Raw genomic sequence first — 115,343 nt, 5'->3', positions numbered from 1 at the left:
GTGAAGTGTTTTTACTCGATGAAGCATAAATACTACACCAAGGTTGAGATTGTCGATTTGCTGAGATCATCGTTTAATATCGAAAAGGGCATATCCCCAAGTAGCTTAGATATCGACCCTACACCATTCTATTAGCACAAGTTTAATTCTGATTAAAAACGTCCTTATACTGGTTGGTATTCATAGGGTGCTTTTTTGTATCTTAGCGATCGACTTTATTGGTTAGACTCAGCCTATAAACCTTTATATTGATTGGGATAAGATCCCACTACGCCTCATAGTTTGAGCTGTCTCTATTTTTGATGAACGATTTGACTTTTATTAGCGTAATCATTGAATTAATCGTTTTTACTGCAGACTAATCCAGCACAAGAAATTGAGATGGATGGGAAAAATGCAACGTAGACAGTTTATAAAGGGCGCTTCGCTGATGATGGCCACCAGTGTTATTGCACCGACGCTACAGGCTAAAACGAGCTCGCAGTTATCAGCCACTAAAACACCGTTCACCAAGGGTAAATATCGCATACTGGCGCTGGTGTTTGATGATTATGAGACCTTAGATCTACATGGTCCAATAGAGATGCTAGGTCACATGCCAAACACCGAGATAAAGCTGGTGGCAACGAAAGAGGTAGTTAAAAGTTATCAAGGGCCACGCGTGGTGGCTGACTGCTTAACCGAGCAAAGCTATGACTGTGACTTACTGCTTATCCCTGGTGGACTTGGTACGCGTAAGTTAGTCAGTGACACAGCACTAAGCCAATGGCTGGTGGCGCAGGTGGCGCGCAGTCAAAACGTATTCACTATTTGCACTGGCACAGCGTTACTTGCTATGACCTCAGTACTGAATGGACGCAAAGCCACCACCAATAAGATGGCTTTTGAGTGGGTGACATCACTGAACGCCAACCCACAGTGGCAGCCCAAAGCGCGCTGGGTATTCGATGGTAAGTTTCTTACCTCATCAGGGGTGTCAGCAGGTACTGATGCGGCGTTATTTTGGGTCAAACATTTGCATGGTGAGCTTGAGGCGAAGCGCATTCAGACATTAACTGAGTATGATTGGAATGATGACCCGAATAACGATCCTTACGCAGTAAGCTAATCGATACTGAAACAACAGCTTTATAAGTAAATCATCTAGCCTTAGCCGATATTGCTATTTATTAGTAATAAAGGATATTGGCGGTATTCGACGTAAGCATCAATAATAGCCATTCATTTTACTTGCCTAAGAGGGGAGATTACATTGAATAACTGGCTAATATTATTGTGTTGCGCAGTGTTAATTACCGCCTCTTTACTGACCAGCGGACTCACCCGCGCGTTAATCGATTTAGGCGCTTTTAGTTGTTTATTGATTTTATTATTTTGGCGAGACAATGGCAAAAAACAGCGCTCATAGGCGCTGTTTTTGTATAGCTGTTATCGTGAAATCAACGAGCTGCTAGTTCAGCAGCAGAATATACGCCAGTGAACTACTGCCGATAGCGAGCCATAGCAATACACCTAAAATTAGCGGTTTAGGCCCCGTGGCTTTCATTTTTTGAATGGTGATCCCCGCGCCAATCAAGAATAGACACACCACCAATACCCGCTTGGATACCTCAAAAATTGCCCCGTATACCACTTCTCCAGCAGGCACAAAGTGCGCAATGGCAATCGCTAAGCAGTAGAAGCCAATAAAGTAGGGAATGGCCATCTTATTCTTATCGCCTTTAAACAGCATGGCGCTAATCAGCGCGATAGGGATGATCCACAGAGCTCGTGCTAATTTAATCGTGGTGGCAGTCGTGAGTGCTTCATTACCATAGGCGGAGGCAGCACCGACCACAGATGAGGTGTCGTGGATGGCAATTGCGCTCCATACGCCAAAGTCATGTTGGCTCATCGATAGCGCATGGCCGATGGCAGGAAACACAAACAACGCGACAGAGTTAAGGATAAACACAGTGGCTAACGCGATAGCTGTTTGCTCGCTATTGGCTTTAATCGCGGGTGATACAGCGGCAATGGCGCTGCCACCGCAAATAGCGGTGCCGGAGGCTATCAGGTGGCCGGTTTTATGATCTAACTTGAGCAATCGGGTTAAGGCAAAGCCTAAGATCAGTGTGAGTGCAATCGAGCCAAGAATAAGGGGTAAATTTTGCAGACTGATACTGACAGCTGCGTCGAGTTGAATACCAAACCCTAAGCCAACAATCGAGTAAGCTAAGAGCTTCTTCGTCAGTGCGCCAAGGTGTATTTGATCCGGTGCCCAGCCAATACTGGCCAAGGTGAAACCCAAGATTAACGCCACAGGTGACGACACCATAGGTAATAAGCAGATGAGGCCTGCAATAATAAAGACGGCTAAATGAATTTTATTTTTGGGTTGATGTTGATTGTGGTTTTGATTCTGGGTTTGAGCGGTCATCAATTAGGGCTGCAGAAAAAGGCGGGTAGGTCTTAAAGTATAGCGCCTGCACCTGTTTTGATAAATTAAATACTGCTGACAGTTAGCGTAAGAAAAATTGAAGGTTGGAGGAAGGGGGAGAATGGTCCTAGGACAAGCTAAGACGAGGACGGGCTGCGACCTGCGAGGGCGTGACTGCGTCACTTCGAGAGCGCGACGATGTCGCTTCTAGGAAAAGATAGATCCTAGGTTCGAGGTCCTAGGTCCTAGGAAAAGCAAAGAAGGTAAAGCAAAGAAGGTAAAGCAAAGAAGGTAAAGCAAAGAAGTTCCGTGGGGCAGCTTTTGATGTGCTGTTATGCTTTTCCTAGCAGCCAACTTGTTGGCGTCCTCGCAGGTGCGTAGCACCGTTCTAGAACCTAGGTCCTTTTTTAAAGCCAAGACGGGCGGCCTGCGGCCTAGGGAACGTGACTACGTCACTGAAGGAACGCTGTGCTTACGGAAAAGCAAAGACGTTCAGTGAGGCTGCTTTTGATGTGCTTTTAAGCTTTTCCTAGCAGCCAACTTGTTGGCGTCCTCGCAGGTGCGTAGCACCGTTCTAGAACCTAGGATCTATTTTTAGATAACAAAAAAGCCGCTAATAAGCGGCTTTGTTATCTAAATTCTAAGAACTTATTTCGCAGTGCTGTGCATGCCTTCCCAAACGATTTGACGGTAACGGTCTGGGTTAGTGTCGCCTTCAGTGCTGAACAGCATGATAACTGCATCTTGGTCTAGACCAAGCTGAGTGCGGTATTCGCTGTACTCTTCACGGCTTGCTAGCATGTAAAGTAGGCCTAGAGTTAGTGCTCCTGACTCGCCGCTAACAACCTTAGTATCGCCAGCTAGTGGGTTACCAAGAACGCGCATACCAGTCGCAGTCACTTCGTCTTCAACTGATGCGAAGAAGCTGCTGCACTGCTTTAGGATTGGCCAAGTCACTGGGTTAGGCTCGCCGCATGCAAGACCTGCCATGATAGAGTTTAGCTCGCCAGTAACGGCAACCATTTCGCCTTTAATGCCTGAGTTGTAGATACAATCAGCCTTTGCTGGCTCAGCAATAATGGTCTTGAAGTTGTTTGCGCCAACTTTGTCAGCAAAGTAACCTAAAAGGCCGCCAGCCATTGCGCCAACACCAGCTTGTAGCATTAGGTGAGTCGGCTTAAGACCCATAGCTTCAACTTGCTCTTGCGCTTCAACAGCCATAGTCATATAGCCTTGCGAGATCCAAGTTGGGATCTTGTCGTAACCTTCCCAAGCGGTATCTTGTACTAGCATCCAACCGTTTTCAGAAGCGGTTTGGTTAGCAATACGTACGGTGTCGTCGTAGTTACAATCAGTAACGATACACTCAGCACCTAGATTTTTAATGCGAGTTACGCTTGCTTGTGATGAGCCCTTTGGCATGTATACAACAGCCTTTTGACCCATTTCACGTGCAGCCCAAGCTACACCTGTACCGTGGTTACCGGCAGTTGCAGTTGCGAAAACCAGTGGCGCGCTTAGTTTAGCGGCAACGGTTTTCATATCAATTTCGCTGATATCTACGTTTAAGTGCTCAGCTAGTTGCTTACCTAATGCGTAAGAACCACCAAGTACCTTAAATGCATTTAGACCGAAACGGTAAGATTCGTCTTTAACCAGAATCGCTTTAACGCCTAGGCGCGCAGCAAGCTGCTCTAAAGAGACCAGCGGAGTTGGCTGGTAAGCCTCGATCTGCTTGTGGAATTGACGAGTTTGTTCAGCGACCTGAGCCGTAAAAAGTTCAGAAGTCTCGCCGTTAAAGAAATCATTTTGAGTCAGCTTTAGCATGGTAACCACTATAAATGTTTGAACAAGAAGGGCTGCTGTCCATTCAACTTATTTAGAAGTAAATGGACAGTCAGACTGACTTAAATAGGCTGTTATTAGCCTAAATTTAAGTTATTTGATGAAAGCGATCGCTTCAACTTCTACTAGTGCGTCTTTTGGAAGACGAGCAGCTTGTACACAAGAACGAGCTGGAGCCGCTTCAGTACCGAATACTTCAGTGTAAACTTCGTTGAAAGCAACGAAATCTTCCATATCAGCTAGGAAACAAGTGGTCTTAAGTACAGTATCAGTACCTGCGCCAGCTTGTTCTAGAACAGCTTTAAGGTTGTTTAGAGATTGGAAAGCCTGTTCCTTAATACCACCTTCTACGAAAGCCATAGTTGCAGGGTCTAGCGGCAGCTGACCTGAGGTAAATACTAACTTGTCGAAAGCAAGTGCTTGAGAGTATGGACCAATTGCAGCTGGAGCATTTTCAGTATGGATTACAGTTTTCATAGCTTAGTTATCTCTGATAATTAGGATTTAAATTCACGGATGTACTTGTACACCGCATGCTTGGTAATACTTAAATGGTTAGCAACTATGTTAGTCGCTTCTTTTAATTCAAAGATGCCGTTGTCAAACAACACCTTAGTAATAGCTTTATTGCGGCCTTTTAGGTTGACATTAGGGTCTGCTTCTACCTCTGTTACCGCGTGGCTTAACGCTTGTTCAACCACATCTCCAGCCGATGAACTGAAGTTTTCAGTCATATCGAAACTGTGATGCTGTGACATGTCAGGCATCAAGGTTTTAATGATCTCTGGGAACGGGTGCGACAAGTTCATATTGACGCAAAACATACCAATTGGTTTGCCTTTCTCGCCTTGTAATATGCAGGTGCTCGACTTCAACATCTCGCCATCCTTGTTATTACTAAAGTAGCTCTTAGGTGTTAGCTCGCCCGTTTGTTCGTACTGGCGCAACATTTTTAAACCTAAGTCGGTTATCGGCGACCCTACTTTTCGACCTGTATGGTGACCATTAACAATCTTCACCACCGACTGCTCAAAGCTCTCTAAAGAATGGATTACGACTTCGCAGTGAGGCCCTATTAGATCGGCCATGCTTTCAGCTAAGTAGAAATAGCTTTGCAATAGCTGACGATCACTAGCTGTAAATTCCGTTTTAAATGCCTGTTCTGCCGCTTTAATCATTTTTTAGATTACTTTTGTGAACTATAGATGCTGTTATTGTCAACTTTTTGAGTCAACAATACAAGCCTTGAATCAACTTTATGTAACTATGGGACGTTTTTTTGCGGTTTTAAGCAAGTTAAATTTAACTATGGTTTAAAATATTTGACTTTGGTCATGATTTTTTTGTTTAACAGCATATCCTGAGTTAACAGATTTTGACTATGAGATATGCGTCACATTTTTAAATTCAGCAAACAGTATGATGCGCACCAAGTTAACGATAGTTGACTAAAACTGATTTCCGGTCACTTTAGTGACCTTTTGGCAAATAGGCCAGTTTGTGGGATGTGGAGATAAAAATGAAAAGCATATTACAGCGTGGATTTACAACAGCTGAATTTGAAATGCGTGCGACTAAAGCGCAGCAGAAAATGCGTGAGCTAGAAGTAGACGCGATTTTGTTAACTACCGAGCCTAACGTACGTTACTTTTCAGGCTTCCACACTCAGTTCTGGCACAGCCCGACTCGTCCATGGTTCCTAATCCTTCCTGCAGAAGGCAAGCCAATCGCGGTTATTCCAGAAATTGGTGCAAGCGGCATGGCGGGTACTTGGGTTGAAGACATTCACACTTGGGCTTCACCACGTCCAGAAGACGACGGTATCAGCATCGTTGCTAGCGTGCTTAACAGCCTTCCTTCACGCTTTGGCCGTGTAGGTGCAACCCTAGGTATTGAGTCTCACCTACGTATGCCAGTAGCTAACTACCTACAGTTAACTACTTTAATAAACAAAGAATTCGTTGACGTATCGCTAGCTGTTCATGAGCTTCGTCAGGTCAAGTCTGAAGCTGAGATCGAAAAAGTACGTGAAATCTGTCGCATCACTAACGTGGGCTTCGACAAGATCCCTGGTTACGCAAAAGCGGGTATGACGGAGCGTGAAATCTGTAAGCAGTTCGGTATCGATATGCTGATGGAAGGCGCCGATGAATGTCCATACATCATCGCAGGTTCAGGCCAAGACGGTTACGACAGTATTATCATGGGTCCAACTGACCGTGTAATCGAAGACGGCGACGTACTAATCATCGACACCGGTGCAGTACGTGACGGTTACTTCTCAGACTTCGACCGTAACTGGGCATTTGGCCACGCAAGTGAGCAAACTAAAGCGGCTTATCGTGCAACTTATGACGCGACTACTGCAGGTTTTGACGCTGCACGCCCAGGTAACACTACTTCAGACATCTACAACGCAATGTGGAAAGTACTAGAGGCTAACGGTGCACTAGGTAACGACGTAGGTCGTCTAGGTCACGGCTTAGGTATGGAGCTAACTGAGCGCCCGTCTAACACGGCAACTGACAATACACTATTAGTGCCAGGCATGGTGATGACACTAGAGCCAGGCATGGTTTACGCACCAGGTAAGTCTATGGTTCACGAAGAGAACATCGTGATCACCGAGAACGGTGCAGAGTGGTTAAGCAAGCGCGCTGAACCAGAATTATTGATTATCAAATAACTTTATATAGCCATTGATTTCTCCGGAGGGAGCCGGAGAAATCATTACTGAAGAGCATCTCATTATGATGAGTTTTGAAGCCTTTACCTCGTTTGAACAGCCGCTTGAGCACAAGCAGGCTCCAAGAATTAACCGCGTACATATCGGTCTAGTGCAGTTAAGTACAGACCACAGTCTAGAAATGGACTGGGCTAAGCTACTCGGCACACAAGCAGGCGTATTTAGCTCTCGCGTCTACTACTCAAGCGAAATGACCCCTGAAGCACTTGATCAAATCGCTAGCGGAATCGTTGAAGCGTCTGACTTGATCGCAACAGGTCTACCTATGGATGTGATGGCATTTGGCTGCACATCAGCTTCAATCATTATCGGCGAAGAAAAAGTCGCTGACTTATTGACTCAAAACCGTGGCGACATCCCAGCGACTAACCCATGGACAGCAGCAAAAGCGTCATTCAAGCATTTGAACGCGAAAAAGATTGCTGTGTTCTCACCATACCCAACCAGCGTTAACTACCCACTGTACCAGCAGTTAACTGATGCAGATTTTGACGTAGTAACACTCGGTTCATTGGGTATCGAACGCGATACCGACATCACTCTAGTGGCTAAAGAATCTATGTTCGCAGCGCTTGAGCAGATGCTAAAAGATTCTGACGCAGAATTAGTATTTATGTCATGCACTAACTTACGTGTACTTGATTATATCGAAGAGATCGAAGCGAAATTCGGCATTCCAGTTGTGTGCAGTAACTCTGCCATGTTCTGGCATGCAATGCACCTAACCGGCAACGTGGCTCAATGCCCAGGTTACGGCAAACTACTTAATAATCAGACAGCTTAAGCTGTTGACTACCAAATATAAATTGTTGGAAAAATAATAATGACTAATACACAAAAAGGTTGGATGGCTGCGATTTTCGTTGGTCTGTTGTGGGGTATCCCGTGGATTGTAGGTACACCGATCCTTGAGGTGATGGATCCTCAAGTACTTGTTTGGTTACGTTATACTGTTGCATTTATTACCCTAGGTTTGATTTTCAACATCGGTCTTGCAACGGGCAAGATGACTAAGAAAGCCGATTTCAAGCTTAACTGGGAAAACCGTAAGGACATCTTCTGGGCTGCATGTTGCGGTATCATTGGTCAAGGTTCTTTCAGCTTCCTATCATTCCTATCTTTGGATTATATTACTGCCTCTGAAAACGGCGTTATCCAAGGTTTGATCCCAATCCTAATCTTGAGTGTTGGCTTCCTGCGTCACGGTGAGCGTTTCACTGTTATGCAAATCATGTGTGCACTAGGTGCTTTCCTAGGTGTGGCGATTCTAGTGATGGACCCACAGTCTGAAACACAAGGTTTCAACATTGGTCACCTAATCTGTTTCGGCTCAGCAGCAAGCTTTGCAACCATGGCTTATGCTCGTGCCAAACTGGCTGACAAGTACGGTTCAGTTGCGACTATGTTCCACCAGTTTGTATTCGCTGCACTTGGTTTTGGTTTGTACCTGTTCGTTGTTGGCGCTGACTTTAGCTCTGCATTGAACGTGTTTAGCTCACCACTACGTATCCTATGTATCGTTATCTTAGGTGTATGTATTTCAGGTATGAGCTACCTAGTTTACATCTACGGTATGGAGCGTGTAGGTGTTGACGGTACCGGTATGGCGCTAAACCTAATGCCACTGTCTTCATTCATCCTAGCAGTATTTGCTCTAGGTGAGCAGGTAACACCAATGCGCTTAATTGCTATCGCTGTGGTTATTACTTCGATGATTGCCTTCATGAAACTTGGCAACAAGAACAAGGCAAAGGCGGAAGAGGCGGAAGCAGAGCTACCAATCGCACCTAAGCCATGCCGCAGCCAGTAACTGAGAGCTTCAGTTAGCAAATTAAATCAATTTTTATCACCGGTGACCTAGTCACCGGTTTGTTGTTATAAAGAGAAAAGCATATGAATATCGAACAGAAAGTTATTGAGTGGCGTCATCACATTCACCAGCACCCAGAGTTTGGTACCCAAGAGCACGAGACTGCAGCATTTGTAGCAGCTAAACTAGAAGAGTTTGGCATTGAAGTGCACACAGGCATCGGCGGCACTGGCGTTGTAGGTATCTTAAAATGTGGTGATAGCGATCGTTCAATTGGTCTACGTGCCGACATGGACGCCCTGCATATTCATGAAGAAAACACTTTCGATTACGCATCAGTAAATGAAGGTGCAATGCACGCTTGTGGTCACGATGGTCACACGGCAATGCTACTTGCTGCTGCCCATGAGCTGGCACAAACTAAGAACTTCGACGGTACGGTTTACTTCATCTTCCAACCAGATGAAGAGCGCGGCACGGGTGCTAAAGCGATGATCGCCGACGGCCTATTCACTCGTTGGAAAATCGACGGCGTGTACGCGATGCATAACCTACCGGGTATTGAAGCAGGTCACTTCGTGACTCGCCCACACTCAGTAATGGCAAGCGAAAGTAGCTTTGAAATTGAAGTACTAGCAACGGGCGGCCACGCGGCAATGCCACATATGGGGACTGACCCTATCGTTGTTGGCGCGCAAATCGTCACAGCAATTCAAACTATCGTATCGCGTAACCTAAGCGCGATTGATGAAACTGCAGTTATCTCGGTAACTGAGTTTGCTACTAACGGTACAGTTAACGTTATCCCAACTAAAGTGACTATCACAGGTGATACTCGTAGCTTTACTGATATCGCGTTAAACAAGATTGAGAAAGCCCTTGAGCGCGTCGTTGCGGGTCAGTGTATGTCAGCAGGCGTTGATTACACTTACAAGTTCAACAACAGCTTCTTATCGACTATCAACACCCCAGCTGAAACGGCTTTCGCGATTCGCGCTGCTGAGACAGTTGTTGGCGAAGATAAAGTTAACGGCAGCTGTCAGCCATTCACTATCAGTGAAGACTTCTCGTTCATGCTACGTGAAGCACCAGGTTGTTACATCCTAGTGGGTAACGGCGCAGGCTGTGGTTGTGGTAGCGTGGCGCTACACAAGCCAACTTACGACTTTAACGACAATATCTTAGTATCTGGTCTGAGATACTGGCAGACGCTGGTTGAACAGTGTTTGGCTAAATAGTTCGTTATAAACTATTTGCTATATATTGCAGGGTTTAGATTAAGGCTATGAGCTTAGGTTCATAGCCTTTTTTTGTTGCTTGGTTTTTGCGTCAAGCGCTCGCAAGGGGGGAGTTAGACTTCGTCTAACAACTAAGGTCGTGAGCTTCCAGCTCACACTCGGGCAAAAGGGGGGGCAACAGCTTCCCCCTCTTGGCCATTTCTGTAATAAAGAGTCCGAGCCGCCCCTAACGAAGTTGTTGATCCTCAGTCATTTTCGAAAATCGCTATCGCCTCATATTCGCCATCCCTAGCTCACCTAAGGCTACCTCGTCATCCATCCCTAGCTCACCTAAGGCTACCTCGTCATCCATGACTCGCTCACGCGCCTAATGTTTACAAGAGTTCTTCAATGACTTCAGCAACTCCGATGGGGATTGGTGTTTTCTTTGACTTCTAAGTAAAACATTTAGATATTTTAGGTATTGAAATGGAAGTAAAAAACCTAAACATTACGCTTGTCTAACCCGTGTAGATACGGCTGAAGCCTTCGGTTTCAGGGATGAAACCGTAGAGCTCACAGGGATGTGCTTGCAGCGTGCTTCGGCAGTGTCTGCACATGCGCTGGCCGCAGGCCATTGGAACCAATGATGGTGGCAGATAAACCAACAACGACCTAAGAATTAGTGAAGCAAAGGTTCATGCTTTGGCTGAACCTCTAGGTTCTGCACATGCACCGCTGCAGGCCATTGGAACCACTGGTGTGGGAAGCTACATCAAATGCAGCCTAAGCATTGGTGAGGTAAAGGTTCACTGTTTTGGCTGAACTTCTAGGTTCTGCACATGCACCGCTGCAGGCCATTGGAACCACAGATAGTCGATTTAAGTTCGGCTTAAAGACTACTCTAAGGTTCCAACACCTGACTCAACAATGGAGCCTTACTCCATTAGCTTAAGCTGACTTTTACCAAACTCAGTAGCAAACGGCAGTGCCTCTTGGGGACTGAGGGTGAATTCGTTTTCGCAGCCGCTGCCGTTGGGTGTTTCCCAAATTTCGATGCCTTTTGGGCTGAGGGTTAGGTAGAAATAGCCTGAACCATCAGAATTATCGCAATCTTCAAAAACTTCCATATCGGCAAACAACTTTTCGCGGAGAGCGGCTGGCAGTTGATGCTGCATTTCATCAAAGGCTGCGTCCTTGATAAACCATTGCCATGGGTGGAATGGATTGCCATCGCTAAGGTTGAAGCTGGTGAATGTGCGATTGATGCCGCCTGCGCCATAGCCTGCAGCCCAGCGGTAAAATCGCACGCTTAACCAATCTTGGTTAATAAAATCGATTTCAGCTCCGGTTTCATCTGCGATTGCTCGGCCTACTCGCGCTAGCATTCTGCGGCGGGTTTCAAAGGTTTTTGCAAGTTGCTGCTCGCTAGTCAGCTTTTGCTTGAGCCACAGATTAATTGCAGCTATGCCTGCTTGCTCACCTTTAAGCTCTAAGCCGATTTCTGCGCCATATGTTAGTTGGCGATAGCTAATCTGCTGAGATCCAGATAACTGATGATTAGCTTGGTCAGAAGTAGATGACTCAGAGTCTTCATTCTCAAATGGCTGCCATTTACCACGGCTAAGTTTTGGGGCTGTTTCTAGCGGCTGGTTGAAAGCGTCGCTGCTGCAATCATTGATGCCGTCTGGGCTGATTTGGCGTTCAAGCGTAATGGCTAACGATTTGCCAGAGGCAGACGGCTCGTTATTAAACCCTTCTTTATTAACCCCATCGGTTTTAAACCTCTCGGTTTTAAACCTCTCGGTTTTAAACCTCTCGGTTTTAAACCATAGCCCACTAAGTTGTTGCTCGCTGGTTTTATCAAGCTGCCAGAAGCCAGTTTGCTTGTCTTCTTGCCAATGGTTATCGACTTGCTCGAGTCTTATCGGCGTTAAATAGCGCTGATAGTAATAACTGCCGGTGCCGTATTCATTAAAGCAGACGCGGATTTTGCTTTTACCTAATGTACCTTGCCAGATCCCGCTTAAGTCATCTGCGGCGAATACAGGTAAAGCAATACTTGAAAGTAGTGAAGCTAAAATACAAGGCAACATCCGAGTGTACATAGGCCTGTCTCTGAAGGTGGCTGTAAGGGGGAAATTGGACTTAGTGTTAAGTCGTTATTTTTAGAGGCAACATTAACTGGTTAGTTATTTAAAATCAAAACGTTCCGTGAGTTTTGTAATCATGGTCTCTCTAGAAAGTAAGTTTTTAATTTACGCGAGCAAGACTAATTACCAAAAGCTGAACCTAGCTTAAGGAATTTCTTATATTTTGCGCGTAGGATCCCGCGCCTGCTGTTTTTGTTGCTTGCGAATCCCGTTAGCTAGCACAGAATAAAATTTAAGAGGAATCCACTTGAGCACTTTGTTTTTACCTAGCCGTATTGGCAGCATGACCCTGAAAAACCGTTTTGTACGCAGTGCGACTTGGGAAAATATGGCGACTGAAACAGGCCATATGACCGACAAGTTGTACGCTGTGTATGAAGAGCTGGCTAAAGGTGAAGTGGGGCTAATTGTCACGGGCTACGCCAACATCGTTGCCGAGGAAAAGCCTAATGCGGGCATGATGGGCATGTATGACGACTCGTTTATTGCCGAATACCAAAAGTTGACCGAGCTGGTACATGGTTATGACTCTAAAATAGCAATGCAACTGGCCTATGGTGGTACTAAGACCACTTACAATGTGGGTGAGCGAGTGATCTTTGCCCCGAGCGCTATTGCTGAGCGCGGTACCCAAACCATGGGTAAGGCGATGACCAAAGCGGAGATCGATTACATCGTAAAGGCGTTTGCCGAGGCGAGCCGCCGCGCACAAGAGTCGGGCTTCGATGGCGTTGAGATCCATGCGGCGCACACTTATCTGATCAATCAGTTTCTAAGCCCTTACTACAATCAGCGTCAAGATGAATACGGCGGTAGTCTTGAGAACCGTATGCGCTTCTTGTTGGAGATCTACGCTGAGATCCGCAAGCTGGTTGGCAATGACTTTCCGATTCTAGTTAAGTTAACTGCTTCTGAGTTCTTCGATGGTGGCTTAACCTTCGATGACACTCGAGCTATCTGTAAAAAGCTGGAAGCGGTTGGCGTCGATGCGATTATTATCTCTGGTAACATTCATGGTAATGCCAATACTGTAGTGGGTGAGACATTTGATGGTTACACCATACAAAGTGAAGGTTATTTCCGAGAGTACGGCGCTGTCGTGAGCCAAGAGGTGAATGTTCCGGTTATTACTGTTGGTGGCTTAGCGGATATTGCTGCTATTGATGAGATTGCTACTACAACTAATATTCAATATTTTGCTCTTTCACGACCACTTTTAGCTGAACCGCACTTAGTAAAGCGTTGGCAGGATGGCTGTATTAAAGAAGTCGACTGCGAGCGATGCTCAAAATGTCGTACTAAGCGCGGTAATTTCTGCGTGGTATATAAGAAGCGCTAAGTCGTCGATAATGTTGATGCCAATAATGGCTAATTGGCGTCACTCCTCCGGCAACTCATTAATCACTAAAGTCTGCTTCTAGTTTTGCTTGAGCATTTCAGTATAACCAAACTCCTAATTTCAGTTATCTTCATCATGAGTTTGTTAATTATATTAGATTCGGCCTATATTTAAATGAAACGCTTATTTATAGGTGTTTAGTGTAAGTGCTTTGGTGGTTGTTGCCGTTCCTATCTATCCTCATCGCTTGCTGTGGCGGGCTTTTGTTAACATTCGGCTGTTAATTGCTCGGCAAGTTTTAATTGCCTTGAACCATATGAGAACTGCGTCACAAATTGCGTTTATTCGCGATATAAGTTTGTCGACAGCAAGTTGAATTAACATTATTTTATCCTTAGTCCATATTAATCGTAATCTGGATAACTTTCGAGTGTTACAAGACTCACAAAAAAAACCGTTCACACACATTATTCATACTCTTTCTCTCAGTAGAAAACCCGTCTGACGTTCTCAGTACGGGGAGCAGTCTGTGGCGTGCACTTAATTAAATCTGTGTTTAGGTTGTTACGGATAATAAAAATGAAAAAACACTTCGAGCTTATCGATAAGCCGACATTTTTCGGCGCATTAATGCTGCTTTGTGCTGTTGTGATCCCTTTGCTGATATTTCCAGAGGAAGGGGCTGAGTGGATTGCAGTCGCTAAAACATTTATGACAGACAAGCTGGGCTTTGCTTATTTAGGCCTAGGTTTGGCGGCATTTTTCTTCATGATCTATATCGTTTTCTCTGATATCGGTCAGATCAAACTGGGTGATCCTGATGAGAAGCCTGAGTTTGCGTTGGCGTCTTGGGCGGCAATGCTATTTTGTGGCGGTATCGGTGCCAGTATTTTGTACTGGGGTACCATTGAGTGGGCTTACTACTATCAAAACCCACCATTCCAGTTAGAGGCTGGCAGTGAAGAAGCGGTACGTTGGGCGGCCACTTATGGTCTGTTCCACTGGGGACCGATCGCTTGGTGTATCTATATGATCCCAGCTATTCCAATTGCCTATTTCTTCTATGTGCGTAAACAGCCTGTACTTAAGGTATCTGCTGCTTTAATGCCTGTTATTGGTGAAGCCAATAGCTTTGGTAAACTAGGTAAAGTGATTGACGTACTATTTATCTTCGGTCTATTGGGCGGCGCAGCAACCACACTAGGTTTAGCGGCACCACTTATTAACGAAGGTATTAGCTACCTATTTGGTATTCCTGCAACGACTGGCAGCCAGATTTTAGTATTGATGGTCTGTACCGGTATCTTTGCTTACTCGTCTTACATGGGTATGGACAAAGGCATTAAGATTTTAAGTAACATTAACTTCTGGGGTGCCTTAGGTTTACTGCTGTTTGTATTAGTTTGTGGCCCGACAATCTTCATGTTGGAAACTGGCTTAGACTCTATCGGTCGTATGCTATCTAACTTCTTTGTGATGGCGACCTGGGCTGAACCATTTGGTGGCATGGGTACCTTTGAAGATACTCATTTCCCACAAGACTGGACTATTTTCTACTGGGCATGGTGGTTAGTATTTGCGCCAAGTATGGGTCTATTCGTAGCTCGTATTTCTCGTGGTAGAACGATTAAGCAGATGGTATCTGGTGCGGTGTTCTTCGGTTCACTAGGTTGTTCTATGTACTTCATCATTCTAGGTAACTATGGTTTATCACTGCAGTTGTCTGGTCAATTAGATGTGGTGAGCATTCTTAACGCCGAAGGCGCAACCCGTGCCATCTTCGCTATTTTAGAAACGCTACCGTTTAGTACCTTGATCATCGCACTGTTTACCTTGCTATGTGTGATTTTCACCGCGACAACGTTCGACTCTATTTCTTACATCTTAGCGTCAGTAGTACAAACTAACGTGACCGAAGATCCAATGCGTTGGAACCGTCTGTTCTGGGCTTTTACTCTATCATTTATGCCTTCGGCACTGATGTTTATGGGCGGCTTGGCAACATTGCAAACAGCGGCAATTGTAGGTGGTTTACCGCTATTGGTTATTGCAGTAATGCTGATGATCTCAGGCGTTAAAGCGGCGATGTTAGATTTAAGTCATCAAGATAGCTATGTGGATCCGGTGATCAATATTTCAGATCTACCAGATGTTGATCCATGGAGTAAAGAAGGTCAGGCACTGGCACGTTTTGAAGGGCTACGTGATAACGCAATTGAAGCGGCAGAACTTGAGCGTGAAGCCAACGATGCAATCTGGATGCTGAAAAAGCAATTGCGTAGAGAAGCATTAGCTCGTGGTGAATCGAGTGTTGAATTAGGTGATGCACCTGATGAGATTATCGAGCAGTTACGCCAGTTAACCGACGACTCGATGAAGGCTAAAGAGGCTAAGTTAGAGGCGTCACAGCTGGCACAAGAAGCGCGAGTTGCCTTTGATACGCTTATGCGTGAGAAGGAACAAGAGGAAGCCTTACAAGCTCAAGAAGAGGTTAAGCAGGCTATTCAGGCACGATTGAATACCCCTAGCTAATTGTTTAATGGCTAATGCTTGAGAATGGATTTTCAGGCATTAAGCGACAAACACTAGGCACAAAAAAGCCGCTTAATAGCGGCTTTTTTATTGCTAATGATTCGATTAGCAGTGCTTAACGCATGGTAACAAACTCTTCCGCGCCTGTAGGGTGAATCGCAACGACGGCATCGAAATCAGCCTTGGTTGCGCCCATCTTCATCGCCACACCAAAGCCTTGCAAGATTTCATCCATACCGTAACCGATACCGTGAATACCCACGACTTTTTGGTTGTCGCCAGCACACACTAGCTTCATTTTACAAGCCTGACGATGGGCTGTGACTGCGGTGTACATAGAGGTGAAACCTGAGGTGTAAACCGTGACGTTTTCTTCGCCATACTCTGCGATAGCTTCTGGTTGGGTAAGGCCCATAGTGCCGATAGCTGGGTGGCTAAATACAACCGTTGGAATCACACTGTAATCCATCTTGGCATCTGTCATGCCGTTGAATAAACGTTCCGACAATAAACGACCGGCTTTAACAGCTACTGGTGTTAGCTCTACGCCGCCAGCCATAATGTCGCCAACACAGTAAATGCCAGCATCTGTGGTGTTTTGTTGCTCATCAGTGATCACATAGCCTTTGGCGTCTAGCTCAACCTTAGTGTTTTCAAGGCCGATGTTACCTGTTGATGGAAGTCGACCGATAGCCCAGATAAGGCAATCAACATCATAGCTTTCGCTATTTTCAATCTTAAGAGTTAGGCTGCCATCAGCATTTTTGGTGACCGACTCTGGCGTGCTGTGAGTGTGCAGTGTTGGGCCATCAATCGCCATCGACTCCATAAGCGCTTCGCTTAACATAGGGTCGAAATTACGCAGTGGTGCATGCTTACGCACAAATAGGTGAGTGTCACTGCCTAGGGCCTGCAATACACCAGCAACTTCAACGGCGATATAGCCTGCGCCAACTACGGCAACGCGCTTTGGCTGTTCGGTTAAAGCAAAGAATCCGTCTGAATCAATACCGTGCTCAGCACCTGGAATGTTTGGAATCGTCGCTGCGCCACCAGTGGCAATTAAGATGTTGTCGGCAGTGTAGTGTTCGCCGTTAACTTCAATAGTTTTACTATCGACAAAGCGGCCGTAACCGCGTACTAAGGTCACGCCGTTACTTTCTAGACCACGGTCGTATGCACCATGAATGCGGTCGATATAAGCTTCACGGCTAGCAACTAATGTGCTCCAGTCAAACTTGTTGACGGTAACGTCAAAGCCATAGTCTTTAGCGTACAAATTCATGGCTTCAGCCACTTGGGCGCCGTACCACATGACTTTTTTCGGTACACAACCTACGTTGACACAAGTGCCACCTAGCTCTTTTGCTTCGATAAGCAATACTTTAGCACCGCGCATGGCCGCTCTGTTAGCCGATGCAATACCGCCGCTACCTGCGCCAAGACAGATATAATCAAAATGTTGAGCCATGTGTATCTCCAATAAGGTTGCGAACTGTTGGACAAAAGCAGAAAAATGGGAGGCTTTTGTACCTGTAATTATGTTTAATGCGCTAACGCTAGCCTCCTAGGCGAGAGCAAAAACGCATTAATTTATTGGCTTTGTGCCAGTTCAAGAACAAGCCATTGTAGAGGTAATTTTGTGATCCAGCTAGCCCCATAATTTAACAGACCGATGACTTTAATCGCACCGTTAATAAGCCTGTTCTTAAATGGGGATGCGTGGTGTCTGCTTCAAGTCTCACCCTTGTGAGGTGAGACCAATAGCTTATGATGGCAGGGTTGAATTAGCGCTTGTACTGACAAGATGCGTGATCGCTCTGTTCTGGTCCCTCTGCGCCGCATTTCATACACTGCCACTCTTGTTGGCGGATATCGAGCTCCTGTTGATAGTGCCTATTGCGTGAGTTCACTCCGGCGCTAAGATGCTTATCTAGATTGTTCATGCGGCCATTAAGCCAGCGACAGCTAGGGTCGTTGGCTACGCTGCTGCGGCTGGCGAGTCGCTGTTTACGGCTTTTCGGTTTGGATTTTCTAGCCTGACTCTTGCTGGATGATTTTTTTGACGACGTTTTCTGAGACGGCTGTTTTTGAGGAGAAGATGCCTTGGAGGCGGAAGTCGCGGGAGCTGAGTAATTGAAATGGCTATGAGTTTCGCTGGGAACGCGAATGGGCTGTCCCTTATCATTAAGCACACTGCCTAACGCGAGAGTTGGCTCATCGGGCTCTGCGCCGAAACTGAGCGGGTTATAGAATATGATGGCTAGGCCTATGACTAGGCGGGTTCGAAGTAACATTCCCTGTTCCTCTTCAGATTACTGTCCGTGTAATCTTGCATCTGCATTAATATATTGAATTCGCTCTTGCATGGGTAACTGCTTGCCAAGCAAGAGCGAAAGCCGTGAGCTATCGGTGTTTAGAATTGAGTATAGCTAACGAGCATAGTTTGACTACTGGTTAACTAGAAAAGGGCTAACTAGAAACGAGTAGCGACAAGTCGTTAGCTAGAATGTCTGATTAAAAGTTCCAGCTTAGGTGGAGACCAGCAAAGGTTTCATCGAGATTACCTGTCACGCCATCATTGCGCGCTTCAAGCTTGATATCTTCCTGAGCTATGGTGTGGCTGATATGGCCCGAAACAACAAAGTTATTAGGCAGCAGGTACTCGGCTTCTACACCAAATTGAAAGTGATTAGCGCCGTCATGTTCTTCGGTGACATAATTAAAGTCAAAGCCTTGAGTTACATAAGGACTCACGGTTAACCCTTGAGCCAGTTCCCAGTTGCTGTGTAGACTGACCTCGACGAAATAACCTGCCGCTTCGGTGGAGTAGGTGTAGCTAACCGATGGCACTAGCCAGTCTACCGCCGTGTATTCGAGTGAGCTAAACAGCTCATTGTCATAGGCGCGCTCGTCACCGTAAAACTCTAGGCGTTGATAGCCCACGCTACCACTGAGATTTTCGGTCAGTTCAAAGCCATACTCTAGGCCGAAGTTCCATTCGGTATAATGCTGACTGTCACCGCGCCCCACCGTGGCATAAACCGTCAGATTATCTTTCTGTATCGCCGCAGTGGCCCAATAGATGCCACCTTTGTCTAGATTATTACGGCCTTCGGAGATGTACTCTGAGTCCCAGCCTAGATCGATAAGCCCCTGGAGTTGAGCGCTATCATCTGCCGGAAGTTGTTGGATGACCTTAGTGCTGTGGGAGTCGTCTATGTTTGCGGCTTCGTCGGCAAAGGTTGCAGCACTCATTAATAGTGCCGCTAAGGCTGTGCATTGGCTGATTTTTCTCATGATAAAACTCGAAATATTGGCGAAAGAATTAACACCTCGCATACTAGAACTAAATACATGAATGTAAATGATAATGGGTCGTATTTGCGACATGGTTTGCAATACCAATACTGTATAAAATTCACTCTGATAAATTTTGACTGAGATCTCAGTTGTAGCGGTTTTTTACTGTTAGGACGCGTTAAGTTTATAAACAATTATGCTCTATAGATTGAATAATGCGGTATTAGCCCTTATCTCTTTACCTATCAACATAGAATGTTAAGGAATCATCGATGAGCAATCCTTTGCTAAGCAGTGCCACGCTTCCCCCTTTTTCAAGTATCAAGCCTGAACATATTCAGCCCGCTGTTGAGCAAGGTATTGCCAATTGTCGCCAGAAGATCGAAGAGGTGCTAAAGCATCAAGGTGAGTTCACTTGGGATAATCTTGTTGCGCCTCTAGAGGAAGTTGACGACCAACTTGGCAAGATGTGGTCACCGATCTCCCATATGAATTCGGTTGTGAGTAGCGAAGAGTGGCGCAAGGCTCATGATGCTTGCTTACCTCTATTGTCTGAGTATGGCACTTTTGTCGGTCAGCATCAGGGGCTATATGAAGCCTATAAATCGTTAGCTGCATCGGCTGAGTTTGCCAACTACTCGCAAGCGCAGAAGAAACTGATTGAGAATAGCCTACGAGACTTTGAACTCTCGGGTATTGGCCTTAGTGATAGCGACAAGTTGCGCTACGGCGAGTTGGTTAAGCGTTTGTCTGAACTCACCAGCAACTTCTCAAATCAGCTATTAGATGCGACTCAAGCCTGGAGCAAGGTAATCACCGACGAGGCTGAGCTTGCTGGTTTACCTGAATCTGCCGTTGCTGCAGCGAAGGCGATGGCCGAGGCTAAAGAGCTAGAAGGCTGGTTATTTACCTTAGACATTCCATCTTACCTGCCAGTAATGATGTATAGCGAAAACCGTGAGCTGCGCGAAGAGTGCTACCGCGCCTTTATCACTCGAGCATCGGATCAGGGGCCGAATGCTGCTGAGTTCGATAACGGTCCCTTGATGGATGAGATTTTGGCGTTGCGTCATGAGCTGGCTAATCTATTAGGCTTCGATAGCTTTGCCGATAAGTCGTTAGCTACTAAGATGGCAGAGTCTCCGGCGCAGGTACTAGAGTTCTTAACCGAGCTGGCTGCACGTTCTAAGTCGCAAGGCGAAGCCGAGCTGGCAGAACTGAAAGAATTTGCTAAAAAAGAGTGCGGCGTGACAGAACTTGAGCCGTGGGATCTAAGTTTCTATGCTGAAAAATTGAAGCATCACAGATACGAGATCTCCCAAGAGTTGCTGCGCCCATACTTCCCTGAAGATAAAGTGTTATCGGGTCTATTCTATACCGTATCTCGTCTATTTGGTCTCAAGGTTGAAGAGCAAAAAGAGTTCGATACTTACCATAAAGATGTACGTTTCTTTGATATTACCGACCGTAACGGTGAGCATCGTGGTAGCTTCTATCTGGATCTCTATGCTCGTGAGGGTAAACGTGGCGGCGCGTGGATGGATGACTGCCGTGCTCGTCGCAAGACGTTAAGTGGTATGCAAGACCCTGTGGCTTACCTAACCTGTAACTTCAATGCGCCAGTGGCGGGCAAGCCTGCGCTGTTTACTCATGATGAAGTGACCACTCTGTTCCATGAGTTTGGCCATGGTATTCACCATATGCTGACAAAAATCGATGTGGGTGGGGTGTCTGGCATTAGCGGTGTACCTTGGGATGCGGTAGAGCTACCAAGTCAGTTTATGGAAAACTGGTGTTATGAAGAAGAGGCGTTAGCCGAGATCTCAGGTCATTACGAAACTGGCGAGCCTTTACCCAAAGCCATGTTAGACAAGATGCTAGCGGCGAAGAACTTCCAGTCTGGCATGATGATGTTGCGTCAGCTTGAATTTTCACTGTTTGATTTCAAAATGCACTTAGAGTTTGACCCAGCTAAAGGCGCCGAGATCCAGCAAAAGTTGGATGAAGTGCGAGAGCAAGTGGCGGTGATTAAGGCTGCTGACTTTAATCGATTCCAACATAGCTTTGCTCACATCTTTGCTGGCGGTTACGCAGCAGGTTACTACAGCTACAAGTGGGCTGAAGTATTATCGGCCGATGCCTTCTCGTTGTTTGAGGAGCAAGGGATATTTAATGCCGATACCGGCCAAAGCTTCCTTGAAAATATCCTAGAGATGGGTGGCAGTGAGGAGCCGATGGAGCTGTTTAAGCGCTTCCGTGGCCGTGAGCCGCAAACTGATGCCTTGCTAAGACACAGTGGCATTAACGGCTAAGGCGTCGATATATCTATCCCTAAAAAGGCGCATTCAGCGCCTTTTTTGTTGTTCTCGCTCGCGCTTGTCATCTGGTATGACCTTTGTTAGCCTTTGCGACTCGTTATTCAAGGATGTTAGGTCGTATTGTAAATGAATCTCTATTTCAGGCTGTTCTGGTTATTTGTATGGCGTAACCGTCATTGTAAAAAAATCGACTTTTTAGACACTAGCCGACTGGACTATCGCGCGCTGCCTAGCGATTGCGATGTTAACTTTCATCTGACTAACTCTCGCTATCCCGCCTTTATGGATCTCGCCCGTACCTACATGATGGCCGAGATGGGATTTCTCAAACGCTTTCTTAAACTCGGTTGGATGCCTATCGTTAATGCGGCCGAATTTACTTATATTCGTGACATCAAGCCGTTCGCCAAGTTTGAGATAGAAACTAAGCTGGTGGGCTGGGATGAGAAGTATTTTTATATTGAGCAGCGCTTCGTTAGTGAGCGAGGTTTGCACTGTATCGCCCATGTGCGTGGGGTATTTGTCTGTAAGCGAAAACAAGTGCCGATTGCCACTATGCTGGCGGAAGTCGGCTTCGATGAACCGGCACCGCAACTGCCCCCCGAGGTGATTAAATGGAAGAGTTTCTTGCAGCTTAAGAAAGAGTGCAACCTGCCCATACCTTCGAGTGAGCCGATAGAGTTTAAAGCGGCGAGCTAAGTGTGCACTACTAGCTCACTCTGGCCTAAGGTGGCGAGAGTGAGCTCTATCTCTTCGATAACCTGACTGACCGAGCCCCTGAGTTTTGCCTGGATCCAGTAGCGACCAATGTGTTCGTAATCTAACAATTGCAGTCGGCTTTCTAGGGTTATTAGGCAGGGAATAAAAGCGCAATCTGCGAGGGAAAAGCTTTCGCCACAAACCCAGTGGTTATTGGCTAGGCGCCGATCAAAGTATTCCATGCTGGTTAGCATCGCCCTTTCTAATCGCTTGATGTAGATCTGGTTACTGCTAGTGTTAACCGCCTCCAGCCAAGCTTCTATTTCTCTATCCAGCTGATTGTCGCTTAATCTATCATAAAGCCTAACATATAGGGCTTGAGTCTTATCTATTGGGATGAGCTGAGTGCCGGAGCTGATATAGTTATCCAGATACTCGATAATAATGCTGGCGTCGTTAAAAAACTCTTTTGTTCGGACGTGTAAAAGTGGCAGCTTGCACGCATCACTTACTTGCTGAAAACTACGTCTACTAAAGGCATTGCTTAGATCAATGATGTGCGGGCTGAAGCTTGCCTGTTTTTCATAGAGGGCAATCAGTGTTTTTTGAGACTGGCGAGCCAGTGGGTGGTAATACAGATCCATAGCCAAAGTGGGTTCATTAAATACAAGGTTACTATTAACTCTAGTCGCTAACACTAGGTCCCTCAATGTTGCGAACATCCAGTTTGTATGGGGATATGTTGTCTTAGATGAGTAAAAATATGTCGCTTCAGATGGTTAGTCATATAAGGTAAAGCTTAATTGATAGGGTTAAATTTTTACTAACGAGGGAGAGTATGAGTCAAGTTGAAAAGTTTGCTGCTATCTATGCCAGAGCGTCGCAGAGAAAGGGTGGTGACAAGGGGTTAGAAAGTCTATTGCCAACAGGGTTGGCGGATGAGGAACTGACTCAGTTTACCGACGCGCAACTGTTATCTGAGATCAGCAAGAAGGTGTTTCAGAGTGGCTTCGTATGGCGAATCGTCGAGGCCAAGTGGCCTGAGTATGAGAAGGCCTTCTTTAGCTTTGAGCCTTTTAAGGTGTTGATGTTGTCGCCGGAGCAGCTGCAAGAGCGTGCCAGTGATCCTAAATTGATCCGTCACCTGAAAAAGACCATGGCGATCTATGATAATGCCCACATGGTTAACGATCTCGCGGCTCAGCACGGTAGTTTTGCCAAGTTTATTGCAGATTGGCCGAGTGCCGATATTACCGGGCTCTGGGCCGAACTAAAGCGTAAAGGCACGCGACTCGGTGGCAACACTGGGCCTTACTTTCTGCGCTCTATGGGTAAAGATACCTTTTTACTGACTAACGACGTGCAAGGATATCTGAAGAGCCATGGTTTAGTAGATTATGGTTTTAGCTCTAAGTCGGGATTACAGCAGGTGCAGAGTGTATTTAATCACTGGCAGCAGGAGTCGGGTAGAAGCCTAGCCGACATTAGCAGAGTCTTGGCTTGTAGCGTTGGCGACAATCGTATTTAAGCGCAGAATTTATTGGCCTTATTAACATAGAGTCTGGTGCACGAAAAACGTGCAAATTAACCGATCATGCTAGTTCAATGTTAAATATCAAGCAGTTAACAGCACTTGCTTGAACACCGGCTTAACATATTGCCAGCTGGTGATCGGTTGTTAACATTTCCTAAACATAGATGGCTGATTTTATGCGGAAATTTTCATTACCTTACAATTTAAACTAGGAGTTTTCCTTGTTGACGAATAGACATTGTGAGATAAAGGTGCGTTAAATATTCGACAAAAATTTATGCTTCCAAAGGTGGGATTGACGGCATTTTCTGCTTTCAAAAAAATGATTACCGAGTAGATGGCTTTTATTAGGAGTTCTCATGCGGCAAATAGTGAAAATTGCCTCTGTTTTAAGTGTGGCGTTATGGATAACTGGCTGTGAACCAAAACCTGAGCAAGGACCACAGCAACGTGGACCTATGGAAGTTGGTGCTATAACGGTTACAGCTAAACCTCAATCGATTATGGTTGAGTTACCAGGTCGTAGTAAGGCATATCTAGAGGCTGAAGTACGTCCACAGGTAAGCGGTATCATTATGACCCGCGGCTTTACAGAGGGTCGAGATGTTGAGCAGGGTCAGTCTCTATATCAGATCGAGCCTTCTACTTACGAAGCTGCACTCGTTAGTGCGAAAGCTGATCTTACCAGCGCTGAAGCGGGATTGGTTTCGGCTAAAGCTAAAGCGTTACGTTTTGCAAAGCTAATCAAGCTGAACTCTATTAGTCAACAAGACTTTGATGAAGCAGACGCGGCTTATAAAGAAGCTATGGCACGTGTAACTGTAGCAAAAGCTGCGATTAACACAGCGTCGATCAACCTTGAATACACTAAGGTAACTGCACCTATTTCTGGCCGTATCGGTAAGTCTGATGTGACGCCAGGTGCACTTGTTACAGCTAATCAAAGCCAAACATTAGCGACAATTCAGCAGTTAGATCCAATCAATATTGATATCGCTCAGTCGAGCACACAAATGTTGCGTCTTAAGTCTCAACTTAAGCGTGGTCAAATTGAAGCGGCTGCAAATGCGAACGTTGAGCTAATCCTTGAAGATGGCACTCCATACAGTCATACCGGTGTGCTGCAGTTTGCTGAAGTGACCGTTAATGAAAACACAGGTTCTGTGATTATTCGTGCAGAATTCCCTAATCCGGAAGGCGTGTTAATGCCAGGCATGTATGTGCGTGCCGTGCTGAATACGGGTACCGATCCTGCTGCGATTCTAGTACCACAAAAAGCGATTACCCGTAACACCAAAGGTGAAGCGGTCGCTATGGTTATCGAAGACGGCAAAGTGGCTGCACGTATTGTGACTACTGCTGAAGTGATTGATAACCAATGGCGTATTCTTGATGGTTTGAAAGTGGGCGATCAGCTAATCGTTGAAGGTCTACAAAAAATTCGTCCAGGCGCCCCAGTAAAGGCGGGTCCTTTGGTCTCTGACAAGAAACCAGAAACACAACAGAAATAGGGCAGAGTTATGGCACGTTTCTTTATCGATCGCCCAATTTTTGCATGGGTGATCGCTATTATTGTGATGCTGGCGGGTGTGCTCTCAATTGTGGGCTTACCGGTATCGCAATATCCAAGTATTGCACCGCCATCTGTGGTGATCAGTGCTGTTTACCCAGGAGCTTCGGCTAAGACGATGGAAGACTCAGTAACTCAGGTTATTGAGCAGCGAATGACTGGTATTGACCACCTTCGCTACATTACATCAACCAGTGATAGCTTTGGTAATGCACAAATTACCCTAACGTTTAATGCTGAAGCCGATCCTGATATCGCGCAGGTACAGGTGCAGAACAAGCTACAGCTTGCAATGCCACTGTTGCCGCAAGAAGTTCAGGCGCAAGGTGTTAACGTCAGTAAGTCGAGTGCGGGTTTCTTGATGGTAGCGGGTTTCGTATCACAAGACGGCTCACTTGATAAAAACGACATCGCCGATTACGTAGGTTCTAATATTCAGGATCCGCTAAGTCGTGTGCCAGGTGTGGGAACTATCGAGCTATTTGGTGCGCAATATGCGATGCGTATATGGCTAGACCCACTGAAATTGACTCAATATAACCTGACAAGCCAAGACATTATCTCTTCAATTAGAGAGCAGAATGCTCAGGTGTCAGCAGGTCAGTTAGGTGGTGCACCATCAGTTGCCGGTCAAGAGCTAAACGCAACGGTATCGGCACAAAGTCGTCTACAAACAGCTGAACAATTTAAAAAGATCATCATCAAAGCTGACACTTCAGGTGCCAAGGTATTTCTTGAAGATGTGGCTCGTGTTGAGCTGGGCGCTGAAAGCTACGCAGTGGAGTCGTTCTATAACGGTAAACCCGCTGCGGGTATTGGTATTCAGTTAGCAACTGGTGCTAACGCATTAGCAACTGCCGAAGGCGTGCGTGCAAAAATCAACGAGATGAAGCCATTCTTCCCTGACGGGATGGAAGTGGTTTATCCCTACGATACAACTCCATTCGTTGAGAAATCAATTGAAGGTGTTGTACACACGTTGCTTGAAGCAGTTGTTTTAGTATTCTTAATTATGTACCTGTTCTTGCAGAACTTCCGTGCAACGCTAATCCCGACGATTGCGGTGCCGGTAGTACTACTGGGTACATTTGCTATTTTGGCCGCTGCAGGCTTCTCGATTAACACGCTAACTATGTTCGCTATGGTACTGGCAATTGGTCTTCTGGTTGATGACGCGATTGTTGTAGTAGAGAACGTTGAACGTGTAATGCAAGAAGAGGGACTCAGTCCCATTGAAGCGACCAAGAAATCGATGGACCAAATCACGGGCGCGCTAGTGGGTATTGGTTTAACGCTTTCTGCGGTATTCGTTCCAATGGCATTTATGTCTGGCTCAACCGGTGTGATTTATCGTCAGTTCTCGATTACGATTGTGTCTGCAATGGCGCTATCGGTAATGGTGGCGATCATTCTAACGCCAGCACTTTGTGCGACCATGCTTAAGCCGATTGGCAAGGGTGAAAGTCATGCAAAAACCGGTTTCTTTGGTTGGTTTAACCGTAAGTTTGACGCACTGACTTCACGCTATGAAGCCAGTGTTGCGGCAATGATTAAGCGTACTGGCCGTACTATGATGGTTTACCTAGCGATTACGGTTGCAGTGGGTTGGATCTTCATGCGCATGCCTACCGCATTCTTACCAGACGAAGACCAAGGGATCTTGTTCACTCAGGCTATTTTGCCGGTGAACTCGACCCAGCAAGAAACTAAAGCAGTGCTTGAGCGTGTTACCGATTTTTACCTAAATGATGAAGCTGCAAACGTTAAATCTGTATTTAGCGTATCGGGCTTCAGTTTTGCGGGTAATGGTCAGAACATGGGTATCGCCTTCGTTGGTCTAAAAGACTGGGCTGAGCGTAGCGATCCTGGTCAAGACGTTCAATCAGTGGCTAACCGTGCCATGGGCATGTTTATGGGGATGAAAGAAGCCTTTGTATTCGCCTTTGTACCGCCAGCGGTTATTGAGCTAGGTACGGCTAACGGTTTCGACTTCTACTTGCAGGATAAGAATGGCCAAGGCCATGACAAGCTTGTTGAAGCGCGTAATATGTTGCTGGGTATGGCTGCACAGAATCCGAACCTAGTGGGCGTACGTCCTAACGGTCAGGAAGATGCACCGCTTTATCAAGTCCATATCGATCACGGTAAACTACGTGCATTGGGTATTGATATTGACTCAGTAAACAGCGTACTGGGTACAGCTTGGGGTGGTAACTATGTGAACGACTTTATCGACCGTGGTCGTGTGAAGAAAGTTTACGTACAAGGTGAAGCTGAATACCGTATGCAGCCAGAAGATCTCGATTCTTGGTATGTGCGTAACGACAAAGGCGAAATGGTTCCTTTCTCGGCATTCGCTAGCGGTAGTTGGCAATATGGTTCACCGCGTCTAGAACGTTTCGGTGGCTTACCAGCTATGAACATTCAAGGTGGTACAGCGCCTGGTTACAGTACTGGTGCCGCAATGGATGACATCGAGGCTATGGCTAAGAAGCTTCCACCAGGATTTGGTATCGAGTGGAACGGTCTTTCTTATGAAGAACGTCTATCGGGTAACCAAGCGCCAATGTTATATGCCTTGTCGATTGTGGTGGTATTCCTTGTACTAGCTGCACTATACGAGAGCTGGTCGGTACCATTTGCGGTAGTACTCGTTGTTCCTCTAGGTATTATCGGTGCCTTGATTGCGATGAATGGTCGTGGTTTACCTAACGACGTATTCTTCCAAGTAGGTCTATTGACGACTGTGGGTCTAGCAACCAAGAACGCTATCTTGATTGTGGAATTCGCTAAAGAGTTCTACGAGAAAGGTGCGGGGCTTGTTGAGGCAACGCTACACGCAGTTCGAGTGCGTTTACGTCCAATCTTGATGACGTCACTAGCATTCGGTCTAGGTGTTGTGCCACTAGCGATTAGTAGTGGTGTAGGTTCTGGTAGCCAGAACGCCATCGGTACAGCGGTACTAGGCGGTATGATGAGCTCGACCTTTATGGGTATTTTCTTTATCCCAATCTTCTTCGTGATTGTTGAGCGTATGTTCAGTAAGCGCGAGCGAGATGCAGCTAAGACAGCAAAGGCAGAAGCTAAAGCAGCAAAAGCGAACAAGTAATCTTGTATCACTAATACGCTAAGTACTAAAAAGCCCAGCAAATGCTGGGCTTTTTGTTGTAAAAGATAGGACGGTGCTACGCACCTGCGAGGACCTAGGACCTAGGACCTAGGATCTAGTACGTTCGCAGGCTCACTGCTAGGACGGTGCTACGCACCTGCGAGGACGCCAACATGTTGGCTGCTAGGAAAAGATTAAAGATAACAGCTCTACATCTTTTGCTTTCCGTTTTAGCCTTTTCTAGAAGCGACAAGGTCGCGCTCTCGAAGTGACGCAGTCACGTCTCGCAGGGCGAAGCCCGTTCTCGTCTCAGCTTTTCTAAAGCTTATGACGTATCGGACAGCTTAGTAATAGTTCGTCGTTGTCTAATGCGCGAACCTGACATTCTGTCGCGGTCATTATGCCGTATGAAGCGCGGCCATTATTGCGTGGAATTGTGGTTGAGCCTGGGTTAAACAGCAAAACATCATCACGATATTCAGCCACTGGAATGTGGCTATGACCATAGAGTAAACCATCGCCACTTTGTAGTGGTGGCAGGTTGTCTGGGTTGTAAATATGGCCATGGGTTAAGAATAAACGCATCTGTGGTAGCAGCACATGAGCGTAGCTGGCAGTGATTGGAAACTGCAGCAAGGCTTGGTCTACTTCACTGTCGCAATTACCACGCACTGCAATAATCTTGTTGCTATAAGCATTAAGTGCTTCAGCGGTTGCAACTGGATTGTAACCGTCAGGAATCGCATTACGCGGTCCGTGGTTTAACAGATCACCCAATAGAATAAGGTAGTTAGCGTTGGAATCGTCAAAACGCGCCAACATAGCTTGAGTGGCAGACAGAGAGCCGTGTAGATCCGAGGCGATAAAGAGTTTCATAGACTATGGCTAGAATGAGGTGTTAGATCGTCAATATAGCTTTGTTTTTTGATAAAGCTACTAAAAGATAGGAACTAGGATCTAGTAGCTAGGACGTTCGCAGGCTCACAGCTAGGACGGTGCTACGCACCTACGAGGACCTAGGTTATAGGGCGCCAACAAGTTGGCTGCTAGGAAAAGCTAAAAGACAGAGCACTCGCAAGCTCGTTTCTAGGGCGTTCGCAGGCTCACTGCTAGGACGATGCTGCGCACCTACGAGGACGCCAACAAGTTGGCTGCTAGGAAAAACAAACAGCTTAAAAGCAAAGGTCAAAGCTAGCTCATAGAGCCTGGAGCAGTTGCTTTTCTCTTTTAAATCTTGGCTTTCCCTAGGTCCTAGCACCTCGCACCTAGGACCTATCTTTTATTCCCTTCCTAGAAGTGACGCAGTCACGTCTCGCAGGGCGTAGCCCGTCCTCGTCTTGGCTTTTCCTAGGACCTAGGACCTAAGGTGTATAGTAAGTTGCTGCGCCTGGGCCTACTGGTAGGCCAATCACGAATACCCAGATAAAGAAGAAACAGGTCCAACCGATAAAGAACACGATTGAATATGGCAGCATGGTCGCGACTAGCGTACCAATGCCTAGATTTTTCTTATACTGCGAAGCCACGGCTAAGATGAGGCCGAAGTAACTCATCATCGGCGTGATAAGGTTTGTCACCGAGTCACCGATTCGGTAAGCAGCCTGAATGGTTTCAGGTGCGTAACCGACTAGCATCAACATGGGGACGAAAATAGGTGCTGTGACAGCCCACTGTGCAGAGGCGCTACCTAACATCAAGTTGATAAAGCCACACATCATAATAAATAGCACGAATACGAGTGGCCCAGTTAAGCCTACAGCGTTTAGTGCATCTGCCCCTGATACCGCAAGTACAGCCCCTAAGTTGGTCCACTTAAAGAAAGCGACAAACTGCGAAGCAAAGAAGACTAAAACAATGTACATGCCCATGCTGCTCATGCTGCTAGACATGGCGTTGATGACATCGATATCGCGCTTCATGCTGCCAACTACGCGGCCATAAACCAGACCCGGAATGGCGAAGCACACAAAAATAAACGCCACGATTCCCTTTAAGAAAGGTGAACCCGCTACTAGCCCGGTTTCTTGGTTTCTTAGCGGTGCACCCTCAGGAATAATGGTTAATGCCAGTAACGCCGACATCACTAATACCGCAAGGCCTGCGATTTTTAATCCCTTCTTTTCAAGGGCACTAACCGTATCCATCTTCTGCTCGCTAAGATCGATTGCCGCTTCGCTAGCATCATATTTACCTAGCTTGGGTTCAACGATTTTCTCGGTAACAAAGGCTCCTAGGAAAGTAATTAAGAAGGTGGAAACGAACATGAAGTACCAGTTTACTTCTGGGCCAACAAGGTAGTCTGGATCGATCATCTGCGCTGCGGCTTCGGTGATCCCTGATAGCAATGGATCTACGGTACCTAGCAGCAAGTTAGCGCTGTAACCGCCCGATACACCGGCGAATGCAGCTGCAAGACCAGCTAGAGGATGACGACCTAAAGAGTGGAAAATCATCGCCGCCATCGGAATTAGTACCACATAACCTAGCTCTGAAGCGGTGTTCGAGACGATACCCGCAAATACCAAGGTTAAGGTAACTAAGCGCTTAGATGCGCCCATGACCAATAAGCGCATAGCTGCAGACAACAAGCCTGAACGGTCAGCAATACCTACACCCAATAAAGCCACAAGTACGGTGCCTAATGGAGTAAAGCCGGTAAAGTTAGTCACCAAGTTGGAGACTATCATCCGCAAGCCTTCGGCATTCATTAAGCTGACAACGTGAATAAGGCCATCGGCGCTGCGGCCTGATGCACCTTCGGGTCTTGGATCTACTACGGTCAGTTCAAAATAACCAGCGATGCCACTGATAACTACAACGGCTGCACAGAAAAGGGCAAAAAGAGTGATGGGGTGAGGTAATAAATTACCGAGGCGTTCAACCACGTTTAGGAAGCGGACAAACCAACCACCAGGTTTGTTACTAGGATCTAATGGAGCTTGGCTAGATAAAGGCAAGCTATCGCCGTTATTACTGCTCATAGTGACTTCCTCAATATGTTTTTTATTTTGTTATTATTGTTCTGTTGTTGCGGCGGGCGTGACTACGAATGAGCACTATATTGTTAAGCCGATGTGGCATGATGGATAAGAAAAATTAATTAAACCTTAAATCAGCCTCATTTGTTAATAACGTTATAAGCGTAATCGTTAGTACTAGTGCGGCTTCGCAGGATTTTTGGTGTGAAATGACGCTGAGCTTTTTAGTGAGTTTTAGGCAAAAAAAAAGGACTCATATAGGATGAGTCCAAAAGGGATTGATTAACAGTTTCCGTTGGGATTGGGATTACTATAACTAGGGTTTGCTGTATCAAAGCTGAACGGAGAAAAGGAGTTAGATTAACTGTTGTTAACCTTTTTCCTATCGAGGTGGGGGTTGTTGTAACAGTCTGATATTAAGGTTGATTGTGATTTTTTGGTAAAAAAAAGGACTCATATTAAATGAGTCCGAAGGGGATGATTGGATTGAACGCTTACTTAAAGGATGTGATTACTATAGCTAGGGGATGCTGTATCTAAGCTGAATGAATAATGGGCAGCCGTTATTTCAAGGAAGCAGGAGAACAGCAATAAATAGGCTAGGCGTTAGGGTAAACCGCAGCAAACTTATGGGTAATGATAAAGTTAACTAAAAGGGTTAATAAGTTTGACTAGTTTAGGCTTTTTATGGCGGAAAGTGATGAGGCAAAATTTTGCTTAGTTCAAAAAATCACACAATTAAACGTCGATTTAACTATTGATTTTTAAAGCTATTAATTTTTGTTGCGACTGATTTGTGAACACTAGCTGTATTTTTATGCTGTTTAATGAATTTATTTGGTGAGAGTTCGATTAGTTATTGTTTGATCTGGGTTTTCTTCGATATTTTTGCCAAATTCTTGCTAGGCTGATTAAAAAGTAACGCAGAGAAAGTCTGTTTAATCTGTGTTCAGGGTGGATTTAGTCATCTAAATAAGTAACAGTATGAGATATAAGTAAATAGGGTATCGCTTTACCGTTTCAATCGCAGAAATGTAAGCTAAAACTAAGTGACCTTTATAGAAAAATAAGAAATAGGAAGCACAGATGGAAGGGATATTGTTGGGCTCAGGCTTAGTGGTGATTATTGCCTATCTTTGGTATGTCAGTTTAATTAAGAAGCGTAATGCGGGGCGCGAAGCATTATCGGGGATAGACGTTCAGCTTAAGAAGCGTTCTAGCCTAGTGCCGAATATTCTCAAGATCGCACAAAAGTACATGGAGCATGAGAAATCTCTGCTGACCGAGATCACCGAATTAAGAGTCTTAGCCTCGAAAGGCTATGACAGTGTTGATCCTAGTGCGGTAAAGGCGCACCTCGAGGTATCGGAAAAGCTGAATCAGAAGATGTCACAGCTGATGGTGTCGGTTGAAAACTATCCTGAGCTGAAGTCTGACAACACTATGCTGCAAGCGATGCAGACCTACAACGAAGTCGAGGCTCAGCTGTCTGCCGCGCGTCGTTTCTACAACTCGGCAGTATCTGAGTTGAATACCGCCGTTGAGATCTTCCCTGGCTCTATCATAGCCTCTATGGCAAGTGTGAAGGTGATGCCTTTCTATGAGGCCGACGAGGTGTCAAAAGCCCCTGTTGATGCCGCCGATTATCTAAAGTAACTCAAATTTATTAGCTAATAGTCGCAATTCCTATCGGGATTGTGGCTATTGCTGTGATTGAACTGCAATTGAGTGAGTTAGCAATACTATGAATCTCTTTAGCTTCCTGTTTGGCGCATCGATAAAGCCTATCCGCAACACGAATAATCTGGTTGCCGCAGCATCTGAGATCGATGAATTTAAGCGATATTACCAGCAGCATCTTGAGCCACTAACCAGCAAATTTGAAAATACCCGTGTTGCGAGTCTAAAGGCGTGCCGACAACGCTTGTATCTTTGTGCGGCCATCTATCTTGCCATTGCGACTTTGGCATTTATGTTTATGCCGTATCTGGCCGTTTCAGATCCTCTGATGGTTTATCTTATTGGTTTAGTCTTGCTGACATTGCCGTTTTCATGGTGGGTATTTAGACCGATTAAGCATTATAAAACAGACGTGAAGCAAAAGATTTACCCGTTAATTTTTAAGTACTTTGGTCAAGACTTTATCTTTTGTAAAGAGCATCAGATGAGCCTTAGCGCACTTAAGGCATCTAAGCTGTTGCCCTATTATGAATCTGCTAGTTTTGACGATTATGTGCAGGGCACCTACAAAGATATTGAGATTGCTATTAATGAGTTACAGCTAACTAAACAGGTTAAGCGTGATAAGACGACCGATACGGTGACGGTATTTAAGGGCGTAATGATTGAGCTCAGCAGTCATAAAGCTTCTCGTGGTCATACTGTGGTGGTTAAGAATCGAGGTGGCTTAGTCAATTTCCTATCAGACTCATTTAAAGGCTTGGAACGAGTGAAACTGGAAGATCCAATCTTTGAGAAGCAGTTTGATGTATTTTCTACCGATCAAATTGAGGCGCGTTATCTGTTAACCGTAACCTTTATGGAGCGTTTACAGGAACTGTCAGCCAGTTTTGGTAACAAAATTCAATGTGCTTTCTATCGTAATAAGTTGCTGATCATGCTTGGCAGTAAAGAAAATCGCTTCGAGATGGCGTCGATATTTAAGCCAGCGACATTTGAGTATGAATTTAGTCAGATAAACAAAGAGATGAAGCAGTTATTTGCTATCGTTGATGTATTGCAATTGGATCGTTCGACCGGATTATGATGAAGCAAGCAATCCTGTTTAGTTTACTCTGCTTGTCTATCGCCGTTACTGCTACATTTGTAACTCCTACCGTCACGGCTGCAGAGACAGGTAAGCCACATTTTGTCGCTAAACCATCGAATAAGATTGTGTTAGGCCAAACCGTGTCTAATCAAATTATGACGAGTAAGCCCCAGAGCTTGGAAACTAGGGCTGAACAAGGAGAAAGGGTTTATCACTATCTTACCGCCGATGGAGTCTTGGTTTTTAGTGATCATGCACCGCAAGAGGGGCACTACCAGGTGTTATTGTTTGACTGCTATGCCTGCAAACCTGAGTCCAATATCAATTGGAAATCTATCCCGCTATTTACCTCCCAATATCAGCAGCAAATAGCCATGGCAGCACGAGAGTACCGCATAGAGGCGGCACTTATTCGAGCGGTTATTCATGCAGAATCAGCTTTTAAGCCTAAGGCGGTTTCTAAGACTGGAGCGCAAGGGTTAATGCAACTGATGCCCGCCACGGCTAATGAGCTGGGGGTGAGTGATGCTTTTCACCCTGAGCAAAATATTCTGGCGGGTAGTCGTTATCTAGCCCAGCTATTAAAACGCTTTAATGGCAATATTGTCTTGGCCTGCGCCGCTTATAACGCCGGCGCATCAAGGGTCGACCAATATAATGGTGTCCCACCTTTTGCTGAGACCCAAGCCTATGTAGAGCGAGTGCAGATCTTGCTAAAACGCTACCGCAAGGCTTAACTGTAAAACTAAGCGGCAAGGTTTAACTGGCAAGGCTTAGCTCACGATTGCTGCAGTATTGGCGGTATCGATAGTTAGCTGGTTATCTTGCTGCTCCGTCGACTGTTTTTTTCTCGACTGCACATCAAGCCACACCATAGGTACCACAATAAGACACAGCGCGATGTTGGAGATCGGCATCGCCATCCACACACCTTCAACTCCCAGAATCTTAGGTAAGAAATAGAGGAATGGCAGCTGGATCAACATATTGCCACAGGCGATGACCAACGCCTTAACGCCTTGGTTAGTCGCCATAAAGTACACCGACGAAAGAGCGATAAACCCATCTAGCGGCATAGCAAACAGGTGCATCTTAATACCTCCAATCGCAGTGGCTATAAGCAAAGGGTCATCATTGTTAAACAGCCCGACCATGGTTTCTGGTAATAGGTTGAGCAGTAACACCCAGCTAGTGCCTGCAATCAAGGTCACCTTTACCGACAATTTCAGCATCTTGTTAATGTTTTCATGCTGCTCTGCACCGTAGTAATAACTCACGGGCGGCTGCATACCCTCAGCGATACCTTCTGCCACCAAGTAATACAACACCATCAAGTAACCGACAATGGCAAAGGCGCCTACCGTTAGTGGTGAGCCATATTCAGTAAAAAGTCGGTTATGTAGTGCAAATACAAAGCTGGTGTACAGATACATAAATAGGCTTGAAGAGCCTAATAGTGCGATCTGCTGAGCATTCGATGCATTAAACCAACTAAATTTTGCCGACCAGTTAATGCTGCTTAATCGAGAGCAAAAGTAAAAAAGGCCTAAGAGACAGACAACCGCCTGAGCACTAATGGTGGCAATTGACGCGCCCAATAATCCAAAGTTAAATACACCAATTAACAAGTAATCGAGAAAAATATTGATACATGCGCCCAGTACCATCAATCCTGTGGCAATGTTTGGGCTTTCATCATTGCGGATAAGTAACGGCAAGGCAGAGGCTATCACTGTGATTGCAGTGCCCCAGGTAAACACGCCAATATACTCTTGCGCCATCACCAAGGTGTTACCAGCACCGCCCTGAGCCTGAAGAAAGAAGTCGCTAAAGGTGACTAAAATCGTGGTAGATACTGCGGCTAAGCCAAGCATGAGCACTAAACTGCTGGTCAAAATAGTCGCTGCGGCGCGAGTATCGCCTTTACCACGTTGAATCGACAGTAAGCTGCCACTCCCCATGCCCACCATGATGCCAAAACCCACCATAAAGTAGATCACTGGCCAGGCCATATTGATAGCCGCGAGTCCTTCAAAGCCTATGTAATGGCCTATAAAAATACCGTCAACGATTTGGTATAAACCGTTAACCAACATGGCGGCAATGGCTGGCAGAGTGTAACGCCAAAAGGTGCGACTGATTGACTGAGCCTGTGTGTTTTTGATGCTTGGATCTAACATGGGATATCAATGTTGAACAATAAAGTTCAGCAAGTTACTCTGTATTTGAGATTGAATAAAGTTAGTTACTATCTGTTTTTGATATAGGTAAGTCAGTAGGTAAAGCGATGAACTGGACGATTGATGAGCTTAATGCATTTGTAAATTCGGTAAAGCTTGGTTCTTTTTCGGCAGCCGCGAGAAAGATGGGCAAAGCGCAGTCGCGTATTAGTACAGCAATTAGTAACTTAGAAGCTGGCTTAGGTTTTGAGTTATTTGACCGCGGTGCCAGACTTCCTGTGCTCACGGCGCTTGGCGAAGAGATGTTTATAGAGGCGCAGTCAGTACTTGCTCAGTGCCAACGCCTAAATGCGCGGGCAATGAGCGTCACTTCTGGTGAGGAGATCACCCTTACCGTTGCTATGGATGAAGCTGTGCCGGTTACCGCATTTGAAGCGCTTTTTCAGCGTATATCGACTCAATTTCCATTGCTTAAACTCACTATCATTAATGGCTCGCAAAAGGATATTGGTGCATGGGTGGATGTCGGGCGCGCAGATATTGGCATCATGTTTCACAGTTCGACTATGCTGCCTGATTCGCTGGATTTTATGTCGATTGGCCAGTTTAAACAGAGCTTAGTGGTCGCACCCTCTCATCCTTTAGCCGCCAGCCCCGCGCCAACATTAGAACAGCTGATGCAATACCGGCAGTTAGCGATTTGCGATATTACCGGGCAGTCGCAAATACCGCCATTGTCGGCAAACTATTGGTATATCGACAGCTACTATTACATAGTCGCTCTGGTGTTGCAGGGCGTAGGCTGGGCATTAGTGCCTGAACATGTGGCAAAATCTGAGTGGTACATTGAAGATCTAAAAGAGCTTTCAACCGAGTATATTACCGAGCCATTGCTGGTGGAAATGGGCGTGGTGAATCGCCGAGATAAGCAAATTGGCCCAGTGATGCAATGGCTCTTTGATGAGCTGCATTCGGTGTTGCAGTGAAAATAAAGAATGTACTAGGATGTTCTCAGGCTCACTGCTAGAACGGTGCTACGCACCTACGAGGACGCCAACAAGTTGGCTACTAGGAAAAGCTAACAGCTTAAAAGCAAAGGCTAACACATCGTGCCGGTAATCTTTTGATTGGTGCTTTACCGTCTTGGATTTTCCTAGGACATAGGACCTCGTACCTAGGATCTATTTTTTCTCGAAGTGACACGGTCACGTCTCGCAGGGCGAAGCCCGCTCTCGTCTTAGCATTTAATTAAAAAGGAAAAGTATGAAACGGAATTCGTTTGGGTTGTTGATTTTACTGATTTTGAACAGTGCTGGCTGTTCATCAAACTCAGCGGCTAATGCCGGCTGTGACTTTGTCAGTGGCGCACATGGTAATGCGGAGCAAAGAGAACAGCGAGAAGTGATTGGTGGCAGTCCGGCGGCATCAGCTAATAATAGAGATACTGAGGTCGGTATCATCAATGCCATTCTGGGCGTGTTTACTCGTCAGATTAACGATGATGAAGAGTGTTTATAAGCGAAAGACAGGACGCTCGCAGGCTCGCTGCTAGGACCTAGGTTCTAGGGCGCCAACATTTAAGATAGGGCACTCGCAAGCTCGTTTCTAGGACGTTCGCACACTCACTACGAGGACGCCAACAAGTTGGCTGCTAGGAAAAGCTTAAAGATAACAGCTCTACATCTTTTTGCTTTACCGTCTTAGCTTTCCCTAGGATCTATCTTTTGCTTTTCCTAGGACCTCGAACCTATCTTAGCTTTTCCTAGAAGTGACGAAGTCACGCTCTCGCAGGGCGAAGCCCGACCTCGTCTAAGCCTTTTATTCCGGCACTTCCTGCTTAACGATTGTCTTACCACCGTTATGGCCGATGCGACGCTCTAAATAGTCGAGCATCTCTTTGGCGGTCGTATCTAGCTGCCAAGGTGGGTTGATGATCCACAGGCCTGCAGCTGTCATGCCAAATTCATTGCTATCAGGCTTAATCGCTTGCTCGATACGTAATTGGTTTTTAATGCCGCTTTCAGCGAGTAGCTTAAGCATGCCTTCTGTTTGGTCGCGATCGACTACCGGATACCACAACATAAATACGCCAGTAGAGAAGCGTTTGTGGGCTTTGATGATCGCTTTAGCCACGTCTTGATAGTCAGTTTTGATTTCGTAACTCGGGTCAATCAAAATCACGCCACGACGCTCAAGCGGTGGCACTGCAGCAATCAGGCCTTTAAGACCATCACCTTTGATAACGCGTACAGCGCGATCGCCGCTAAACTGCTCGTCTAAGGTTAAAAAGTCGGTGCCGTGTAGTTCGTGCAGTACCATGCGGTCTTTTTCTCGCATGTTCATATCAACAAATGCTGGCGAGCCTGGGTAAAATTCCAGTTCCGCTTTGCCTTGGTTGAAATGCTTCACATCTTCTATGTACTGCACTAAAGATTCTGGTAAGTCGGTTCTTTCCCACAGTCTGGCTACGCCATCTAGGTATTCGCCAGTTTTCTTTGAAAACTCATCAGTTAACGCATAGCCGCCTGCCCCCGCATGGGTGTCGATATAAGCCATTGGCTTATCTTTTTTGTGCATGAGTTTGAGGACTTGCAGCAAAATTGCGTGCTTGAGAACATCGGCATAATTGCCTGCGTGGTAGCCGTGACGATAACTTAACATTGCGTTTTAAACCAAAGATGAACAGAGCGCTGATTATATACCCAAACCGCACCGATGTGCAGAATTCAGTGGTAATCGAGCACTCGGACTGCCGCCAATAGCCGCTAGTCGATTGCAGATTAGCTCAAATAGCGGATCACAACTTAAGGGTTTGTCGCTGCATCCACATAATATTGTCGTTCACTAACGGCAGTTGCCAAATTGCCGTGCCATCGTCTTGGTAGACACGATAGAAACTTAACTGTTCTTGAGTTAAGTGCTGCTTTCTTAGAGCGAGATAGATAATTTGCGCGGTATCAGACAGTGCATTGGGTGAAGACAGGGTGGTTTTGCTGACTTCAATATCGAAGCGTTCAACGGTGCGTTGTTGCCATTTTTCTGTGGTGCGCTTGAAGTGACCACGGATCTCGTAGCGGATCGGCGTGGTGTAACAGTCTTCGTCGGTGATACAGGCGGCAAAATAGAATATGCCGTTATCTGAGGCGAGGTCGACCAATGAAATACGAATGTCGCTACGAACTAAGCGGTGATCATCGATAGCGAAATACAGATCGCCATGGTAGATCTGTTCCTTTAAATCGCCTTGATGCTTTTTAAGCTCTGGTAAGTCTAACTTGTTATAGGTCTTCTGCTCCATTCTGATCTTAGTGGTTAGAAAATCTGATAACTCTAGTTGGCTGCCGTGATCGGTTTCGCTACTGATATTGATCAGCTGGTTGCCACTGCATTGATTTTGTTGGTAGTCAGGGCAAATAGCAAAGCTGTCCATCTTGTCGCTAAGTAGTGCAAAACTAGTAAAACTACTGAAAGGCGCTTGCCAATTGGGTTCGTTACTTATTTGGTTCGCCAGACGTTTATTGGCTATTTCGGCCGAGAACTGCACTTGGTCGGTAGCTGTAAACACCCGAATATTACCGCTGACATTACTGAGCTTACTGTTTACTAAGATCTCGTTATAAGGCGCTTGATGGTGGTTGATATAAGCGTAGCCGAGTAAGAACAGTGAGGCGATAACCGCTATAGCAAACACCAGCACAGCCTTTGGCTTTTTAAACTTGGTTTTGTTTTGGTTAGCAAGATGCAACACATAACCGTGTCTTGGAATGGTTTTTAGCTCAATGTCTGGGTAGTTAGCCAGTTTTTTTCTGAGTACGCTAATGCATTGCTGCAGTGATGATGCTGAGACCACTCTGTCGTGCCAACCAGCTTCTAGTAAGGCTTCGCGGGTAATGAGAGTGCCTTGATGCTTAAGCATCAATTGCAGAACGGCGGTTTCGGCGTAGCTAAGTTCAATACGTGACGAGTCCTCAGCATCGATAAGGTGCTGTTGAGTCACGTTTAAGCTTAGCATTGGCGTTATTTGCACGGGCGTTCTCTTATAAAACAGATATCTAATTGAGTATATTCTTAGGTCTATTTCTGAGGAAATCTTTGCCCGTAAACTTTGATCCACTTCCTGATTTCCATAAAGGTTGCCATCTAGCGCAATAAGTTTGTTGGCATGAGAAAATCGACTTACGCATATCCATGGTCAATTTTGGGTAAATGCGTAAAGAGGTTAAGGGTATTGCGGTTGACCTAAAAAGTTGCAGCCCAACGCAAAGCGTTGGGCTGCTTGCTCTCTTTGTCTGATCAACTTGCAGGGACATCAGACTGAGACATCAATTACTTTTGGGTTTAACCTTAAAGGTTATGCACCTTTTTAAGGTTGTCTAGCGAGTGACAAACCGCGCAAGCTTCAACTTGTAGCTCATTGGCAGCAACACCGAATCGACCACCATTTTGCTCCATATGCGCACGTACCGCTTTGTTGATCACCATCTTACCGTTAGCGTCTTCTTGTTTAGCATGACAAGCGTAACAAGTTGCTGAAACTGGTGAGGTATAAGCATCAACAGTGATATCGGTTGCTGGGTGTGCACGTGAATCTGGGTTGTAATCCAAGTCTAGCGCTAATGGACGACCTACGGCAGTTAAACGGTCAACACCAAAGGTATCGCCTTCGTGGCAGCGGTAACAGTTAGCCTTGTCGGCAGGGAACTCAATATTACGTACACCATTTTCACGATCTTGAGTCGCACGTTGGTTAGTATGCAGTGAGTGCATCCATACCTTATGGTCTGGGTGACTGACGGTTAGCTGCTCAACATAGTCCCAATCACTTGGTTTGGTGTGCATCTCACGAATCGCCTGAGTTGGCGGTGTGTTCGGGTTATGACAAGCCAAGCATGGGTCAACGATATCTGCCGTCGAGCTTAAGAAGCCAGGCTTACCTTTAGCAACCATGGCGCGTTCTTCAAACGGACGAACATGCTCACCGAGTTCATCATGGTCGTGACCAGAGAAACAGGTGGTGTCAGCCAGCTCTTTGTTGATTTCGGTATTGCGACTATGACAGTTACGACAAGCCAGCTCAGAGTTATCGTTAAACTCGTCATAACCGTGGCAAGAACCACAGGTCTTGTTGCTCACAATCACAGGACGTTTCGCTTCAGGCGCATCGGTTAGACCATTTTTATCGAAGAACCAACGCTTGTTCGCTTCTGCGTTTTTGGTGTGACCGGCTTGATCACAGCTCACTAGGTTTTGCGCACTATCGAAACAGTAGATAAAGCGGTTGGTAATGAAGCCAGCATCATCGATTAAGTCGCCAGAGATGGCGTCTTGAGTCACGATTGGGCCCATTAGGTAGGTAAACACATTGTCTTGTGAGTTATGTAGCGGAGTACGCTCACGCTCACCGGCTGGTGTGTTACCGCTACCATCTTGAGTGATGTCTTTCTTGTTACTCTTAACGAAAATGCTGTAACCACGGCTGGTGGTAAAGTCGACTGAGGTGCCCCAGTTCACATATAGCTGCAGGTTTTTAATCCAATCGGCATCTGCAGGATTGCTGTTGGCAACGGCAATACGCTCACCTTGGCGATCGAGTAAGGCAAAGCTGATCTCAGCATAATGCTCACCATCTTGCTCGATTAGTTTGGCCTTTTCTAAGCTGATATTAACGATGTTACGCTCGTCTTCAGCGACTGCTTTTTCTGACTTACTCATATGAACATCATAAGTGTTTTCAGGTGAGTGACAGGTCAAACAGCTGCCATTATCCGGTTGAGTGCTGTGGTCGTAAACAGGGTTGGTTGTCATGTCGTGACAGCTAGAGCAGGTTTCGCGAGTTGGTACTAGATTCCAGTTAGTGGCTTGCAGCTCGGTTTCGCTCACCTCTTTAGCGTGGCAGCTTGTACAGTTACCTAGCGCCTGTGGCGTAATACCAATATGTGCGGTATGCGCTAATACAGGCCAAACCATATCAGGGTTGTCCATGTAGTTGCTGGTGTGGCAACTTGCGCAGTTTTCAATATTGGCGCCGCCGTGCTTAATCGAGGCGATATCATCGTGACAGCTCAGGCACGAACTACCGTCGATAATGCCACGATTATCAGTGACTTCGCTGCCATCGACTTTATAGTCAGCGATCACTTCCGTCGCGGGTAGCTTGTCAGTTGCTAATACCGTAAATAGCACGCGCTGGGTGAAGTCGCTGTCATGACTCACATCACCCATCGACAGTGGCGCATGCATGGTGTAGCGGTAGCTACCGTCCATATTGTCAACTAAGGTACCTTCACAGCCTTTAGCTGGCGAACAAGTCTCACCCGCTAACTTTTGCCATTGTGAGCGCTCACCTTCGATTTGTGGCAGCAGCTGCGCGGCATTCACTTTAATCGCGGCAATTTTTATTACCGGAATAGCCAGTTCGTTCTCGGCGCTGAAGTCGATACTTAGCACATTATCAGTAATTGTGGTGTTAGTTAGCGTTAGTGTCAGCACTTCAGCTTGAGTAGTGGTATTGCCGCCAGGCTGACCATCTTCACCGTCTTTGCCATCATCACCAGAACAGGCTGTCATACCGATTGAGCATGCAGCAACAAGCGTGGCGTAGCACAATCTTGTTTTAAATTTATTTGCGTTCATCATCACTTATCTCTCTTTTATTTCTTCTATTGCCGTTTGATTTATCAACGACCGAAAAAGTGTGCCCTAAGCAGATAGACTAGAATGTGAACAGATACCTATTTATAGTTATCTTGAAGTTTTTTAGGTGCTTTTCAGTTGCTTTGAGCTGTTTTGAGGGTTTTTGAGCTGTAAAATTGCGCAAAACGGCTTTGAAATAGCAGCTAGAAGCTAAAGTGGTAGATATGGTTTCCTGATGTGTAGTGGTATCATCACTGTGTCAGTATTTCTAACTAGAGCCTAATTGTGACCAGCATTTTCTTTAATCGCCATTACCCAACAATCGAATCCGCCTGTGAACGCTGGGGACTCGTTTACGATCCCGATGCAGAATTTGAATTGGTATTTGAAGATAATGTGCTGACATTAATCAAGCGTGATGAACCTAAACTAAAAGGTATTTCGGTCGATTTCGTCACCGGTGCCGTGGCCCATCGTCGCAAATTTGGTGGTGGTCGTGGTCAATCAATCGCTAAAGCGGTAGGCCTTAAGCAAGGGGTTACTCCAACTGTGGTTGATGGTACTGCTGGTCTTGGTCGTGATGCCTTTGTATTGGCGAGCCTAGGATGTAAGGTGCTGATGGTTGAGCGCCATCCGATTGTGGCTGCATTATTAGAAGATGGTCTACGCCGCGCCTATGACGACGCTGAAATCGGTGACTGGATGCGTGAGCGTATGAGCTTGTTTCACGGCTCAAGTATTGACTCATTGGCTGACGCAGCAAAAGCATCAGATACAGAAGTGGATGTGGTCTATCTGGATCCTATGTATCCGCACCGCGAAAAGTCGGCGCTAGTGAAAAAAGAGATGCGCGTGTTTCAGTCATTAGTGGGCGCAGATCTCGATGCCGACGGCTTGTTAGCGCCAGCGATGACACTCGCCACAAAGCGCGTCGTGGTTAAGCGCCCAGATTATGCTGATGATTTAGATGGCGTCAAACCTAGCATGGTGATTGCCACCAAGAAAAACCGTTTCGATGTTTATGTGAAGGCGGCAATGACGGCCTAGTTTAGATGATATAAAGCGTAATGTTTTGGCATTTGATAACACCTGAATCTGCCAATTTCCGTAAAAATTGCCTCTTGTTAGATTAGCTAATAAGGGGCTTTTTATTGTCAGGTTATTCATGCGCGAGATAACAGTTAAGCATTATTGTTTAGCTGACACTATGAGAACATAAAAAATAATGCTTATATTCAAGCGCTTGAGTCTGCAGTAGAAGCAATGCAGCAAGCGGCGGGATTAATGTGAGAAGAATAAGTGAACATAACGGCTAGTATTCAAGATACAGTATTAACACCATTTACTCGAAGTATGTATCAAAAAGCCTCCCTAGTTATTGGCTTAGGCGTGCTACTTGGCGCGTGCTTTTATGATGCTCAGACTTTCTCGATAGTGTTGACTGGTTTAGTCGCGGTTTACGTTATTGTCAGTTTTGTTTTTAAGCCTAAGCTACGACAGCATATTTACCTTAAAGATGGTTCACTGCGGGTATCAAAGTCAGCGCGAATGTCTGGCTTTGATAAATGGGTATTTGGTTTTTCCATAGTGATTGCCGCTGTGAGTAATATCTATGTTTTAGCGAATATCACCATGGTAATGGTTGGTATTGTGGCGTATCAAATATGCCTATTTGCATTGGTCTACAGACGGTTGCATCGGCGAGACGAGCTTGTTTTGCCCTTGACTGAGAAATATTTATTGCTTGAGAACAAGCAGTCTAACTGTTTGCTGCTGCAAAGGTTTGATATCTATTTATTAAAGCAGCCCGTAGAAACATTACCGCAGCCTGCAGCTGAGGAAGTGGAGCAAAGCGAAGCTAAAGAACGGGAACTTGTGTTTGTTGGCACCATCTCTCTTGAAGAAGACCCATTCGAAGGTGATGATGCAAAGACAGTCATTGCACAGCTAAATCAGCATTTGTGCATGACGGCGGGACACACAATGATTAAAAAGTCGTGGCGAGATGGAGTAAAGATATTTCTATTGAGCCTCGCTGGTTTATACGCTTACGTTTTTTGGCTGCCTAGCTTGTTTAAATTTATGTTTCCCGTAGGCCGTTATCGAAATAAATTTGGTGATGTCATTTATCGGACTGAATCTATGTCAGATTGGGGAGTGATCTTTATGATGGTCATTATGTTTATCATGCTCGCTTTACCTTGTTTGGCTTATGTATTTTGCTTTTATAGTGAGGTTAAATCTCGCTCCTTTAAGGCGGTTTGTGTAACTAAAGAGGAGCTTTGGTTGTTAACTCCGGGCGTAAATGGTCACGACTCGAGAAAGATATTACGCGCTGAAATGGCTCACATCAGCTGGGCTGATGTTCAAGCAGGGGCGGAAGATGTAGGCCCACCGCGTTTATATATCGACGGTGATATAAAGCTGATTGGAGTGGATACTAATCTCATATCATTAAGCGGTTGGGCGTGGGGAGGGCGATTCATTCTCAATCATTTAGTGAAACTAGGGCTGCCAGTGAGATTAGTATGGCAAGATAATCAGCTAAGAGTCGAGTAGCCAAGTACATTTATGGATTTACTTGCTCAAGACCTACTTGGGTAAGGCATTGGTGGTAACTAATATTAAAAAAGCCTAGCTGTTTAGCTAGGCTTTGTTGTTTCTGCGCTTGGTAAAATACAGCAGCTAGTAACAGTCGTTAGTATAAGTACAGTACTGAAGCTAAACCTAAGAAGCAGAAGAAGCCCACTACGTCAGTTACCGTGGTTAATATCACCGAGCCTGACAGCGCAGCGTCTTGATTCATCTTTTGCAAGATCATCGGCACCATGACACCGGCAATGGCCGCCACCGCCATATTAATCAAAATGGCTGCGCCGATTACGGTGCCGATAATGGGGTCGTGAAACCAGTATCCGGCGATTAAGCCAATCACTATCGCCCACAACACGCCATTTAAGATGCCAATGCCGAGCTCGTTCTTTAATAGCGACATGAAGTTACCCGATGAAATCTGACCCATGGCCATACCGCGGATCATCAGGGTGAGCGACTGGCTGCCGGCAATGCCGCCCATTGAGGCTACAATCGGCATCAGTACCGCGAGGGCAACGACTTTTTCCAGTACATTTTCAAACAGGCCGATGGTGGCCGAAGCTAAAAACGCGGTGAGTAAGTTAATCCCAAGCCACACTGCACGTCGTCGAGCGCCCACGGTAATCGGCGCGAACAAATCGTCGTCTTCGTCCATACCCGCAGTTGCCATTAACTGCGCTTCGTAATGCTCACGCACTAGTGCGGTGGCGGTGCGCAGTGTCATGCGGCCAATCATGATGCCGTTGGCATCGACGACGGCAATTTCTAATTCGTTACTGTGCTCAATGGCTTCAGCGGCCTCAATTAAGCTGGAGTCAGCAAGAATCGAGCGACTGTCTTCCCAAAGTAAGCTTTCTAAGGTGGATTCTGGCGCGGCGCGAAAAACATCGTGGCGGCGCACACTACCAATGTATTTATCGTCATCATCGAGCAAAAACACATGATCGTTACAGTCGAGTTTGATCCGGCGGAAGAAACGCTGGGCTTGTGACACGGTAGAAGTCAGATTTAGCGCTAAGAATTGATGCTCAGCATAACGGCCAATCTCATTTTCAGAGTATTGATCGTAGCGGTCATAGTGCTGTCGTTGACGTTCGCCCATTTGTGACAGCGCACGATCTGTCATCGCCTCGGGTAGCGTGTCACTCCATTCAATCAGATCTTCTGGCGAAATTTGCGAGAATAGCTGGTCTAGTTCAGCCTCCGGCATCTCATTCAAAATGCCGTTACGCGGGTCGGCGCGCATCAAGTCTAGTACGCCAATGCGCTCGTCGGTATCAACTTGAGACCAGCGCTCATAACGCTCATCTAGCGGCAATGATTCTAGTAGCAGTGCCACAGTGCCCGGCTCAGCCTCTTCTAGCATTTCATCGAAGAGTTCTGCTTGCTGTTCACCTTCGGCATTGGTCAGTTGCTCAACCGATTGACTCACTTCTACCATGGCTAACTCAGGCGTTTCATATTCTGAATCGCTTGGATGTTGGCTGTTGTCGATAGGGAGTTTATCTTTTGGCAATGGCATGGCTAACTGACCTTAAGTGAGGCTTTAAAAAGGGCGAAACTGATTTTTGAATGCTAATGCAAGAAAGCAAATACAAAAAGCTAATATCAAAATAGTACAAAAATTTTATTGATTAAATTGCTGACTCGCAATGAGTTTGCTAGTTATGGTTTTACCTAGCTGAGGCCAATAATAGCATTGTGCCGAGTTGATATGGTAGAGGAAAAGTGAAAGGGAGCGGATAGGCAGCAATTATTCCGTGCACATTAAGCATGGATGTGAATTGGCTTATATATCCCTTCTTTCTATCTGTGTTTATTTGGTTTTAATTCAACTAGGATTAGGCAACTGTTTTCAACTTAGCTATATAACGAAGGGATAATCTGATGATCGAACAAGGCCAACAACTTCCTGCAGGCACTCTTGCAGAGCTTACTAAAGACGGTATGGTTAACCATGATGTTGTTACGTTTTTTGCTGGCAAAAAAGTGGTGCTGTTTGCCGTACCTGGCGCGTTTACGCCAACATGCTCAGAAGCACACCTGCCTGGCTTTGTAGTATTAGCTGACCAATTAAAAGCAAAGGGCGTTGACGGCATTGCTTGTGTATCTGTTAACGATGCCTTTGTGATGAAAGCTTGGGGCGAAGCGCAAAATGCCTCTGAATTAATAATGTTAGCCGATGGCGATGCCAGCTTTACTAAAGCACTCGGCCTTGAAATGGATACCGCTGCATTTGGTGGCATTCGTTCACAGCGCTATGCCATGGTGGTTGATAATGGCGTAGTCACTACATTGAATGTTGAGGCGCCAAAATCATTTGAAGTGAGTACGGCAGAAGCGATTTTAGCAACACTTTAAGTCGGACTGCTTTAAGTAAAAGGGAGCCGCTTGGCTCTTTTTTATTAAGCAGCTTTAATGCCTAAGCTGACTTCAATACTATCAACACTTTGCTGCACTTCTTGTGCAATGATTTCACTTTGCTCTGATGCCGCCTTAGCGTGATTTTTAAGGCTTATCATGGCGATAGCAAAGTCATCTAAATGGCGGACTTGCTGTTGAGTATGTATAGCGCCTTGCTGAGCGGTAATGGCCATTTCGCTGGCTTGTGTCTGTACGCTTTGGGCGACTTGCCATAGGCTGTTGGCACGGGACTGCTGTACTTGGGTGGCATCTTTAATCCCTTCAACTCTAGAGCCTAGATCGCTGTTGGCTTGAGTGAGTTGATTGAGTATATCCATAATCTCTTGCAGTGATACTTGAGTGCGTTGCGACAGGTTGCGAACCTCCTCTGCTACCACGGCAAAGCCTCGCCCTTGCTCGCCCGCTCGCGCAGCCTCTATGGCAGCATTGAGTGCTAACAGGTTGGTTTGCTCGGCAATATTGCCGATAACATCGATGATTTGTGACACATCGACAACCGAAGTCGATAGACTGGTTAAGGCTTGATGACAATGGTCTACGGCAGAGTGAGTCTCGTCGGTAGCATCGAGAACAGCCTGCGCCTCTTGTTGGCTCTGTTGCATCTGCAGTTGTGTTTGCAGTGCGCTTTGTTCCACTTTCTCAGAGGTGTCACATACCTCTTTGGCTAAGGTACGAATTTGTTCTGTTTGCTGTTGAGCCGATAGCACGACCTGTTGAGTTTGCTCTGTGCTTGCCGAAATATGACCAATGCGATTAACGAGTTGAGTAAGCGAGTCAGAGACTTGTGTCATCTGTTGTCGTTGATGCTTATCTTCTTTTTCAAAACGATTGAGTAGTTGATTAAAATAATTGGCTATTTGCCCCGTTTCGCAACGTCGATGAATAGGAATGCGCTCGCGACTGTTTGATTCGGTCAGTTTATGAAATGCCCTGTTAAGTTGCTTGAGCGGATTTACTACCCACTGCTGTAATAAAATCAGGTAACTGGCGGCAAAAATAATCAAGATGGTAACCATAGTGTAGATGGCAAACATCAGTCTTTGCTTCAGAGTGATATTTTGTTCTTGCTGTTGAACGCCTAACGCTAACAGCTGTTGTTCAATGACGCTAATATTAGAAATTAATAGCCGTTGTGATTGTTGGTTCTCAATCATTAGGGCGTGGGTATTATCGATCTCTTTGTTGTAGCGTTTACTTAAACTGAGTAGTTCAGCTCGAGAATCTTCACCTATTTCTATGGTTTCTGGCTCATCTTCACCAAGGGCAAATTCGTCTGCTTCAAGGACCTCATAGATCCCAATTAAAGCAAGGGAATCAAGCTGAGCATTCCATTCTTTTAACTCTGTAATTAGGCTCTCTAATATCGATTTAAGCCGTTGTTCTTTGCCGACAAGGTAACCGTCGGTGATCTGTGACAAGTTATAGACTAGCGGCGGTAACAGGCGGGTTAACCTTAAATATTCATCGGCGAGTGCCGGGTGTTCGTCTAGTCCTATAATGGCGTAATCGGCCAAACGAGCGTTGTAATCTAGCATCTCTGACTCGGCGTGAGCTAACAGCTGCCTTGGGTTACCCGCTAACTTTCCTGCCGCGCGATAGTCACTATCTAAGGCTTGGGTAAAGGCTTCGACAGCTTGCTGTAGATGTTTGGTGTTTAGATCGTGTAGCGAAGCTATCTGCGCCTGCATATGTTCAAGCTTAACTTTGGCACTCTTAAGCTTACTGCTGTCTCCGCTGGATAAATAGCTATCGAGCTCACGCCTAATCTCGACGAGAAAACTCTGTTGGATCTGTTGCAGTTGGTAGGTCTGCTGCTCGATGACTTGGCGCTTGTCGTTACTCCAGAACACTACCGAAGCCAGTAACGCCGCAATCAATAACAGTGTAATTGAGGCCGAAAGGGAGAGAGTTGAGATTTTCATCTTGCACGCCAAATACTTAAATTGGCGTTAGAATATGGCTTTTTCGTTACAACAAAATTACAGCTAAGCCTTTATTTCAAATGACTTGAACAAAACCCATATAGATAAAGACTATTCAATCGGTAACCACACTTGAGCGTGTAATCCACCCTCACTGCGATTGGTGAGGATCACCTTGCCTTGGTGTCTGTCGACAATACGTTTGATAATTGCGAGCCCTAATCCTGAACCAACGCTGCCGCGAGCCGTATCGCCTTGGGTGAAAGGTTGGAACAGTTTTGGGATCTGCTCTTCATCGATACCGGGCCCATTATCTTCGACGCTAAAGCCGATGTATTTACCGTTAAATTGCGAAGTAATTTTGACCCACCCATTGCCGTAGCGATAAGCATTTTCGACTAGGTTGCTGAGTACGCGTTTAACGGCGATGCTTTGCATCGGTACGCTAGGGCATTGAGTGAGCTCTGAATCAATTTTGCCTTCTCGGTTTGATTCAGCTTGGATTACGTCCTGAATTAAATCATTGATTTGTGCAAGTTCACGGGTGCCTTCTTGATCTTGTCTGATATAGGAGATGAACTGATTGATAATGGCATCCATATCTTCAATATCGCTGACTATGCCCTCTTTCAGATACTGATCTTCTTCGACCATCATCTCTGATGCGAGTCGGATCCGGGTCAGTGGGGTGCGTAGATCATGGGAAATACCCGCCATTAATAGCGCTCTGTCTTGTTCCAGCTGCTTCATGCTGTGAGACATCTGGTTAAAGGTGTTGGTCACCTCGACAATCTCGGTTGAGCCACTTAAGGGCAGGGGATCCGGATAGTCGCCCCGAGATACCGCCGTGGCAGCTTTTTGTAGGCGTCTTAATGGACGATTCTGCTGACGCGCAAACCACCATCCACCGGCCACACTCAATGCGCCAATGACCATCAAATATAATGTTAGCGGTGAAAGATTTTTTTCGTTGAGGCCTGTAAGTGGCACTTTAATCCAGATCGATGGCGCCTGAGGTGGTCGGATCCAAATTTCAAACTCTTCACCTTGGGCGATGCGCACTTCAGCTTCTCCGCCCAAGTATTCAGACATTTGTGACGATAAGAAGTTGTAGTAAGTGGCGCGATCTATTCCAGCTATTCGAGCTTGCTTCTGGTTATAAAACTGCATGGTGTCATCGCGCACTTTAGCATTAAGGGCGTCGACCATGGTGAGGTGCTCACGACCGATATCGACCCCATCGACAAATAGCAATTTTACTTGCCTAGCTATCAACTGGTTTATTTGCTGATAGCTGGGCTTAATGAAATAAACGGCAACAGAGATGTATGACACCAGCTGGTTAGTTAGCAGCAGACAGCCAATCAACATTACGGTTTGGCTGAAGGAACTGCGTGGCAGTAAGCGCTGCCACCATCGTCTGTTTATCGACACCGAGTTAAAAAGCTTATCTATTTACGTGATTGGCCGTCAGGCACAAACACATAGCCTAATCCCCACACGGTTTGAATATAGCGTGGGTTGGCGGCATCTTTTTCAATGAGTCGGCGCAAACGTGAAACTTGTACGTCAATCGAGCGCTCCAGCGCAGAGTAATCACGGCCACGCGCCAGATTCATCAACTTATCACGTGAAAGGGGCTCTCTTGGGTGGCTGACAAGCACTTTAAGCACGGCAAATTCACCGCTGGTCAGTGCGATACTCTCTTCGCCATGATGCATTTCACGGGTGGCAAGATTTAGAGAGTATTCACCAAAAGTGATCTCTTCTTCTTGCTGAGTTGGTGCACCCGGCACGTCGGGTGTTTGACGACGCATAACGGCTTTAATACGGGCTAATAACTCTCGTGGATTAAAGGGCTTTGGTAAGTAGTCATCAGCACCTAATTCAAGACCGATAATTCTATCTACTTCATCGCCTTTTGCCGTCAACATCACGATAGGGATTGGGTTGCCAGTTTGACGCAGTCGGCGACAGATAGAGAGGCCGTCTTCACCGGGAAGCATAAGATCGAGTACTAATAGGTGAAAGTTTTCACGCTCGAGTAGGCGGTCCATCTGTTCGGCATTGGCGGCGCTGCGTACTTGATAACCTTGCTCCATCAAGTAACGTTCTAATAATGCGCGCAGTCTCATATCATCATCGACGACGAGAATTTTTGAGGTTTCTTGTCCCATGCTTAAGGTCCTTTTAACTCGGCGGCCAACTCTATATTAGTAGGCAAATAGCTGATATTGAATGTGATTCATTCTAATATAGCTGTTTTAATATGTTAATGACTAGCAGGCATTTTTGCGATTGCTACTAAGCTTTGTTTTAAGCGCAAGCTTGTTTAGTCTAAGCTTTTGAATATAAGCGAATTTAATGCTTGTTTACTCGTTAGCTTAAATTGTAAGTAAATTGGCATAGGTTGCAATTGGCTCGATAAGCGCAATAGCTCTAGCTAAGCTTTGCTGGATTTGTGCTATTATTTTTGCCCATGAATTTTTATCCCCCCTTTAGAAAGTAGAAGCTATGAGAACCGCAATCGTCACTCGTGAAGGTTTCGAGAAACTGCAAAAAGAGTTGAACTATCTTTGGCGTGAACATCGCCCTGAGATCACTAAAATTGTTAGCTGGGCTGCAAGTTTAGGTGATCGTAGTGAGAATGCCGATTACACCTTCAACAAGCGAAAGCTGCGTGAAATAGACCGTAGAGTACGTTATTTGCGTAAAACGCTCGAAAATGTACAAGTTGTCGATTATTCGCCGGCACAAGAGGGCAAGGTTTTTTTTGGCGCTTGGGTCGAAATCGAAAATGATGCTGGCGATAAACTAGAGTTTAAGATTGTTGGTTACGATGAGATCTTCGGTCGTAAGGATTACATCTCCATCGATTCGCCAATGGCTCGTGGTTTGTTGAAGAAAGAGGTCGATGACGAAGCTGTGATCAAGACGCCGACAGGTGAGCAAGTTTGGTATATCAATCGTATCTCCTATCAGGGTTTTGAATAGGCCCTCCTCCCTTTATCAAGGGAAGCCCTTAGGTTGCCAGTTCCTCTTCTGGTCGGCTCTGGGACAAAATACCCTATTTGTGGATTAACCAAATCCATGGGCTGTGGTATCTTTGGCGCAATATCCTTTATTAACTAGGCTCGACCTCTATTTATGCAAAATATTGCACAGCTCATCGCTGAGGAACTTAATGTTCGTCAGCAACAAGTTATCGATACCATTTCATTACTCGACGATGGCGCAACTGTGCCGTTTATTGCACGTTACCGTAAAGAAGCCACGGGTGGTCTAGATGACGCGCAATTGCGTACTCTTTACAGCCGTTTAGGCTATCTACGCGATCTAAATGATCGTCGTAACGTGATTTTGTCGAGCATTGAAGCCCAGAGTAAGTTAACTCCAGAGTTGAAAGCGGCAATCAATGCCGCAGATAGCAAGACGCGCCTAGAAGATCTCTATTTACCTTACAAGCCAAAACGCCGCACCAAGGGCCTTATTGCCATTGAAGCGGGTATCGAGCCTTTGGCCGATTATCTGTTGGCAAACCGCCAAGCTGATTGTGACGCCGTTGCTAGCGAGTATATCAATGCCGCTGCCGGTTTTAGCGATGCTAAAGCCGTACTCGATGGTGCGCGTTTCATCTTGATGGAGCGTTTCGCTGAAGACGCCGAGTTGCTGCAAAAAATTCGTACTCAAGTAGAGCAAAATGCAGTGCTTGAGAGCCGTATGGTTAAAGGTAAAGAGAAAGAAGGCGCCAAGTTTAGAGATTACTTCGAGCATTCTGAAAAGCTTGCGAGAGTGCCATCTCATCGCGCGTTGGCTATGTTGCGTGGTCGCAACGAAGGCGCGCTAAGCCTAAGTATTAACGCCGATCCCGGTCAGGAAGCTAAGCAGGCGAGTTACTGTGAAGTGATTATTATCGATCACTTCAAGCTAGGCTTGGGCGATGGCGCTGTCGATACCTGGTTAAAAACCGTCGTAGCGGCAACGTGGAAAGTTAAAATTGCGCTACAGATGGAAACTGAGTTTCTTGGCCGTACCCGTGATAGCGCAGAACAAGAAGCGATCAAGGTTTTTGCCCGCAACTTAGGCGATCTATTGATGGCTGCTCCTGCTGGCGCGAAAGCGACACTAGGTTTAGATCCGGGTCTACGCTCAGGTGTGAAAGTGGCTATCGTTAACGACACCGGCAAACTGATGGCGCACACCACTATTTTCCCACATGCTCCACAAAATCAGTGGGACAAGTCGGTTAGAACCTTAGCCAACCTAGTGAAGATGCATAAGGTTGAATTAATAGCGATTGGTAATGGCACTGCATCACGCGAGACCGATAAGCTAGCGGCAGATTTGATTAGCCAAGTAAAAGCTGACTTACCAAGACTGACCAAGATTATGGTTAGTGAAGCGGGGGCATCGGTTTACTCGGCATCTGAGCTAGCCTCTGAAGAATTCCCTGGTATTGATGTATCTATCCGTGGCGCAGTTTCTATTGCTCGTCGTTTGCAAGATCCATTAGCCGAGCTGGTGAAAATTGAGCCGAAGGCGATCGGTGTGGGTCAGTATCAACACGATGTGAGCCAAAGCCAATTATCAAGCTCCCTAGAAGCCGTTGTCGAAGACTGCGTAAACGGCGTGGGTGTCGATGTGAATATGGCCTCAGCTCCATTGCTGGCTCAGGTTGCCGGCCTTAATAAAACTTTGGCACGTAATATTGTGGCTCACCGTGACGAGCAAGGCCGTTTCAACAACCGGAAAGCCTTGCTTAAAGTTGCTCGCCTTGGACCAAAAGCTTATGAACAAGCGGCAGGTTTCTTGCGTATTACTGAAGGTGACAACCCACTCGATGGCTCTTCTGTGCATCCAGAGGCTTACTCATTAGTCGAGTCGATTGCTGCGGCCAAAAGTATGTCAGTTGCCGAATTAATTGGTAACTCTGAACTGCTCAAGACGCTAGAAGCGAAAGATTTTATCACCAGCGAATTTGGTCTACCGACTGTAACCGATATCTTGGCGGAACTTGATAAGCCGGGACGCGATCCTCGTGGTGAATTTAAAACTGCGACCTTTAAAGAGGGTGTAGAAGAGATCAAAGATCTTAAGCTGGATATGATCTTAGAAGGCGTGGTAACCAACGTGACTAACTTCGGCGCCTTCGTTGACGTAGGCGTACATCAAGATGGTTTAGTGCATATCTCATCGATGACCGACAAGTTTATCGACGATCCGCACAAGGTGGTTAAAGCCGGCGATATCGTTAAAGTGAAAGTGATGGAAGTGGATGCAGAACGTCGCCGTATCGGTCTAAGTATGCGTCTTGAAGACAAGGCTGGTGATGCACCTAAGAGTGCGCCGCGTCCAGCCGCGAGTAAAGGCGCTCCTAATAAAGGCGCTAATCAACGTCCACAGCAAAAGACTCACAAACCAAAGCAGCAAGCAAATGCCGCTATGGGGAATGCCTTTGCCGATGCGTTCGCTAAACTTAAAAAGTAATCAGCGTTAATCGAGACACAAAAAAACCGACAACTGCGTTTGTCGGTTTTTTTATGCGGTTTCTAAAAAGTCTGGAGGACTACTCGGCTCGGTGCGCTGCTGATAAAAGGCTTCAATCCGTATGCCAAAGTCTTGATAAAACTGCAGTGGTTCATCAGGCATAGGGTGTTTATTCGGTTCCTTCTCGTTAACGGGCAGTTGTTGTGCGGGCAATTTAATATCACTGCGCTTGAGTGGCGCTCGCTGACTTAAAAGCTGCTTTAGGTTAAGCGCTTGGCTTTGCTTTTGTTTTTCCTGACCCGATTGCTCTTGTTGTTGAGACTGACCTTGCTGTTTTTCTTGCACCGACTCGCGCAGCTTGGCTTGAGTCTGAGTTTGATCGGCAGTACGTTCATGTTGCGGACTAAAGGCGCGCTCTTCGTGGCCTTTGGTTGGTTGCTGCGGAGGAATAATCGGTGGGCGCTGTTGGCTATCCGTGCGCGCAGAATCGGTTGCAGCATTGGATGTTGCAATCGGCACGTTGGGATAGTTGGTCACCACTAACATAATATTACCCGCGAAAAGTTATGTTTAAATATTAACCAATGCGGGGCGAAAGATAAAGCTAACTCTTTAGACTGGTTAGCTTTATCTTGATGCATTTTCGAATAATCAATGCGGTCTTATACCAATCAGTATAAACATTTAGTCACTCAGCGAGAGTTTAGCGGTTTTGAGGCAAGGTCATTAAATGCTCCTGCATTAATGACATTCACCACATCCATGTGGTTTGCAACGAGTGAAGGGCATAGCTGTTCTACGTTCAAGCTCGTTAACACAGCATCAGAATCGCTAAAACTCGCCATTCTGGAGCGTTTTTGGCTGCCTACTTCTACGTTGATTAGCTTTATAAGGGAATAACCATTATTACAGCTATTCGCCTTGAATTAGTTTGCCAAAAATCGCTCTGAGCTGATCAAATTCTTGTACTGATTGGTATTAATCAAGCCAAATTGATTAGCTCTGTTCGTCTAGCCATAGATTGAAGCCGTCGAGGAACTCCTGTTGATGGCTAATAAATGGAGCGTGGGAGGCCTTGCTTAGCAATAGATCTTGGCTGTTTGGCAGTTGTGGCATGGCTTTTATCATTCTGCGTGGCACCAAACCATCTAATCGTCCCCAGATTCTTAGCCAAGGCTGGTTGATCTGAGGCAGCTCTGCACGTAAATCCACTTGTTCAAGCATCTTTAGCCCTTGAGCTAGCGCAGGCTCTTGAGCTCTAGGTCTAGCGAGCACTAACTCACGTAACCGCTTGATGTCGCCCTTGGCCGTTGCACTTCCCATGGCTTGAATAGCGAGGAAACGCTCGATGGTCTTATCCAGATCTTGAGTCAGTTGCTGGGCGAATTGGCTCAGTACCTGTTCCGGGATCCCAGGCCAATCCTCACCAGCCATAAAGCAAGGTGATGAGGCGATAGTGCACAGGGCCGACACGCGCTGCGGATGATGTATCGCGGCTAATGTGGCTACGAGCCCACCGAGAGACCAGCCTGTCCAGATCGCTTGTTCTGGAACGGCGTCCAAGATAGCGTCTAGCCAGTCGTGAATATCGCCGTTGAGGGCTTGGCTATGGCCAAATCCCGGCAGATCAACGAAGTGAACCCTATACTTGGCTAATGCACCTCGTAACGGAGTAAATACGGCGCTGTTAACCCCCCAACCATGAAGCATCACAACATCGGGCCCTTGACCGATAGATTCTATATGGATTTGGGTCTGACTCATTTTGGGCCTCGTTGGTTAACATTGGAACATTAAAGATGGAAAAGGATTTCACTTATCAAGCAAATACCATGGACTCGGTGGCTATCGGCAATTTTACCCAATCGCTGTTTATTGTGCCATCAACATATCAATTCAGTTAATCGTGGGATCTGTACGGTTTGCCTGCATGCTTGCCGTTATCAAACGCCCATTTGTTTAGGTTGTGGTGGTGAGATGCTGATGACGATGGCTTTTTGTGGTCACTGCATGGCATCAACGCCATTAACCGTTATCGCTCCCTGTAGTTACCATGATGGGTTAGGTCACTGGGTGGGGCAGATCAAATATCAGGCGCAATTTTCGGTGATCGATGTGCTGGTCGATGCGCTCGTTCAACGTATCCTTTATCTAGAATATTTGGGCTTTATTCAGCTGCCACAGGTACTAATAGCCGTGCCGCTGCATAACAAAAGGCTGCGACAGAGAGGCTTTAACCAGGCTTGGCTTATCGCGCAGGCGCTTTCTAAACGACTCGATATCCCACTCGTCGACAATATGCTGTTTAGGGTGAGGGAGACTCGACCACAAGCGGGACTATCGGGTAAGTTGCGCCGTAAAAATCTCAAGGGCGCCTTTGAGCTGTCATCTGAATTTTGTTGGCAGCGTGTGGCGTTGATCGATGACGTGGTGACGACAGGAACCACGGTTGATGAGATCGCGAGTTTATTGCAGCGACAGCACACCCAAGTTCAAGTCTGGTGCCTGGCTAGAGCCGAGGCACCAGAGAGTCGATAAATATTATGGCTATCGAGTCGCTATTAGTGAAGTGCTGGAATAAAGTAGAGCGCGTTAGCATAAGCTTTCTCTGAGCCAAGCCAAATATTTCTAAACAGCAGGTTATCGGCTAGCGCCACTATGGCGCCCTTGTTACGTGACTCGACGATAACCGCTGGCGAATCACTAAAGCTGTGCTGGTACTCCTTAGCGAGGTAGCCGCTTAATAGCGGCTTAGAGGCGTAGTTCGCCGCGACAGAAAAGGCCTTAGTGGTCTGGGAGAAGCCTAATACCCTGTTCTTCATCACTGGCAGGCGATCGCCATAGAGGCCAAAGCTGATCGGGTGGCTAGTATCGAGTTTGAGTTCGACAATCGCGCCGCCTATCTGCTGTTTGGCACTGAAATTTGATTTCTGCTCGAATGACAGACCGTCGGCATCAAACAACTGCTTATAGAAGCGTTCGCTACGAGGGTCGGTTTTAAGTAAGTTGGAGTCACTTAGCCAATTCAGTGCGCCTTTTTGCGCAATCACCACACCACCTTCAGAGGCAAACTGTCCCAGCTTACGGGCAAAGCGATCGTTTAAGGTTTTATAGTTGCCATCGGCCAGTAGTACATGGCTGTAATCGGCTAGTTTTATCGATGCTAGGTCATTGCTATCGACCAGCGTAGTGGCAACGCCTAAGGTGTTATCTAGGTAATACCATAGCTGCCCAACTTCAGAAATAGAGGTGCCTTTACCGCTGACTATGAGGGGGCGAATAGGTTTGATGAGCTTAAAGTCGGGACTGCCGAGATCTATGCCCTTGCTAGCAGCGCTGGTATTAGCCGCGATGACATCGACTTTTAGCTGCTGAGCTAACAGCTGAACACGCTGGCTTATCTCACTTGCGGTGAAGTTATCCTGCTTTAGAGGCACTTGCAGTGTACCCGCCACAAAGTCTACCTCGCCATCGCTGGCTTTAATGCTGAACGGTTTGGCGGCAAATTTAACCCTGATCCCTTGATTGAGTAGCTGCTGCAGTAATAAAGCTGCATGGCTATCGCGCCAATCTATGAGTAGGGCGACGGTATCCTTGTTCCAGCTCGGCGGTGAAAACTCCGCTGGCGTTTGGCTGAGTACGCTGAGTTCGAGTTTGACGTTACGACGCAGAGTGAGATTGAATGCATGTTGTAGATTCCAAGTGGAGATATCATAAAAGGTAGGATCGACAAACTCGGTTCTATCGTCAAACATCGCCATAAGTAATGCACTCTGCGCCTGTTTGTTAGGGATATAAATACTGCTATAAACATCAAAGTCGATGCCAGACTGAGTGAGCTTATTAGTGAGGTAGTAGTACTCGATCTGATGTTGTCTGAGCAGCTCTGTTAGCGCACGAATTCTGCTTGGGTCATGGTTAGTCGTGAGCAGCAGCCCTGCCTGACGAGGCTTTTTCTTCATCGCTTTTTGATGCTTCCCCTTAAAAAACTCCGCCTGATATTGCTCTAGTTCCGGCTTTAACGCCAAGGCGCCTTTGAGGCTGGAGATTGAGGTCGCATATTGATTCTCTATGCCCTCTTGAAGGTGCACTATGCCATTGACCGAGTCCTGTTGTTGACCGCGGGCGCTAGCCTGTTCAAACAAGACTCCTATGGCACCATTGATATCTGGATAGGTAGAGCCTTTGCCATAGAAGAAATCATCGAATAACTGACGGCTAAAGTAACTTTGCTTATTATCATCTAGCGCGGCTTGATGGTAAGCGGCAAGTTTTGCGGTAAGTTTTTGGTTACCCGCTGGAGTGAGCGGGTGGGTGCGCTCGGGAACCCCAGGTTGGAAAAAGTACGTGAAGTTATGGCCCATCTCATGAAAGTCGCCCACATAGTGAGGCTGCCAGCGGTGAAATAGGGCGACACGGCCTTGAGATTCAGGATGGCGTAGGAACAGCCAGTCGCGATTGAGGTCGGCAAAATAATGGTTACTTCTGCCCGTAGGCCAGCCCTGTTTGTGTTCCTTATGATTCGGATCGCTGACAACGACTTTGCCAGCATAGCCACTGGCCCATGTTGAAAACCGGTCGAGTCCATCGGGGTTTTGGCTCGGGGTGATAAGTACCACGGCCTGCTCAAGCAGATCCTTGACCCATTTATCTTCGCTGGTGGCTAGCATATGGCTAAGCTTTAGTGCGCTGTGAGCGCCGCTGATCTCATCGCCGTGAATTGAGTAGGCCAGCCAAATAATCAGTGGCCCACTTTGCTCCGCTCCATATTTCACTTGTTGGCGCTGTTCTAAGATTTTATCCAGCTTGGATTGATTATTTACCGAGGTAATAACCGCGGTTAATTGCTGCCTTGCCTCATGACTTTGCCCCGTGTTTTCTAGGGATACTCTCGGGTTTTGTGCAGCGATCTCTTTAAGGTAGTAATTAATCTGATCGTGTCTAAGTAAGCGCTCTCCGAGTGGGTAACCCAGAAACTCCTCGGGGCTAGTGGTGCTGACACCATAGAGGGGGTTGTCTGTTAAACGTGTCTTCTTTGCTTCGGCAAAAAAGGAGGATGACATCAAAAAAGCACACAAAAACACGATACAGATTCTGAGCATGGAATTTTTCATTATATTTATAATATTGTTGTTAAATTAGCAGCTCAGCGTTGACAAAACCACAGTCGAGTTAGATAAAAAACTGTGATCTGATCGCTATTTATTCTTAATCTGTGAGGGTTAGGGGCTACAAAGGAATGCCGAGTAAGAGTATTATAGGAATAATTCTTACTAAAACACTCAGGTTTATCCCTGACGGAGCATGTTTTCATGATTACCATTTCCGAAGCAGCTCAGGCGCATTTTGTTAAATTGTTATCAGATCAGCCTGAAGGAACTCACATTCGAGTATTTGTTATCAGCCCAGGTACTGCGCAGGCTGAGTGTGGCGTATCGTACTGTCCACCAGATGCGGTTGAAGCTGACGACACAGAACTAGAATTCACTGGCTTTAATGCCATGGTTGATGAGAAAAGCGCTCCTTTCCTTGAAGAGGCGACAATTGACTTCGTTACCGATCAGCTAGGTTCACAGTTAACGCTTAAAGCGCCTAACGCTAAAATGCGTAAAGTGTCTGACGATGCGTCATTACAAGAGCGTATCGAGTACGTTATCCAATCTGAAATCAACCCACAGTTAGCAAGTCATGGTGGTAACATCATGCTAGTTGAAATCACTGAAGACGGCATCGCTGTATTGCAGTTTGGTGGTGGTTGTAACGGTTGCTCTATGGTCGATGTCACCCTAAAAGATGGTATCGAGAAGCAACTACTTGAAATGTTCCCAGGTGAGCTATCAGGCGTTAAAGATGTAACAGAACATCAGCACGGCGAGCACTCTTACCAGTAATACTGGATATAGAGTTAGCATAAAAAACGCGACCAATCGGTCGCGTTTTTTTATGTCTATTACTCTAGAAAGCTAGTTTAAAGTCAGTCTGAGTCTAAACCAGTAATGCAGTGACAGTGACGCACTACGCGCCAGCATAAAGCAGCTCATGGCCGCCCATAAGGCAAAATTACCCTGTGGCTCTAACAGATACCAGACCGGGAAAAACACACCGAACGTAGATAAAATCATGCTGTTACGCATCACCTTGCCCTGAGCCGCACCAATATAGACACCATCAAAAAGGTAGGAGCCAAAGGCGAGCAAGGGGATGAATATAACCCAAATAAGATATTGCTCAGCTACGGCCTTAACTTCACTGATGCTAGTCAGCATAGAGATGATCTGCGAGCCTGCGAGGGCAAAAAACAGGGTAAAGCCTAATGCAGCAATGGCCGACCAAGCCCAGGCTAATGTCACCGACTCCTGCATTAAACGGCTATTTTTCTGGCCATGAGCTCGTCCCACCTCGGCCTCTGCATAATAGGCGATGCCATCGAGTGCATAGGAGATGAGTAGCAATAAGTTGAGTAACACCGCATTGGCTGCAACGGTATTATCACCTAAGCCCGCGCCGTAAAAAGTCATAAAGGCAAATGACGTTTGCAAACATAGGCTACGGATAAAGATATCGGTATTGAGGCTCATCATCTTGCTGTAGCTTTGCAAAGATAGCTGCTTGATGAGCTGCAGTAACTTAAAATCACCTAGCTTACCAAGCTGGCTGCGAACCATGGTCAGCGCCACTAAGAAACCAGAGATATCGGCGAACACCGAGGCTAATGCAGCGCCTTTTACGCCCCAGCCAAGACCCAGTACGAAGATGACATCTAACACGATATTGACTAGGTTTGCCACAATCAACTGCCACATCGCAGCCTTAGGTTGCTGTCGTCCGAGTAGCCAACCGAGCAGCACTAAATTCATCAGAGCGAAGGGGGTCGACCAGATCCGGATCTGGAAATACTCTCTACAATAGCGCTCTACTTCGACGCTGGCATCTGACAGCGCCATGGCTAAATTCACTATGGGGAGCTGCAATGCGATAGCGGCAATACCAAACATGAGTGCTAGACTTGCTGCTTGCACTAAGAGTTTAAATTGTTGCTGGGTATCGTTCGCGCCATAGGCTTGGGCGACTAATCCCGTGGTCGACATGCGTAAAAATCCTAGCAACCACAAAATTAAGGTTATAATCGTTGACCCAACTGCCACACCGCCTAAATAATAGGCGTTACTAAGATGTCCAACAACGGCGGTATCGACAAGCCCCAGCAATGGCACTGTGATATTTGATAAAATCATCGGCAGTGCAAGGGCAAACAGTTGTCGATTTTTTTGTGGGTTTAACAATAAGGCAATCATTTAGAGGTCTAATATTTATGGTTAAAAACGTGTTGCTAGCGCTACTTGCGCTGACAGGTTTTTCGGCTCACGCGACGGTGATTTTACAATATCATCATGTTTCGGATAGTACGCCAGCGATCACCAGTGTTACTCCTGCGCAATTTAAAGAGCAGATGCAGTACCTGGCGGAAAACAACTTCAATGTAGTGCCACTTTCAACAGTGGTGGAGTCTATTAAGGCTAAGAAAGCACTGCCAGCAAAAACAATTGCGATTACCTTCGATGATGGTTACCGCAGCATTGCTAATACAGCGCACCCTATTTTAAAGCAATATAAATTCCCCTACACCCTTTTTGTCTCGGTTGAACCGATCCTAAAAGAGTATGGTGAAATGATGAGCTGGCAGCAGCTAATCACTCTTTCGGATGAGGGAGCGGAAATTGCCAACCATAGCTGGGGGCATGAACACCTTATTCGTAAAGAGGCTGGCGAAACAGATGCGCAATGGTTAGCGCGTATCGAGAGTAATATTCTGCGCACCGAGGCCGAGATTGCTAAGGCGACGGGACAGAATTTGAAAATGCTGGCTTACCCATACGGTGAGTACAATCAGCAAATTGAAGATATGCTAGATAAGCACGGCTTTGTGGCATTTGGTCAGCAATCGGGAGCGGCGGGCCCATACTCTCCGTTGACGGCGTTACCTCGCTTTCCTGTTGCCGGTGTTTATGCCGATCTCAATAGCCTAAAGGTAAAGCTGCATAGTTTGAATATGCCAGTGCTGTCCCAAACCAATAGCAACCCTGAGCTTGCTCAAGGCCAATGGCGCCCAGAGATCAAAGTGACTCTGGATATGAGTGATATCAATGCGTCACAGCTGATGTGCTTTATTCAGGGGCAAGGCGCTAAGAAGCCAAACTGGATCTCAGATAACGAGTTCAGTATTCAGGCTGAGTTGGACTTGCCAGCGGGTCGTTCACGTTATAACTGTACGGCGCCGAGTAAGAGTAAGGGCAGTTACTACTGGTTTTCACAGCCGTGGGTTCGACCAAAATCTAACGGTCAATGGATTGCAGAATAGTGAATTCATTGTAAAAAAAGCGCCTATGATGGCGCTTTTTTTTGCTTGAATTTTATGGTGTTTATTATCCAGAGTACTTGTCAATAATTGCATTTACATCATGAATTAAATCGCTATTTTTGATCTGCGGTAGTTTTCCTGGACTGCTCGATTTTGGCTTGATGATGGCGACCTTTTCACCTTGTGGCGACACTAACGCAAACGACGCGCTATGGTCGACTTGGTAGTCATCGCCGTCTCCAACCATGGCATAGACAAAACCTAAACTGCGAGTGACCGGCAGCAGTTGTTTATGCTCTCCTGTTACGGCAATAAACTCGGGGTTAAAGAATTTTATATAGTTTTCTAAGGTCGCTGTAGAGTCTCTTTGTGGATCAACAGATAGAAAGATCACTTGTACATCTTCGACTTGGTTGAGCCCGGCATAGGCTGACGTTAACTTACCCATGGTTGTAGGACAAACATCTGGGCAAGAGGTGTAGCCAATGAAAAACAGACTCCACTTGCCAAGTAAGTCGGCATTGCTGAAGGCATTGCCACGTTGATCTGTCAGCGAGAAAGGCGCTAATGGCAGTGGCGCTGGATACTCGAAACTTGTTTGCAACGCTAAGTCCTTAGGTTGGCTTAACTGTATGCTTGCGTATACTCCCGCTGCCATCAATAACACTGCAGTAATAATCCAGCTGATTTTCATCTTTTATCCTCGCTTGATAACGGGGTTGCAGTTGTTATGCCCATAAATAATGATCGACCAATAAAGCAATAAACAGCAGCATTAAGTGATAGATAGAAAACTTAAACACATCCATCGCCATACCTGGCTGCTCATGATATTTAAGTTGCCATGCCTTATAGATAAAGCCTGCACTGAGTAAAGTTGAGCTCACTAAATAAACGGGACCACACATGCCCACTAACACAGGTAATAAACAGGCTATGGCTAACAATACCGTGTAGAGAAAGATGCAGGTTTTAGTGAATTCAACGCCATGAGTGACCGGTAGCATAGGGATATCGACTTTGGCATATTCAGTTTTACGATGAATAGCTAGGGCCCAGAAGTGTGGCGGCGTCCAAGCAAAGATGATGATCACCAGTAGCAATGCATTACCGTGGAATTCACCTGTTACTGCTGTCCAACCGAGCAGCGGTGGCATTGCGCCTGCCAAACCACCCACCACGATATTTTGCGGTGTTGCGCGTTTCAAATAGGCGGTATAAACCACCGCATAGCCAATTAAACTGGCAAAGGTTAGCCAAGCGGTCAGTGGATTTACCAAGGTATATAGAATGACAAAACCTAAAATGCCTAAACCGAAGGAGAAAGTTAACGCTTTAGCAATAGAGACTCTGCCTTTAGGTAATGGCCTGTTGTAGGTACGTGCCATCAAGCCGTCGATACGGCGATCGATTAAATGATTAAAGGCCGCTGCAGAGCCGGCCATCATGCCAATTCCAGCCATGCCAGCAATTAATGGCACCAGTGGTACGGTTCCTGGTACGGCTAAACACATACCCACTAAAACGGTAAGCAGCATGAGTGCGACCACTTTAGGCTTGGTCATCTCATAGTAGGCACGCCACTGAAATATCGGCGTTGACGGGTTGCGTGTTATAGCGATTTGTTTGGCCATATTCGGTACCTCACTGTACTCGATTACTAAAATGAAAGGCGTTATTTGTTGTCATTTATTTAGCCTTTCTATGCTTTGCGCCATAAGGCGTAATTGATAAAAACTAGATTGAGCAGCAATAGCGCAGCACCAGCGTTATGAGAAACTGCAATCCCTAGTGGAAGGTTGAGAACGACATTACTGATGCCGAGTGCCACCTGCAAAATCACCAAACCAACTAGCAACCAAGCCGCATTGCGCATGATGTTTGATTTGGCATCGCGGATAAGTTTAAAGGCCAGATATAGCAGCATGGCTGCGGTGATGATTGCGCCAACACGGTGCGCCACATGTATGGTCATTCTTGCGGGGTAATCGAGTACGCCAAATTCAAAGCTGGCGTGATCACCTTGAAAAGGAGAGAAGGCTTTAGCAAGGTTAAGGTTATCGACCCAATTGCCCTCGCAAAATGGCAATGTGGTACAAGCAAGGGCGGCGTAATTGGCTGATGTCCAACCGCCTAATACAATCTGTAATAACAACACACCGATACAGATAGCGGCAAAGCCAGCTAGTTTGCGCGCAGTAGGATCGCCACCGGGGATCCTTAGTGGTTTGTTACGTAAGTACAGTAATAACAACAGTGAAAATAGCGCAAAGCCACCAATTAAGTGCGCCATAACAATAATAGGCATCAGCTTCATTGTGACGGTCCACATGCCCAATGCTGCTTGAAAGATAATAAGCGCAGCAATGAACATTGGCAGCTTCTTGGGAGCATCAGCCGTTTTGAGGCTGAGGATTAAAATCAGTAAAACCAGCAGCCCAAGCGCACCAGCTATATAGCGGTGGATCATTTCCAACCAAGCTTTTTCGGTTTCAACTGTATGGTCAGGGAAGGCTAGCTGAACTTGAGTTAACTCGTGGGTTTCGGTGGGCACTTTTAGCATACCGTAACAACCTGGCCAGTCAGGGCAGCCAAGGCCAGCGTCAGAGAGTCGTGTATAAGCTCCCATCATTATGACGCATAAGGTAAACACTAAAGTGATCTTCAATAACGACTTAATCTGCATAGCAATCACCTCCAACAATTTTTGAGCTGGCGATGGCTAGCGAAGTATAAGCGCGGCTATGCATTATCACGCATAAGGTAAACACTAAAGTGATCTTCAATAACGACTTAATCTGCATGACTGGCACTCCTTATCCTATTCGCGACAACTTAAGCAGTTTACGTAAGTCAGCGACTAAGGCTTTGCCTTGCATTATTTGTGCTTGATGGTCTTCGGCAATCGGATAGCTCATTACTAAGCTTCCAAGCGGATCGACTATCACTAGCTCTTGCTGATCGAGCAATTGGCTAAGCTGTTTAGAGGGAGTGGCTGTTACAAAGTCAAAGCCTGTTAATGCAGAGGTGTCGCTTTGCTGATTAACCATAATAATGGTGTGTACTCGGTCTTGATTACGACCAAGGGCGGTATGGCTCTGCTGTAAGATGTAGAGTCTATCTTCACAGATGGCGCCGCAATGGCTAGGCAATTGATATAACAGTTGCCATTCTTGAGGCTGAGGGTTAGCCATGGCTAGATTGGTATAGCTGATGCTATCTAATAGTTGGCCTTTATTGGTCGCTCCGCCTTGGTATAAATCAAAGCTGAGTACAATCTTAGCCGCCATTACCGGCAGTACAAAAGCCAGCAACAAAAGTATGAGGGTACGCTTACCGTTCTTTTTGGGGGAGTTCATTCCATCTCCTCTTTCTGTTATTTCATCCCTTCTAGCGCACTGACTAACATATCTTGTAAGTCTGTAATGGCTAAAAATGGTGACAATAATCCATCAAAATAATTGATCAGAATTGAGCTTCCCGGAACGGCTAGGTCGCTTAATTTCTAACCTACAGTGTCTGTGTATAGTTAGCAATAGCCTATTTGTTTTCTTATTTATCTGATTGTTTTAGTTTACGAAACAACAGATATCCCATTAAAAATGCAAACACAGCAGCCATCGAAAACCATTGCACGGCATAACCTTGATGCTTCTGTGAAGAGAGTGGAATAGGCTGCCACGGGTGAGGGTATGGGTTGTCTAGATTACTTGGCTGCAAGACAACGCTGGCCAAAGGTTTATCAATCAATTGAGCTAACTGGGGAATATTGAGGTTCTGGATGCGCTTGGGCCAAGCGTTTTCAGCCATTAACTCTGAGCTCATCGGATTTATCTGCTTTTGATAAACGCGTCCCTCTAAAACGATTGGCTGGCTTATGGGTTTTACATTGGGCAACTGTGAACGATTTAATCCTGCAGGAATAAAGCCTAGTTCAACGAGTAGCCAAGGCTCTTGCTCGCTCACTTGCACAACTTGAAGTGCAAGGTAACCGACTCGACCTTCATAGACTTGGTTGTCGAGTAAAAAAATATTATTCGATACCGGGGTAGCAGGTGTTTTAAGTTTAAAACCGGTTAAGGCTTCCTCTTTAGGAAAATTGAGTATCTGAGAATAGTTGAGCACAGAGGCCGCTTGTCTTTCGCTCAGCTGTTGCTGCCATTGTGACTTATATTGTGCGCGTTCGAGTTGCCAAAAACCTAGCTTGACCAAAATTGAAAACACTATCACAGTAACAAGCACAATAAATAACCAAGCAAGATTCACCTTAAGGCGAGGAGAGCCCATGTCTGTTTTGTTTATCTTTAAATTGGTCCTAGTGCTGCTACTGCTATTCATACTGTTTAATCTAGGCCGCGCCCTGTTTATTATGGTGAAAGGGGAGACATCAGTCCCTATGAGCCAATACTTAGGCCGACGGGTTCTGTTCTCTGTGTTGGTCGTTGTCTTACTGCTGGTGGCGCTAGGGACTGGAGTCATAGCCCCTAACTCCAGACCCTATTAATGGTTAGGTTTCATCTTTTACAACACGTAAACGAAGATAAATAGACATAGCCATACCACATCAACAAAGTGCCAATACCAAGCTCCGGCTTGGAAGGCAAAGTGCTTTTCAGGAGTAAAATGCCCCTTGAGTACTCTAAAAAATAGCACTATCAGAAACACGGTTCCTAAGGTTACGTGCATACCGTGAAAGCCCGTTAATAGGAAAAAGGTGTTGCCGTAAACGCCTGCATCTAGGGTAAGTCCCATCTCTTGATAGGCATGAATATACTCTTCCGCTTGCAACCCAAGGAAAGCGATACCCAATAAAATGGTTAAGCCTAGCCAGACAGTTAGTGCTTTACGCTTATCTTGTTCTAGCCCCACGTGGGCAAAGTGCAGTGTTACCGACGAGGTTAACAGGATTAGGGTGTTATACAGGGGCAGCCCCATCCAACCCATAGCTTGAGTTGTTGTGCCGTCTGGTGTGGTAATTAGCGGCCAAACCGCTTCAAATGTTGGCCATAACACTTCATTAGTCATGGCATTATTTGATGCGCCACCTAACCAAGGCACTGAAATCATACGGGCATAAAACAGTGCGCCAAAAAAGGCAGCAAAGAACATCACTTCTGAGAAAATAAACCAGCTCATACCTTGTCGAAATGAGCGATCCATCTGCTTAGAGTAAAGCCCTGCCATTGATTCGGCAATCACGGTTCTAAACCAGCCAAAGATCATAAAAATGATCACTGTTATTCCAGCCAGTAAAATATAGCCACCGCCAGTGCCGTCACTCTTTAATTCAGAGACGTAACTCCCCGCGCCAAAAGCGATGAGAAATAGGCCTATTGCACCAATAATCGGCCAGGCACTTTGGGCGGGAACATAATAGTTTTCATGCTTGTTATCTGTTGTCATCTTGCGGCTCCTTGCTCTACAGCAGTGCTGGCGACATAGCCTTTGTCGGTGATGTTGTAGAGGGTATAAGAGAGGGTCAAGGTTGATATTGAATCTGGTAATTCGGGATCCACAAAAAATATCAGTGGGAGATCAGCTTCGGCTTGGGCCGTTAATACCTGCTGATTGAAACAGAAGCATTCCGTTTTATTAAAGTATGCGGCGCCTTGTCCGGGTGATACAGACGGGATCGCTTGGCCAACAATATGCTTTGCAGACAAATTTGTTGCTACAAAATGGGTCCGAATAAGCTCACCGGGGTGAACTTGCATAGTGTTAACTTCTGGTTCGAACGTCCAAGGCATATCACTTTGCACCTGAGACACAAACTCTACGGTAATGGTTCTATTTTTATCTATGACGACGGGCTGATAAACGCTGGCAGTACTTTGGGTTTTGCCGTTAATACCTAGAGCGTCGCACAGTACGTCGTATAAAGGGACAAGCGCAAATCCAAAGCCAAACATACCCAGAGAGCTAAAAATCAGCACTATGATCAGTTTTTTATTGGATTTACGCTTTGTATTTTCCATGCTTACTTCACCTCTGGCGGTGTTGTAAATGAATGGTAAGGCGCTGGGCTTGGAATGGTCCACTCTAGACCTTCGGCTCCTTCCCACGGTTTAGCTGGCGCTTTCTCACCACCGCGAATACATTTAATTACCACGGCTAAGAAAATCAGCTGCGACAGACCAAAAGCAAATCCACCGATGGAGACTATCTGGTTAACGTCAGCAAATTGAATTGCATAATCAGGGATCCGTCGTGGCATCCCCGCAAGTCCAAGGAAATGCATTGGGAAGAACAATACGTTCACCGAAATAACTGAGCACCAGAAGTGCCAACGCCCCAAGCTTTCGCTGTACATGTTGCCGGTCCATTTAGGTAACCAGTAATAGGCTGCCGCCATGATGGAGAAGATAGCTCCTGTCACCAGTACATAATGGAAATGCGCCACTACAAAGTAGGTATCATGGTACTGAAAATCCGCGGGAGTAATCGCCAGCATCAAACCTGAGAAGCCGCCTATGGTGAACAAAATAATAAATGCCACCGCAAACAGCATAGGTGTCTCAAAAGAAATGGAACCACGCCACATGGTGGCCACCCAGTTAAACACTTTTACCCCCGTAGGCACTGCAATCAACATGGTGCAGTACATAAAGAATAGCTCAGCAAATACCGGCATTCCTGTGGTAAACATGTGATGTGCCCAAACCAAGAAGGATAAAATGGCGATACTCGCGGTGGCGTAAACCATCGACGAATAACCAAATAAGCGCTTGCGACTAAAGGCCGGCACGATGGCCGAGATAATACCGAATGACGGTAAAATCATGATGTAGACTTCAGGGTGACCAAAGAACCAGAAAATATGCTGGAACATCACTGGGTCACCACCGCCAGCTGCATCAAAAAAGCTGGTGCCAAAGTATTTATCGGTTAGCACCATGGTGACCACGCCCGCAAGCACCGGCATTACGGCAATCAATAGGAATGCGGTAATCAGCCAAGTCCAAACGAATAGCGGTAGCTTCATCCATGTCATGCCCGGTGCACGCATATTAACGATAGTAACCACCACGTTTATCGCACCCATAATCGAGCTTATACCCATAATGTGCACAGCAAACACAAACAAGGCTGTGCTGTCAGGGCTATAGGTGGTCGATAACGGTGCGTAGAAGGTCCAGCCAAAGTTAGGCCCACCTCCTTCCATAAATAACGAGCTGAGCAAGATAGAGAATGCGAAAGGCAAAATCCAAAAGCTCCAGTTATTCATCCGCGGCAGTGCCATATCTGGCGCGCCAATCATCATAGGAATTAACCAGTTAGCCAATCCCGTAAAGGCAGGCATTACCGCACCGAAGACCATAATTAGGCCATGAACAGTGGTCATCTGGTTAAAAAAGTTGGGCTCGACTAACTGTAAGCCTGGTTGAAAAAGTTCTGCGCGGATCACCATTGCCATGGCGCCACCGGTGAGGAACATAATGAAACTAAACCATAAATAAAGCGTACCGATATCTTTATGGTTAGTGGTTAAAATCCAGCGCATGATGCCTTTCGGCGCCCCATGATGGTGGTCATCATGGTGATCGTCGTGAGCGGCTGGTGAATCCTGTGTAATTGTGCTCATCTAAATCCCCTACTTAGCGTGACCATCAACATCAGATGCTTGTACGGCATCACCCGAATCATTACCCCAAGCATTACGCTCAAAGGTAATCACTGCTGCGATTTCTTGCGGCGTTAGTTGCTGTGTAAATGCCTGCATTGCAGTGCCAGGTTTACCATTAATAACAATCTCAAGATGGTCGGTAACAGGTCCCTTAATTACAGGGCTACCAACGAGTGATGGGAATGCGGGTGGTAGACCTGTACCTGCAGCTTGGTGACAAGCAACGCAGCTGGCCATATAGACTTTCTCACCCATGGCCATTAGCTCATCCATGGTTAAGTCATCTAACACAACAGCTTCAATTGCGGCGTCAACGGCTACAGCTTCTAGCGGCTCTGCATCATCTATCGTGGCGGGTAATGTAGTAGGTGTTCCTGCATTGCTAGCGCTTGAATCAGGATTGTCATCCGTTGCTGCACCGGCATTTGCGTTGATATCAGCGGCCTGCACCATTTCACCCGAATCATTACCCCAAGCATTACGCTCAAATGTTACGACGGCGGCAATTTCGGTGGCGGTAAGCTGCTGCGAAAATGCCTGCATCGCAGTGCCAGGCTTACCATTGACCACAATATCAATATGGCCTGCAACAGCACCTTTGATCATTGGGCTGCCAATAAGGGATGGGAATACACCTGGAAGGCCTGCACCGTTAGGTTGGTGACAGGCGGCGCAGCGAGCCATATACACTTGCTCGCCTTGAGCCATGAGCTCTTCCATCGTGAGTGTTTGTGATAGTGCTGCCTGTGCTGCAGCTGCGGCGTTATTGGCCTCTTGTTGCTGAGCTATTAGCCAAGCGTCAAAGTCCTCCTCCGATAATGCTTCAACTACAATTGGCATAAAGCCGTGGTCTTTACCGCAAAGTTCAGCACATTGGCCGCGATAGATCCCCGGCTTATCAACCTTGGTCCAGGCTTCATTAATAAAACCGGGGTTAGCATCCTTTTTAACGGCAAAAGCAGGTACCCACCAAGAGTGAATAACATCTTCTGAGGTCATTAAAAAGCGTACTTTACGGTTAATTGGCAGGACTAATGGCTTATCAACTTCCAGTAGGTAGTTTTCGCCTTTGGTTGCGTTGCCTTCAATCTGATCTCTCGGAGTCGACAGTAAACTGAAAAACGATATGTCTTTATCAAAGTAACTGTAATGCCATTTCCATTGGGAACCAGTCACTTTAATGGTGAGGTCGGCGTCACTGGGATCTTCCATAGCAATCAGTGTTTTGGTTGCCGGAATGGCCATACCGATAAGAATAATGAAAGGCACAACAGTCCATAGGATCTCGACTTTAGTGCTTTCGTGAAAATTGGCGGCAACAGCGCCTTTAGATTTGCGGTGGTTGATCATGGCATAAATCATTACGCCGAATACCACCATGCCAATAGCACAACAGATGTAAAGAATAATCATGTGCAGGCTGTAGACCTGACCACTGATATCCGTAACACCTTTTGTCATATTAAGTGGCATTTCCGATGCAACAAGCGCGGGCGTAAATAGTAGCGCCAGCACACTATACAACAATTGCTTCACTAGACTTCTCCTCTGTCAACAAGACAAAGAAGAGTCACACAGTAAGTCTCTGCTCTATGTAAACTCTTCAGTTCCCAAAAAAGCAACGATGACTTCAAAGTGCGCGAGTGGTTTTGTCAAAGTTGTCGCATTAACTCAATTGCGACAGAGACTATTGTATATCCAGTATTTGCTACTGTTTTGTGTCACCACGTTTGGCACCTACGGCTGAAATATATCAGGCCGATTTCAGTCTTAATTTGAGTGATAATTTACTTAGAGCCAAATTAAAGACCGACGACTAAATCGTTCGGATATAACAAAATATCGTTGTTATCACTTCCTACACTACTTGGTGTTTAAATATTGATCAAGATCACTTTTTGATTCATTTGCCTATTATGGAAATAAATTTCTGGCAATAAAAAAGCTCTCGATTGAGAGCTTTAGCAAAACCAAGAGTCTTTACTAGAAACTTAGTTTGTAGAAAGAGGGTTAGGCTAGCAGAGTGTCTTAATGAATTGCGCCAAATAATGACGTTTGGGTAAAACTACAGTCTTGAGCGCTGACAGAGTTATCGAGTAAATGACGACTGTCATTCTCAATAGTATTTCCATTGGCATTTTCGATAATAATGCCTGCTGCGCGTGCGCTTTTGGCAACAATCTGTAGGCGTCGACTATCACGAGCATCTAACGAGTTAGTCCAGGTGATTACTGCGCTAGAAGTACCACTGGTCAATGCTTTTTCCATTGCCCAAAGTGTTTCGACTTCGTCTTTAGCGTGAACCAGTAAAATCCTATCCATTCTTACGCCAGCTGCCGCTAGCATCTGTTTATAACCAATATTAGGAGGGCTGATAAGTACAATCCAGCGGCCTTGTTGGCTTAGCTGTGAAAGTTGAGCACTGATCTGAGTGAGCTCGTCGCGACCTTGAGTCTGGGTCACCATGCTAGTGATCTCATTGCCCGCGTTTGCAGTCATGCTCGTCGACGGTATGTCTTGCCAAAGCCCTGGGTGACGTGGGCTAACTCCTAATAGTTTGTTCATTGCCAGTCTCCATTACGGATCACACCAACGGCTAAACCTTCAATACTTAAGCTTTGGTTTGCTAGATCCACTTCAATCGGTGAGTACTCTTCGTTTTCAGCATGTAAGAAAACTTTGTTTCCTTTTTTCTCGAAACGCTTAACGGTGACATCGTCTTCGACGCGAGCGACTACGATTTGGCCATTGCGAGCTTGTTCTATCTTGTGCACTGCTAACAAGTCACCTTCTAGAATGCCAATATTCTTCATACTGTCACCACGGACTCTCAGTAGAAAATCAGCCGATGGACGGAACATCGCAGGGTCGACTTGATAGTGCTGCTCAACATGTTCTTGGGCTAGGATAGGCTCTCCCGCAGCAACTTGGCCGATGAGTGGTAAGCCTAAATCCGCTTCTTCAGTGCTTTCTTGGGTTAACTTAATGCCACGAGACGTGCCCGGCATAATCTCAATACAGCCTTTCTTGGCTAATGCTTTTAGATGCTCTTCGGCAGCATTGGCAGATTTAAAGCCTAAACGTCTTGCGATCTCGGCGCGGGTTGGTGGCATACCTGTATCTGCAATATTACGTTTAATTAGCTCTAAAATTTCTGCTTGGCGTGGAGTAAGTGGTCTCATTGTTAACCCTGTCTTTCTATACAGTACCTGTTAGTATATACAGTAATTTTATGAGTGCAAGTAATAACCAGATATAACTTTTTTCTGTGTGTGGGATCCAGTTTCAAATGAAATAAATCCAGCGATGTGAAACTGAAATTTTCCTGTCTCGATGATTATGTAAGATTAATAAAACTTTCGACTTTTTAGACTAGGCTATTATTAACTCAAATCGTTTTAAGAGAGCGGAACCATGAGTCGATTACCTAGTGAAAGTACTGCTTCCAATCCTCTGAAGCTGTCTTCATTTCGACTTGCTTTGCCTGTGTTTTTGCTAAGTGTGCTGGCAGCCACTTATGTGACTCACTGTTTTGCCAACCCCACCGAAAGCACCGCTCAGTTATCTGCTAAACAGCCTGCTGAAACTGCTGAACAAGTAACGGCTCAAGAGATGATAGAGAGGGCGATGGATAATTGGCGAGGCTTGACCTCTTCAAGTCAGTTAACCATGGTGATCCATCGCCCTGATTGGGAGCGCTCAATGACGGTACAGGGCTGGACTCAAGGGGACAAGAAGTCGCTGGTGAGAGTCATTGAACCTAAAGTTGATGCAGGTAATGCCTTTCTTATTGATGATAAGCAGATGTGGAGTTACTCCCCCAAAATTAACCGAGTTATTAAAGTGCCATCATCTATGATGAATCAGAGTTGGATGGGCAGTGATTTTTCCAATAAAGATGTGAGTCGCACCACTGAGTTACTCGATGATTATTCGCATCGCCTGATTAAGAGTGAGCGAGTAGACGGCCATCAATTGTACACCATAGAGTCGATCCCACATGACTCTGCGCCTGTGGTATGGGGGAGGCAAGTAATAGTGTTGCGTGATGATTGGGTGATGTTACGTCAGGAGTTTTGGGATCAAGATAACCTGCTAGTGAAGTCGATGGATTGTGGTGAGATCGAAGCCATCGGTTCAAGAAGTGTGGCGATGCGCTGCCGTATGTCGCAAGTGGAGAAGGTCGAGGAGTGGACTGAAATTCACAATCAAAATGTACGCTTCGATATTAGCTTACCTAGCTATATGTTCACTCTTTCCAATTTACGTAACCCTCGCCGATGAGTAGCTACCTGTTATTGGCATGGAGAAGCTTATGGCAGCATAAGCGTCGCACATGGTTGACCATAGGTGCGATGATTTTTTGTAATACCTTACTGGTGTTTATGATCACCATTCAAGCCGGTACTTATCCCTTGATGATTGAAAACTCTCTGCGAATTTTTTCCAGTCAGTTACAGATCAACCAACAAGGATACTTAGATTCGCCCGAATTGCGTAAACGTATCTCTGATAGCAATAGCTTGGTTGCAACTATAGAGCAGCAGTACCCAGAGTTGAGCGTTATTCCGCGTAGCAGTGGATTTGTATTGGCCGCCAGTGAGCAGCGCAGCGTTGGAGTGCTAGTTAATGGCGTGGTGCCCGATAAGGAGTCGCAAGCCTCGAATATTCCGCAGCAGATAATAAAGGGGCAATATCTACAGCCTGGGAACCATAATCAAATCGTTTTGGGGGAGCGTCTCGCTAAAAATTTACAGGTTGAAATAGGTGGTGAGCTAACGGTACTGGGATCGACTATGGTGGGCGGCTTTGCGGCCGATGTGCTGTTGGTGGTAGGCATCTTTAAGACGGGGATCAATGATATCGATCGCACCACGGCTCAAATCTCGATGGCAAGATTTCAGCAGATTTTTGAGATGCCTAATCAAGTGTCCTTCATCAGCATTAATACCCCCTCTATGACTAGGGTGGGCGCATATCGACACAAGTTAGCTAGCTTGTTGCGCGAAGATCCTGAATTGACAGTGCTAGATTGGCAGCAACTTAACCCAGGCATTAAGCAGGGGATAGAGGCGGATCTTTCAAGTGCCGTCATCATGTACGCGGTACTGATCTTGCTAGTTATTTTAGGCGTGATGAATACCCAGCTTATGGCGGTTTTAGAACGAACGAAAGAGTTTGGCATCATGTTGGCGATAGGAGCTAAACCTAGTCGCTTATTTGCTCAAGTATTACTCGAAACATTGATGATGGGCATCATAGGCATGTTGCTTGGAGCGTTGTTAGGCTGTGTCGTTGCTGGATATTTTAGTCAAGTTGGACTATCGCTTCCGGGGATGGGAGATATAGGAGCGCAGTTTGGTATTGGCGATAGAATTTATCCCTTGTTATCGCCACTGTCTGTGCTGATCGGCCCAGCTGTCGTTTGCATCGGTTCCGTCTTAGTCTCTTTCTATCCAGCGTTTAAAACCCTTGGTCTCGAACCTATTAGTGCGATGCAGAGTAAATAACATGGTTAATCGAGTACTGTTTGTCTTGGCTTGGCGCAACTTGTGGCGTAACGGTAGGCGTACCTTTATTTTACTGTTGGCGATTAGCTTCGGTGTTTGGTCAATGATAGTGGTTTCGGCATTTTTACGGGGCATGGTCGATGGGATGCACCAGACGTCGCTCAATAATTTACCGGGAGAGATCCAAATTCATCAGCGTGATTTTATCAATGACCAAAACGTGATGAACCATATTGCCGAACCCACAGACGACTTATTAAATCAGCTTAATCAGCCATGGATCATCCAGTGGGCGGCTAGGGTTCGTTCGCCAGTCATGCTAGCCAGTGAGCGGATAACTTTAGGCTCACAGTTAATTGCATTTGAGCCAAAGCAAGAGCCCTTTACCGTTAAGGAGCTCGATCTCGTGGCGGGCAGAATGCTTAGAGATGGCGATGACGGCGGCATTATCATAGGGAAAAAGATGGCAACGCGGCTTAAAACGGATCTCAATAAGCGAGTCGTACTCACACTGCAAGATGTTGATAATGAAATCGCGGAGCTGGGAGCACGTGTTGTCGGGATCTACAGTAAACCGACAGAGCAAGAGGAGTTAGCGACTGTCTACGTGGGGAAAAGGGTTGTCCAGAGTCTGCTGAATATGCCTGATAAAGTCACCGAAATCGCACTTTTCACTGATAGTCGGCAGCCCTTAGAACAAGTGGTTGTTAGCCTTCAAACCGCCGTAGACAACAACTACAAGATCGAAACTTGGCGAGAACTCAATGGCTATCTCGCAGCAATATCTGAATTGATGAATAGCTACATCATTATCTTTATTGTCATTGTCTTTAGCGTGCTGGGTTTTGGCCTAGCTAACACCTTGTTGATGTCCATATTTGAGCGCCAGCAAGAGATCGGCTTAATCATGGCATTGGGGTTACAGTCTAAGGCGGTGATTTCTATGATTGTCATCGAGGCGATGCTGTTGTTGATCACAGGCTTAATTATTGGGGATCTCGTGGCGTTATTGACCACTTTTACATTATCGGCTGGCGTTGATCTTTCTGCTATTGCCGACGGATTGGCGATGGCTGGTATGGATACAAGGTTATACCCAGTGGTGCATAGCCAAGATGTCATCGCTGCCAATATTATTGTTATCGCGTTAGGCGTTATCACCAGTCTATGGCCAGCGATCAAAGCCGCTCGCTCTAATCCGATAGAGTCGATCAATACCGCAGCCTAGATTCACTCGATACTTAGAATAAGAAGGTAATCAATGAGTAACATAGTTTGTAAGCAACTGGTCAAAACATTCCAGCAGGGTGAGCAAACAATCTATGGTTTAGATAATGTCTCATTAACGATTCAGCAGGGAGAGATGACTGTCTTGTCTGGCCCTTCGGGATCTGGAAAAACGACCCTGCTCAATGCCATAGGTGGGCTGGATGAACCCGACAGTGGCAGCATTCATGTGGGGGATATTGAAATCACTGGACTGGCTAAATCAAAGCGGGCTGATATACGACTGCATCGAATTGGCTTTGTTTTTCAGGCTTATAATCTGATCCCAGTATTAACCGTACAAGAAAATGTCGAGTTTGTTATGCAGTTACAAGGCGTTTCAGTTACTGAGCGCAAAAGGCGCAGCCAAGAGATCATCGAAGAGGTGGGTTTAACAGGACTCGAGAAGCGACGGCCAGCACAGCTTTCTGGTGGTCAACAGCAGCGAGTGGCAGTGGCGCGGGCAATCGCCTCAAAGCCTGTGTTGATCTTAGCCGACGAACCAACGGCTAACTTGGACTCTAAAACTTCGGCACAGCTCTTGGAACTGTTTACGCAGTTAAATCGTCAGCATGACATTACGTTTTTAATCGCCACCCATGATGCGCAAGTGTTCGATTATTGTCGGCGTCATATACATATGGTTGACGGTAAAATTGTCACCGACTCCGCTGGTTGAGAAGAGATATGGAGATAGGCTGCTACAATAAGCTGCGAGATAAACTTTGCTTCTGGCGAAGGGGGATTGTCCTGCTTCTTTGCTGTGTTTCTCAGGCTCTTTGTGCAACCGAAGTACAGTATCAGGGCCATTTAAAGTATGAGTATGAAGGTTATGCCTTTTCAGAGCAGAGTGTTTATCGGGAGCTCTATGGTCAGCATCAACTCAATCAAACCGCACAATTTCGCTATCACCTTGGAAGCCAGTGGCAATCAGGCTGGCTAGCAGAAGCCGATTATCAGTTACTGGCAGGCTATGGCGAACATCGTTTTCAATTAACGCCCCTGGCTGATGGTTATTTGGGCTTAAGTGCTGTGATTGATGATGAGCAGCGGCTGTTTAATCTTACCCATACTATCTCAGAGCATAGAGACTTTATGATGCTTCAGCGTTTAGATAGAGCCATCGTTGGTTATCAAACAGATAACAATGTGATCAAGCTGGGTAGACAGGCCATTACCTGGGGCAACGGTCTGTTTTTTAATCCTATGGATTTCGTTAATCCATTCGATCCCACTTCTTTGGATAAAGAGTATAAGACTGGTGATGACATGATGTATGGCCAACATCTACTAGCAGATGGCAGCGATTTGCAGGCCGCCTATGTCGTGCGGCGTAATCATGACTCCGATGTTACTTATAATGTTGCGACCGCAGCCCTTAAATACCATGGTTTTAGCCATTACATTCACGAGTATGAGCTGTTAGTCGCTGAGCATTATGGCGACACGGTTGCGGCGCTCGCGAGCATCATTAGTGTCGGAGGCGCGATTTGGGCAACGGATCTTGTCGTTACTTTAGGGGAGCAGGATTATCTTTCTCTGGTTAGCAACTGGAGTTATTCTTGGGTGGGCTTAGAGAAAAATATGACGGGTAGCCTAGAGTATTTCTACAATGGTTTAGGCATTACCGATGGAGACTATAGCCTCGAGTCACTTAGGCAACATCCACAGTTACTGGAAAAAATTCAGCGTGGTGAGCTATACAACCTCTCCCGAGATTATCTTGCGAGCAGCCTATATATCGAGATGACCCCGCTTTGGTCACTATCACAAAATCTTTTCTATAACGTTCCTGATAACTCAGCCCTGTATCAGCTGCTCAGCCTGAATAATTTGAGCGACGAGCTGCGTTTAACTACGGCGCTCTCATTGCCGATAGGGGCTAAGGGGACTGAGTATGGCGGACTCAAGTTTGACGATGGTCAGTACTTTAGCTTCGAATTGTCTCTGTATATGCAGCTCGCTTGGTATTTTTAAACTATAAGTGCTTGTTGATGCTTGAGGGCACTGCGCTAAAGACCTAGAAAGGGATAAATATTCTCTTGCCTATGGCCCTGAGCCGGATTAGCCAAAATATCTCGAGAGTGATTTAAGAACTCTGGTCAATTTTCCCCCTAACTATCCGTTAAATTTAGTTTTATTGTTTCACCGACTCGGTAGAGGTATTAAATTGGAATGAACGAGATTTAATCCAAGAGTATTGCAGCGTTAGTGATATTTTTTTAGCTAAGTCATTGTTCTATAAATGTACAAACCCGATTGCGTACGGTAATAAGAGAATCGCGCAAACTATTTCAATATCTGCTATTCTAGCGCCTTATTAGAAGCGACTAACATTGCAAATAAATCATGTCCAAACAAGACTCTCTTTGGTTCAAATCTTTACGCTGGTTACAGCGTCAATTAGTTCACACTGTCGTAGTGCCTCACGATCCATTCGACGATCTCAACTTAGATCCGAGTAAGCCACTCGCTTATGTAATGAAAACTGAATCTGTCAGTGACATTGCAGCACTTAGCGAAATGACGGCAAAACTTGGCCTACCTAGCCCTTACGAGGACTTAGAAGTCAATGGCATTAAGGCTCCACGAGTGGTCTGTCTTGAGGGGAGTAAACCTCTCTTTGGCCAGCGAGAAGGTGGTGAGCAGTACATAGATTGCTTCAAGAGACTACTTAGCGTACATAAGCAAAATCGCGAATTAGACATTCAATTGGTACCTGTCAGCCTTTATTGGGGTCGTACCCCAGGTAAAGAAGATGACACCATGCGCGCCGCGGTGCTCGAGCGCCAAAATCCAACTTGGTTACGCAAGTGCTTAATGATCTTGTTCTTGGGTCGACACAACTTCGTACAGTTTTCTAATGCGGTTTCACTGCGTTATATGGCCGATGAACACGGCACAGATAAGCGTATCGCTCAAAAGCTTGCTCGTGTCGCAAGGGTGCATTTCCAGCGTCAACGTAAGGTAATGACTGGCCCACAGCTACCTAAGCGTCAGGCATTGTTCCACGCTTTACTTAAATCGGATTCGATTACTAAGGCGATTAAAGAAGAAGCGGCAAGCAAGAAGATCTCCGAGGCGGAAGCGCGCGCTAAAGCGATGGAGTACCTCGATGAAGTGGCAGCGGATTACTCAGATAGTCTGGTGCGTATCGCCGAGCGTTTCCTAACTTGGCTATGGAACAAGCTTTATAAAGGCATCAACATTAAAGGTGCCGAGCAGGTAAGACAGTTGCACCATGATGGTCATGAGATTGTCTATGTGCCGTGTCACCGAAGTCATATGGACTACTTGCTACTGTCTTATATTCTTTATTATCAAGGTATGGTTCCACCGCATATCGCAGCGGGTATTAACCTTAACTTCTGGCCTGCAGGCCCTGCGTTCCGTCGTGGTGGTGCATTCTTTATTCGTCGCAGCTTCGGTGGCAACAAGCTTTACACCGCCGTGTTCCGTGAATATTTAGATCAGCTATTTACTAAAGGCTATTCGGTAGAGTATTTCACAGAAGGCGGTCGTTCACGTACCGGACGTCTGCTAGCACCTAAAACCGGAATGATCGCCATGACACTTAACAGTGTGTTGCGCGGTGTTGAACGCCCTGTGACGCTAGTGCCTGTGTATTTAGGCTATGACCATGTAATGGAAGTGGCGACTTACCATAAAGAGTTGAGTGGTAAGAAGAAAAAGAAAGAGTCAGTTTGGCAGGTATTTGGCGCCATTCGTAAACTAGGCAACTTTGGTCAAGGTTACGTTAACTTTGGTGAGCCGATCACCTTGCATAACTTCTTGAACGAGCAGGCTCCGAGCTGGCGTGAAGATATTGCTAAAGACCCAGATCAGAAGCCTAGCTGGTTAACGCCTGTGGTGAACACGCTTGCTAATCGCGTGATGACTAACATCAACGATGCGGCGGCGGTGAGCTCTGTGACCCTAACCAGTATGGTATTGCTAGCGTCAGAGCAAAATGCGCTGGAGCGCTCTCAGCTAGAGAAGCAGTTAGACTTGTATCTAACCATCTTAAAAGAGCAGCCATATACCGAATATACGTCTGTGCCAGAAGGTACGGGCCATGACTTGGTTTCTCAAGGGTTAGAGCTTAAAAAGCTGCAGATTGAAAGCGATCCGCTAGGCGATATTATTTCGATTGACCAAAGCATTGCGATCACCATGACCTACTATCGCAATAACATCATCCACCTTATGGTGTTGCCATCTCTGATCGCAGCCTGTTTACTGCGTAAAGAGAATTGCAGTCGCGAAGATGTTATCTGTGTTGTAAATGATTTCTACCCACTGCTTGAAGCCGAATTGTTTATGGGGATTGATGATCCTGCTCAATACGCAAGCCAGATCCTCGACATTTTTGTCGCTCAAGGCCTTGTAGTTGAAGCGGAGCACTTCGAAGTTGTGCAGAGCAAGATCAATCAGTTGCTACTGCTTTCGGGCACGATCAGTGAAACCATGCAGCGTTACGCTATCTTGTTTAACTTGCTTGAAGTTAAGCCGAATATCGAGCGTTCAGAGCTTGAAAAAGACAGTCACCGTTTGGCACAAAGATTAGGTGCGCTTCACGGTATTACTGCACCAGAGTTTTATGACAAGAAGCTATACGCTACGCTGAGTGTCAAATTAAAAGAGTTAGGTTACCTAGCTGATAATCAAGGGTGCAGCGATATCAAACGTATTAAAGAGAGAGCGAATCTACTGTTACGCTCGTCCGTAAGACAAACGATTGTAGATAGTGTGCATGCGGAGCAGAATACTTAATGGCAAATCATATGAATGCAGCCAAGAACAAGGTTGCAGGTAAGTCGCTGTTAGGTGGGGCAATGATTATTGCGGGGACGGCTGTCGGCGCAGGTATGTTTTCTTTACCTGTTGTAGGCGCTGGAATGTGGTTCGGTTATTCGCTATTGATGATGGCTGCCGTGTGGCTATGTATGTTGGTGTCGGGCCTAATGCTGCTTGAAACTAACTTGCATTTCGAGCCCGGTGCGAGCTTCGATACTTTGACTAAGGCAACCTTAGGCCAGTTCTGGCGTATCGTTAACGGCTTATCAATCGCCTTTGTTCTGTATATTTTGACCTATGCCTATATCAGTGGCGGTGGTTCAATCGTTAATCATAGTCTCGAAGGGCTAGGTGTTCATCTGCCACAAAGTGTTGCCGGATTGGTATTCGCAGGTGTGCTGGCGACGATTGTCATCATCAGCACAAAGGCAGTCGATAGAATTACCACAGTGATGCTGGGTGGTATGATTATTACCTTCTTCCTCGCAGTGGGTAATCTGTTATTCGATGTTGAGTCGGTGAAGCTATTGAGCCCCGATGGTGAAAACAAGTATCTGCCTTATATGCTAGCAGCTCTGCCTTTTGGTCTAGTAAGCTTTGGCTATCATGGTAATGTGCCTAGTCTGGTTAAGTATTATGGTAAAGATCACCGCACCATTATCAAGGCTATAGTGATCGGTACTGGCATAGCATTGGTTATCTATATCTGCTGGCTTGTTGCTACCATGGGCAATATCTCTAGAACTGGCTTTATTGATATCATAGAGCAGGGCGGTAACATGGGCGTGCTAGTGAATGCCCTATCTGGCGTGATAGCGAGTGACTGGTTAACGACTATGTTAACCCTGTTTGCTAACCTAGCCGTAGCCTCGTCTTTCTTGGGGGTGACCTTAGGTCTATTTGATTATCTGGCGGATCTATTTGGGTTTGATGAGTCGCGAACAGGTCGATTAAAGACTGCCGCGGTGACATTCCTTCCACCGACATTGCTTGGTCTACTCTTTCCAAATGGCTTCCTCATCGCTATTGGCTTTGCGGCGCTGGCTGCCACTATCTGGGCGGCAATTGTGCCAGCTATGATGGCTTATAAAGTCAGGGCTATGTATCCAGATAGTACTAGCTATAAAGTGCCTGGTGGCAACGTGGTGATCGCTATTGTGATTCTATTTGGTGTGATTACTGCTGCATGTCACTTGTTGGCGATGGCGGATATGTTGCCACTATACGGTTAGACGTTAGCTGCGGGTCAATCAAAAAACAAAAGCCTCTTTTAAAGAGGCTTTTTGCTATTTAGATTCAGCTTATTCAAATATTGAGTCGGCGTTTGACGACGAAATCGTGTAAATGAACGACTAAAGCTATGTGAATTGGCATAGCCTAAACGTGTCGCAATCTCAGCCACATTCATCCCCTCCAGCATATATCTAATCGCCTGATTACAAAGAATATAGCCAGATAGATAGGTAAAGGTAAATCCAAGCTTTTGTAGTCGCCTCTGCAGTTGTTGGCGAGAGATCCCAAACAGCTCGGCTACCGAATCGACATTTGGTAAACCGTAATAGCGGGAATAATTCACCATCTCGTAGAGGACTTTAGGCGTATCCATGGGTTGCGGCATATTAAGATACTTTTCTAATTGAGATAGGGGGATCGATGCGGTCAAGGGCTCTGGCGTGTAGCTGTAATCATCGGTGAACATGAGTAGGCTGTCGATGCCAAGCCACAGTTCAGTTTGCGGCGCATTCCAAGACACTGGGCAGCCAAAGATCTCCTCGGTTTCCTTCTGCAGAATGGGTGGGCCGCTGAGCCTGACTTTTCGTGGACTATAGCTATCACCAACATAGTTTTTAATGGCGTTAAATAGGGTAAAAGCCACTCTTAACGAGTCATGAGAGCGCGCCTTTCCCTTTACAAAATCATTGCAGTAGCACCACTTTAATATTTTTCCCGACTGCTGAGCGTAATAGCTAGCACCAGATTGAAAGCTGCAAATACCATGGTTGATCCGTCTAAAGGAGATGGCCAAGTCAGGGGCGCTTAAAAACCAGTTACCTGGAACCTCGAGATTAGCTAAAGTCAGGTAGCTCTGGATCTTCACCATATAATCCGCGTCACCTGTTAGGGATTCTATCTGCTCAAACCATTTTGACACTTGAGTAAAAGGGATCAGCGTCATCCGATCTTGTAGTAGCAGCTTTGGGATCCCTAACGCCTCAGCTTGCACACCGTAATGCGCTTCAACACCTTCTAAAACAGGAGAAATATAGCAGGAGCGAATGAAGGCGGTATTGAGCAGCATGGCGATTATCCTAGTGACAATTAAGGTCTGATTGAATCATAAAGTGGGAGTAATTGATACATAAGTGTATCTAGTCTTGCTCTTAATATTGCGACGGGCAAACTACGCAGCCAAAACACTTTTTTGAGGTTTCTTTCTATGAGTCTGTTCAGTATGCCATTCGTCGATTCTGGCGTGGATAGCGCCCTGCATGGCGTCGCAGCAGTCGTGATGGTGCTTACGGTTGCAGCAGCTGCTTATGGGTTCTGGAAAATTCATGAGCTGCCAATTAATAAGGCCCACAAGGAGCAGCATCATCAGATAGGGCTGATCACCGCACTCACCTGGATAGGCTTCATCTGGCACTGGGTCTGGGTTGTCGCCGTGATAGTCGCTTTCGTTGATGGCGAGAAAGCATTGAGGCGAATACGAGATGTGTGGCGTGAAAAAGAGCCGCAAGCAATAGCGAATGATTCGGCAGTAAAAGAGGAGCAAACCAATGCTTGAAGGATTAGCCGTATGGGCACTATTCATTTATCTTCTGCGCCTAATTGGTATGCCATGGAACACCTATAGTAAGGCCTTCGCATATTTGGGTGGCACAGGCTGGCTGATGTTTGTATGGGTGGGTTTACTTAATTACACCCCAATGGATCTGTCGGGTGGCTCTTTGGTGCAATCGCCCCATATTCAACTGCGTCCGGCAAACTCTCAGATCCGCGGCAAGGTCGAGAATATCTATGTGAAGCCTAACCAACAGGTTGAGGCTGGTCAGCTTATTTATGATTTAGATGCCGAGCCCTATCAAATTGCGTTGAATAAGGCGTTGGTGGCGCAGGAAACCGCAAAGGTAAACCTGTCTTTGGCTAACGAAGATGTAAAGCTAGCCTTGAAGCAGCATGAAGTGGCGATAGCCGACGTCAGCATTACCAAGAATCAGCTAGATGCAGCGTCTAAAGATCTAGCCTGGAAACAGAAGACATTGGCACGTTTTGTCGAGCAGAACCGCGTGGTGCCCGATACCATCACTAAGAGTCAGTTAGATGAGCAGCAAACGGCGGTCGATCTGGCTAATGCACAGGTGCAGACCTACTCGACTCAAATTGAGAAGGCGCAGATGGCTGAGCATACGGCATTGCTGAATATTGAAAAGTCTCGTTTGGCTGTAGAGAGTCGTCAATCTGATCTCAATAGTGAGCATGAAAATGTCGCTCAAGCTCAGTGGAACATAGATAACACCAAGATCTATGCACCAACAGATGGCTACGTGACAAACTTCATTATGCGTGAAGGCCAGTATGTCGGTGTTGCGCCGCGCATGCAGATGTACACTAACGAAAAATATGTATTGATGCGGGTAAACCACCAGGCTATTCGCAACGTTAAGGTGGGTCAGCTAGCTGAGTTCGCCTCTGCGGTTTACCCTGGTAAGGTGTTTAGCGCCGAAGTTGAGGGCATAGTAGAAGCGACTGGTGAGTCGCAGGGACGCTTGCTCGCCTTAGACGATAACGTAAGGCAAACCACGGGGCAGAACCTGAATAATAAGCACCACTTTGTCAGACTTAAACTGACCGAAACCGGTGATTACGACATTCCTGTGGGGTCGGTTGGCCTAGCGTGGATCTCTGGCACTAAACCGATTGAGTTCTTAGCATTCTTAGATGTGATCCGTGGAATCGTGATTAGAATGAAGTCACAAATCTACTACTTTTATTCTATCTAGTTATATCTGTCCCCCCAAGACATAAGGCTTGGGGGCTTGTGACTTGCTAGGCAAAAACTTGTACTAGGCAAATACCAAATTACGACCATTGTTCTTCGCCTTGTAGAGGGCCTTATCGGCTCTCTTCAAGGTATTTTCGAATGTGCCTTCACCGTGCTGTTCGGCCACCCCGATTGAAATGGTAATGTTCACTGTCTGATTCGGTTTATGTTTGGTATTTCTATCAAGTCTACTCTTATTTTTACGGCTCTGATTTCGTAGCACAATATTGTATTGACTGATTTTGCGTCGGATCTCTTCCAATAGAGGCAATACCGCTTCTATGTTTTTATTCGCGAACACTATGGTGAATTCTTCTCCGCCATAGCGAAATACCTTGCCACCCCCTTGGATCTTACTGAGTTTCTTCGCCACCAAGTGCAACACTTGATCACCAACATCATGGCCATAGGTGTCATTAAAGGTTTTAAAGTGGTCGATATCAACCATGGCGAGGCAATAGTGCTTATTGAGTGATTGGGCCAAGGTATTTAGGGAGCGACGGGAGCCTAGCCCTGTCAGCTCATCTCTGTAGGCAAGGTTATGGCTCCTGACTAAGATAGAGATTAAGTATGCTATGGCTAGTATGGTTAGCAATAGTGACAGGGGTAACTCATTGGGCAGATAGAAATGAAATAGCCAGATGAATAGTGTGACCATAATTGCGGAGTCGACACCTGTCGCGCGGCAAATGGTAAAAGTACAAAGTACTATGCATGAAATGCCGATGGGAACATATGAAGAAGTGAGGAGTTTGAGTGTATTTGGCAGTAACCCTGCATCGACGGAGTTGAGGTAGGTAATCGCAGCACTCCAGCCTAAGGTTAAAATGACACATAGCCCCACCGCGAGAATTGACTTGAAAAAATATACTGAAAATAGGCCCCTGTCTTTGAATGCGGCAAAGAAAGTAATTATTAAGCTACCAGCAAGGATCACCTGCTCTTGATTCAATAGGGCCATTTCAGGAAGCAATACCGGGCTCGATTCAAAGTAGTAGTACCCAAGCAGCAGTAGCGACAGGTAACTAATACGCCAACAATTAAACTGCAGTGCCAGTACTGCAGAGATGCCGAGTAAATAATAGGGCAGCTCATTTATTTTAGGTAGCCAGCCTTGCCATATTGTCGATAGGTGCTGAGTGACCACGATATAGAGAAAGGTGATGACAACAGGGACAAAGAGGTAACGTAAACTTCGTTCTAATACAGGCACTGTCAATCTTCCGTGATGATGGCTAGATCTAGATTATAGTCCATTAGTTTTAAATTTGAGGCTTATCTCAATTGAGCATGCTTAGGGTCTATTTCGGTTGGCGATAAGAGATTTTCGGCGGCGAGTTGGACAGTTGGTGCAAAGCGGTCTTAACTCAAAGGATTAGGTCGCCGTTAATCATGGAATTTAAGATGAAAGTTGATCAATATTTTCAGGGCCAGCCATGCTGGATGGAGTTAGCCTCTTTGGATATCGATGCCAGTAAGCAGTTTTATAAAGCTTTGTTTGGTTGGGAAGTTGTTGATATGCCAATACCACAAGGTACCTATAGCATGCTCGCTATCGATGGTGACGATATTGGTGCCATGTATCAGTTGCCTGAAGAGATGATAGCCAACGGCGATACGACGCAGTGGACTGTGTACTTTGCGGTAGAAAATCTAGATGCCTCCTTGGTCGATGTCACTGGAGCTGGTGGCACTCTTTTGATTGGCCCCCATGATGTGGGCGAGGCGGGAAGAATGGCGATAGTTCAAGATCCTGAAGGTGCCAGATTTGCGCTCTGGCAAGCTAAGAATCACATCGGGGCACAACGCGCGGCAGAAACTCACACCCTATGCTGGGTAGAGCTTGCTTGTCGTGATCCTGAGGAAGCCAAGCAGTTTTACCCGCATGTGTTTGGGTGGGGGGTTAGGGACAGCAATATGGAGGGGATGGACTACACCGAATGGCAGGTAGGCTCTCAAGATATTGGTGGCATGATGGCAATGACGCAGGAATGGGGTGACATGCCTGCTCATTGGATGATCTATTTCACTGTAGATGACTGCGATTCAAAGGTGAAGCAGGTAGAGGAGTTCGGAGGCAAGGTTTGTGTGCCATCAACTGATATTCCCAATGTCGGACGTTTTGCGGTGATTAACGACCCAAGCGGCGGCTTCTTTTCGATTATAGAGCTGCGTATGGGCAATTAGGATTAAATGCTTAATGTAGGAAGTAACAGGGTCGCAATATTGCGACCCTGTTTCATTGCGGTAAAGCTTAAAGCTATTCCTTACTTAAAGAGCGGCCATAGATCAGCAAGTAGATTGCCGGGATCACAAACAGCGACAAGATAGGCGCGGTGACCATGCCACCCACCATAGGGGCGGCGATCTTCTGCATCACCTCATTACCCGTACCACTCCCCCACATGATTGGTAACAGGCCGAAGAAGATAGTCGCGACTGTCATCGCCTTAGGACGAATACGCATTACCGCACCGTGGATAAGCGCTTCGCTCAAGTCACTGCGCTTACTGTATAGGCCCGCGAGTTTTCGATCCCTTATGCTGTTATTCAAATAGACCTGCATCACTACGCCAAACTCAGCTGCAACGCCTGCCAGCGCTATCATTCCCACAGATACGGCAACGGAGAAATCAAAGTTCAACAAGTACAGCAACCAAGCGCTTCCCACGAGGGAGAAGGGCAGGCTTAACATGATGACCGATGCTTGTATAAATGAGCTAAAGGTCATCATGAGTAACATGAAGATCACCGCAAGCATCAAGGGAACGACCAACTGCATCTTGGCTTCAACACGCTGCATATACTCATATTGACCAGCAAAGCTATAGCTATAGCGCGGTGGTAAGCTGATCTGTTTATCCAGTGCGGCTCTAGCCGTTGTGATGTATTCGCCGATAGAGATATCTTTCAAATCGACAAATACCCAACTAATCAAGCGGCCGTTTTCACTGGCCAGCATAGGCGCACCATCGCTGATGCTGATACTCGCGAGATTGCCTAAGGGCAGGTATTTCCCCGTCTTAGTGAGCACCGGCAGATCTTCCAGCTTTTCGATACTATCGCGTAGTTCACGAGGGTAGCGGATATTGATTGGGTAGCGTTCTTGGCCTTGAATAGATTGGCCCACCTGCATCCCCCCAATCGCCATCTGCACCACGTCTTGAATGTCCTTTAGGGTCATTCCGTAGCGGGCTGCATTCTTAAGATTGGGTTCGATATCAATATAGCGTCCACCGCTGGTGCGCTGGGCAAATGCAGATTCAGTGCCGGGGAGTTTGCTTACTACGGCTTCTATCTCTGTACCTATACGCTGTAACTCATCAATGTCGGCACCAGATATTTTAATGCCGACAGGGGTTCTCACGCCGGTAGAAAGCATATCGATACGAGTCTTGATCGGCTGCACCCAAGCGTTGGTCATGCCGGGTACTTTGACGGTTTTCTGTAGCTCCGCAATAATGCCCTCCAGTGTCATGCCTTCTCGCCAAGTGTCACGAGGATTTAGCATGATGGTGGTCTCTAACATGGTTAGCGGCGCCGGATCCGTTGCCGTCATGGCGCGGCCGACCTTACCAAATACCCGTTTAACCTCTGGTACGGTTTTTATCAGCCTGTCGGTTTGCTGCAAGATCTCCGCAGCCTTACCTGCACTGACGCTTGGCAGCGTGGTTGGCATATAGAGCAGATCGCCTTCTTCAAGTTCAGGCATAAATTCACTACCCATCTTAGTCATAGGGTAGATAGCACTTGCGAGAGTTAGCATTGCCAACAAGATGGTGGTCTTGGGAAAGCGTAACACAAGGCGTAGCGTAGGCTCGTAAATCGCAATTAAAAATCGGCTGATGGGGTTCTTACGCTCATCGGGGATCTTACCGCGAACGAAATAGCCCATTAATACCGGGATTAAGGTGATTGCCAATATGGCGCTCGCAGCCATGGCAAAGGTTTTGGTGAAGGCTAGCGGATGGAACAGGCGTCCTTCTTGCGCCTCTAGCGCAAATACCGGAACAAAACTTAAGGTGATGATCAGCAAACTGAAAAACAGCGCCGGCCCCACCTCAACAGATGCTTTGCGTACCAACTCCCAATGGGCTTCACCCGTGGGTGTGGCACCATTATGCTGCTCTCGATAATGTTCTAGGTGTTTGTGGGTGTTTTCAACCATTACAATGGCGGCATCCACCACGGCGCCAATGGCGATAGCAATACCGCCTAAGCTCATGATATTGGCGTTGACGCCAATCATGTTCATCACGATAAAGCTGATAAGGATCGAGATCGGCAGCGAGATAATCGCCACTAATGTCGAGCGGGCGTGTAGCAGGAAGATCAGGCAGATGACTGCGACTACAAGCATCTCTTCTAGCACTTTATGCTTAAGGTTATCCACCGAGTTGAGAATGAGCTCCGAGCGATCGTAAGTGATTACTAACTCAACGCCATCGGGTAGTCCGTTTTCAATCTCTTGCAGCTTCTGCTTAACATTATTGATGGTCGCGAGGGCATTCTCGCCGTAACGCATCACCACGATGCCACCCACCACTTCGCCTTCACCGTTAAGCTCGGCGATACCACGGCGTGCGGCGGGGCCAGTGCGCAGCTGCGCCACGTCCTTCATCAATACTGGCGTGCCAGATTCCGAAACGATACCCAGTGGGATCTCTTCAAAGTCAGCCAAGGTTTGGCGATAACCCGTAGAGGTGATCATATACTCGGCTTCAGCCATCTCGATAACCGAACCACCAGTGGAGCTGTTGGAGTTATCTAAGGCATTTTTGACCGTCATCAAATCAATCTGATACAGCGCCAATTTATGAGGATCGACGATGATCTGATAAGACTGTTCCATGCCGCCAATGGTGGCCACCTCTGATACGCCTTCAACACTTTGCAGCTCAAGTTTTAAAAACCAATCCTGTAACGAGCGTAGCTGAGCTAAGTCATGCTTACCCTTACGGTCGACTAAGGCGTATTGGAACACCCAGCCCACACCCGACGCGTCGGGGCCTAAAGTTGGCGTAACGCTATCTGGCAGCTGACCTTGAGTTTGCGACAGGTATTCTAAAACCCGTGAACGAGCCCAATAGATGTCGGTGCCGTCTTCAAAAATAATGTAGACGTAAGAGTCACCGAACATTGAAAAACCACGTACGGTTTTCGCGCCCGGCACCGCCAGCATGGCGGTGGATAACGGATAGGTTATCTGATCTTCCACTAATTGTGGCGCTTGCCCCGGATAGGAGGTTTTGACAATAACCTGTACATCAGACAAATCAGGCAGTGCATCCAGAGGCGTCATGCGCATCGCCTGATAGCCGATTAGGGCTATCACCGCAGTAAGGACTAACACCATAGCTCGCTGTTTAATCGAGGCACTGATAATTTTTTCTAGCATAATCAGTCTCCGATTAGTGGTTTGCGTGTGGATCGCTAGCAGCGTTATTATTCTCGCCGCTATTACTACCACTTAAGCGCTGCAAGCTGCCCTGAATACTGGCTTCTGAGTCTAATAAGAACTGACCAGAAACAATCACCTTGTCGCCAACCTTTAGGCCTTCGATAATCTCAGCCTTGCCTTGGGCAATCATGCCAACTTTGACGGGAACAGAAGCAAAACGGTTATCGTCACGCTGGACGACTACGCGATTCTCGCGACCCGTGAGGATCAGTGCTTCGGTTGGGATAGCCAGCACTTCTCGCTTAGGGCCACCGAATAGTTTCACATCGACCAAGGTGCCAGGTTTAAGTAACTTCTTGGGATTGTCTAGCTTAATCCGCACTCGCATCGCGCGTGAGACAGGATCCAGCTCTGGATAGATATAGTCTATGGTCGACTCGAGATCGAATAGCCCTTGAGCGGCAGAGGTGACTTCCACTGGGCGGCCCTGCTCAAGCCAGCTCTGTTCATTTTCAAACACATCGGCAATAATCCACACACTGCTTAAATCGACTATTTCAAACAGGGTATCGCCGGGTTGAACATACATGCCGTGACGTACGGTAAGCTTGCTGATAAAGCCATCTTGCTCGGCATAAAATGGCACGCGATAGACAGTCTTGCCTGTACGCTCAAGCTGTTTGATTGTTGCCGAGCTGACTCCTAATAACTCAAGGCGTAGGCGCGCCTTGCGCAATAAACCTTGGCCACGGCTTTTGTCTTGCTTGAGGTAGTCGACTGCTTGCATATAGTCATCTTGAGCGTTAATCAGCTCCGGAGAGTAAAGCTCATAAAGCAATTCTCCTTTCTTCACCCGTTGACCGACGTTATGTACCATTAAGGTTTCAATCCAGCCATTGACGCGAGTATGGCTATGACCGATGGCGTTCTCGTTATACTCCACCGTGCCGATGGTTTTCACCAGCTTCCATAGCGTACCTTCGGTGACTTGCTCGCTGCGCATGCCTAAGGCTTGCTGCATACCGCCTGATACACCAACGACAACTTCTTCACCGACGCCGCCGATAGTGACTTTCTCAAGATCCATACCGCATATCGGGCAGGATCCCGGAACATCGGAAACAACGTGTGGATGCATAGGGCATACGTACTTTATATTGCCATCGCCGCTACTTTGCGCTGCGGGTGCAAGGGTTGGCTTAGGTTGGCTTAATATCTTATCTGCTTGAGATTGTGGGGCTTTCGAATCTGTTGTTGGGTGATTATGATCCGTATGCTTGTCAGTGCTCTCTTCTTCCTCTTCTTTAACTAAGAACATCTTGCACTCTGGACAGCGACCAGGTTCATGGCTGGTCACTTCTGGATGCATAGGGCAGTAATAGTTTTCAACCGCCGCTGAAGTTGCTGAGTTAGATGCTTCATCAGTTACTTCACCTGTGATTTCATCTTTAACTTCATCTTTGACGAGGAACATCTTGCACTCAGGGCAACGGCCAGGTTCATGGCTAGTCACTTCTGGATGCATAGGGCAGTAGTAGTTTTCAATCGTCGCAATAGTGGAGGATTTGTCTGCTACTTCATCTTTGACGAGGAACATCTTGCACTCAGGGCAGCGACCAGGCTCATGGCTAGTCACTTCTGGATGCATAGGGCAGTAATAGTCTTTGCTTACAGCCCCATGCTTCTCATGTTGCTGCGTCGGTGCATGTTCTTTGCTTTCAGCCGTCTGGCTAAAACCCAACTGTGGGGTCGCAGCCAAAGCAAGGCTTAAGGCGCAGACCGCAGTTTGATGCAATTTCTTTATCTTAAATAAACTCATAATGCCTTATCTCCACCCTAAGTATTAGTGATGCATGTGAGCAGATTTAGTTGCCTTGTCGCCGGTAGCGATAGGCTCTAGATCCATTCCACACTTAGGGCAGCTATCGCCTGCTTGACCTGTAATAGCCGGGTTCATAGGGCATGCATGGGTATGCTTGCTCATATGCTTGTGGTGTTTTTTAGCTTTATTAGGGCACGACTCTTTGTTCGGGCAAGAGTCACAGTTTTTAGCGTTATCGGCTTTTGCGATAGGTTCTAAGTCCATGCCGCATTTAGGGCAGCTGTCGCCTGCTTGACCTGTAATCGCTGGGTTCATAGGGCATGCATGGGTATGCTTGCTCATATGCTTATGGTGCTTTCCAGCTTTATTAGGGCACGACTCTTTATTAGGGCAAGAGTCACAGTTTTTGCCATGGCCTTTAGCGGCAGTCTTTGCAGCTTCCAGATCCATGCCGCATTTAGGACAAGAATCACCTTTGTTACCTGTTACTTCAGGATGCATAGGGCAAGCATAATCCTGATTTTGCACAGCGTGTTGGTTTTTATGGGCACCATGATGGTGTTCATTTGCTGTTGCTGTACCCGTCAAAGACAGAAATAGCAGGGTAGATAAGGCTAAACTTATAAGGGTTTTCATAACTCAACTCCATCGTATAGATGGCCGAATGCCTGTGCTTAAAATGAGCAGCAGAACAATTAACGGCTTAAATAATTGCTGATTAAGATTAATTTGTTTTCTTTTTTTACAAAGAGATATTCGCATAGAGACGCAGCGCCCCTATTTATGCGATGGGAGGTCTTAAATCTTGTGGCAATGAAATAGAGTGGAAATGAGGCATTGGAGTGGCCATTACAATATCGGAAGTGCTAAACCCTGGCCAAGGTGATGCACTAAACAGAGTACCTGTTACAGAAATTACCAAGCAATGGCTGCAGTCGCTCTGGCATGATCCATTGCCGTTGCAGCAAGGTTGAGCGTTGCCGGGAAGCATTTGCGATTGCATTTCAACTTCGCAGCAATGAGCGTCTTCATCCATTTGCATTGGGTGACAGTCTGTTCCGTCTTGCATGCTCATCATTGGCATATCATCAGCCATAGCTTTTGGCACCATCAGCGAACCATTAGAAAGCACTAGCTGACTCAACAATGCGAGTAGCGTAAAGGCTAACAATGTATGGCGACGGATTATGCTAAGCATGATGTTTCCAAATAATAAACTGTGTTAAGTCTACCATAGGAATTAAGCGGCACATTGATTAACTTCACAATTTTGCTGGTTCAATGTGCCATTCCTATTTGAGATTAGATAAATATCTTACTGTTTTGATAACAATAATTTGGCCATCAATTGACCATGGGTCATAAGGCTTACCTGCTTTTCAGTGCCCATGCCATCATTAAGCTTAATGGTTGGGTTATCGATGAATAGGTAAGCGTCTTCTTCAGACAATATGCTAGGTGTGAATGCCTTATAGTTGGCAGCCGTTTCTAGTTCGATATAGAGGTACAGTGGTTCTGAACGTACCCAGTTCGAATCTTCGGCATTGGTTTCAAACAAGTCGCGATATTGAACCTCAATGAGGTTTTGCCCTTGCTCTAACTCTAGGTAACGGCTATCGACGTTACTGAGTCCGTTTACGGCTAATACTTCTAATGACTCAGGAAAAGCCACTGAAGCGGCTTGAGAGGCGAAACTTGCAATTGATAGTGCGATGACGCTGATAAACTTTTTCATAATAAACTCCAAACAAAGTCAGATACTTAATATAGCGATCAGTGCTCAGGAAAAAGACTGATAGCCCTAGCCCAGTTATTAGAGTTCAATATCAATTTTTGACTCGATAACGAAAGGCTAATGATTCTGTAAAACGCTAAAAGTGAGATACAGCTTAAATACTGATGGGAGGGGGATTACTGGACGAGAGCTCAACGGTCTGAGGTGACCAAAAGCTAGTTTGTACACTGGCTGTTGAGTTGGGGGAGATTAGGCTCAATTGATGTTGTTCGATAATCCCCGGTGCTGATACACAATGAGATACGCAATTACCTGCACCTAAGATATCGCATAGGGCATCACAATCGATTTTGATTAAACTCAAATTTGGCATGTCAGAGTCACAATTCATCTGAGTGTCTGCACTATGTGAGGAGGCTAAGCTATTAGCCAGTATGGTTTGCGTGTGTGAGGCTTGTGGCTCGTTATGCTGAGCTGCATGGGAGCTAGCATGTAAATATTTAGGCATAGCCATCGCTGGAGACAATATAAATTGCCCAACCAGTGCGATGAAAAATACTAAATAAACAATTTGCTTGCGCATGCCTAACCCTATTTCTTGTAACAAAGATGTGTAACACCGAGGATGTAATTTAAGAGACCTAGGAACTATAGAAAAAGTTTCAAAAATCATAATTTTTTTGATTTTAGGTGTGTGGCTTGTCTCACTTTTACATCTAAAAGAATTTCAAAGAAAATAAATCAAACCGCTCTAATATCAAGTTGATAGCGTATTAACCTTGCGATAATCAAGGTGTTAGAGTAGCTTTAGTAATAGTGCATATAATATAAGCAGGTCAGGGGTCTGAAAAGAGAGTTAGAGCCATGTCTCATTTTGCACTTTTAGTTCCAGATATATGAGTAAGATCTAGTTTATAATGGAAAAATAAATAGAGATGAAGTTAACTTACATCGCTATAAAAATTAAATACTTGGAGATGAGTGATGAACTGGCGAGCACTATTTAAACCCAGCGCAAAATTTTCGATTCTGGCATTGTTGGTAGTCGGTGTCGTTGTCGGTGTAGTAGGTTACTTTGCTACACAGCAAACTTTACACGCAACGAGTACAGATGAGTTCTGTATGAGCTGTCACAGCAACCACTCATTGAAAGATGAAGTGCTTGCATCTGCTCACGGCGGCGGTAGTGCTGGTATCACGGTACAATGTCAAGATTGTCACCTTCCACACAACCCAGTTAAGTACCTAGTTAAGAAGATCATCGTATCTAAAGATCTATACGGTTACCTAACTATCGACGGTTTCAACACTCAAGAGTGGTTGGATGAAAACCGTAAAGAGCAAGCCGATCTAGCGCTTAAGTATTTCAAAGGCAACGACTCTGCTAACTGTCAGCACTGTCACACTCGTATCTACGAGAACCAGCCTGAAACTATGAAGAAGATGGCGAAGAGAATGCACGCTAACAACTTCAAGAAAGAAGAAGACAAGCGTAAGACTTGTGTTGACTGTCACAAAGGTGTTGCTCACGTTTATCCTAAGGGATAATACTCAGGCACAAGCCTAGAGCAGAGCCTGACTTAATGTCGGCAAGTTAAATCGCTAAAAGCCCCTTAATTGGGGCTTTTTTGTTTTTAAGCTTCGGAAAGTAAAAGAAGGTCCTAGGAAAGGCTGAGAAAGGTTCTAGGATCTAGGTCCTAGGAAAAAGAAAGGTCCTAGGTTCTAGGGATGCCAAGACGGAAAAGCTTGTTTTCTGCTGTAGGTTGGGTTTTAGCCCATCAATACTCCAATGGCTTATTGAGCGAGACTGAACAGCGCAAGCCTGACGGCATAAATGCCGGAAAAGCCCGGAAGGCTTAGAAGCAGCAGAGACGGTGCTTTTGGCATTTGCTCTACCTAGAAGGGCACTGCCCGCTCTCGCAGCGTAGCGTCCTAGGATCTAGGTTCTTTTTTTAAAGCTAAGACGAACGGCCTGCGGCCTAGGGAACGTGACTGCGTCACTGACGGAACGCTGCGCTTACGGAAAAGCTAAGAGCCAGAAAAGATGGTGCTTTAGGCTTTGGCTGTTTCTAGCAGGGCTTAGCCCGATCTCGCAGCGCAGCGTCCTAGGATCTAGATTCTGAAAAAAGCAAAAAATAAAAGGCAAAACAGCGGATACTGTTTTGCCTTTGTAGTCTTGGCTTGTCCGGCTATTAACCGTTTTGAGCCTGCTTATCCATAACTTGCTTGCGATACTGTAGTAGGCTAAATACACCAAATAGGAATACCTGCAGATAGTCAGATTTTTTCAGTTGCAGTAGTGGTTTAAACATAGTGTGGAAAATGAGTGTCTGAAAGCAATGCATAAAGATGGTCATTGCAAACAAGATATTGAGGACAACCGATATATTGCCTTCAAAAGGCATGATCAAGTTATAGATCATCATTAACCAAGCAAAGCCGGTGACCAATTTTCCTAAAACTAGCATGACTTTCATTTAACTCGCTTCCCCTGTATCAGTATTGATGTCTGCTTCTGAAACCTGCTCTGCAGAGTATTGATATAAACGATAGATCACTTGACCCGCTTTCTTCTCTTTCAGTAATGCCCAGCTAGCCGGTACGTTAAGCAGCGAGATTTCACTCTCGGTTTCTACGTAAATAAGAGCATCATCGTTTAACCATTGGTGTTGATCGATAAGTGCAATGCTTTTCTCTGCCAGTGACTTTCTAAAAGGTGGGTCGATAAAGACGAGATCGAAGCCTTCGTTTGGCTTATTAGCAAGTAGCGCTAGGCTATCACCTTTGATGACGTCTGCGTTCTCACACTTAAGCGTGGCCAGGTTGGCCACAAGCTGTTTCGCCGCTTGAGCCTGTAGCTCAAAAATCTTGGCGTAGCTGGCATATCGCGACAGTGACTCAAGGCTTAACGCGCCGCTACCGGCAAAGCAGTCGAGTACACGGGAGCCGCGTACATCGTTAGCAACCCAGTTGAATAGGGTTTCTCTGACGCGATCTGTGGTTGGGCGTAGCCCTTCAAGGTCGTGAATGGGCAACTTTCGCGAGCGCCATTGGCCTGAAATAATCCTAACTTGACCGCTAGAAGGTCTTTTTTTGACCATGGTGTCCTCGTGATTTTGCCTAATGAAAGAAAGTGGTAGACTATGGCGTCTGAATTTAGGTCGTTATTTTATATCAAAGCACAGCTAAATGGTAAAAAGCAGTTGTTAGATTCCGTCTGAATGGCGTTTTTGCTGTTTTTATCAGCGTAATTTGAGCTGGATTTTGATATAACGTCCTCCACCCCAATGCATTTATGTACAGCTATTTGAGCACCGGTATAACACATGGCAAAGAAAGGTTTTTTTTCCTGGTTCCGCAAGGATAAATCTAAAGAAGAAGCGCAGGCTGCAGAAGCGGCGAAACTAGAAGCTGAAAAGCTTGAGCTTGAGCTTGAAAGAGTCGAAGCTGAGCGTCTTGAATTAGAAAGAGTTGCAGCCGAGCAGGCCGAAGCTGCACGCATTGAGGCTGAGCAAGCTGAAGCCCAAAGAGTAGAAGCTGAACGTCTTGAATTAGAAAGAGTCGCGGCAGAGCAAGCAGAAGCTGCACGCATTGAGGCTGAGCAAGCTGAAGCCCAAAGAGTGGAAGCTGAACGTCTTGAATTAGAAAGAGCCGCGGCTGAACAAGCAGAAGCTGCACGCATTGAGGCTGAGCAAGCTGAAGCCCAAAGAGTGGAAGCTGAACGTATTGCTGCTGAACAGGCAGAAGCTCAGAGATTAGCAGCTGAACAAGCACGTTTAGCCGAAGAGCAGGCTGAAGCTCAAAGAGTTGCAGCTGAGCAAGCGGAAGCTCAAAGAGTTGCTGCGGAACAGGCTGAAGTTCAAAGGGTTGCAGCGGATCAAGCCGAAGCTCAAAGAGTTGCAGCTGAGCAAGCGGAAGCTCAAAGAGTTGCAGCAGAACAAGCCGAAGTTCAAAGGGTTGCAGCAGAGCAAGTCGAAGCTCAAAGAGTTGCAGCAGAACAAGCCGAAGCTCAAAGAGTTGCAGCAGAACAAGCCGAAGCTCAAAGAGTTGCAGCAGAGCAAGCCGAAGCTCAAAGAGTTGCAGCGGAGCAAGTCGAAGCTCAAAGAGTTGCAGCAGAGCAAGTCGAAGCTCAAAGAGTTGCAGCAGAGCAAGTCGAAGCTCAAAGAGTTGCAGCAGAGCAAGCCGAAGCTCAAAGAGTTGCAGCCGAGCAAGTCGAAGCTCAAAGAGTTGCAGCGGAGCAAGCCGAAGCTCAAAGAGTTGAAGCTGAACGTATTGAAGCAGAGAAGGTTGAGGCAGAAGCGGCTGCGGAACAGGCTCGTTTAGCAGCCGAACAAGCGGCTCAGGCTGAAGCCGAGCGCCTAGAGGCTGAACGTGTTGAATTAGAAAGAGTCGAAGCTGAGCGTCTTGAATCTGAAATAGCTGCTGCACAAGAGTTAGCAGCGCAACAAGCTACTGCACAAGAAGAACAACAGCCAGAGCCACAGATTAAGCCAGTTAAAGAAGGTTTGTTTGCCCGTCTTAAGCGCGGCCTAAAGCGCACCAGTGAGAGTATTGGTAGCGGCTTTATTGGGTTGTTTAGCGGTAAGAAGATCGATGACGATCTTTTTGAAGAGCTAGAAGAACAGCTATTGATCGCCGATGTGGGTGTCGAAACAACCACACGGTTGATTAAGAGCCTCACCGAGCAGGCAAGCCGTAAGCAGCTAAAAGACGGTGAAGCGTTATATGATCTTCTACGTGAAGAGATGCAAAAGACACTCGATCCCGTGTCTGTACCACTGATCCCTGAAAATGCCGATGGTCCATTTGTGATCTTAATGGTGGGTGTAAATGGTGTCGGTAAGACCACGACGATTGGTAAGCTGGCTAAGCAGTATCAGGCGCAAGGTAAGTCGGTGATGTTGGCGGCAGGTGATACCTTCCGTGCAGCGGCAGTTGAGCAGTTGCAAGTTTGGGGTCAACGTAACGATATCCCTGTTATTGCCCAGCATACAGGTGCAGACAGTGCATCAGTGCTGTTTGATGCCCTACAAGCGGCACGTGCCCGTAATGTTGACGTACTGATTGCCGATACGGCAGGTCGTTTACAGAATAAAGCCCACTTAATGGACGAGTTGAAGAAAGTCGTACGTGTGATGAAAAAGCAAGAGGAGAGTGCTCCGCACGAGGTGATGTTAACTTTAGATGCTAGCACTGGTCAGAATGCGATTAGTCAGGCGCAGCTGTTCCAAGAGGCCGTTGGTGTTACCGGTATTACCATCAGTAAGCTTGATGGCACCGCTAAGGGCGGGGTGATCTTCGCTATCGCCGATAAATTTGGTATTCCAATTCGTCATATTGGCGTAGGTGAGCAGATTGACGACCTACGTACCTTTGATGCGAAAGACTTTATCGAAGCTTTGTTTAGCCAAACAAAAGACGACAAAGACGCGAAATAACGTTAGCTTATAGCAAACGTTACTGAAAAATAGCTAAATAAAAGCACCCTACATGGGTGCTTTTACTAATGCCGATTAATGCCAACTAAAAAGAAATCTTATTAATGATTCGATTTGAGCAGGTAAGCAAAGTCTATCCCGGCGGGCAAAAAGCCCTATCGGATGTGAGTTTTCATCTAAAGCGTGGTGAGATGGCTTTTTTAACAGGTCACTCTGGCGCGGGTAAGAGTACGCTGCTTAAGCTGATCACCGTTATCGAAAGAGCTAACGGTGGTCGCGTTTCAATTAATGGTCATGATATCGCGAAGGTGACTCGTTCGCAGGTGCCTTACCTACGTCGTGATATTGGTATGATCTTCCAAAATCATCACTTGCTGATGAACAAGAGTGTGTTCGACAACGTTGCTTTACCTTTGATTATCGAAGGCTTCTCGATTGGAGAGATCCGCAAGCGTGTTGCAGGAGCGCTCGATATGGTGGGCTTATATGGCAAAGAACGCCATAACCCCATCATGCTGTCGGGTGGTGAGCAGCAAAGAGTGGGTATTGCTCGTGCGATTGTAAACAAGCCTCCTCTGCTACTTGCCGATGAGCCGACGGGTAACTTAGATCCTAAGCTATCTATGGATATTCTGCGTCTGTTTGAAACCTTTAACGATGCGGGGACAACCGTACTTATCGCAACCCATGATCTGGGTTTAATTGCACGAATGAAGTATCGAACTTTAACCCTTAAGCAGGGGCGAGTGTTAGGAGCTGAAGAGCTAAATGCTCAAGACAGCTTCGGCATTAACTGAGGATAAATTATGAGCAAGCAACCTCAGATAAATCGTAGTAAATTGCCATTTTCGGGTCGAATTGTGATGTTTTTTATTCGTCACATTCAGCATGCGATGGCCAGTATCGGCGAGCTATGGCGTAACCCTGTTTCATCTATCATGACCATGGCCGTTTTGGGCGTTAGCCTAAGTTTACCAGCGGCTTTACAGGTGTTGGTAAAAAATGCCGAAACCATAACCGAATCTTGGAACAGTGCCGCCGAAATATCCTTGTTTATCGACGAAGGCCGTAGTGAAACCAGCATTCAAAGCTTGATTACTCGCCTTAAGGTTTACCCGGAAGTGAGTGATGTCAATTATATCGATCGTGAGCAGGCGCTTGAGGAGTTTCAGCGTTTATCGGGCTTTGGTGAGGCGCTATCTTACTTAGACTCCAACCCTCTGCCAGCAGTGGTCATGGTGACGCCAAGTAATAAGTATTCCAGCCCAACAGGGGCGAGGGAGCTGCTAAGAAAACTTGAGCAGGAGCCGGAAGTGAGTTTCGGTCGATTAGATATCGAGTGGTTAGAGCGCTTGCAAGCGGTTGTTAAGCTGTTAGAGCGTACGGTATTAGCGATTGCCGCGCTGCTCGTACTCGCTGTGGTACTAGTGATTGGTAACACCATTCGCTTAGCAATTATGAACCGCCGCACCGAAATCGAGGTGATGAAACTTGTCGGTGCTACAGAGGCCTTTATCCAGCGCCCCTTCTTATATACTGGGATCTGGTACGGTGTGATTGGTGGGTTTTTAGCTTGGGTTATAATTAATTTATTGGTTTTATATTTAGACTCGGCCTTAGGCGAGCTACTGGGCTTATATGGTAGCCAGCTGCAGATGGAGTCACTCACCTTCGGTGAATTAGGGCAACTGGTATTGTTGGCGTCTTTCTTAGGTTGGTTAGGTTCCTACCTTTCAGTACGGCAGCATCTTAGAGCAATAGAACCGTCATAATAACCCGTTACACTTGGCAATAGATGATAGGTTAAAAGATGAACTTTGTTTCATTTGATCTGCCTACAACTAGATGCAAGACTCTAATAAGCAATAATGAGTATTGACGCATATTAGATAAAGTTGATGGTTGACATATTTTGTCATTTAGTCGATAGTTCATTGTCCATTTCAGCAATGAATGGACAAAAGTAGATTTTAGCAAGACATTTGTAAGAAGTAGCAGGAGCGTAAATGACAGATCAAACGCAATCAATGGCACTGATGGTTCCCCAAAGTAGTGGCAGCCTCGAGTCTTATGTTCATTCAGCACACAACATTCCTATGTTGGAAGCTGATAAAGAATATGAGCTAGCGAAGCGTCTGCAAGAGACGGGTGATCTACAGGCTGCGAAACAGTTGATTATGTCGCACTTACGTTTTGTGGTACATGTTGCAAAGGGTTACTCAGGCTACGGTCTTCCACAAGCAGATTTGATCCAAGAAGGTAATATCGGCTTAATGAAGGCGGTTAAGCGTTTCGACCCAGATGTGGGCGTTCGCTTGGTGTCGTTTGCCGTGCATTGGATTAAAGCTGAGATCCACGAGTATGTGCTTAAGAACTGGCGCATTGTTAAAGTGGCTACCACTAAAGCACAGCGCAAACTGTTCTTTAACCTACGTAAGGCTAAAAAGCGTCTAGGTTGGTTTAGCGACAGTGAAGTGGGTATGGTTGCTGACAGTCTAGGTGTATCGAAAACCGATGTGACCGAGATGGAGTCACGCATGGCGGCGCAAGATCCAGCCTTCGATCTCGCTAGCGACAATGATGACGAGCAAGATTATGCACCTATGCATTACCTTGAAGATCATTCATCAGATTTAGCGTCTCAAGTTGAAAACGACAACTGGGAACAGAATAACCAAGCGCGTCTGCTATCGGCCATCAAGACTCTTGATGAGCGTAGCCAACATATCCTTAAAGCGCGTTGGTTAGATGAAGACAAGACCACATTGCAAGATTTAGCGGCAACTTACCAAGTGTCGGCTGAACGTATTAGGCAGTTGGAAAAGAATGCAATGAACAAGCTTAAAGGCTGTATGGAAGCCTAGTTTCCATTGTCCGCTCCAATCGCTTAGCGATAATTAAAACCTGCTTTTTAGCAGGTTTTTTTATGTCTGGAACATTTATGCCAAAAGCCCATGGATGGATAGCTTTTGGCTTTATGTCTGGAACATTTATGCCAAAAGCCCATGGATGGGCAGCTTTTGGCTTTATGTCTGGAGTTTACCTAGGCATATGTGCCTTTGGCATCAGGCTACGCCTGAGCTTTGAGTTAGACTGCGTCTAACAACTAACGTCGTGGCGCTTCGCCCCTTTCTGTTGTTAAGAGTGAGCCAAGGGAAAGTGCTTGTCCCCCACTCTTGATTCCGTAAGGAGAAACCCTCAGCGCCCCTGACGAAGTTGTCTCCCTCGTACTTATTCGAAATAACCTAACGCTTCCGATGGGGCATCCTGCCCCGCGAAAGCTATGCCAACATCCGTGTGGGCATCACGGTTATTTCTTCAACGTACTTCGGCAACTCCGATGGGGAATTGGTGTTTCCTGTAAGTTATGTTTGGCTATTTAGATTAGTGCTTTTTATGGGGAGCACTTTGGGTTGGTCTAAATGCTTTTCTAACCCCGTGTAGATACGGCCGTGACCGTCCATGACATGGACGTCATGGCCGAGCTTCCAGGGATGGACTTGCTGCGTGTCACGGAAGTGTCTGCACATACGCCTGCTGCAGGCAATTAGTTGCATTGGATAGTGAAAGTGAGTAATGAGGTAATTAGGCATACAGTTAGAACAATTAAGCTTTAAGTTAGGCTGCGTCTAACAACCCAATCAAACTGCGTTTGATAAAAGGTCGTGAGCTTCCAGCTCACACACGGCCAAGAAGGGGTCAACAGCAACCCCCTCTTGGCCATTTCTTTCATAAAGAGTCCCTGCCGCCCCGACGAAGTTGTAGATCTTCATACTCCAATAAAAATTGCCTAATGGTTTAGATTGGTCATCTATGTCTCCCGAGCCTGAACCATCATCCATGATGGTTCCACGACACTATTTTAGATTAAGAGCCATCTGCGTACTTCGGCAACTCCGATGGGGAGTTGGTGCTTCCTGTGAAAAGGTAGGAGTTTTAACTTTGTGTTTTTGTACTAAGAACACTGTAGTGAAGCTATTGTACTTTTCTTCCTCTGTGTAGCTCTGACTAGTGGGTGGCCATTTATGTATAACGCTTGAGATTACTCGTAAGGTTATGTGATTCTACCGCTCGAATAGGTTATAAATATGTAACGTTGGGGGGCTCGGCAAAATTAATGACAATTCGCTAAAACATAAGGAGTGCTTATGAAATGGATATCGACTTTAATTTTTAGTTTATTATTGTGGGGCTGCAGTCATTCTCCCAGTAATTATTATGTACCACCAGATACATGTGATGGAGCACCGGGATGTGCGGCTTCCGCTATAATTAAAGGTATTGTTTATTCAGAACCTGCGCCTAGAAAGTGTGCCGAAAAGCGTGGAACTCAACGAGCTGAATGTGATGCTCAAGTAGATGCGATTAAAGATTCGATTAAACAGGCTCAAAGAAATTAAAGTACATGTAACCTAAGTATTTAAGGTTGCGAATTACCGTTAGCTGGTCTACAAGTAAGCACTTATTTGTCAACCGCCTCAATCACCTGTTTGCGTACAACCTTAATCCCGGCGCTGCTGACTTCTGGCCAAGGGTAATAACACCTTGGTCGCTTAAAACGGGCGATCTTGTCGGCGAGGAAGTCTGTCAGCTCGGCTTCCAAAGGTTGGTTGGCTGAATTGTTACTCAGCTTACTCTCATTTAACTTAAGAATGGCAGCTGGGAGAGTGCCAAACTTGGCGTCAGCCACAGGAAACACGATGGCATCGCTGATTAACGGGTGCAGCTTTAAAGCGGTTTCTATCTCTTCGGGTTGGATGTTCTCGCCGCCGCTGATGAACATGTTGTCGGCTCGGCCGTCGATACAGAGGTTGCCGTTTTCATCAAAGTGGCCTAAGTCTTTGGTGTAGAACCAGCCGTCATTATCTAGCGGTAGGTTAAAACCTTCATCGGCTAAATAACCTAAAAACAGACACCCGCCTTTTACCCATATTTCACTATCGATAATCTTCAATTCACGACCCGATAAAACTTTGCCACTGGAGCCGTCGGTGCGCGCTATACCTGTGGTGATCTGCGATCCCATCTCTGTCATGCCGTAGCTGGTGTAGGCCTTTATGTTACGTTTGCCTAACTTTGAGAGTAGGTCGGCTGAGATTGCTCCACCGCCGAGTAGCATGGCTTTGACTCGGCTTAAGCAGTCGCTTTCGGCACTCGTCTCATTATCACTCTCACGCTCAACGGCTGCATTAAGTAACTGCTGTAGTTGAGCGCTCACTAACGACAGGTGGCTTATCTCGTCACGAAAAAGCTGATCCGCTAGAGCTAGGTTCTTGTCTTCAAACACCACACAGGCTCCGGCTAGTGCGCAGCGATTTAAGATGGCTAAGCCGCCAATATGAAATAGCGGCAGCGACAGTAACCAGCTGTCTGTTGATGCTAAGCCGATTAGCTCACTCGAACCTTTGGCGCTGGCCATATGATTGGCTAGGCTGTGGGCGGCGGCTTTAGGTGTGCCGCTGCTGCCGGAGGTGAGTATGGCGTTGACTGCAACATTGGGGTTTATAGTTTGCTGCGCTTGTTCGCTAAGCTGATTAAAATCCAGTGAGATAGCTTTTAGCTGTGGCTGATCCTGCAGTGCATCAACTAGGCTGGAGTTAGTTTGCTGTGAGGCTTCAAGCCAGTAATATTGATAGTTATGGCATTGCATTAACTCGATGATCTGCTGAGACGCAAAGCGTGGCGAGATAGGACAGAACAGAATACCGCTATCGACGCAGGCCCAATAGAGTTGCAATAGCTGCGGACAGTTATGGGCGATACAGGCTAAGCGGTCGCCGCGCTTTAAGCCTATTTGGTTAAATTGCTGGGTTAGGGCGATGACTTGCTGGTGTAAAGTTTGGTAGCTAACTGCCACGCCTGAAAAACGGTAAGCCGGCGCCTCAGCTTGTGCTAATGCTTGCTGATGAATAGGTGAGAGTATTTGCTTGTTGGTACTGCTAACCGTCATATCAATGCGCCGCTTATCTGTTAGGTTCGATTCGTTAGCTATTGTTTACATGGCTATTGCATGCGCTAGCTATTACTTACACGAGTTAGGAGTGTTAAGTCATCAAGCTGCAAACAGACAGGTTTTCCAGAGCTAACGATTAAATCTTGGTTGAAGGCTGCGAGAGTATCAATCCCCGGGATCTCATCTGGAGTCATGATTTCTGCTAAGCGACTTAATGCTTCAATGCCAAGGCTTGCTTCTAAGCTTGAGCTAAGAATGCAGCGCACGCCGTGTTCGGTGGCGGTATCGATTAATAGCTGCAGCTTTTCGATACTGCCAAGCAGCATAGGCTTAATGATTAATGCGCTTAAGCCTGCTTGCATCTTAAATTCATATTCGGCGCTATTTAATGACTCATCCAGTGCCCATGGCATCCCTATCGCGTGGTAAAAAGCCTGATTGTCATCGGGGTTTTGGCATGGCTCTTCGATGTACTCGATGCTCTCGAGTGGTAGGCATGCTGCAAACTCTATGGCTTGCTCTAGTGTGAAGCCGCGATTGGCATCTAAACGGAGTTTTAGATCGGGGCGAATGGCTAAGATCTGATGGATCAGTTTAATTTCATCTTCAAGCGACTCCTGAGCGACCTTCACTTTCACCGCATAAACGCTGCTAGATAAGCTTGCAACGCGCTCGCTAACCGCCGTAAGAGCTTCATTACTTTGGCGATAAATCAGCGGAATGGTGCGCGGGGGGATGGCGTGGCCGTCAAATTTTCCTGCGAGTTTGGCGTGCAGTTGGCTGAGGCCAAACGCTAGTGATGGCAAAGCGGTTTGCTCTACAAAATCGAGTAAATTGTCGATGGGCTGCTGGTGCAATTGTGGCAATAATGCCGCTAGCTGCTCGCTAACCTCCGTTAATGTTTCGCGGCTAAAACCTGTTAATGTTTCACCTTGGTTATCGACGCCAGAAAGCGGTGAGATCTCTACCCACTCCTGTCGTTCTTCAGTCTGCGCAACTAGGACTAACCCTTGCCGCTGCTCGATGCGCTGCTTACCTACTGGCAATGGCTTGTCTAAGTCGATAGCAAACAGATACAGACCCAACTGAGTTAAGGTTAATGGCGTTGCTTGCTGAGGAGTCGGGGTCATGTATGGCTCACTGTCTGCTTAGAAGTTAGAAGGAGTAGATGTAAAAATAGTACTTAGCTGTTTTGCGAAAGCCTGAGGGGCCGCTAGATGCACGTTATGCCCACTGGCCTCGATGCTGTGTAGCAATAATGGCTGTTGCTGTTGCCAGCGTTTGGCTAACGCCATGAATTTATGGTCTTGATGGCCTGCAATAAAATGGCTGCTAATCGGTAATAGGCTTGGGGTATCCCAGAGATCTTCCTGTTCGGCAAGGGATGTCGCCCGATAGCAGTTCCCTAGCATAAGAGGTTGATTGTGAGCTCTCTTGTCAATTAAGTGCTCACGCTCGGTCTTGGTTAAGTCACTAAACACTGCTTGCTGATACCAGAGGGCTAGGAAGTCTTTGATAGGCAGGGTTTGTAACTTCTGCGCCCATGCCATGTCGTTAGCTTTGCGTTCGGTTCTCGCGTCCAGTTCTTGTAGCCCGGGATGACAAGACTCTAAGGTTAGGCTAAGTAATGCTTGCGGATAGAGGCGGGCTAAATGCAGCGCAATACGGCCACCCAATGAATAGCCCACCAGATGATACTGACTGACATTAAGTTGCTCTAGAGTGGTGTGAATCAGCTCTGCGCAGGGGATAAAACCTGGAGTTGGTAGCTTTAAACTATTGCTATCGTCGATTCCGTTACCACCGTGGCCGGGAAGATCGATACTGACGCAGAAGAAATCATCGGCTAACTGCTCGATGATCTCTTGCCAATCCTCTTTACTGCCTAAGAAACCGTGGAGAAATACCACGGCTGGCGAGCCAATACTCCCTGAAGTGCAATAACTTAGCATTAGCTCTGTTTGATCCAGCTAGCGATTTGAGCGATCTGCTCACTGGCTTGATTTTGGGCTACGGTTACCTCAATCACCGAGGGGCCAGAATAGGTCATGGCGTATTCATAGGATTCGATAAAATCGGTGAGTGAATCTACCTGATTGTAGGCGAGTCCAAACATGGCGGCGCCGAATCCAAACTCGAGTCCATGGGACAAGCGGTAGTAATCGGTTCTTAACTGCTCATTGGGCACTGGTAGTAAGTTAAAGATATTACCGCCATCATTATTGAGGATCACTATCACCAGCGGGCTAGTGAGCGTACGTGCGATAGCTAATGAATTAAGGTCGTGTAGCGCCGAAATATCACCAATAATCAGGGTTGTCGGCTTAGCTTCTGCAGCCGCAACTCCACAGGCCGTTGCTAATAAGCCGTCGATGCCTGATGCGCCGCGGTTAGTGAATACGTTGGCGCTTGCAGTGGTGATAGGGGCAAACATGTCATATAGACGCACTGGGAGACTGTTTCCAATAAACAACTGTTGCTCATTGGTTTGTCTCTGAGCTATGGCGCGAATCGTCTGCGCCTCACCAAATTCTGCATGATCAATCTGCTGTTGATATAGCGTTTCTAGGTCATCGTTATGCTGTACAAGCTTGAGCGCCCAGTTAGCCTCAGAAGATCTTGGCCAAGCTAGCTTAGCAAATTGATGCGCAGGAGAAATCCAAACCTGTTTTGGCTTATGGCTTGGATCCAGCCTTTGTTGCTGTGGCAGCACCTGCCAATAATCTTTCCAATTCTGCTCATTAAGGTAGTTGATAAGGCGTTTGGAAAGAATGCGTCCACCGAAGACAATCACTCTTTCAGCCTGAGCCAGAAGCGCCTTAGATTTTGGCTGATGTAGCAGCTGGTCGATATTACCAATGGCAGCAGGATGTTGTCTCAGTTGTGACTGGGCATCGGTGACAATAGGCCAACCTAGCTTTTGGGCTAGCTCAATCAGTTGATCTGATTGCTGCTCTGGCGCGAGCGTTGCCGCAACAATTACCCCTTTGCCATGTACGAAGCGGGCAAGTGCGTCTGCTGTTGGCATCTGGCCGCTGTTTAGGTTTGCAAATTGGTTATAAGGCACTGTTTGCTGTTGCCACTGTTTAACAGGCGCTAAGTAATGTTCAAAATCTACCTTAGGCTCGTTGGGGTACAGGGGCTCACGGTACATACAATTAATATGAACAGGCTGTGATTGGTTGCAAACCGCTTCATCTAACAAGCTAAGTAGCGCTTGAGGAGCAATATTGAGATCCGGTGTCGGCAGGTTTAGCTGCTTGGCATACTGAGCAAAAATGGCGGGCTGAATGATCGCCTGATTGGCGCCACAGTCGATAAGCTCTGGAGGTCTATCACCAGATAATACGATTAAGGGAACACGAGTAAGCCAGGCTTCGATCACCGCTGGGTAGAGGTTGGCAACTGCTGTGCCTGAGGTGGTAATAATCGCTACTGGTGCTTGACTGGCCTTGGCTAAACCAAGCGCCATAAAGCCGAGCCCACGCTCATCAAAGTGGATGTGTTGGCTAAGCTTGGTTTGCTTCGCCGCAGCTAGGGTGAGTGGAGTAGAACGAGAACCTGGCGCCATACAGACATGTTTAACGCCTAAGCGAGCCAACTCCTCTAAGATTAAAGTTCCCCAAAGCAGGTTAAGTTCAGCGGTGTGTTCAGTTTGCATAGATGAGTACCATATCATTGATAGCCTTAGTTTAACTCGCTTTGTGGCAAAGGAGTATGATCCCACTTAGGTTTCTTTGTCCCAGTGGTAAGCGATAGCTGAAATTGAGGTTGATTGTCTTTTACCTCCTAATACCTACAAATAGGTATGTATGTGATAGGTGTAGCAAAACCGTTTATTTTTCAGTGTTATAGTTTGTATACAATAATTAATAAAATGTGTTTTTAGGCAAGGGTTTGATGCGTAAGGAACTTTCAAAGCTAGATTATTTTACTCTTAAGGTGTTTATAGGGTTAGTTGAGTTTAAAAATGGCTCGGTTGTGGCACAGAAACTTAACACCACTCAGCCTAAGGTGAGTCGCGCTCTGAGCAATATGCGTGAAGTGATCCATGATGAATTGTTTATCAGGCGTCAGTATGGTGTTGAGCCTAATCTTATGGCTGACAGGCTGTATCCTATCGTTAAGTCTATTGTGCTGGGCTATGAACAGATGGCTGAAATAACCAGCTATTCCCCTGATAGCAATCGCTTAGTCATCGCAGCTCAGGAGCATTTATCCGGGTTTTTAGTCGAATCAATTAACGAAGTGTGTCAGACCCTAGGTCGAGACATGTCGGTGATTATTCAACCTTGGAGTGACAATGTTCAGGAACTATTGGCACAAGGTAAGATTGACTACGCGATTAGTGTTAATTCTAAGGCATCTGAATCGGTCAAAAGCGTTCAAGTCGGTGATGTTCAATATTTCTTTTTAGCTGCGAAAAAAGATCATCCATTCTTTAAGCAAGAGCTAACATTTGACAGCTTACTAAAGAACAAATTAGTGTTTATCAATTACTCAAAGGTGGGCTTGGTTGAGCATTATTGTGAGACCTACGCTAAAGAGCGCTCTTTAGATATCAAAGTCAGCTTTAAGACAACGAGTTTAGCCATGGCACTGAACCATGTTGCGAAGACGGACGACATTTGCTGGACAGCCTCGATTTTCTCACATCATTATTTTAATAATCGCAGCGATATCGACTATCTTGATGCAACTGATTTTTATAGTAATGTGCTGTTTCCTAAGCTTAACCGTGAGCGGTACTCTTACTTCTTACAATATCATCAGTCCCATGAAAGTGATTTTTCTCAGGCACTGTCTAAGTTATTACAACAAAAACTGACACTTGCCCAAGATCTCTATGAGCAGCAAAAACTAGCTCAAGTGGCTTAATGATAAGAATCTAGCGAGTTTTAGAGCTTTTGTGCTTCACTTGCTAGATTCGATTTACACGCCTTTCTTAAGCCTATTCCCATCACTCACACTCATATATATTATTTGGAGTTTGTGAGCTTGCTTGCCATTTTCGCCCTTATCTATAGCAAAGTCCTACCTAACGAAGGTGCATTGTAAATGGTTGTTTTAAAGCAATAAAATTATGTGATCTTCGAGGCAATTACCCCATGTAAGTCTATCTGCAATCTAATTGATGGTATATTTTACGATCAACTTATAAATTGATTTGCGGTATGCAGCGATAGGCGTTAACTAAATCGCCTGAATGGATGTGATAGATTCGTAGAAGGTAAAAGGCCCGCGTCTGATGAAGGGTGCGGACCTTTGCAGGGACTGGTTAGATAGGTGCTATTCGTCTGCTTCTTGCTGGTATTGCTGCATGTTCATCTTTCGCGCTAAATCTTCAGGCGTGTGATGACAGAGACCGCAATCTTTTTCCAAGGTCTTTTGGCTTGGGAGTACGGGAGGTAGATCATCTCCCTCTTTCCAGCGGTGGCAATCCATGCAGCTGACTGCATCTAGATGAACTTCGGTATCGATCCAAACATGAGCTGGTGTTTGCTGCCATTTTTCATCATGGCATTCATTACAACTATCGAGGGCAGAAGCGTTTGTACTAACTAGTAATAGTAATAAAACCGTAAGCTTTTTCATCTGTCGTCGTCCTATAAGTTGTTGAAATACGATACTTTTAAGCGTTATTTTTCAGTGGCCTATCTATGGAGCGTATTCTACCTAGAATTATTGGTATTGTATTTTTAGAGGTGAGTATTTGCAGTGCAAAGCAATATTTTCAGTTTAAAGAAAATACAATTTCAATAATTAAAAATAACCCTAGGTAAATTAAGGAACTGACGATGATAGACGTCGATGTGAAGGCGCTGGTGATTTTTAAGTCTGTTTATGAAACGGGATGCTGTGGTGAGACTTCTCGGCAGTTCCGAATCTCGAACTCTAAAGTGACTCGTTATCTTTCAAGTTTAAGGGAATATTACCAAGACTCGCTCTTCATAAGAAAAAAGGAAGGTTTCATTCCAACAGCTAGAGCGAAGGCTATATACCCTAAAATTTGTGAAATCAGCGAGTTGTTATCGGATATTAGTGTTACAGAGATCTGCTTAACGCCTAAGAAGGAGTGCACAATTGCGGTCCCTCCCACCCTATCCGTAGGGCTACCTGAGTTTATTGATTGCGAGTTGGAAAGCTGTAGTTTGAGCGCTTCTACTCACATTAAGCATGTAAGGCCACAAACCTGTGAAGAGATGCTGCAAGGCGGCATGTGTCTGGCCGTTATACAAGATGACGATCATGGTACTCAAGAGGCTTTGAAGAGGTATAAATCGACGCTAATGGCCACACCTATTGGAACGGGTCAGTTTGTGTATATTGTTGCTCGCGAGGAGCATCCTGTGTGGTTTAGTGGGTTATCTTTAGTGGATATCGCTCACTACCCCTTTGTGGTAACAGCGATTGAAGGGTTTAACGATATTCGGGACCCACTGGAAGCTTATTGTGAGCAAAACCAACTAGCTTTAGGCTCTGTTTATAAAACCCATAGCTTAGCAGGGCTGATTACAAAATTGCGCAGTAGTGATGCAATTTCATTTTTAGGTACTCATTGCGCTGCAGATTTTGTTGGGGTCATTCATGGCTTAAAGGCTGTAAGAATGTGCGCTGAGCAATATGAGCTGCTGCACTCTGTAATAGGTAAACCTAGTTATTCGCTACTATCACGTTGTGATCATGCTTGTAACTGCCCAGAAGGCTTTGTCGGTGGTATCAAAGCTTATATTTTGGAGCAAATTACCGATTAGCTTAAAGGGTAACCTTTGCTTACCGGAGGATTTAAAGATCATAAATCTCTAGCCTAAGAAGATTTATCTTTTTGCTCCATCGCGATATTGCGCATTTGAATGAGTTCGCTATGACGTAAATACAAAAGCTCTGCTGTGCGGCGAATGATCTGGTCTTCATACTGACACAAGTGACCATCGGCGTAAGCCAGCTGCCACATGGAGAGGATCAACTGTTGCTTCTGATTGATATCGAAACTGTCATTGATCGCTTGAGTAAACTCATATAGTGAAGTGGAGTTTTGCTGCGATTTTTTAGCATCATGGATCAAGCCATGTACCTCATCGCTGGCTAAGTTTAGGGTGGTGGTTAATAAGCTTGGCAGTAGTTTAGCTTCTTGTTCCGACATGTTCTCATCCGCCATCACCACTTCCAGCAATAAACTTGCTGCTGCAAGGTTCAAATGCTCCGCGCGCTCTTCATCTGAGAGTATTGTCTGTGGATTAGCGAAAAACTGTTTGAGCTTAGCGATCATATCGGCTCCTAAACCTTACGGGAATGACAGGTTATTAGAGTTTAATTATGGCAGAGAGTTCCTTCTCAACAATTATCCAATCGCTGAGAAGGAGAATCGAGGTCTATAAAATTGAATTTAGGCCTTTCATCAGCAGATCTGAGGTACCCTCACTGCCATTTGTATCTAAGTAGCCTTTGACGATATCAACCATAGGCGCAGCGAGTTCTTTAGAAATGCCCAACTTTTCAAATGCATCATAAACCATGGCGCCACCTTGCAAGGATTCACCTAAACCACCCGCTTTCGAGAGTAGCCCTGACATACCTGAGTCGCTATCGAGTTCAGGTGTCGCACTTAAAAGCCCGTCAATACCAGGAATTGAATCGGCTATCGAGCTGAAGTCATTACTACCTAAAGAACTCTGCGCTAGCGAGAGTAAGCTTCCCAAACCACCTTCGGCTTGAGTCTGGCTAAGGCCTAGTTGAGACATAACAGTGCCAACTAAATCACTCGATTGAGTCTGCTCGGTTTGCTCGTTAGCTGTTGCAGTTGCTTGGCCTA

Annotated in this window: 97 protein-coding genes (2 of these 97 only partly in view); 45 read left to right on the top strand and 52 right to left on the bottom strand. The window is 46.1% G+C overall.

Features of this window, described 5'->3' with window-relative positions:
- Positions 1-135, top strand: the 3' portion of a protein-coding gene (locus Q1A86_RS03445; RefSeq protein WP_299802897.1) for an HD-GYP domain-containing protein. 1,050 nt of this gene lie to the left of the window's left edge; the window shows 135 of its 1,185 coding nt (coding positions 1,051-1,185); its start codon lies off the left edge, out of view; it ends in the stop codon at positions 133-135.
- Between the two features lie 259 nt (positions 136-394).
- A complete protein-coding gene (locus tag Q1A86_RS03440) occupies positions 395-1,108 on the top strand; it encodes a DJ-1/PfpI family protein (protein ID WP_299802895.1) in 714 nt (237 codons plus the stop codon).
- A gap of 342 nt (positions 1,109-1,450) precedes the next feature.
- On the opposite strand, the gene Q1A86_RS03435 is transcribed toward Q1A86_RS03440, so the two are convergent.
- The 4 genes from Q1A86_RS03435 to Q1A86_RS03420 all read right to left on the bottom strand — a co-directional run bounded on the left by Q1A86_RS03435 (position 1,451) and on the right by Q1A86_RS03420 (position 5,442).
- Positions 1,451-2,419 carry a putative sulfate exporter family transporter gene (locus Q1A86_RS03435; protein WP_299802893.1) on the bottom strand — a complete coding sequence of 323 codons (969 nt, stop codon included), beginning with the start codon at positions 2,417-2,419 and terminating at the stop codon, positions 1,451-1,453.
- A 648-nt stretch (positions 2,420-3,067) separates the two neighbouring features.
- Positions 3,068-4,246, bottom strand: coding sequence for a diaminopropionate ammonia-lyase (locus Q1A86_RS03430; protein WP_299802891.1), 1,179 nt, complete (start codon positions 4,244-4,246; stop codon positions 3,068-3,070).
- Between the two features lie 111 nt (positions 4,247-4,357).
- A complete protein-coding gene (locus tag Q1A86_RS03425) occupies positions 4,358-4,741 on the bottom strand; it encodes a RidA family protein (RefSeq protein WP_299802889.1) in 384 nt (127 codons plus the stop codon).
- A gap of 20 nt (positions 4,742-4,761) precedes the next feature.
- Entirely contained in the window at positions 4,762-5,442 is a 681-nt protein-coding gene (locus tag Q1A86_RS03420; protein WP_299802887.1) for a PAS domain-containing protein, read from the bottom strand.
- 341 nt (positions 5,443-5,783) lie between these two features.
- Here Q1A86_RS03420 and Q1A86_RS03415 point away from each other — a divergent pair, with 341 nt between their 5' ends.
- The 4 genes from Q1A86_RS03415 (at position 5,784) to Q1A86_RS03400 (ending at position 10,058) form a co-directional block, all read left to right on the top strand.
- Positions 5,784-6,950: a Xaa-Pro peptidase family protein gene (locus Q1A86_RS03415; RefSeq protein WP_299802885.1), complete on the top strand. Its 1,167-nt coding sequence runs from the start codon at positions 5,784-5,786 to the stop codon at positions 6,948-6,950.
- A gap of 64 nt (positions 6,951-7,014) precedes the next feature.
- Complete coding sequence (locus Q1A86_RS03410; protein ID WP_220782605.1) at positions 7,015-7,794, top strand: aspartate/glutamate racemase family protein; 780 nt, start codon at positions 7,015-7,017, stop codon at positions 7,792-7,794.
- A 39-nt stretch (positions 7,795-7,833) separates the two neighbouring features.
- Positions 7,834-8,820, top strand: a complete 987-nt coding sequence (locus Q1A86_RS03405; protein WP_299802878.1) for a DMT family transporter — start codon at positions 7,834-7,836, stop codon at positions 8,818-8,820.
- Positions 8,821-8,903: 83 nt separating this feature from the next.
- Complete coding sequence (locus Q1A86_RS03400) at positions 8,904-10,058, top strand: M20 aminoacylase family protein (protein ID WP_299802877.1); 1,155 nt, start codon at positions 8,904-8,906, stop codon at positions 10,056-10,058.
- Positions 10,059-10,975: 917 nt separating this feature from the next.
- Here Q1A86_RS03400 and Q1A86_RS03395 read toward each other — a convergent pair.
- Positions 10,976-12,145: a hypothetical protein gene (locus Q1A86_RS03395; protein ID WP_299802876.1), complete on the bottom strand. Its 1,170-nt coding sequence runs from the start codon at positions 12,143-12,145 to the stop codon at positions 10,976-10,978.
- Positions 12,146-12,437: 292 nt separating this feature from the next.
- Here Q1A86_RS03395 and Q1A86_RS03390 point away from each other — a divergent pair, with 292 nt between their 5' ends.
- Complete coding sequence (locus tag Q1A86_RS03390) at positions 12,438-13,529, top strand: NADH:flavin oxidoreductase (protein WP_299802875.1); 1,092 nt, start codon at positions 12,438-12,440, stop codon at positions 13,527-13,529.
- A gap of 579 nt (positions 13,530-14,108) precedes the next feature.
- Positions 14,109-16,061: a BCCT family transporter gene (locus tag Q1A86_RS03385; protein ID WP_299802874.1), complete on the top strand. Its 1,953-nt coding sequence runs from the start codon at positions 14,109-14,111 to the stop codon at positions 16,059-16,061.
- Between the two features lie 115 nt (positions 16,062-16,176).
- Here the strand turns inward: Q1A86_RS03385 and gorA are convergent, their stop codons facing one another.
- From gorA to Q1A86_RS03370, 3 genes are all read right to left on the bottom strand, one after another.
- Complete coding sequence (gorA, locus tag Q1A86_RS03380) at positions 16,177-17,532, bottom strand: glutathione-disulfide reductase (protein ID WP_299802873.1); 1,356 nt, start codon at positions 17,530-17,532, stop codon at positions 16,177-16,179.
- 316 nt (positions 17,533-17,848) lie between these two features.
- Complete coding sequence (locus Q1A86_RS03375; protein WP_299802872.1) at positions 17,849-18,358, bottom strand: hypothetical protein; 510 nt, start codon at positions 18,356-18,358, stop codon at positions 17,849-17,851.
- A gap of 220 nt (positions 18,359-18,578) precedes the next feature.
- A complete protein-coding gene (locus tag Q1A86_RS03370) occupies positions 18,579-19,361 on the bottom strand; it encodes a hypothetical protein (RefSeq protein WP_299802871.1) in 783 nt (260 codons plus the stop codon).
- Positions 19,362-19,636: 275 nt separating this feature from the next.
- On the opposite strand from Q1A86_RS03370, the gene prlC reads away from it, so the two are divergent.
- On the top strand, positions 19,637-21,676 hold the full coding sequence (gene prlC / locus Q1A86_RS03365; protein WP_299802870.1) for an oligopeptidase A: 2,040 nt from the start codon (positions 19,637-19,639) through the stop codon (positions 21,674-21,676).
- Positions 21,677-21,808: 132 nt separating this feature from the next.
- Positions 21,809-22,381: a thioesterase family protein gene (locus Q1A86_RS03360; protein WP_299802869.1), complete on the top strand. Its 573-nt coding sequence runs from the start codon at positions 21,809-21,811 to the stop codon at positions 22,379-22,381.
- Here the strand turns inward: Q1A86_RS03360 and Q1A86_RS03355 are convergent.
- A complete protein-coding gene (locus tag Q1A86_RS03355; RefSeq protein WP_299802868.1) occupies positions 22,378-23,079 on the bottom strand; it encodes a glutathione S-transferase family protein in 702 nt (233 codons plus the stop codon). The genes Q1A86_RS03360 and Q1A86_RS03355 overlap by 4 nt on opposite strands.
- A 140-nt stretch (positions 23,080-23,219) precedes the next feature.
- Between Q1A86_RS03355 and Q1A86_RS03350 the strand changes: the two genes are divergently transcribed.
- From Q1A86_RS03350 to Q1A86_RS03340, 3 genes are all read left to right on the top strand, one after another.
- Positions 23,220-23,909: a DNA-3-methyladenine glycosylase I gene (locus tag Q1A86_RS03350; protein WP_299802867.1), complete on the top strand. Its 690-nt coding sequence runs from the start codon at positions 23,220-23,222 to the stop codon at positions 23,907-23,909.
- Positions 23,910-24,274: 365 nt separating this feature from the next.
- Complete coding sequence (locus Q1A86_RS03345) at positions 24,275-25,426, top strand: efflux RND transporter periplasmic adaptor subunit (RefSeq protein ID WP_299802866.1); 1,152 nt, start codon at positions 24,275-24,277, stop codon at positions 25,424-25,426.
- Between the two features lie 9 nt (positions 25,427-25,435).
- Positions 25,436-28,594 (top strand): efflux RND transporter permease subunit, encoded by a 3,159-nt coding sequence (locus tag Q1A86_RS03340; protein WP_299802865.1) that lies wholly within the window; start codon positions 25,436-25,438, stop codon positions 28,592-28,594.
- Positions 28,595-28,912: 318 nt separating this feature from the next.
- On the opposite strand, the gene yfcE is transcribed toward Q1A86_RS03340, so the two are convergent.
- Together yfcE and Q1A86_RS03330 are read right to left on the bottom strand one after the other, a co-directional pair.
- Positions 28,913-29,470, bottom strand: a complete 558-nt coding sequence (gene yfcE, locus Q1A86_RS03335; protein WP_299802864.1) for a phosphodiesterase — start codon at positions 29,468-29,470, stop codon at positions 28,913-28,915.
- A gap of 485 nt (positions 29,471-29,955) precedes the next feature.
- Positions 29,956-31,575 carry an AbgT family transporter gene (locus tag Q1A86_RS03330; RefSeq protein ID WP_299802863.1) on the bottom strand — a complete coding sequence of 540 codons (1,620 nt, stop codon included), beginning with the start codon at positions 31,573-31,575 and terminating at the stop codon, positions 29,956-29,958.
- 1,083 nt (positions 31,576-32,658) lie between these two features.
- On the opposite strand from Q1A86_RS03330, the gene Q1A86_RS03325 reads away from it, so the two are divergent.
- From Q1A86_RS03325 to Q1A86_RS03315, 3 genes are all read left to right on the top strand, one after another.
- On the top strand, positions 32,659-33,228 hold the full coding sequence (locus Q1A86_RS03325; RefSeq protein WP_299802862.1) for a LemA family protein: 570 nt from the start codon (positions 32,659-32,661) through the stop codon (positions 33,226-33,228).
- An 88-nt stretch (positions 33,229-33,316) separates the two neighbouring features.
- Positions 33,317-34,339 (top strand): DUF3137 domain-containing protein, encoded by a 1,023-nt coding sequence (locus Q1A86_RS03320; RefSeq protein ID WP_299802861.1) that lies wholly within the window; start codon positions 33,317-33,319, stop codon positions 34,337-34,339.
- Positions 34,336-35,079, top strand: coding sequence for a lytic transglycosylase domain-containing protein (locus Q1A86_RS03315; protein ID WP_299802860.1), 744 nt, complete (start codon positions 34,336-34,338; stop codon positions 35,077-35,079). Before Q1A86_RS03320 ends, Q1A86_RS03315 begins: the two co-directional genes overlap by 4 nt.
- Positions 35,080-35,115: 36 nt before the next feature.
- On the opposite strand, the gene Q1A86_RS03310 is transcribed toward Q1A86_RS03315, so the two are convergent.
- Positions 35,116-36,522, bottom strand: coding sequence for an MATE family efflux transporter (locus Q1A86_RS03310; protein ID WP_299802859.1), 1,407 nt, complete (start codon positions 36,520-36,522; stop codon positions 35,116-35,118).
- Between the two features lie 107 nt (positions 36,523-36,629).
- Between Q1A86_RS03310 and Q1A86_RS03305 the strand changes: the two genes are divergently transcribed.
- A complete protein-coding gene (locus Q1A86_RS03305; protein ID WP_299802858.1) occupies positions 36,630-37,508 on the top strand; it encodes a LysR family transcriptional regulator in 879 nt (292 codons plus the stop codon).
- 277 nt (positions 37,509-37,785) lie between these two features.
- The gene (locus Q1A86_RS03300; RefSeq protein WP_299802857.1) at positions 37,786-38,040 is read left to right on the top strand and encodes a hypothetical protein; all 255 of its coding nucleotides are present in this window, start codon (positions 37,786-37,788) and stop codon (positions 38,038-38,040) included.
- A gap of 300 nt (positions 38,041-38,340) precedes the next feature.
- Here Q1A86_RS03300 and Q1A86_RS03295 read toward each other — a convergent pair whose 3' ends face one another.
- From Q1A86_RS03295 to Q1A86_RS03285, 3 genes are all read right to left on the bottom strand, one after another.
- Positions 38,341-39,183 carry a 23S rRNA (adenine(2030)-N(6))-methyltransferase RlmJ gene (locus Q1A86_RS03295; RefSeq protein ID WP_299802856.1) on the bottom strand — a complete coding sequence of 281 codons (843 nt, stop codon included), beginning with the start codon at positions 39,181-39,183 and terminating at the stop codon, positions 38,341-38,343.
- A 136-nt stretch (positions 39,184-39,319) separates the two neighbouring features.
- Positions 39,320-40,549, bottom strand: a complete 1,230-nt coding sequence (locus Q1A86_RS03290) for a helix-turn-helix domain-containing protein (protein ID WP_299802855.1) — start codon at positions 40,547-40,549, stop codon at positions 39,320-39,322.
- A gap of 317 nt (positions 40,550-40,866) precedes the next feature.
- Entirely contained in the window at positions 40,867-43,158 is a 2,292-nt protein-coding gene (locus Q1A86_RS03285; protein WP_299802854.1) for a cytochrome C, read from the bottom strand.
- 282 nt (positions 43,159-43,440) lie between these two features.
- Here Q1A86_RS03285 and Q1A86_RS03280 point away from each other — a divergent pair, with 282 nt between their 5' ends.
- The gene (locus tag Q1A86_RS03280) at positions 43,441-44,202 is read left to right on the top strand and encodes a class I SAM-dependent methyltransferase (protein WP_299802853.1); all 762 of its coding nucleotides are present in this window, start codon (positions 43,441-43,443) and stop codon (positions 44,200-44,202) included.
- Positions 44,203-44,454: 252 nt separating this feature from the next.
- The gene (locus Q1A86_RS03275; RefSeq protein ID WP_299802852.1) at positions 44,455-45,714 is read left to right on the top strand and encodes a hypothetical protein; all 1,260 of its coding nucleotides are present in this window, start codon (positions 44,455-44,457) and stop codon (positions 45,712-45,714) included.
- 139 nt (positions 45,715-45,853) lie between these two features.
- On the opposite strand, the gene Q1A86_RS03270 is transcribed toward Q1A86_RS03275, so the two are convergent.
- Complete coding sequence (locus Q1A86_RS03270; protein WP_299802851.1) at positions 45,854-47,272, bottom strand: magnesium transporter; 1,419 nt, start codon at positions 47,270-47,272, stop codon at positions 45,854-45,856.
- Between the two features lie 365 nt (positions 47,273-47,637).
- Here Q1A86_RS03270 and Q1A86_RS03265 point away from each other — a divergent pair, with 365 nt between their 5' ends.
- Entirely contained in the window at positions 47,638-48,111 is a 474-nt protein-coding gene (locus tag Q1A86_RS03265; protein ID WP_299802850.1) for a peroxiredoxin, read from the top strand.
- 44 nt (positions 48,112-48,155) lie between these two features.
- Here Q1A86_RS03265 and Q1A86_RS03260 read toward each other — a convergent pair whose 3' ends face one another.
- The 3 genes from Q1A86_RS03260 to ompR form a co-directional block, all read right to left on the bottom strand.
- A complete protein-coding gene (locus Q1A86_RS03260; RefSeq protein ID WP_299802849.1) occupies positions 48,156-50,096 on the bottom strand; it encodes a methyl-accepting chemotaxis protein in 1,941 nt (646 codons plus the stop codon).
- A gap of 111 nt (positions 50,097-50,207) precedes the next feature.
- Entirely contained in the window at positions 50,208-51,524 is a 1,317-nt protein-coding gene (gene envZ, locus Q1A86_RS03255; RefSeq protein WP_299803143.1) for a two-component system sensor histidine kinase EnvZ, read from the bottom strand.
- Between the two features lie 23 nt (positions 51,525-51,547).
- Positions 51,548-52,273 (bottom strand): two-component system response regulator OmpR, encoded by a 726-nt coding sequence (ompR, locus tag Q1A86_RS03250; protein ID WP_220765476.1) that lies wholly within the window; start codon positions 52,271-52,273, stop codon positions 51,548-51,550.
- A gap of 337 nt (positions 52,274-52,610) precedes the next feature.
- Here ompR and greB point away from each other — a divergent pair, with 337 nt between their 5' ends.
- Both greB and Q1A86_RS03240 read left to right on the top strand, forming a co-directional pair.
- The gene (gene greB, locus Q1A86_RS03245) at positions 52,611-53,090 is read left to right on the top strand and encodes a transcription elongation factor GreB (RefSeq protein ID WP_299802848.1); all 480 of its coding nucleotides are present in this window, start codon (positions 52,611-52,613) and stop codon (positions 53,088-53,090) included.
- 153 nt (positions 53,091-53,243) lie between these two features.
- Positions 53,244-55,583, top strand: coding sequence for a Tex family protein (locus Q1A86_RS03240; RefSeq protein WP_299802847.1), 2,340 nt, complete (start codon positions 53,244-53,246; stop codon positions 55,581-55,583).
- 51 nt (positions 55,584-55,634) lie between these two features.
- On the opposite strand, the gene Q1A86_RS03235 is transcribed toward Q1A86_RS03240, so the two are convergent.
- Positions 55,635-56,129: a hypothetical protein gene (locus Q1A86_RS03235; protein WP_299802846.1), complete on the bottom strand. Its 495-nt coding sequence runs from the start codon at positions 56,127-56,129 to the stop codon at positions 55,635-55,637.
- Positions 56,130-56,579: 450 nt separating this feature from the next.
- Positions 56,580-57,347 (bottom strand): pimeloyl-ACP methyl ester esterase BioH, encoded by a 768-nt coding sequence (gene bioH, locus Q1A86_RS03230; RefSeq protein ID WP_299802845.1) that lies wholly within the window; start codon positions 57,345-57,347, stop codon positions 56,580-56,582.
- Positions 57,348-57,458: 111 nt separating this feature from the next.
- On the opposite strand from bioH, the gene Q1A86_RS03225 reads away from it, so the two are divergent.
- On the top strand, positions 57,459-58,121 hold the full coding sequence (locus tag Q1A86_RS03225) for a ComF family protein (RefSeq protein ID WP_367277875.1): 663 nt from the start codon (positions 57,459-57,461) through the stop codon (positions 58,119-58,121).
- A 23-nt stretch (positions 58,122-58,144) separates the two neighbouring features.
- On the opposite strand, the gene Q1A86_RS03220 is transcribed toward Q1A86_RS03225, so the two are convergent.
- Complete coding sequence (locus Q1A86_RS03220) at positions 58,145-60,646, bottom strand: M14 family zinc carboxypeptidase (RefSeq protein ID WP_299802844.1); 2,502 nt, start codon at positions 60,644-60,646, stop codon at positions 58,145-58,147.
- 249 nt (positions 60,647-60,895) lie between these two features.
- On the opposite strand from Q1A86_RS03220, the gene nfuA reads away from it, so the two are divergent.
- Complete coding sequence (nfuA, locus tag Q1A86_RS03215) at positions 60,896-61,474, top strand: Fe-S biogenesis protein NfuA (RefSeq protein WP_299802843.1); 579 nt, start codon at positions 60,896-60,898, stop codon at positions 61,472-61,474.
- Between the two features lie 72 nt (positions 61,475-61,546).
- Here the strand turns inward: nfuA and Q1A86_RS03210 are convergent, their stop codons facing one another.
- The gene (locus tag Q1A86_RS03210) at positions 61,547-62,878 is read right to left on the bottom strand and encodes an MATE family efflux transporter (RefSeq protein ID WP_299802842.1); all 1,332 of its coding nucleotides are present in this window, start codon (positions 62,876-62,878) and stop codon (positions 61,547-61,549) included.
- Positions 62,879-62,895: 17 nt separating this feature from the next.
- Here Q1A86_RS03210 and Q1A86_RS03205 point away from each other — a divergent pair, with 17 nt between their 5' ends.
- Positions 62,896-63,942 (top strand): polysaccharide deacetylase family protein, encoded by a 1,047-nt coding sequence (locus tag Q1A86_RS03205; protein WP_299802841.1) that lies wholly within the window; start codon positions 62,896-62,898, stop codon positions 63,940-63,942.
- Positions 63,943-64,006: 64 nt separating this feature from the next.
- Here Q1A86_RS03205 and Q1A86_RS03200 read toward each other — a convergent pair whose 3' ends face one another.
- The 5 genes from Q1A86_RS03200 to Q1A86_RS03180 all read right to left on the bottom strand — a co-directional run bounded on the left by Q1A86_RS03200 (position 64,007) and on the right by Q1A86_RS03180 (position 68,229).
- Positions 64,007-64,636, bottom strand: a complete 630-nt coding sequence (locus Q1A86_RS03200; RefSeq protein WP_299802840.1) for an SCO family protein — start codon at positions 64,634-64,636, stop codon at positions 64,007-64,009.
- A gap of 34 nt (positions 64,637-64,670) precedes the next feature.
- Positions 64,671-65,576, bottom strand: a complete 906-nt coding sequence (gene cyoE, locus Q1A86_RS03195; protein ID WP_299802839.1) for a heme o synthase — start codon at positions 65,574-65,576, stop codon at positions 64,671-64,673.
- Between the two features lie 68 nt (positions 65,577-65,644).
- On the bottom strand, positions 65,645-66,628 hold the full coding sequence (locus Q1A86_RS03190; protein ID WP_299802838.1) for a heme A synthase: 984 nt from the start codon (positions 66,626-66,628) through the stop codon (positions 65,645-65,647).
- 130 nt (positions 66,629-66,758) lie between these two features.
- Complete coding sequence (locus Q1A86_RS03185) at positions 66,759-67,301, bottom strand: hypothetical protein (RefSeq protein ID WP_299802837.1); 543 nt, start codon at positions 67,299-67,301, stop codon at positions 66,759-66,761.
- A gap of 193 nt (positions 67,302-67,494) precedes the next feature.
- Positions 67,495-68,229: an SURF1 family protein gene (locus Q1A86_RS03180; protein WP_299802836.1), complete on the bottom strand. Its 735-nt coding sequence runs from the start codon at positions 68,227-68,229 to the stop codon at positions 67,495-67,497.
- Between Q1A86_RS03180 and Q1A86_RS03175 the strand changes: the two genes are divergently transcribed.
- Complete coding sequence (locus tag Q1A86_RS03175) at positions 68,228-68,446, top strand: DUF2909 family protein (RefSeq protein ID WP_299802835.1); 219 nt, start codon at positions 68,228-68,230, stop codon at positions 68,444-68,446. The genes Q1A86_RS03180 and Q1A86_RS03175 overlap by 2 nt on opposite strands.
- 17 nt (positions 68,447-68,463) lie before the next feature.
- Here Q1A86_RS03175 and Q1A86_RS03170 read toward each other — a convergent pair whose 3' ends face one another.
- The 6 genes from Q1A86_RS03170 to lexA form a co-directional block, all read right to left on the bottom strand.
- Complete coding sequence (locus Q1A86_RS03170; protein WP_220765680.1) at positions 68,464-69,345, bottom strand: cytochrome c oxidase subunit 3; 882 nt, start codon at positions 69,343-69,345, stop codon at positions 68,464-68,466.
- Positions 69,342-69,917 (bottom strand): cytochrome c oxidase assembly protein, encoded by a 576-nt coding sequence (locus Q1A86_RS03165; protein ID WP_220778279.1) that lies wholly within the window; start codon positions 69,915-69,917, stop codon positions 69,342-69,344. Before Q1A86_RS03165 ends, Q1A86_RS03170 begins: the two co-directional genes overlap by 4 nt.
- A gap of 2 nt (positions 69,918-69,919) precedes the next feature.
- Positions 69,920-71,524: a cytochrome c oxidase subunit I gene (ctaD, locus tag Q1A86_RS03160; RefSeq protein ID WP_299802834.1), complete on the bottom strand. Its 1,605-nt coding sequence runs from the start codon at positions 71,522-71,524 to the stop codon at positions 69,920-69,922.
- 9 nt (positions 71,525-71,533) lie between these two features.
- Entirely contained in the window at positions 71,534-73,102 is a 1,569-nt protein-coding gene (gene coxB / locus Q1A86_RS03155; protein ID WP_299802833.1) for a cytochrome c oxidase subunit II, read from the bottom strand.
- Positions 73,103-73,594: 492 nt separating this feature from the next.
- On the bottom strand, positions 73,595-74,131 hold the full coding sequence (locus Q1A86_RS03150) for a cell division inhibitor SulA (protein ID WP_299802832.1): 537 nt from the start codon (positions 74,129-74,131) through the stop codon (positions 73,595-73,597).
- Positions 74,128-74,748 carry a transcriptional repressor LexA gene (gene lexA, locus Q1A86_RS03145; RefSeq protein ID WP_299802831.1) on the bottom strand — a complete coding sequence of 207 codons (621 nt, stop codon included), beginning with the start codon at positions 74,746-74,748 and terminating at the stop codon, positions 74,128-74,130. Before lexA ends, Q1A86_RS03150 begins: the two co-directional genes overlap by 4 nt.
- Positions 74,749-74,980: 232 nt before the next feature.
- On the opposite strand from lexA, the gene Q1A86_RS03140 reads away from it, so the two are divergent.
- The 7 genes from Q1A86_RS03140 to mtr all read left to right on the top strand — a co-directional run bounded on the left by Q1A86_RS03140 (position 74,981) and on the right by mtr (position 84,371).
- Positions 74,981-75,850: an outer membrane lipoprotein-sorting protein gene (locus Q1A86_RS03140; protein WP_299802830.1), complete on the top strand. Its 870-nt coding sequence runs from the start codon at positions 74,981-74,983 to the stop codon at positions 75,848-75,850.
- On the top strand, positions 75,847-77,076 hold the full coding sequence (locus Q1A86_RS03135) for an FtsX-like permease family protein (RefSeq protein WP_299802829.1): 1,230 nt from the start codon (positions 75,847-75,849) through the stop codon (positions 77,074-77,076). The genes Q1A86_RS03140 and Q1A86_RS03135 overlap by 4 nt, the downstream gene beginning before the upstream one ends.
- Position 77,077: 1 nt before the next feature.
- Positions 77,078-78,304, top strand: coding sequence for an ABC transporter permease (locus Q1A86_RS03130; protein ID WP_299802828.1), 1,227 nt, complete (start codon positions 77,078-77,080; stop codon positions 78,302-78,304).
- Positions 78,305-78,337: 33 nt separating this feature from the next.
- The gene (locus Q1A86_RS03125) at positions 78,338-79,021 is read left to right on the top strand and encodes an ABC transporter ATP-binding protein (RefSeq protein WP_299802827.1); all 684 of its coding nucleotides are present in this window, start codon (positions 78,338-78,340) and stop codon (positions 79,019-79,021) included.
- Between the two features lie 8 nt (positions 79,022-79,029).
- Positions 79,030-80,319: a hypothetical protein gene (locus Q1A86_RS03120; RefSeq protein ID WP_299802826.1), complete on the top strand. Its 1,290-nt coding sequence runs from the start codon at positions 79,030-79,032 to the stop codon at positions 80,317-80,319.
- Positions 80,320-80,691: 372 nt separating this feature from the next.
- Entirely contained in the window at positions 80,692-83,115 is a 2,424-nt protein-coding gene (plsB, locus tag Q1A86_RS03115; protein WP_299802825.1) for a glycerol-3-phosphate 1-O-acyltransferase PlsB, read from the top strand.
- Entirely contained in the window at positions 83,115-84,371 is a 1,257-nt protein-coding gene (mtr, locus tag Q1A86_RS03110; RefSeq protein ID WP_299802824.1) for a tryptophan permease, read from the top strand. Before plsB ends, mtr begins: the two co-directional genes overlap by 1 nt.
- 38 nt (positions 84,372-84,409) lie before the next feature.
- Here the strand turns inward: mtr and Q1A86_RS03105 are convergent, their stop codons facing one another.
- Positions 84,410-85,438 carry an AraC family transcriptional regulator gene (locus Q1A86_RS03105; RefSeq protein ID WP_299802823.1) on the bottom strand — a complete coding sequence of 343 codons (1,029 nt, stop codon included), beginning with the start codon at positions 85,436-85,438 and terminating at the stop codon, positions 84,410-84,412.
- 138 nt (positions 85,439-85,576) lie between these two features.
- Between Q1A86_RS03105 and Q1A86_RS03100 the strand changes: the two genes are divergently transcribed.
- Both Q1A86_RS03100 and Q1A86_RS03095 read left to right on the top strand, forming a co-directional pair.
- Positions 85,577-85,924: an MFS transporter gene (locus tag Q1A86_RS03100; RefSeq protein ID WP_299802822.1), complete on the top strand. Its 348-nt coding sequence runs from the start codon at positions 85,577-85,579 to the stop codon at positions 85,922-85,924.
- Entirely contained in the window at positions 85,917-87,140 is a 1,224-nt protein-coding gene (locus tag Q1A86_RS03095) for an HlyD family secretion protein (RefSeq protein WP_299802821.1), read from the top strand. Before Q1A86_RS03100 ends, Q1A86_RS03095 begins: the two co-directional genes overlap by 8 nt.
- A gap of 63 nt (positions 87,141-87,203) precedes the next feature.
- Here Q1A86_RS03095 and Q1A86_RS03090 read toward each other — a convergent pair whose 3' ends face one another.
- On the bottom strand, positions 87,204-88,394 hold the full coding sequence (locus Q1A86_RS03090) for a GGDEF domain-containing protein (RefSeq protein WP_299802820.1): 1,191 nt from the start codon (positions 88,392-88,394) through the stop codon (positions 87,204-87,206).
- 191 nt (positions 88,395-88,585) lie between these two features.
- Between Q1A86_RS03090 and Q1A86_RS03085 the strand changes: the two genes are divergently transcribed.
- The gene (locus Q1A86_RS03085) at positions 88,586-89,368 is read left to right on the top strand and encodes a VOC family protein (RefSeq protein ID WP_299802819.1); all 783 of its coding nucleotides are present in this window, start codon (positions 88,586-88,588) and stop codon (positions 89,366-89,368) included.
- A gap of 73 nt (positions 89,369-89,441) precedes the next feature.
- Here the strand turns inward: Q1A86_RS03085 and Q1A86_RS03080 are convergent, their stop codons facing one another.
- The 6 genes from Q1A86_RS03080 to Q1A86_RS03055 all read right to left on the bottom strand — a co-directional run bounded on the left by Q1A86_RS03080 (position 89,442) and on the right by Q1A86_RS03055 (position 96,722).
- Entirely contained in the window at positions 89,442-92,579 is a 3,138-nt protein-coding gene (locus Q1A86_RS03080) for a CusA/CzcA family heavy metal efflux RND transporter (RefSeq protein ID WP_299802818.1), read from the bottom strand.
- Positions 92,580-92,592: 13 nt separating this feature from the next.
- Entirely contained in the window at positions 92,593-94,401 is a 1,809-nt protein-coding gene (locus Q1A86_RS03075) for an efflux RND transporter periplasmic adaptor subunit (RefSeq protein WP_299802817.1), read from the bottom strand.
- Positions 94,402-94,425: 24 nt separating this feature from the next.
- Positions 94,426-95,040, bottom strand: coding sequence for a heavy metal-binding domain-containing protein (locus Q1A86_RS03070; protein WP_299802816.1), 615 nt, complete (start codon positions 95,038-95,040; stop codon positions 94,426-94,428).
- 145 nt (positions 95,041-95,185) lie between these two features.
- Positions 95,186-95,602: a hypothetical protein gene (locus Q1A86_RS03065; protein ID WP_299802815.1), complete on the bottom strand. Its 417-nt coding sequence runs from the start codon at positions 95,600-95,602 to the stop codon at positions 95,186-95,188.
- A 117-nt stretch (positions 95,603-95,719) separates the two neighbouring features.
- A complete protein-coding gene (locus Q1A86_RS03060; protein ID WP_299802814.1) occupies positions 95,720-96,139 on the bottom strand; it encodes a DUF2057 family protein in 420 nt (139 codons plus the stop codon).
- Between the two features lie 154 nt (positions 96,140-96,293).
- Positions 96,294-96,722, bottom strand: coding sequence for a hypothetical protein (locus Q1A86_RS03055; RefSeq protein WP_299802813.1), 429 nt, complete (start codon positions 96,720-96,722; stop codon positions 96,294-96,296).
- 401 nt (positions 96,723-97,123) lie between these two features.
- Here Q1A86_RS03055 and Q1A86_RS03050 point away from each other — a divergent pair, with 401 nt between their 5' ends.
- Positions 97,124-97,687: a NapC/NirT family cytochrome c gene (locus Q1A86_RS03050; RefSeq protein WP_299802812.1), complete on the top strand. Its 564-nt coding sequence runs from the start codon at positions 97,124-97,126 to the stop codon at positions 97,685-97,687.
- Positions 97,688-98,331: 644 nt separating this feature from the next.
- On the opposite strand, the gene Q1A86_RS03045 is transcribed toward Q1A86_RS03050, so the two are convergent.
- Positions 98,332-98,616: a DUF1145 domain-containing protein gene (locus Q1A86_RS03045; RefSeq protein ID WP_299802811.1), complete on the bottom strand. Its 285-nt coding sequence runs from the start codon at positions 98,614-98,616 to the stop codon at positions 98,332-98,334.
- Positions 98,617-99,240 carry a 16S rRNA (guanine(966)-N(2))-methyltransferase RsmD gene (rsmD, locus tag Q1A86_RS03040; RefSeq protein WP_299802810.1) on the bottom strand — a complete coding sequence of 208 codons (624 nt, stop codon included), beginning with the start codon at positions 99,238-99,240 and terminating at the stop codon, positions 98,617-98,619. It lies immediately after the preceding gene.
- 225 nt (positions 99,241-99,465) lie between these two features.
- Between rsmD and ftsY the strand changes: the two genes are divergently transcribed.
- The 4 genes from ftsY (at position 99,466) to rpoH (ending at position 104,441) form a co-directional block, all read left to right on the top strand.
- Positions 99,466-101,577, top strand: coding sequence for a signal recognition particle-docking protein FtsY (ftsY, locus tag Q1A86_RS03035; protein ID WP_299802809.1), 2,112 nt, complete (start codon positions 99,466-99,468; stop codon positions 101,575-101,577).
- A gap of 104 nt (positions 101,578-101,681) precedes the next feature.
- Entirely contained in the window at positions 101,682-102,374 is a 693-nt protein-coding gene (gene ftsE / locus Q1A86_RS03030) for a cell division ATP-binding protein FtsE (RefSeq protein ID WP_299802808.1), read from the top strand.
- 9 nt (positions 102,375-102,383) lie between these two features.
- Complete coding sequence (ftsX, locus tag Q1A86_RS03025; protein ID WP_299802807.1) at positions 102,384-103,349, top strand: permease-like cell division protein FtsX; 966 nt, start codon at positions 102,384-102,386, stop codon at positions 103,347-103,349.
- A gap of 234 nt (positions 103,350-103,583) precedes the next feature.
- Entirely contained in the window at positions 103,584-104,441 is an 858-nt protein-coding gene (rpoH, locus tag Q1A86_RS03020) for an RNA polymerase sigma factor RpoH (protein ID WP_299802806.1), read from the top strand.
- Positions 104,442-105,218: 777 nt separating this feature from the next.
- Here the strand turns inward: rpoH and Q1A86_RS03015 are convergent.
- Positions 105,219-105,419: a hypothetical protein gene (locus Q1A86_RS03015; protein ID WP_299802805.1), complete on the bottom strand. Its 201-nt coding sequence runs from the start codon at positions 105,417-105,419 to the stop codon at positions 105,219-105,221.
- Between the two features lie 306 nt (positions 105,420-105,725).
- On the opposite strand from Q1A86_RS03015, the gene Q1A86_RS03010 reads away from it, so the two are divergent.
- Positions 105,726-105,977: a hypothetical protein gene (locus tag Q1A86_RS03010; RefSeq protein WP_299802804.1), complete on the top strand. Its 252-nt coding sequence runs from the start codon at positions 105,726-105,728 to the stop codon at positions 105,975-105,977.
- Positions 105,978-106,039: 62 nt separating this feature from the next.
- Here Q1A86_RS03010 and menE read toward each other — a convergent pair whose 3' ends face one another.
- From menE to menD, 4 genes are all read right to left on the bottom strand, one after another.
- A complete protein-coding gene (gene menE, locus Q1A86_RS03005; RefSeq protein WP_299802803.1) occupies positions 106,040-107,527 on the bottom strand; it encodes an o-succinylbenzoate--CoA ligase in 1,488 nt (495 codons plus the stop codon).
- Between the two features lie 65 nt (positions 107,528-107,592).
- Complete coding sequence (menC, locus tag Q1A86_RS03000) at positions 107,593-108,660, bottom strand: o-succinylbenzoate synthase (protein WP_299802802.1); 1,068 nt, start codon at positions 108,658-108,660, stop codon at positions 107,593-107,595.
- 18 nt (positions 108,661-108,678) lie between these two features.
- On the bottom strand, positions 108,679-109,482 hold the full coding sequence (gene menH, locus Q1A86_RS02995; RefSeq protein WP_299802801.1) for a 2-succinyl-6-hydroxy-2,4-cyclohexadiene-1-carboxylate synthase: 804 nt from the start codon (positions 109,480-109,482) through the stop codon (positions 108,679-108,681).
- Positions 109,482-111,191 (bottom strand): 2-succinyl-5-enolpyruvyl-6-hydroxy-3-cyclohexene-1-carboxylic-acid synthase, encoded by a 1,710-nt coding sequence (gene menD / locus Q1A86_RS02990; RefSeq protein ID WP_299802800.1) that lies wholly within the window; start codon positions 111,189-111,191, stop codon positions 109,482-109,484. The genes menH and menD overlap by 1 nt, the downstream gene beginning before the upstream one ends.
- A 239-nt stretch (positions 111,192-111,430) precedes the next feature.
- Here menD and Q1A86_RS02985 point away from each other — a divergent pair, with 239 nt between their 5' ends.
- Complete coding sequence (locus Q1A86_RS02985) at positions 111,431-112,408, top strand: LysR family transcriptional regulator (protein WP_299802799.1); 978 nt, start codon at positions 111,431-111,433, stop codon at positions 112,406-112,408.
- 411 nt (positions 112,409-112,819) lie between these two features.
- Here Q1A86_RS02985 and Q1A86_RS02980 read toward each other — a convergent pair whose 3' ends face one another.
- Positions 112,820-113,125: a cytochrome c3 family protein gene (locus tag Q1A86_RS02980; RefSeq protein ID WP_299802798.1), complete on the bottom strand. Its 306-nt coding sequence runs from the start codon at positions 113,123-113,125 to the stop codon at positions 112,820-112,822.
- Between the two features lie 203 nt (positions 113,126-113,328).
- Here Q1A86_RS02980 and Q1A86_RS02975 point away from each other — a divergent pair, with 203 nt between their 5' ends.
- Positions 113,329-114,285: a LysR family transcriptional regulator gene (locus Q1A86_RS02975; protein WP_299802797.1), complete on the top strand. Its 957-nt coding sequence runs from the start codon at positions 113,329-113,331 to the stop codon at positions 114,283-114,285.
- Between the two features lie 53 nt (positions 114,286-114,338).
- Here the strand turns inward: Q1A86_RS02975 and Q1A86_RS02970 are convergent, their stop codons facing one another.
- Together Q1A86_RS02970 and Q1A86_RS02965 are read right to left on the bottom strand one after the other, a co-directional pair.
- Positions 114,339-114,800: a TerB family tellurite resistance protein gene (locus tag Q1A86_RS02970; protein WP_299802796.1), complete on the bottom strand. Its 462-nt coding sequence runs from the start codon at positions 114,798-114,800 to the stop codon at positions 114,339-114,341.
- A gap of 103 nt (positions 114,801-114,903) precedes the next feature.
- A protein-coding gene (locus Q1A86_RS02965) for a DUF2780 domain-containing protein (RefSeq protein WP_299802795.1) crosses the window boundary here: on the bottom strand, positions 114,904-115,343 show its 3' portion. Its footprint extends 79 nt past the window's final position; 440 of the gene's 519 nt are visible here — the last part of the coding sequence; its start codon lies off the right edge, out of view; it ends in the stop codon at positions 114,904-114,906.

This window comes from uncultured Shewanella sp. (assembly GCF_947497935.1).
GTDB lineage: Bacteria > Pseudomonadota > Gammaproteobacteria > Enterobacterales > Shewanellaceae > Shewanella.
The sequence above is the reverse complement of the archived record's forward strand: the minus strand, read 5'-3'. Positions and strand labels throughout refer to the sequence as shown.

Bases quoted from the DNA above. Each gene is read 5' to 3' on its own strand.
- Q1A86_RS03440 (WP_299802895.1), top strand. From the start codon at position 395: ATGCAACGTAGACAGTTTATAAAGGGCGCTTCGCTGATGATGGCCACC.
- Q1A86_RS03435 (WP_299802893.1), bottom strand. From the start codon at position 2,419: ATGACCGCTCAAACCCAGAATCAAAACCACAATCAACATCAACCCAAA.
- Q1A86_RS03430 (WP_299802891.1), bottom strand. From the start codon at position 4,246: ATGCTAAAGCTGACTCAAAATGATTTCTTTAACGGCGAGACTTCTGAA.
- Q1A86_RS03425 (WP_299802889.1), bottom strand. From the start codon at position 4,741: ATGAAAACTGTAATCCATACTGAAAATGCTCCAGCTGCAATTGGTCCA.
- Q1A86_RS03420 (WP_299802887.1), bottom strand. From the start codon at position 5,442: ATGATTAAAGCGGCAGAACAGGCATTTAAAACGGAATTTACAGCTAGT.
- Q1A86_RS03415 (WP_299802885.1), top strand. From the start codon at position 5,784: ATGAAAAGCATATTACAGCGTGGATTTACAACAGCTGAATTTGAAATG.
- Q1A86_RS03410 (WP_220782605.1), top strand. From the start codon at position 7,015: ATGATGAGTTTTGAAGCCTTTACCTCGTTTGAACAGCCGCTTGAGCAC.
- Q1A86_RS03405 (WP_299802878.1), top strand. From the start codon at position 7,834: ATGACTAATACACAAAAAGGTTGGATGGCTGCGATTTTCGTTGGTCTG.
- Q1A86_RS03400 (WP_299802877.1), top strand. From the start codon at position 8,904: ATGAATATCGAACAGAAAGTTATTGAGTGGCGTCATCACATTCACCAG.
- Q1A86_RS03395 (WP_299802876.1), bottom strand. From the start codon at position 12,145: ATGTACACTCGGATGTTGCCTTGTATTTTAGCTTCACTACTTTCAAGT.
- Q1A86_RS03385 (WP_299802874.1), top strand. From the start codon at position 14,109: ATGAAAAAACACTTCGAGCTTATCGATAAGCCGACATTTTTCGGCGCA.
- gorA (WP_299802873.1), bottom strand. From the start codon at position 17,532: ATGGCTCAACATTTTGATTATATCTGTCTTGGCGCAGGTAGCGGCGGT.
- Q1A86_RS03375 (WP_299802872.1), bottom strand. From the start codon at position 18,358: ATGTTACTTCGAACCCGCCTAGTCATAGGCCTAGCCATCATATTCTAT.
- Q1A86_RS03370 (WP_299802871.1), bottom strand. From the start codon at position 19,361: ATGAGAAAAATCAGCCAATGCACAGCCTTAGCGGCACTATTAATGAGT.
- prlC (WP_299802870.1), top strand. From the start codon at position 19,637: ATGAGCAATCCTTTGCTAAGCAGTGCCACGCTTCCCCCTTTTTCAAGT.
- Q1A86_RS03360 (WP_299802869.1), top strand. From the start codon at position 21,809: ATGAATCTCTATTTCAGGCTGTTCTGGTTATTTGTATGGCGTAACCGT.
- Q1A86_RS03350 (WP_299802867.1), top strand. From the start codon at position 23,220: ATGAGTCAAGTTGAAAAGTTTGCTGCTATCTATGCCAGAGCGTCGCAG.
- Q1A86_RS03345 (WP_299802866.1), top strand. From the start codon at position 24,275: ATGCGGCAAATAGTGAAAATTGCCTCTGTTTTAAGTGTGGCGTTATGG.
- Q1A86_RS03340 (WP_299802865.1), top strand. From the start codon at position 25,436: ATGGCACGTTTCTTTATCGATCGCCCAATTTTTGCATGGGTGATCGCT.
- yfcE (WP_299802864.1), bottom strand. From the start codon at position 29,470: ATGAAACTCTTTATCGCCTCGGATCTACACGGCTCTCTGTCTGCCACT.
- Q1A86_RS03330 (WP_299802863.1), bottom strand. From the start codon at position 31,575: ATGAGCAGTAATAACGGCGATAGCTTGCCTTTATCTAGCCAAGCTCCA.
- Q1A86_RS03325 (WP_299802862.1), top strand. From the start codon at position 32,659: ATGGAAGGGATATTGTTGGGCTCAGGCTTAGTGGTGATTATTGCCTAT.
- Q1A86_RS03320 (WP_299802861.1), top strand. From the start codon at position 33,317: ATGAATCTCTTTAGCTTCCTGTTTGGCGCATCGATAAAGCCTATCCGC.
- Q1A86_RS03315 (WP_299802860.1), top strand. From the start codon at position 34,336: ATGATGAAGCAAGCAATCCTGTTTAGTTTACTCTGCTTGTCTATCGCC.
- Q1A86_RS03310 (WP_299802859.1), bottom strand. From the start codon at position 36,522: ATGTTAGATCCAAGCATCAAAAACACACAGGCTCAGTCAATCAGTCGC.
- Q1A86_RS03305 (WP_299802858.1), top strand. From the start codon at position 36,630: ATGAACTGGACGATTGATGAGCTTAATGCATTTGTAAATTCGGTAAAG.
- Q1A86_RS03300 (WP_299802857.1), top strand. From the start codon at position 37,786: ATGAAACGGAATTCGTTTGGGTTGTTGATTTTACTGATTTTGAACAGT.
- Q1A86_RS03295 (WP_299802856.1), bottom strand. From the start codon at position 39,183: ATGTTAAGTTATCGTCACGGCTACCACGCAGGCAATTATGCCGATGTT.
- Q1A86_RS03285 (WP_299802854.1), bottom strand. From the start codon at position 43,158: ATGATGAACGCAAATAAATTTAAAACAAGATTGTGCTACGCCACGCTT.
- Q1A86_RS03270 (WP_299802851.1), bottom strand. From the start codon at position 47,272: ATGCCATTGCCAAAAGATAAACTCCCTATCGACAACAGCCAACATCCA.
- Q1A86_RS03265 (WP_299802850.1), top strand. From the start codon at position 47,638: ATGATCGAACAAGGCCAACAACTTCCTGCAGGCACTCTTGCAGAGCTT.
- Q1A86_RS03260 (WP_299802849.1), bottom strand. From the start codon at position 50,096: ATGAAAATCTCAACTCTCTCCCTTTCGGCCTCAATTACACTGTTATTG.
- ompR (WP_220765476.1), bottom strand. From the start codon at position 52,273: ATGGGACAAGAAACCTCAAAAATTCTCGTCGTCGATGATGATATGAGA.
- greB (WP_299802848.1), top strand. From the start codon at position 52,611: ATGAGAACCGCAATCGTCACTCGTGAAGGTTTCGAGAAACTGCAAAAA.
- Q1A86_RS03240 (WP_299802847.1), top strand. From the start codon at position 53,244: ATGCAAAATATTGCACAGCTCATCGCTGAGGAACTTAATGTTCGTCAG.
- Q1A86_RS03235 (WP_299802846.1), bottom strand. From the start codon at position 56,129: ATGTTAGTGGTGACCAACTATCCCAACGTGCCGATTGCAACATCCAAT.
- bioH (WP_299802845.1), bottom strand. From the start codon at position 57,347: ATGAGTCAGACCCAAATCCATATAGAATCTATCGGTCAAGGGCCCGAT.
- Q1A86_RS03220 (WP_299802844.1), bottom strand. From the start codon at position 60,646: ATGTCATCCTCCTTTTTTGCCGAAGCAAAGAAGACACGTTTAACAGAC.
- nfuA (WP_299802843.1), top strand. From the start codon at position 60,896: ATGATTACCATTTCCGAAGCAGCTCAGGCGCATTTTGTTAAATTGTTA.
- Q1A86_RS03210 (WP_299802842.1), bottom strand. From the start codon at position 62,878: ATGATTGCCTTATTGTTAAACCCACAAAAAAATCGACAACTGTTTGCC.
- Q1A86_RS03205 (WP_299802841.1), top strand. From the start codon at position 62,896: ATGGTTAAAAACGTGTTGCTAGCGCTACTTGCGCTGACAGGTTTTTCG.
- Q1A86_RS03200 (WP_299802840.1), bottom strand. From the start codon at position 64,636: ATGAAAATCAGCTGGATTATTACTGCAGTGTTATTGATGGCAGCGGGA.
- cyoE (WP_299802839.1), bottom strand. From the start codon at position 65,576: ATGGCCAAACAAATCGCTATAACACGCAACCCGTCAACGCCGATATTT.
- Q1A86_RS03190 (WP_299802838.1), bottom strand. From the start codon at position 66,628: ATGCAGATTAAGTCGTTATTGAAGATCACTTTAGTGTTTACCTTATGC.
- Q1A86_RS03185 (WP_299802837.1), bottom strand. From the start codon at position 67,301: ATGAACTCCCCCAAAAAGAACGGTAAGCGTACCCTCATACTTTTGTTG.
- Q1A86_RS03175 (WP_299802835.1), top strand. From the start codon at position 68,228: ATGTCTGTTTTGTTTATCTTTAAATTGGTCCTAGTGCTGCTACTGCTA.
- Q1A86_RS03180 (WP_299802836.1), bottom strand. From the start codon at position 68,229: ATGGGCTCTCCTCGCCTTAAGGTGAATCTTGCTTGGTTATTTATTGTG.
- Q1A86_RS03170 (WP_220765680.1), bottom strand. From the start codon at position 69,345: ATGACAACAGATAACAAGCATGAAAACTATTATGTTCCCGCCCAAAGT.
- Q1A86_RS03165 (WP_220778279.1), bottom strand. From the start codon at position 69,917: ATGGAAAATACAAAGCGTAAATCCAATAAAAAACTGATCATAGTGCTG.
- ctaD (WP_299802834.1), bottom strand. From the start codon at position 71,524: ATGAGCACAATTACACAGGATTCACCAGCCGCTCACGACGATCACCAT.
- Q1A86_RS03150 (WP_299802832.1), bottom strand. From the start codon at position 74,131: ATGAACAAACTATTAGGAGTTAGCCCACGTCACCCAGGGCTTTGGCAA.
- lexA (WP_299802831.1), bottom strand. From the start codon at position 74,748: ATGAGACCACTTACTCCACGCCAAGCAGAAATTTTAGAGCTAATTAAA.
- Q1A86_RS03140 (WP_299802830.1), top strand. From the start codon at position 74,981: ATGAGTCGATTACCTAGTGAAAGTACTGCTTCCAATCCTCTGAAGCTG.
- Q1A86_RS03135 (WP_299802829.1), top strand. From the start codon at position 75,847: ATGAGTAGCTACCTGTTATTGGCATGGAGAAGCTTATGGCAGCATAAG.
- Q1A86_RS03130 (WP_299802828.1), top strand. From the start codon at position 77,078: ATGGTTAATCGAGTACTGTTTGTCTTGGCTTGGCGCAACTTGTGGCGT.
- Q1A86_RS03125 (WP_299802827.1), top strand. From the start codon at position 78,338: ATGAGTAACATAGTTTGTAAGCAACTGGTCAAAACATTCCAGCAGGGT.
- Q1A86_RS03120 (WP_299802826.1), top strand. From the start codon at position 79,030: ATGGAGATAGGCTGCTACAATAAGCTGCGAGATAAACTTTGCTTCTGG.
- plsB (WP_299802825.1), top strand. From the start codon at position 80,692: ATGTCCAAACAAGACTCTCTTTGGTTCAAATCTTTACGCTGGTTACAG.
- mtr (WP_299802824.1), top strand. From the start codon at position 83,115: ATGGCAAATCATATGAATGCAGCCAAGAACAAGGTTGCAGGTAAGTCG.
- Q1A86_RS03105 (WP_299802823.1), bottom strand. From the start codon at position 85,438: ATGCTGCTCAATACCGCCTTCATTCGCTCCTGCTATATTTCTCCTGTT.
- Q1A86_RS03100 (WP_299802822.1), top strand. From the start codon at position 85,577: ATGAGTCTGTTCAGTATGCCATTCGTCGATTCTGGCGTGGATAGCGCC.
- Q1A86_RS03095 (WP_299802821.1), top strand. From the start codon at position 85,917: ATGCTTGAAGGATTAGCCGTATGGGCACTATTCATTTATCTTCTGCGC.
- Q1A86_RS03085 (WP_299802819.1), top strand. From the start codon at position 88,586: ATGAAAGTTGATCAATATTTTCAGGGCCAGCCATGCTGGATGGAGTTA.
- Q1A86_RS03080 (WP_299802818.1), bottom strand. From the start codon at position 92,579: ATGCTAGAAAAAATTATCAGTGCCTCGATTAAACAGCGAGCTATGGTG.
- Q1A86_RS03075 (WP_299802817.1), bottom strand. From the start codon at position 94,401: ATGAGTTTATTTAAGATAAAGAAATTGCATCAAACTGCGGTCTGCGCC.
- Q1A86_RS03070 (WP_299802816.1), bottom strand. From the start codon at position 95,040: ATGAAAACCCTTATAAGTTTAGCCTTATCTACCCTGCTATTTCTGTCT.
- Q1A86_RS03065 (WP_299802815.1), bottom strand. From the start codon at position 95,602: ATGCTTAGCATAATCCGTCGCCATACATTGTTAGCCTTTACGCTACTC.
- Q1A86_RS03060 (WP_299802814.1), bottom strand. From the start codon at position 96,139: ATGAAAAAGTTTATCAGCGTCATCGCACTATCAATTGCAAGTTTCGCC.
- Q1A86_RS03055 (WP_299802813.1), bottom strand. From the start codon at position 96,722: ATGCGCAAGCAAATTGTTTATTTAGTATTTTTCATCGCACTGGTTGGG.
- Q1A86_RS03050 (WP_299802812.1), top strand. From the start codon at position 97,124: ATGAACTGGCGAGCACTATTTAAACCCAGCGCAAAATTTTCGATTCTG.
- Q1A86_RS03045 (WP_299802811.1), bottom strand. From the start codon at position 98,616: ATGAAAGTCATGCTAGTTTTAGGAAAATTGGTCACCGGCTTTGCTTGG.
- rsmD (WP_299802810.1), bottom strand. From the start codon at position 99,240: ATGGTCAAAAAAAGACCTTCTAGCGGTCAAGTTAGGATTATTTCAGGC.
- ftsY (WP_299802809.1), top strand. From the start codon at position 99,466: ATGGCAAAGAAAGGTTTTTTTTCCTGGTTCCGCAAGGATAAATCTAAA.
- ftsE (WP_299802808.1), top strand. From the start codon at position 101,682: ATGATTCGATTTGAGCAGGTAAGCAAAGTCTATCCCGGCGGGCAAAAA.
- ftsX (WP_299802807.1), top strand. From the start codon at position 102,384: ATGAGCAAGCAACCTCAGATAAATCGTAGTAAATTGCCATTTTCGGGT.
- rpoH (WP_299802806.1), top strand. From the start codon at position 103,584: ATGACAGATCAAACGCAATCAATGGCACTGATGGTTCCCCAAAGTAGT.
- Q1A86_RS03015 (WP_299802805.1), bottom strand. From the start codon at position 105,419: ATGGATGATGGTTCAGGCTCGGGAGACATAGATGACCAATCTAAACCA.
- Q1A86_RS03010 (WP_299802804.1), top strand. From the start codon at position 105,726: ATGAAATGGATATCGACTTTAATTTTTAGTTTATTATTGTGGGGCTGC.
- menE (WP_299802803.1), bottom strand. From the start codon at position 107,527: ATGACGGTTAGCAGTACCAACAAGCAAATACTCTCACCTATTCATCAG.
- menC (WP_299802802.1), bottom strand. From the start codon at position 108,660: ATGACCCCGACTCCTCAGCAAGCAACGCCATTAACCTTAACTCAGTTG.
- menH (WP_299802801.1), bottom strand. From the start codon at position 109,482: ATGCTAAGTTATTGCACTTCAGGGAGTATTGGCTCGCCAGCCGTGGTA.
- menD (WP_299802800.1), bottom strand. From the start codon at position 111,191: ATGCAAACTGAACACACCGCTGAACTTAACCTGCTTTGGGGAACTTTA.
- Q1A86_RS02985 (WP_299802799.1), top strand. From the start codon at position 111,431: ATGCGTAAGGAACTTTCAAAGCTAGATTATTTTACTCTTAAGGTGTTT.
- Q1A86_RS02980 (WP_299802798.1), bottom strand. From the start codon at position 113,125: ATGAAAAAGCTTACGGTTTTATTACTATTACTAGTTAGTACAAACGCT.
- Q1A86_RS02975 (WP_299802797.1), top strand. From the start codon at position 113,329: ATGATAGACGTCGATGTGAAGGCGCTGGTGATTTTTAAGTCTGTTTAT.
- Q1A86_RS02970 (WP_299802796.1), bottom strand. From the start codon at position 114,800: ATGATCGCTAAGCTCAAACAGTTTTTCGCTAATCCACAGACAATACTC.